The 115,343-nt window shown below is 70.9% G+C and carries 105 protein-coding genes, 1 tRNA gene and 1 pseudogene (1 of these 107 running past the window's edge); 47 read left to right on the top strand and 60 right to left on the bottom strand.

Going from position 1 to position 115,343, the window contains the following annotated elements; translation table 11 throughout:
* Positions 1–249 carry the 5' end (the start) of a 3-oxoacyl-ACP reductase FabG gene (gene fabG / locus N801_RS01760; RefSeq protein ID WP_035932228.1) on the bottom strand. 465 nt of this gene lie to the left of the window's left edge, so only the first 249 of its 714 coding nucleotides appear in the window; the start codon lies at positions 247–249; its stop codon lies beyond the left edge, outside the window.
* Positions 250–336: 87 nt separating this feature from the next.
* Between fabG and N801_RS01755 the strand changes: the two genes are divergently transcribed.
* Together N801_RS01755 and N801_RS01750 are read left to right on the top strand one after the other, a co-directional pair.
* Positions 337–633 (top strand): DUF3099 domain-containing protein, encoded by a 297-nt coding sequence (locus tag N801_RS01755; RefSeq protein WP_035932227.1) that lies wholly within the window; start codon positions 337–339, stop codon positions 631–633.
* On the top strand, positions 630–830 hold the full coding sequence (locus N801_RS01750) for a hypothetical protein (RefSeq protein WP_035932226.1): 201 nt from the start codon (positions 630–632) through the stop codon (positions 828–830). The genes N801_RS01755 and N801_RS01750 overlap by 4 nt, the downstream gene beginning before the upstream one ends.
* A gap of 5 nt (positions 831–835) precedes the next feature.
* Here N801_RS01750 and moaA read toward each other — a convergent pair whose 3' ends face one another.
* Positions 836–1,846 (bottom strand): GTP 3',8-cyclase MoaA, encoded by a 1,011-nt coding sequence (gene moaA, locus N801_RS01745; RefSeq protein ID WP_035932225.1) that lies wholly within the window; start codon positions 1,844–1,846, stop codon positions 836–838.
* A gap of 31 nt (positions 1,847–1,877) precedes the next feature.
* On the opposite strand from moaA, the gene N801_RS01740 reads away from it, so the two are divergent.
* The gene (locus tag N801_RS01740) at positions 1,878–2,663 is read left to right on the top strand and encodes an SURF1 family cytochrome oxidase biogenesis protein (protein ID WP_035932224.1); all 786 of its coding nucleotides are present in this window, start codon (positions 1,878–1,880) and stop codon (positions 2,661–2,663) included.
* A 177-nt stretch (positions 2,664–2,840) separates the two neighbouring features.
* Here N801_RS01740 and N801_RS21320 read toward each other — a convergent pair whose 3' ends face one another.
* From N801_RS21320 to N801_RS01725, 3 genes are all read right to left on the bottom strand, one after another.
* Positions 2,841–3,539, bottom strand: coding sequence for a hypothetical protein (locus tag N801_RS21320; protein ID WP_035932223.1), 699 nt, complete (start codon positions 3,537–3,539; stop codon positions 2,841–2,843).
* A 133-nt stretch (positions 3,540–3,672) separates the two neighbouring features.
* Positions 3,673–5,559 carry an ABC transporter ATP-binding protein gene (locus tag N801_RS01730; RefSeq protein ID WP_035932221.1) on the bottom strand — a complete coding sequence of 629 codons (1,887 nt, stop codon included), beginning with the start codon at positions 5,557–5,559 and terminating at the stop codon, positions 3,673–3,675.
* 116 nt (positions 5,560–5,675) lie between these two features.
* The gene (locus tag N801_RS01725) at positions 5,676–7,274 is read right to left on the bottom strand and encodes an ABC-F family ATP-binding cassette domain-containing protein (RefSeq protein ID WP_035932220.1); all 1,599 of its coding nucleotides are present in this window, start codon (positions 7,272–7,274) and stop codon (positions 5,676–5,678) included.
* 131 nt (positions 7,275–7,405) lie between these two features.
* Between N801_RS01725 and ypfJ the strand changes: the two genes are divergently transcribed.
* Positions 7,406–8,314: a KPN_02809 family neutral zinc metallopeptidase gene (gene ypfJ / locus N801_RS01720; RefSeq protein ID WP_035932219.1), complete on the top strand. Its 909-nt coding sequence runs from the start codon at positions 7,406–7,408 to the stop codon at positions 8,312–8,314.
* A gap of 43 nt (positions 8,315–8,357) precedes the next feature.
* Complete coding sequence (locus tag N801_RS01715) at positions 8,358–8,672, top strand: hypothetical protein (protein WP_035932218.1); 315 nt, start codon at positions 8,358–8,360, stop codon at positions 8,670–8,672.
* Between the two features lie 30 nt (positions 8,673–8,702).
* Here the strand turns inward: N801_RS01715 and N801_RS01710 are convergent, their stop codons facing one another.
* From N801_RS01710 to N801_RS01665, 10 genes are read right to left on the bottom strand one after another with little or no spacing between them, the layout of a single operon-like run.
* Complete coding sequence (locus N801_RS01710; protein WP_035932217.1) at positions 8,703–9,062, bottom strand: hypothetical protein; 360 nt, start codon at positions 9,060–9,062, stop codon at positions 8,703–8,705.
* 7 nt (positions 9,063–9,069) lie between these two features.
* Complete coding sequence (locus N801_RS01705; RefSeq protein WP_035932215.1) at positions 9,070–9,600, bottom strand: acVLRF1 family peptidyl-tRNA hydrolase; 531 nt, start codon at positions 9,598–9,600, stop codon at positions 9,070–9,072.
* A 27-nt stretch (positions 9,601–9,627) separates the two neighbouring features.
* The gene (locus N801_RS01700) at positions 9,628–9,957 is read right to left on the bottom strand and encodes a metal-sulfur cluster assembly factor (RefSeq protein ID WP_035932214.1); all 330 of its coding nucleotides are present in this window, start codon (positions 9,955–9,957) and stop codon (positions 9,628–9,630) included.
* Positions 9,954–10,433 carry a Fe-S cluster assembly sulfur transfer protein SufU gene (sufU, locus tag N801_RS01695; RefSeq protein ID WP_035932213.1) on the bottom strand — a complete coding sequence of 160 codons (480 nt, stop codon included), beginning with the start codon at positions 10,431–10,433 and terminating at the stop codon, positions 9,954–9,956. Before sufU ends, N801_RS01700 begins: the two co-directional genes overlap by 4 nt.
* Positions 10,433–11,734, bottom strand: coding sequence for a cysteine desulfurase (locus N801_RS01690; RefSeq protein ID WP_035932212.1), 1,302 nt, complete (start codon positions 11,732–11,734; stop codon positions 10,433–10,435). Before N801_RS01690 ends, sufU begins: the two co-directional genes overlap by 1 nt.
* A 10-nt stretch (positions 11,735–11,744) precedes the next feature.
* Entirely contained in the window at positions 11,745–12,503 is a 759-nt protein-coding gene (gene sufC, locus N801_RS01685) for a Fe-S cluster assembly ATPase SufC (protein ID WP_035932210.1), read from the bottom strand.
* A gap of 6 nt (positions 12,504–12,509) precedes the next feature.
* A complete protein-coding gene (locus N801_RS01680; protein ID WP_035932209.1) occupies positions 12,510–12,854 on the bottom strand; it encodes a non-heme iron oxygenase ferredoxin subunit in 345 nt (114 codons plus the stop codon).
* The gene (gene sufD / locus N801_RS01675) at positions 12,851–14,026 is read right to left on the bottom strand and encodes a Fe-S cluster assembly protein SufD (RefSeq protein ID WP_035932207.1); all 1,176 of its coding nucleotides are present in this window, start codon (positions 14,024–14,026) and stop codon (positions 12,851–12,853) included. Before sufD ends, N801_RS01680 begins: the two co-directional genes overlap by 4 nt.
* Positions 14,023–15,441: a Fe-S cluster assembly protein SufB gene (sufB, locus tag N801_RS01670; RefSeq protein ID WP_035932206.1), complete on the bottom strand. Its 1,419-nt coding sequence runs from the start codon at positions 15,439–15,441 to the stop codon at positions 14,023–14,025. The genes sufD and sufB overlap by 4 nt, the downstream gene beginning before the upstream one ends.
* Entirely contained in the window at positions 15,438–16,169 is a 732-nt protein-coding gene (locus tag N801_RS01665) for a helix-turn-helix transcriptional regulator (RefSeq protein ID WP_052112498.1), read from the bottom strand. The genes sufB and N801_RS01665 overlap by 4 nt, the downstream gene beginning before the upstream one ends.
* A 142-nt stretch (positions 16,170–16,311) precedes the next feature.
* Between N801_RS01665 and N801_RS01660 the strand changes: the two genes are divergently transcribed.
* The gene (locus tag N801_RS01660; RefSeq protein WP_035932204.1) at positions 16,312–16,515 is read left to right on the top strand and encodes a hypothetical protein; all 204 of its coding nucleotides are present in this window, start codon (positions 16,312–16,314) and stop codon (positions 16,513–16,515) included.
* Positions 16,516–16,523: 8 nt separating this feature from the next.
* Here the strand turns inward: N801_RS01660 and N801_RS01655 are convergent, their stop codons facing one another.
* Positions 16,524–16,772: a hypothetical protein gene (locus N801_RS01655; RefSeq protein WP_035932203.1), complete on the bottom strand. Its 249-nt coding sequence runs from the start codon at positions 16,770–16,772 to the stop codon at positions 16,524–16,526.
* 160 nt (positions 16,773–16,932) lie between these two features.
* On the opposite strand from N801_RS01655, the pseudogene N801_RS20015 reads away from it, so the two are divergent.
* Positions 16,933–17,883 (top strand): annotated as a pseudogene (locus N801_RS20015) (serine hydrolase domain-containing protein); the annotation flags it as partial.
* Between the two features lie 156 nt (positions 17,884–18,039).
* On the opposite strand, the gene pssA reads toward N801_RS20015, so the two are convergent.
* Both pssA and N801_RS01640 read right to left on the bottom strand, forming a co-directional pair.
* On the bottom strand, positions 18,040–18,951 hold the full coding sequence (pssA, locus tag N801_RS01645) for a CDP-diacylglycerol--serine O-phosphatidyltransferase (protein WP_035932358.1): 912 nt from the start codon (positions 18,949–18,951) through the stop codon (positions 18,040–18,042).
* Positions 18,948–19,616: a phosphatidylserine decarboxylase gene (locus N801_RS01640; protein ID WP_035932200.1), complete on the bottom strand. Its 669-nt coding sequence runs from the start codon at positions 19,614–19,616 to the stop codon at positions 18,948–18,950. Before N801_RS01640 ends, pssA begins: the two co-directional genes overlap by 4 nt.
* A 33-nt stretch (positions 19,617–19,649) precedes the next feature.
* On the opposite strand from N801_RS01640, the gene N801_RS01635 reads away from it, so the two are divergent.
* The 5 genes from N801_RS01635 to N801_RS01615 all read left to right on the top strand — a co-directional run bounded on the left by N801_RS01635 (position 19,650) and on the right by N801_RS01615 (position 24,053).
* Positions 19,650–20,363 (top strand): ABC transporter ATP-binding protein, encoded by a 714-nt coding sequence (locus tag N801_RS01635; RefSeq protein WP_035932199.1) that lies wholly within the window; start codon positions 19,650–19,652, stop codon positions 20,361–20,363.
* A complete protein-coding gene (locus tag N801_RS01630) occupies positions 20,360–21,130 on the top strand; it encodes an ABC transporter permease (RefSeq protein WP_035932198.1) in 771 nt (256 codons plus the stop codon). Before N801_RS01635 ends, N801_RS01630 begins: the two co-directional genes overlap by 4 nt.
* Positions 21,131–21,237: 107 nt before the next feature.
* Positions 21,238–22,125, top strand: a complete 888-nt coding sequence (locus N801_RS01625) for a COX15/CtaA family protein (RefSeq protein WP_035932355.1) — start codon at positions 21,238–21,240, stop codon at positions 22,123–22,125.
* A gap of 36 nt (positions 22,126–22,161) precedes the next feature.
* Positions 22,162–22,758, top strand: coding sequence for an ArsR/SmtB family transcription factor (locus N801_RS01620; protein ID WP_035932196.1), 597 nt, complete (start codon positions 22,162–22,164; stop codon positions 22,756–22,758).
* Positions 22,755–24,053, top strand: a complete 1,299-nt coding sequence (locus N801_RS01615) for an MFS transporter (RefSeq protein WP_052112496.1) — start codon at positions 22,755–22,757, stop codon at positions 24,051–24,053. The genes N801_RS01620 and N801_RS01615 overlap by 4 nt, the downstream gene beginning before the upstream one ends.
* On the opposite strand, the gene N801_RS01610 is transcribed toward N801_RS01615, so the two are convergent.
* A complete protein-coding gene (locus N801_RS01610; protein ID WP_035932351.1) occupies positions 23,990–24,919 on the bottom strand; it encodes a heme o synthase in 930 nt (309 codons plus the stop codon). The genes N801_RS01615 and N801_RS01610 overlap by 64 nt on opposite strands.
* Positions 24,920–25,079: 160 nt before the next feature.
* Here N801_RS01610 and tkt point away from each other — a divergent pair, with 160 nt between their 5' ends.
* Genes tkt through pgl form a run of 6 tightly spaced genes read left to right on the top strand, consistent with a single transcriptional unit; the run spans position 25,080 to position 33,669 of the window.
* Positions 25,080–27,383, top strand: a complete 2,304-nt coding sequence (gene tkt, locus N801_RS01605) for a transketolase (RefSeq protein WP_035932195.1) — start codon at positions 25,080–25,082, stop codon at positions 27,381–27,383.
* Between the two features lie 6 nt (positions 27,384–27,389).
* On the top strand, positions 27,390–28,514 hold the full coding sequence (gene tal, locus N801_RS01600; RefSeq protein ID WP_035932194.1) for a transaldolase: 1,125 nt from the start codon (positions 27,390–27,392) through the stop codon (positions 28,512–28,514).
* Entirely contained in the window at positions 28,511–30,223 is a 1,713-nt protein-coding gene (locus N801_RS01595) for a glucose-6-phosphate isomerase (RefSeq protein ID WP_035932193.1), read from the top strand. Before tal ends, N801_RS01595 begins: the two co-directional genes overlap by 4 nt.
* On the top strand, positions 30,223–31,767 hold the full coding sequence (zwf, locus tag N801_RS01590) for a glucose-6-phosphate dehydrogenase (RefSeq protein WP_035932191.1): 1,545 nt from the start codon (positions 30,223–30,225) through the stop codon (positions 31,765–31,767). Before N801_RS01595 ends, zwf begins: the two co-directional genes overlap by 1 nt.
* Complete coding sequence (locus tag N801_RS01585) at positions 31,764–32,903, top strand: glucose-6-phosphate dehydrogenase assembly protein OpcA (RefSeq protein ID WP_035932190.1); 1,140 nt, start codon at positions 31,764–31,766, stop codon at positions 32,901–32,903. The genes zwf and N801_RS01585 overlap by 4 nt, the downstream gene beginning before the upstream one ends.
* Before the next feature lie 13 nt (positions 32,904–32,916).
* Positions 32,917–33,669: a 6-phosphogluconolactonase gene (pgl, locus tag N801_RS01580; RefSeq protein WP_245618159.1), complete on the top strand. Its 753-nt coding sequence runs from the start codon at positions 32,917–32,919 to the stop codon at positions 33,667–33,669.
* Positions 33,670–33,678: 9 nt separating this feature from the next.
* On the opposite strand, the gene N801_RS01575 is transcribed toward pgl, so the two are convergent.
* From N801_RS01575 to gap, 5 genes are all read right to left on the bottom strand, one after another.
* Complete coding sequence (locus N801_RS01575) at positions 33,679–34,029, bottom strand: RNA polymerase-binding protein RbpA (RefSeq protein WP_084108033.1); 351 nt, start codon at positions 34,027–34,029, stop codon at positions 33,679–33,681.
* Positions 34,030–34,050: 21 nt separating this feature from the next.
* Complete coding sequence (gene secG / locus N801_RS01570; RefSeq protein WP_035932188.1) at positions 34,051–34,296, bottom strand: preprotein translocase subunit SecG; 246 nt, start codon at positions 34,294–34,296, stop codon at positions 34,051–34,053.
* Between the two features lie 68 nt (positions 34,297–34,364).
* Positions 34,365–35,174 (bottom strand): triose-phosphate isomerase, encoded by an 810-nt coding sequence (gene tpiA, locus N801_RS01565; protein ID WP_035932187.1) that lies wholly within the window; start codon positions 35,172–35,174, stop codon positions 34,365–34,367.
* Between the two features lie 9 nt (positions 35,175–35,183).
* On the bottom strand, positions 35,184–36,401 hold the full coding sequence (locus N801_RS01560; RefSeq protein WP_035932186.1) for a phosphoglycerate kinase: 1,218 nt from the start codon (positions 36,399–36,401) through the stop codon (positions 35,184–35,186).
* A 14-nt stretch (positions 36,402–36,415) separates the two neighbouring features.
* On the bottom strand, positions 36,416–37,420 hold the full coding sequence (gene gap / locus N801_RS01555) for a type I glyceraldehyde-3-phosphate dehydrogenase (protein WP_035932184.1): 1,005 nt from the start codon (positions 37,418–37,420) through the stop codon (positions 36,416–36,418).
* Positions 37,421–37,594: 174 nt separating this feature from the next.
* Here gap and N801_RS01550 point away from each other — a divergent pair, with 174 nt between their 5' ends.
* Positions 37,595–38,251 carry a hypothetical protein gene (locus N801_RS01550; protein ID WP_052112495.1) on the top strand — a complete coding sequence of 219 codons (657 nt, stop codon included), beginning with the start codon at positions 37,595–37,597 and terminating at the stop codon, positions 38,249–38,251.
* Positions 38,252–38,304: 53 nt separating this feature from the next.
* Here N801_RS01550 and whiA read toward each other — a convergent pair whose 3' ends face one another.
* From whiA to N801_RS01525, 5 genes are read right to left on the bottom strand one after another with little or no spacing between them, the layout of a single operon-like run.
* Positions 38,305–39,285: a DNA-binding protein WhiA gene (gene whiA / locus N801_RS01545; protein WP_035932344.1), complete on the bottom strand. Its 981-nt coding sequence runs from the start codon at positions 39,283–39,285 to the stop codon at positions 38,305–38,307.
* Positions 39,286–39,308: 23 nt separating this feature from the next.
* Positions 39,309–40,262: a gluconeogenesis factor YvcK family protein gene (locus N801_RS01540; RefSeq protein ID WP_035932183.1), complete on the bottom strand. Its 954-nt coding sequence runs from the start codon at positions 40,260–40,262 to the stop codon at positions 39,309–39,311.
* Entirely contained in the window at positions 40,259–41,164 is a 906-nt protein-coding gene (rapZ, locus tag N801_RS01535; protein WP_035932182.1) for an RNase adapter RapZ, read from the bottom strand. Before rapZ ends, N801_RS01540 begins: the two co-directional genes overlap by 4 nt.
* A complete protein-coding gene (uvrC, locus tag N801_RS01530) occupies positions 41,157–43,127 on the bottom strand; it encodes an excinuclease ABC subunit UvrC (protein WP_035932179.1) in 1,971 nt (656 codons plus the stop codon). Before uvrC ends, rapZ begins: the two co-directional genes overlap by 8 nt.
* 43 nt (positions 43,128–43,170) lie before the next feature.
* Positions 43,171–43,665, bottom strand: a complete 495-nt coding sequence (locus N801_RS01525; protein ID WP_035932177.1) for a Rieske (2Fe-2S) protein — start codon at positions 43,663–43,665, stop codon at positions 43,171–43,173.
* Positions 43,666–43,914: 249 nt separating this feature from the next.
* Here N801_RS01525 and N801_RS01520 point away from each other — a divergent pair, with 249 nt between their 5' ends.
* From N801_RS01520 to N801_RS01500, 5 genes are all read left to right on the top strand, one after another.
* On the top strand, positions 43,915–45,111 hold the full coding sequence (locus N801_RS01520) for a branched-chain amino acid ABC transporter substrate-binding protein (protein WP_211254649.1): 1,197 nt from the start codon (positions 43,915–43,917) through the stop codon (positions 45,109–45,111).
* Positions 45,112–45,212: 101 nt separating this feature from the next.
* Positions 45,213–46,136, top strand: coding sequence for a branched-chain amino acid ABC transporter permease (locus tag N801_RS01515; RefSeq protein ID WP_035932173.1), 924 nt, complete (start codon positions 45,213–45,215; stop codon positions 46,134–46,136).
* Positions 46,133–47,878 carry a branched-chain amino acid ABC transporter permease gene (locus N801_RS01510; RefSeq protein WP_035932171.1) on the top strand — a complete coding sequence of 582 codons (1,746 nt, stop codon included), beginning with the start codon at positions 46,133–46,135 and terminating at the stop codon, positions 47,876–47,878. The genes N801_RS01515 and N801_RS01510 overlap by 4 nt, the downstream gene beginning before the upstream one ends.
* Positions 47,875–48,726, top strand: a complete 852-nt coding sequence (locus tag N801_RS01505) for an ABC transporter ATP-binding protein (protein WP_052112494.1) — start codon at positions 47,875–47,877, stop codon at positions 48,724–48,726. Before N801_RS01510 ends, N801_RS01505 begins: the two co-directional genes overlap by 4 nt.
* Before the next feature lie 5 nt (positions 48,727–48,731).
* Positions 48,732–49,436, top strand: coding sequence for an ABC transporter ATP-binding protein (locus N801_RS01500; RefSeq protein WP_245618169.1), 705 nt, complete (start codon positions 48,732–48,734; stop codon positions 49,434–49,436).
* A gap of 157 nt (positions 49,437–49,593) precedes the next feature.
* Here the strand turns inward: N801_RS01500 and uvrA are convergent, their stop codons facing one another.
* Positions 49,594–52,770, bottom strand: coding sequence for an excinuclease ABC subunit UvrA (gene uvrA, locus N801_RS01495; protein WP_035932166.1), 3,177 nt, complete (start codon positions 52,768–52,770; stop codon positions 49,594–49,596).
* Positions 52,771–52,830: 60 nt separating this feature from the next.
* Here uvrA and N801_RS20915 point away from each other — a divergent pair, with 60 nt between their 5' ends.
* Genes N801_RS20915 through N801_RS01475 form a run of 4 tightly spaced genes read left to right on the top strand, consistent with a single transcriptional unit; the run spans position 52,831 to position 56,196 of the window.
* Entirely contained in the window at positions 52,831–53,946 is a 1,116-nt protein-coding gene (locus N801_RS20915) for a hypothetical protein (RefSeq protein WP_035932163.1), read from the top strand.
* A gap of 5 nt (positions 53,947–53,951) precedes the next feature.
* A complete protein-coding gene (locus N801_RS01485) occupies positions 53,952–54,635 on the top strand; it encodes a maleylpyruvate isomerase family mycothiol-dependent enzyme (RefSeq protein ID WP_035932161.1) in 684 nt (227 codons plus the stop codon).
* Positions 54,635–55,300, top strand: a complete 666-nt coding sequence (locus N801_RS01480; RefSeq protein ID WP_035932159.1) for an MBL fold metallo-hydrolase — start codon at positions 54,635–54,637, stop codon at positions 55,298–55,300. Before N801_RS01485 ends, N801_RS01480 begins: the two co-directional genes overlap by 1 nt.
* A 23-nt stretch (positions 55,301–55,323) precedes the next feature.
* The gene (locus N801_RS01475; RefSeq protein ID WP_035932157.1) at positions 55,324–56,196 is read left to right on the top strand and encodes an EamA family transporter; all 873 of its coding nucleotides are present in this window, start codon (positions 55,324–55,326) and stop codon (positions 56,194–56,196) included.
* A gap of 28 nt (positions 56,197–56,224) precedes the next feature.
* Here N801_RS01475 and N801_RS01470 read toward each other — a convergent pair whose 3' ends face one another.
* Positions 56,225–57,208, bottom strand: a complete 984-nt coding sequence (locus N801_RS01470; protein WP_035932340.1) for a TerC family protein — start codon at positions 57,206–57,208, stop codon at positions 56,225–56,227.
* Between the two features lie 409 nt (positions 57,209–57,617).
* Between N801_RS01470 and N801_RS01465 the strand changes: the two genes are divergently transcribed.
* The gene (locus N801_RS01465; RefSeq protein ID WP_035932155.1) at positions 57,618–58,460 is read left to right on the top strand and encodes an alpha/beta hydrolase family protein; all 843 of its coding nucleotides are present in this window, start codon (positions 57,618–57,620) and stop codon (positions 58,458–58,460) included.
* On the opposite strand, the gene N801_RS01460 is transcribed toward N801_RS01465, so the two are convergent.
* Together N801_RS01460 and uvrB are read right to left on the bottom strand one after the other, a co-directional pair.
* On the bottom strand, positions 58,424–58,780 hold the full coding sequence (locus N801_RS01460) for an MmcQ/YjbR family DNA-binding protein (RefSeq protein WP_035932153.1): 357 nt from the start codon (positions 58,778–58,780) through the stop codon (positions 58,424–58,426). The genes N801_RS01465 and N801_RS01460 overlap by 37 nt on opposite strands.
* Before the next feature lie 4 nt (positions 58,781–58,784).
* A complete protein-coding gene (gene uvrB, locus N801_RS01455) occupies positions 58,785–60,899 on the bottom strand; it encodes an excinuclease ABC subunit UvrB (RefSeq protein ID WP_035932151.1) in 2,115 nt (704 codons plus the stop codon).
* A gap of 44 nt (positions 60,900–60,943) precedes the next feature.
* Between uvrB and N801_RS01450 the strand changes: the two genes are divergently transcribed.
* Entirely contained in the window at positions 60,944–61,990 is a 1,047-nt protein-coding gene (locus N801_RS01450) for a Gfo/Idh/MocA family protein (protein WP_035932149.1), read from the top strand.
* Here the strand turns inward: N801_RS01450 and coaE are convergent.
* From coaE to N801_RS01435, 3 genes are read right to left on the bottom strand one after another with little or no spacing between them, the layout of a single operon-like run.
* Positions 61,975–63,141, bottom strand: a complete 1,167-nt coding sequence (gene coaE / locus N801_RS01445) for a dephospho-CoA kinase (protein WP_035932147.1) — start codon at positions 63,139–63,141, stop codon at positions 61,975–61,977. The genes N801_RS01450 and coaE overlap by 16 nt on opposite strands.
* A gap of 20 nt (positions 63,142–63,161) precedes the next feature.
* The gene (locus tag N801_RS01440; RefSeq protein WP_035932145.1) at positions 63,162–65,009 is read right to left on the bottom strand and encodes a DUF5671 domain-containing protein; all 1,848 of its coding nucleotides are present in this window, start codon (positions 65,007–65,009) and stop codon (positions 63,162–63,164) included.
* The gene (locus tag N801_RS01435; RefSeq protein ID WP_035932142.1) at positions 65,009–65,458 is read right to left on the bottom strand and encodes a hypothetical protein; all 450 of its coding nucleotides are present in this window, start codon (positions 65,456–65,458) and stop codon (positions 65,009–65,011) included. Before N801_RS01435 ends, N801_RS01440 begins: the two co-directional genes overlap by 1 nt.
* 106 nt (positions 65,459–65,564) lie before the next feature.
* Between N801_RS01435 and N801_RS01430 the strand changes: the two genes are divergently transcribed.
* From N801_RS01430 to N801_RS01405, 6 genes are all read left to right on the top strand, one after another.
* Positions 65,565–66,380, top strand: coding sequence for a sensor histidine kinase (locus N801_RS01430; RefSeq protein WP_035932140.1), 816 nt, complete (start codon positions 65,565–65,567; stop codon positions 66,378–66,380).
* Complete coding sequence (locus N801_RS01425; RefSeq protein WP_052112492.1) at positions 66,370–67,101, top strand: response regulator transcription factor; 732 nt, start codon at positions 66,370–66,372, stop codon at positions 67,099–67,101. Before N801_RS01430 ends, N801_RS01425 begins: the two co-directional genes overlap by 11 nt.
* A 99-nt stretch (positions 67,102–67,200) precedes the next feature.
* On the top strand, positions 67,201–68,292 hold the full coding sequence (locus N801_RS01420; RefSeq protein WP_035932137.1) for an ABC transporter substrate-binding protein: 1,092 nt from the start codon (positions 67,201–67,203) through the stop codon (positions 68,290–68,292).
* A gap of 16 nt (positions 68,293–68,308) precedes the next feature.
* Positions 68,309–70,051 carry an ABC transporter permease gene (locus N801_RS01415; protein ID WP_035932135.1) on the top strand — a complete coding sequence of 581 codons (1,743 nt, stop codon included), beginning with the start codon at positions 68,309–68,311 and terminating at the stop codon, positions 70,049–70,051.
* A gap of 20 nt (positions 70,052–70,071) precedes the next feature.
* Positions 70,072–71,226 (top strand): ABC transporter ATP-binding protein, encoded by a 1,155-nt coding sequence (locus N801_RS01410; protein WP_052112491.1) that lies wholly within the window; start codon positions 70,072–70,074, stop codon positions 71,224–71,226.
* Complete coding sequence (locus tag N801_RS01405) at positions 71,223–72,080, top strand: inositol monophosphatase family protein (protein WP_035932133.1); 858 nt, start codon at positions 71,223–71,225, stop codon at positions 72,078–72,080. Before N801_RS01410 ends, N801_RS01405 begins: the two co-directional genes overlap by 4 nt.
* 25 nt (positions 72,081–72,105) lie before the next feature.
* On the opposite strand, the gene N801_RS01400 is transcribed toward N801_RS01405, so the two are convergent.
* Entirely contained in the window at positions 72,106–72,570 is a 465-nt protein-coding gene (locus N801_RS01400) for a PPOX class F420-dependent oxidoreductase (RefSeq protein WP_035932131.1), read from the bottom strand.
* 244 nt (positions 72,571–72,814) lie between these two features.
* Positions 72,815–74,341, bottom strand: a complete 1,527-nt coding sequence (gene rpsA, locus N801_RS01395; RefSeq protein WP_035932127.1) for a 30S ribosomal protein S1 — start codon at positions 74,339–74,341, stop codon at positions 72,815–72,817.
* Between the two features lie 153 nt (positions 74,342–74,494).
* On the opposite strand from rpsA, the gene N801_RS01390 reads away from it, so the two are divergent.
* Positions 74,495–75,292, top strand: a complete 798-nt coding sequence (locus N801_RS01390; protein WP_035932125.1) for a class I SAM-dependent methyltransferase — start codon at positions 74,495–74,497, stop codon at positions 75,290–75,292.
* A gap of 74 nt (positions 75,293–75,366) precedes the next feature.
* On the opposite strand, the gene pgfA is transcribed toward N801_RS01390, so the two are convergent.
* Positions 75,367–76,371, bottom strand: a complete 1,005-nt coding sequence (gene pgfA, locus N801_RS01385; protein WP_084108021.1) for a cell envelope lipid trafficking protein PgfA — start codon at positions 76,369–76,371, stop codon at positions 75,367–75,369.
* Positions 76,372–76,477: 106 nt separating this feature from the next.
* On the opposite strand from pgfA, the gene N801_RS01380 reads away from it, so the two are divergent.
* Complete coding sequence (locus tag N801_RS01380; RefSeq protein WP_084108019.1) at positions 76,478–77,665, top strand: acyltransferase family protein; 1,188 nt, start codon at positions 76,478–76,480, stop codon at positions 77,663–77,665.
* On the opposite strand, the gene N801_RS01375 is transcribed toward N801_RS01380, so the two are convergent.
* Together N801_RS01375 and N801_RS01370 are read right to left on the bottom strand one after the other, a co-directional pair.
* Positions 77,570–81,556, bottom strand: coding sequence for an alpha-(1->3)-arabinofuranosyltransferase domain-containing protein (locus tag N801_RS01375; RefSeq protein ID WP_035932118.1), 3,987 nt, complete (start codon positions 81,554–81,556; stop codon positions 77,570–77,572). The two genes, N801_RS01380 and N801_RS01375, sit on opposite strands and share 96 nt — an antisense overlap.
* On the bottom strand, positions 81,553–82,287 hold the full coding sequence (locus tag N801_RS01370) for a class I SAM-dependent methyltransferase (RefSeq protein WP_035932116.1): 735 nt from the start codon (positions 82,285–82,287) through the stop codon (positions 81,553–81,555). The genes N801_RS01375 and N801_RS01370 overlap by 4 nt, the downstream gene beginning before the upstream one ends.
* 71 nt (positions 82,288–82,358) lie before the next feature.
* On the opposite strand from N801_RS01370, the gene N801_RS01365 reads away from it, so the two are divergent.
* Complete coding sequence (locus tag N801_RS01365) at positions 82,359–83,471, top strand: glycosyltransferase family 4 protein (protein ID WP_035932114.1); 1,113 nt, start codon at positions 82,359–82,361, stop codon at positions 83,469–83,471.
* A 64-nt stretch (positions 83,472–83,535) separates the two neighbouring features.
* Here the strand turns inward: N801_RS01365 and N801_RS20515 are convergent, their stop codons facing one another.
* Positions 83,536–83,682: a hypothetical protein gene (locus N801_RS20515; protein WP_156996399.1), complete on the bottom strand. Its 147-nt coding sequence runs from the start codon at positions 83,680–83,682 to the stop codon at positions 83,536–83,538.
* On the bottom strand, positions 83,679–85,376 hold the full coding sequence (locus N801_RS01360) for an MmpA family trehalose lipid delivery protein (protein WP_156996397.1): 1,698 nt from the start codon (positions 85,374–85,376) through the stop codon (positions 83,679–83,681). The genes N801_RS20515 and N801_RS01360 overlap by 4 nt, the downstream gene beginning before the upstream one ends.
* Positions 85,377–85,570: 194 nt before the next feature.
* Between N801_RS01360 and N801_RS01355 the strand changes: the two genes are divergently transcribed.
* Together N801_RS01355 and N801_RS01350 are read left to right on the top strand one after the other, a co-directional pair.
* Complete coding sequence (locus N801_RS01355) at positions 85,571–86,719, top strand: acyltransferase family protein (RefSeq protein WP_035932107.1); 1,149 nt, start codon at positions 85,571–85,573, stop codon at positions 86,717–86,719.
* Positions 86,720–86,788: 69 nt separating this feature from the next.
* Entirely contained in the window at positions 86,789–87,955 is a 1,167-nt protein-coding gene (locus N801_RS01350; protein ID WP_169744197.1) for an acyltransferase family protein, read from the top strand.
* 45 nt (positions 87,956–88,000) lie between these two features.
* Here the strand turns inward: N801_RS01350 and N801_RS01345 are convergent, their stop codons facing one another.
* Entirely contained in the window at positions 88,001–88,852 is an 852-nt protein-coding gene (locus N801_RS01345; protein WP_035932102.1) for a 2OG-Fe(II) oxygenase, read from the bottom strand.
* 156 nt (positions 88,853–89,008) lie between these two features.
* Between N801_RS01345 and N801_RS01340 the strand changes: the two genes are divergently transcribed.
* Genes N801_RS01340 through N801_RS01330 form a run of 3 tightly spaced genes read left to right on the top strand, consistent with a single transcriptional unit; the run spans position 89,009 to position 93,746 of the window.
* Positions 89,009–90,430 carry a bifunctional glycosyltransferase/class I SAM-dependent methyltransferase gene (locus N801_RS01340; protein WP_035932333.1) on the top strand — a complete coding sequence of 474 codons (1,422 nt, stop codon included), beginning with the start codon at positions 89,009–89,011 and terminating at the stop codon, positions 90,428–90,430.
* Entirely contained in the window at positions 90,427–92,517 is a 2,091-nt protein-coding gene (locus tag N801_RS01335; protein WP_156996395.1) for a hypothetical protein, read from the top strand. The genes N801_RS01340 and N801_RS01335 overlap by 4 nt, the downstream gene beginning before the upstream one ends.
* Before the next feature lie 59 nt (positions 92,518–92,576).
* Positions 92,577–93,746, top strand: a complete 1,170-nt coding sequence (locus N801_RS01330; RefSeq protein WP_156996393.1) for an MATE family efflux transporter — start codon at positions 92,577–92,579, stop codon at positions 93,744–93,746.
* On the opposite strand, the gene N801_RS01325 is transcribed toward N801_RS01330, so the two are convergent.
* Positions 93,703–94,152: a hypothetical protein gene (locus tag N801_RS01325; RefSeq protein WP_035932094.1), complete on the bottom strand. Its 450-nt coding sequence runs from the start codon at positions 94,150–94,152 to the stop codon at positions 93,703–93,705. The genes N801_RS01330 and N801_RS01325 overlap by 44 nt on opposite strands.
* A 143-nt stretch (positions 94,153–94,295) precedes the next feature.
* Complete coding sequence (gene polA, locus N801_RS01320) at positions 94,296–96,986, bottom strand: DNA polymerase I (protein WP_035932092.1); 2,691 nt, start codon at positions 96,984–96,986, stop codon at positions 94,296–94,298.
* Between the two features lie 88 nt (positions 96,987–97,074).
* Between polA and N801_RS01315 the strand changes: the two genes are divergently transcribed.
* Positions 97,075–97,467 (top strand): hotdog fold thioesterase, encoded by a 393-nt coding sequence (locus N801_RS01315; RefSeq protein WP_035932331.1) that lies wholly within the window; start codon positions 97,075–97,077, stop codon positions 97,465–97,467.
* Positions 97,468–97,499: 32 nt separating this feature from the next.
* On the opposite strand, the gene N801_RS01310 is transcribed toward N801_RS01315, so the two are convergent.
* On the bottom strand, positions 97,500–98,063 hold the full coding sequence (locus N801_RS01310; RefSeq protein WP_052112490.1) for a GNAT family N-acetyltransferase: 564 nt from the start codon (positions 98,061–98,063) through the stop codon (positions 97,500–97,502).
* A gap of 111 nt (positions 98,064–98,174) precedes the next feature.
* Here N801_RS01310 and N801_RS01305 point away from each other — a divergent pair, with 111 nt between their 5' ends.
* Positions 98,175–99,002, top strand: coding sequence for a DUF554 domain-containing protein (locus tag N801_RS01305; protein ID WP_035932089.1), 828 nt, complete (start codon positions 98,175–98,177; stop codon positions 99,000–99,002).
* A 66-nt stretch (positions 99,003–99,068) separates the two neighbouring features.
* Here the strand turns inward: N801_RS01305 and N801_RS01300 are convergent, their stop codons facing one another.
* Both N801_RS01300 and N801_RS01295 read right to left on the bottom strand, forming a co-directional pair.
* Positions 99,069–99,680, bottom strand: coding sequence for an ANTAR domain-containing response regulator (locus N801_RS01300; RefSeq protein ID WP_035932328.1), 612 nt, complete (start codon positions 99,678–99,680; stop codon positions 99,069–99,071).
* A gap of 21 nt (positions 99,681–99,701) precedes the next feature.
* Positions 99,702–99,787 (bottom strand) — tRNA-Leu (locus N801_RS01295).
* 180 nt (positions 99,788–99,967) lie between these two features.
* Between N801_RS01295 and glgX the strand changes: the two genes are divergently transcribed.
* On the top strand, positions 99,968–102,097 hold the full coding sequence (gene glgX, locus N801_RS01290) for a glycogen debranching protein GlgX (protein ID WP_035932087.1): 2,130 nt from the start codon (positions 99,968–99,970) through the stop codon (positions 102,095–102,097).
* Between the two features lie 41 nt (positions 102,098–102,138).
* On the opposite strand, the gene pyk is transcribed toward glgX, so the two are convergent.
* From pyk to N801_RS01235, 11 genes are all read right to left on the bottom strand, one after another.
* Positions 102,139–103,596: a pyruvate kinase gene (pyk, locus tag N801_RS01285; protein ID WP_035932084.1), complete on the bottom strand. Its 1,458-nt coding sequence runs from the start codon at positions 103,594–103,596 to the stop codon at positions 102,139–102,141.
* Positions 103,597–103,638: 42 nt separating this feature from the next.
* Positions 103,639–105,099, bottom strand: a complete 1,461-nt coding sequence (locus tag N801_RS01280) for a glutamate synthase subunit beta (RefSeq protein ID WP_035932081.1) — start codon at positions 105,097–105,099, stop codon at positions 103,639–103,641.
* A complete protein-coding gene (gene gltB / locus N801_RS01275) occupies positions 105,092–109,636 on the bottom strand; it encodes a glutamate synthase large subunit (RefSeq protein ID WP_035932079.1) in 4,545 nt (1,514 codons plus the stop codon). The genes N801_RS01280 and gltB overlap by 8 nt, the downstream gene beginning before the upstream one ends.
* 134 nt (positions 109,637–109,770) lie before the next feature.
* Positions 109,771–110,622, bottom strand: coding sequence for a prolipoprotein diacylglyceryl transferase (gene lgt, locus N801_RS01270; RefSeq protein ID WP_035932077.1), 852 nt, complete (start codon positions 110,620–110,622; stop codon positions 109,771–109,773).
* On the bottom strand, positions 110,619–111,389 hold the full coding sequence (locus N801_RS01265; RefSeq protein WP_052112489.1) for a DsbA family protein: 771 nt from the start codon (positions 111,387–111,389) through the stop codon (positions 110,619–110,621). Before N801_RS01265 ends, lgt begins: the two co-directional genes overlap by 4 nt.
* Positions 111,390–111,420: 31 nt before the next feature.
* Positions 111,421–111,894 carry a MauE/DoxX family redox-associated membrane protein gene (locus N801_RS01260; protein WP_035932075.1) on the bottom strand — a complete coding sequence of 158 codons (474 nt, stop codon included), beginning with the start codon at positions 111,892–111,894 and terminating at the stop codon, positions 111,421–111,423.
* Positions 111,891–112,703 (bottom strand): tryptophan synthase subunit alpha, encoded by an 813-nt coding sequence (gene trpA, locus N801_RS01255; RefSeq protein WP_035932073.1) that lies wholly within the window; start codon positions 112,701–112,703, stop codon positions 111,891–111,893. The genes N801_RS01260 and trpA overlap by 4 nt, the downstream gene beginning before the upstream one ends.
* Positions 112,700–113,953, bottom strand: a complete 1,254-nt coding sequence (gene trpB / locus N801_RS01250; RefSeq protein ID WP_035932071.1) for a tryptophan synthase subunit beta — start codon at positions 113,951–113,953, stop codon at positions 112,700–112,702. The genes trpA and trpB overlap by 4 nt, the downstream gene beginning before the upstream one ends.
* A complete protein-coding gene (gene trpC, locus N801_RS01245) occupies positions 113,950–114,756 on the bottom strand; it encodes an indole-3-glycerol phosphate synthase TrpC (RefSeq protein WP_156996391.1) in 807 nt (268 codons plus the stop codon). Before trpC ends, trpB begins: the two co-directional genes overlap by 4 nt.
* Before the next feature lie 10 nt (positions 114,757–114,766).
* Positions 114,767–115,000: an HGxxPAAW family protein gene (locus N801_RS01240; RefSeq protein WP_035932066.1), complete on the bottom strand. Its 234-nt coding sequence runs from the start codon at positions 114,998–115,000 to the stop codon at positions 114,767–114,769.
* A gap of 42 nt (positions 115,001–115,042) precedes the next feature.
* Positions 115,043–115,343, bottom strand: a 301-nt coding sequence (locus N801_RS01235; protein ID WP_035932064.1) for a Trp biosynthesis-associated membrane protein, incomplete at its 5' end; no start/stop codon positions are given.

Below are 115,343 nucleotides of genomic sequence, written 5' to 3'. Positions count from 1 at the left end.
CTTGGTGATCCCGGCGTTGGCCACGAGCACCTGCACGGGTCCGCCGAAGATCTCCTCGGCCGCGCTGAAGGCGTCGTCCACGGACGCAGAGTCGGTGACGTCGCACGTCACGGCCGTGAGACCGTCGGGGGCCTGGCCGTTGCGGCTCGTCACGACGACGCTGTCGCCGCCGTCGACGAAGGCCCGGGCGATGGCCAGGCCGATTCCTCGGTTGCCCCCGGTGACGAGGACGTTGCGTGCTGGGCTCATGGCGCACGACGCTAGTGGACTACCCGTGGGTAGCAGGCATCACCGGGAGCACGCGGAACGCTCAGGAACCGGACGTAGAGTGAGGCGGTGAGCACGAACCCGAGGCGTGAGCCGCAGGTCCAGTCGGTGACGACGGCCCGCTCGAACCCGGACGACGACCTCAACGCACGGATGAAGCACTACCTCGTGACGATGGGGGTGCGCACCGGGTGCTTCGTGCTGGCCTTCGTCACCCAGGGCTGGGTCCGGTGGACCTGCGTGGCCCTGGCCGTCGTCCTGCCCTACATCGCCGTGGTGTTCGCCAACGCGCGGGCCCCGCGCACCACCGGCCGCGTGTCCCCCGTCGCGCCCCGGGATCCCGAGCGCCGCCGGCTCGAGCCGTGATCTGCAGCGCCAAGGCCTGCCGTCGCGAGGCCACCTGGGCCCTGCTCTGGAACAACCCGACGCTGCACACCACCGAGCGACGCAAGGTCTGGCTCGGCTGTGACGAGCACCGCGTGACCCTGGGGGACTTCCTGTCGCTGCGGGGCTTCCTCAGGGACGTCGTGCCCGTCGACGAGATCCCCGCCGACGCCGGCTGACCGGCTCAGCCGCCGATGGCGCTCATCGGCCGCAGCGGCTGCACGAAGTCGGCGCTGCCGATGCCGTGGCCCTTGGCCTTCTTCCACATCTCACCGGTGATGAGCGCGGCCAGCTCCTCGTCGGAGGCGCCGTCGCGCAGGGGGCCGCGCAGGTCGGTCTCACGCTGCGAGAACAGGCAGTTGCGCACCTGCCCGTCCGCGGTGAGGCGGGTGCGGTCGCAGGCACCGCAGAACGGCGCGGTGACGCTGGCGATGATGCCGACCGTCGCGGGCCCGCCGTCGACGAGGAAGCGCTCGGCCGGCGCGCTGCCGCGGTCGGCCTCGGGCATCGGGGTGATGGTGAACCGTTCCTCGAGCTGGGCCCGGATCTCGTCGCCGCCGACCATCGTCGACGCGTCCCAGCCGTGCTGCGCGTCCAGCGGCATCTGCTCGATGAACCGCAGCTCGTAGCCGCGCTCGACGCACCAGGCCAGCAGGTCGGCCACCGACGTGTCGTTGACCCCCCGCATGGCCACGGCGTTGACCTTGACCGGGACGAGCCCCGCGTCACGGGCAGCCTTGAGGCCGGCCTCGACGTCGTGCAGCCGGTCGCGTCGGGTCAGGTCGGCGAACTCCTGCGGGTCGACGGTGTCGAGGCTGACGTTGACCCGGTCGAGCCCGGCCGCGGCGAGCGGGCCGGCCAGCCGGTCGAGCCCGATGCCGTTGGTCGTCATCGCGATCCGCGGGCGGGGCTCCAGGGCCGCGATCCGGGAGACGAGGTCGGTGAGCGAGCGGCGCAGCAGCGGCTCGCCGCCGGTCAGCCGCACCTGCTGCACCCCGAGGCTGACGAAGATCGAGACCAGTCGCACCAGCTCGTCGTCGTCGAGCATGTCGGGCTTGGCGAGCCACGGGAGCCCCTCCGCAGGCATGCAGTAGCGGCAGCGCAGGTTGCACCGGTCGGTCACCGACACCCGCAGGTCGCGCGCGACGCGACCGTGACGGTCGGCGAGGAGGGCGGTGGTCGGGGCGGCAGGCATGGCTCCACACTAGGCCGGTAGCGTGACAGCCGTGTCACGGCGTCTGATCACCCCGCGCTGGCTGGGTGCCCTCGCCCTCGCCCTGCTGTACGCCGTCCTCGCCTTCCAGCTCGGCCACTGGCAGTACGGACGCCATGAGTTCAAGGTCGAGCGCAACGCCCTCCTCGACGCGCACTACCGCGCCGATCCCGTCCCGGTCACCGACGTCCTCTCGGACCGCCCGCTCGACCGCTCGCGCGAGGACTGGACCAGGGTCACCGCGACCGGGACGTATGCCGGACCACAGCTGCTCGTGCGCAACCGGCCGAACAGCAGCGTCTTCGGGTACGAGGTCCTCGCGCCGCTGAGGCTGTCGGACGGACGGACCGTCGTGGTGGACCGCGGTTGGGTGGAGAACTCGGACCGGGGTGCCGCGGTGGCACCGGACGTGGCGCCGGCGCCCGCAGGCGAGGTCACGGTCGTGGGCTGGGTCCGCCCCGGCGAGACGAGCCAGCGCAAGACCCTGCCCGAGGGGCAGGTGGCCAGCATCAGCGTCCCCGACGTCGAGCGCGCGTGGGGCACCCGGGTGCTCGACGGCTACGTCGTGCTCGACACCGAGCGCACGGCCGAGGGTGTGTCCCCGCCGCGACCCGACCGGCTCGAGGACCCGGACCGGAGCCTCGGACCCCACCAGGCCTACGCGTTCCAGTGGTGGATGACGATGCCGCTGGGCCTGGTGCTCATCTGGCTCGGGCTGCGCCGCGAGCTGCGTGACGAGACGACGGAGCGCCCGACGAAGCCCAAGAAGGTCCGGATCTGGGACGAAGAGGACTACTGACCTCGCGCCCGCACGTCGTTCTCGCCGCGGCATGCCGTCGCACCGACAGGGACGGTCGGGAGCGCCATGGACCTGCGTGAAGGACCCGACAACCACGCGTCGCCCCCCGCGGACGGGGGGCGACGCGTGGTGTGAGGAGTGGCCGCCCGACGGATCAGGAGTGGCTACACCGACGGGTCAGGAGTGGCTGCCCCGACGTCGTGAGGCGGCGAGGGTCGCGCCGCCGGCGAGCAGCAGCGCCGTCCCGCCGAGGACGAACCCGAGACTGGTCCCGGCCGGGTCGACGAGGTCGGTCTCGATGACCGGCCCGTTCGGCTGCCCGGGGCTCGTCGAGGGGCCCGGCGTCGTGGTGACGCCAAGGGTCGGGGTGACCGTGACGCTCGGCGTCGTGGTGACGCCAGGGGTCGGGGTGACCGTGACGCTCGGCGTCGGGGTCGGAGTGACCGTGACGCTGGGCGTGGGGGTCGGGGTGACGCTCGGCGTGGGGGTCGGGGTGACGGTCGGCGTCGGCTCGCCTGCGGGAGCGCAGTCGGCCGCGGCGACGTCCTCGGTGGCGACGCCCGCGCCGTCGGTCTCCCAGTTGTCGTCCCAGTTGAGGCCCTCGAAGCTCACGGTGTCCTCCGAGCCCTGCGCGACGTACTCGAACGGCGGGATGACGTCGCGTCCGTCCTGGTGCGTGCCGTGAGCCCCCTTGACGATGCTCGCACCGTCGGTGGTGAGGACGACGAACGTGCCCGCGTCGCCGGTGGCGTGGCAGAAGGTGATGTTGTCCTGGGAGTCGGCCTGGGCCGCGGCCCCGAAGGCGACGCCGGACGCGCCGACGAGCGCGAGCCCGAAGGCGGCGCTGGTGAGACGACGGGTGATCTGCTGAGCCATGGGTGTGAGTTCCTTCGATGTCCCCGGACCAGCACGGTCGTGCTGGTTACCGAGAGCATGCCTAGGAAGATCGGCCCCGGTCGGTGCTCCCTGAGAGATGACCCGAAGACGTCAGTGTCATCACCCGAAATGACTATGTCGCGGCGTCCGTCGTGAGGATGGCCTGGTCGGAGAACTGGGTCGTGTAGAGGTCCGCGTAGAGGCCGCCGTTGGCCAGCAGCTCGGCGTGGGTGCCGCGCTCGACGATGCGGCCCCGGTCCATGACGAGGATGACGTCGGCGTGGCGCACGGTCGAGAGCCGGTGGGCGATGACGAGTGAGGTCCTCCCCTCGAGCGCGGTGTCGAGGGCGCGTTGCACCGCCACCTCGCTCTCGCTGTCGAGGTGCGCCGTCGCCTCGTCGAGGACGACGAGCCGCGGGCCCTTGAGCAGCAGCCGCGCGATCGCGATGCGCTGCTTCTCGCCGCCGCTCAGCCGGTGACCGCGGTCGCCGACCACCGTGTCCAGCCCGGACGGCAGCCGCTCCACGAGCTCCCAGATCCGGGCGGCGCGCAGCGCGGACTCGATGTCGGCGGTGGACGCGGACGGTGCGGCATACAGGAGGTTGGCGCGGATGGTGTCGTGGAAGAGGTGCGCGTCCTGGGTGACCACGCTGACGGTGTCGCGCAGCGACGCGAAGGTGGCCCGGCGCAGGTCGACGCCGTTGACCCGGACCGCGCCACTCGTCGGGTCGTAGAGGCGGGCCACGAGGGCGGTGAGCGTGGACTTGCCGGCCCCGCTCGGTCCGACGAGGGCGACCATCTGCCCGGGCTCGATCGTCCCGTCGATGTCGTCGAGCACGACCTCCCCCGCACCCCGGTCGCCTGTCGCGGTGGACTCGAGCGAGCTGAGCGAGACGTCGTCGGCAGCGGGGTAGGCGAAGCCGACGTGGTCGAGGTCGACGCGGACCGGACCGTCCGGAAGCGGGACGGCGTCCGCAGCCTCGGCGACCAGCGGCTTGAGGTCGAGGACCTCGAAGACGCGCTCGAAGGAGACGAGCGCGGTCATGACGTCGACGCGGGCGTTCGACATCGTCGTGAGAGGTCCGTAGAGGCGCCCGAGGAGGGCAGTGAGCGCGATGAGGGTGCCGACCGACAGGCCCCCGCCCACCGCCATGACTCCCCCGAAGCCGTAGACGAGGGCGGTGGCGAGCGCAGCGACCAGCGTGAGACCGACGAAGAAGACGGACCGGTTCACCGCGATGCGCACGCCGATGTCGCGGACCCGCTCGGCCCGCTCGGAGTACTCGCGGTCCTCGGTGTCCGGGTTGCCGTAGATCTTGACGAGCAGGGCGCCGGCGACGTTGAACCGCTCGGTCATCCGGGTGCCGAGGTCGGCGTTGAGCCCCATCTGCTCGTGGGCCATCGCTGCCAGTCGGCCACCCATGGCCCGGGCGGGCACGAGGAAGATCGGGACGAGCAGCAGCGAGGCGATGGTCAGCTGCCAGGAGAGGTAGAGCATCCCGCCGATGATGAGGGCCAGCGACACCGCGTTGCTCACGACGCTCGAGAGCACGGACGTGAAGGCCTGCTGCGCGCCGATGACGTCGTTGTTGAGGCGTGAGACCAGGGCGCCGGTCTGCGCCCTCGTGAAGAACGCGATCGGCTGGCGCATGACGTGGGCGAAGACCTGAGTGCGCAGGTCCACGATGAGGCCCTCGCCGATGCGCGAGGAGAGCCAGCGCGACACGAGCGTCAGGCCGGCACTGAGGACCGCGATGGCCGCCACGAGGAGCGAGAGGCGGACGACGAGGCCGGAGTTCTTCGGGTAGATCCCGTCGTCGATGAGGCTCTTGAGCAGGAACGGGGTGGCGACGATGAGCACCGCGTCGACGACGACGAGGCTGAGGAAGACCGCGATGATGCGGCGGTAGGGGGCGGCATAGGACAGGACCCGCCGGGTCGTGCCCGGGGCCAGCTCCTTGGACCGGACGCTCGCGTCCTTGCTCAGGCTGTGGATGGCCTGCCAGCCGGCCATGCTCATCGGGATCCCGCTCTCATGTCACTGCATCCGTCATGTCGTCGATCCTCGGTCCTCAGGTGCACGACAGGTCAACGGGCTGGAGGCCCGGCCGATTCCTCGTGCGTCGTCCCACGATCTCAGGCGAGGGTGACAAGGTCCTTGTAGTCCGGGCCCCAGAGGTCCTCGACGCCGTCGGGCAGCAGCAGGATCCGCTCCGGCTCGAGCGCGTCGACGGCACCCTCGTCGTGGGTCACGAGGACGACCGCGCCCTTGTAGGTCCGCAACGCCCCGAGGATCTCGGCGCGCGAGGCCGGGTCGAGGTTGTTGGTCGGCTCGTCGAGGAGCAGGACGTTGGCCGACGAGACGACGAGCAGGGCCAGCGACAGGCGGGTCTTCTCCCCGCCCGACAGCACACCCGCGGGCTTGTCGACGTCGTCGCCGGAGAAGAGGAACGAGCCCAGCACCTTGCGGACGTCGGTCTCGCCGAGCTCCGGCGCGGCCGACTTCATGTTGTCGAGCACCGTGCGGTCCACGTCGAGGTTCTCGTGCTCCTGCGCGTAGTAGCCGATCTTGAGGCCGTGACCGGGCTCGACCTGGCCGGTGTCCGGGGCGTCGACGCCGGCGAGCATCCGCAGCAGGGTCGTCTTGCCCGCGCCGTTGAGGCCGAGGACGACGACGCGGGACCCGCGGTCGATGGCGAGGTCGACGTCGGTGAAGATCTCGAGGGAGCCGTACGACCGCGACAGCCCGGATGCACGCAGGGGGGTCCGCCCGCACGGCGACGGGTCGGGAAAGCGGAGCTTGGCCACGCGGTCGACCGCGCGCTCGGACTCGAGGCCGGAGAGGAGCCGCTCGGCGCGACGCTGCATGTTCTGGGCGGCCACGGTCTTGGTGGCCTTGGCGCGCATCTTGTCGGCCTGGGCCATGAGGACGCCGGCCTTCTTCTCGGCGTTGGCCCGCTCACGCTTGCGACGCCGCTCGTCGGTCTCACGCTGCTGGAGGTAGGGCTTCCAGCCGAGGTTGTAGATGTCGAGCTCGGCCCGGTTCGCGTCGAGGTGGAACACCTTGTTGACCACGGCGTCGAGGAGGTCGACGTCGTGCGAGATGACGATGAGGCCGCCGCGGAAGGTCTTGAGGTGCTCGCGCAGCCAGACGATGGAGTCGGCGTCGAGGTGGTTGGTCGGCTCGTCGAGGAGCAGCGTCTCGGCGCCCGAGAAGAGGATGCGCGAGAGCTCGACACGGCGGCGTTGTCCACCGGAGAGGGTGTCGAGGGACTGGTCGAGGTGACGTTCCTCGAGCGCCAGCGCGGAGGCGATCGAGGCCGCTTCGGACTCGGCGGCGTACCCGCCCGCCGCCTGGAACTCGGCGTCGAGCCGACCCCACCGACGCATGGCCTTCTCCTGCTTCTCGCCCGTCTCCTCCGCCATGGCGGTCTCGGCGGCACGCAGGTCTCGCACGATCTGGTCGAGGCCACGTGCGGAGAGGATGCGGTCGCGGGCGGTGACGTGGAGGTCGCCGGTGCGCGGGTCCTGCGGGAGGTAGCCGACCTCGCCCGTGCTCTGGATCTGCCCGGCCGCGGGCTGCCCGACCCCGGCGAGGACCTTGGTGAGGGTCGTCTTGCCGGCCCCGTTTCGCCCCACGAGCCCGATCCGGTCGCCGGCGGCGACACGGAAGGAGACTCCGTCGAGGAGCAGGCGGGGACCCGCGCGCAGCTCGATCGCGGCAGCAGAGAGCACAGGAGTCCTTCGTCGTGGGTTTTCGTCGGTGTCATCACGAGGCGCACCGCTGGCACACCGCGGGCCTTCTGACGCCTAGTCTAGGTGGCGCCGTGCTCCGCACGGAAAATGCCCACCATGGGAGGACGTGCATGAGCTTCAACGACGACGTCAGTCTCGACACCTCTCAGGTGGAGTCGGGAGGCAGCGGCGGTGGCCCGGGTGGCATCGCGGTCGGCGGTGGCATCGGCGGCATCATCATGCTCATCATCGCCCTCATCTTCGGCATCAACCCCTCCGACCTCCCCACGGGCGGCGGAGGCGGCACGGGCCGGGAGCAGGTCGACGGGACCTCGACGAGTGGCGAGGCCTTCGAGCGCTGCAAGACCGGGGCCGACGCCGACGCCGACGTCGAGTGCCGCGTCATCGGCACCGTGAACTCGGTGCAGGCCTTCTGGACCGAGGCCCTCCCCCGCTACCAGAAGCAGTGGCAGCCGACCAAGACCGTCCTCTACCAGGGCTCGACCCAGTCGCAGTGCGGCACCGCGAGCAACCAGGTCGGCCCGTTCTACTGCCCCCTGGACCAGAAGGTGTACATCGACGCCGACTTCTTCGCGATCCTCCAGCAGCAGTTCGGCTCCGACGGTGGGGCCCTGGCGCAGGAGTACGTCGTGGCCCACGAGTACGGCCACGCCCTCCAGGACCAGCTCGGCCTCCTGGGCCGCGCCCAGCAGGACCCGCAGGGCCCGAACAGCGGGGCCGTGCGGATCGAGCTCATGGCCGACTGCCTCGCCGGCGTCTGGGCCAAGAACGCCTCGACGACCGAGGGTCCCGAGGGCAAGCCGTTCCTCGAGCCGCTCACCGAGGCCGACATCAAGAGCGCGCTGTCGGCCGCGTCGGCCGTCGGCGACGACCGCATCCAGGAGAAGACCCAGGGCCAGGTCAACCCGGAGGCGTGGACCCACGGCAGCGCCGAGGCCCGCCAGCGGTGGTTCCTCCAGGGCTTCAAGACCGGCGACCTCAACCAGTGCAACACCTTCAACGTCGACCGGGTCTCCTGACCTGGCCGATCCGCCGTGCACGACCGATGAGCAGGAGGTCCCGATGACACCCGAGGAGATCCTCGAGAAGGTGGGCGACCAGGTCGGTGTCCGGCGGGTCTTCGGCAGCCCGGTGGAGCACGACGGGGTCCTCGTCGTCCCGGTGGCCGTCGCCATCGGCGGTGGCGGCGGGGGCACGGACGGTGACGGGGGTGGCAGCGGCTTCGGCGGCATGGTCCGCGGCATCGGCGTGTACGCGATCAGGGACGGGCGGGTCCGCTTCGTCCCCGCCGTCGACACCACCGCGCTCGCGGCCCTCGGCGTCCTGCTGGCGGGCCTCGTCCTGCGCACCGGCGCCAGGCGACGGGTCGGTCACTGACCCTGTCCGCGACACGCGACGTGCCGTCGGTCAGTCTCCCCCGGGGTGCGCCTTGTCGAGCTCCTGCAGGAGCCGGTGCGCGGCCAGCTCGACCTTCTTGTGCCGCCACTGCGAGGCGCGGAAGACGCAGGCGATGAGCGCACTGCGGTGCAGGCTGTCGAAGTCACCGAACGCGAACGCGTGCCGCGCCTTCGTCTCGTCGTTGGCACCCTCGGTGAGGCCGAGGTGCCAGGCGCCGTAGTCGCGCCACCCGTGCTCCTCGAGGAAGGCGTTCTGGGCGTCGGCGTCGGGCTGGACCTCGCTCCACTCGCTGTCGAGGACCACCTTGCCGGCCGCGATGAGGTCGCGGGCGTGACGCACCGCCGAGCGGTTCACCGTGTAGGAGGCCATGCGCCCATCATCGACCCGGACCGTCGTCGATGTGCACCTCGACGGCCCGGGACCTGCGCACGACCTCGTCGAGGACGGCGCGACGAGGGTCGCCGATGTCGGCGAACTCCCGGCGCGGCAAGGTGAGCAGCGACGCGAACCGGGGGTCCTCCAGCACCTCGCCGGCGAGCGTGCGGTCCCCGCCGACGACCAGGGCCTGCGGCGTGCCCTGCGACAGGATGCGCTGGGCGTGGTCGGCCACGGCGCGCACCAGCTCGTCGGCCTGGTTGCCCCGACGCCGCGCGAACCGCTGCTGGGACCAGCCACCGGCGGCCGTGCGCGACTGCACGTGGCGTGTCCCGACCTTGTGCGCGACGAGGGTCGACCCGTCGACGAGCGCGACGGCATACCCGCCCCGCCTGATGAGCACCACGGCGAGCCACCGGTGCTCGAAACGCGTGACCCCGACGACCCGCTGGGGGCCGTCGGGGTTGTTGGAGTCGAAGCGCTCGCGCCAGGCGGCGTACCGCTCGGGCGCGACCTCGACGACGCGACTCACGCGGTGACGATCACGGAAGGTGACGACTCAGATGTTGAAGCCGAGGGCGCGCAGCTGCTCGCGGCCGTCGTCGGTGATCTTGTCCGGGCCCCACGGGGGCATCCAGACCCAGTTGACGCGGTACGAGGACACGAGGCCCTCGAGCGACTGCTGGGTCTGGTCCTCGATGACGTCGGTCAGCGGGCAGGCCGCCGACGTCAGGGTCATGTCGATGACGGCGTGGTTCTGGCCGTCGACGGTGATGCCGTAGACGAGCCCGAGGTCGACGACGTTGATGCCGAGCTCCGGGTCGACCACGTCGCGCATGGCCTCCTCGACGTCGGCCACGTTGACCGGCGCGCTGGTGGTCTCACTCATGGTGTTCCTTCCTCAGGATCTGTGCCGGTGACCGCGACGCGGTGACCGCTCTGGTGCAACGCATCGGTGAACGCCATCCATCCGAGGAGCGCGCACTTGACGCGTGCGGGGTACCTGGCGACACCGGCGAGGGCGACGCCGTCACCGATGACCTCCTCGTCGCCGGGGTCCTCCCCCTTGGACGTGAGCATCGCCTTCATCGCCTCGAAGGTCGTCAGTGCCTCGCTCAGCGGGTGGCCGATCGTCTCCTCCGCGAGGATCGAGACCGAGGCCATGCTGATCGAGCAGCCGAGAGCGTCGTACGAGACGTCCTCGACGACGGCGGTGGGTCCCTCCCCGACGATGTGGAGACGCAGGGTCACCTCGTCGCCGCAGGTCGGGTTGACGTGGTGCACCTCGGCCTCGAAGGGCTCGCGCAGACCCGCGTGCTGGGGGCGCTTGGAGTGCTCGAGGATGAGCTCCTGGTAGAGGTCCATCAGCTCGCTCCTCGCAGCCGTGGGTCACCGAAGATCTCGGGCACGGTGTCGAGCGCGTCGAGCAGGGCGTCGACCTCACCCACGGTGTTGTATGCCGCGAAGCTGGCTCGCGTCGTCGCCGCCACCTTGAAGCGGCGGTGCAGGGGCCACGCGCAGTGGTGGCCGACGCGGACGGCGACGCCGGAACCGTCGAGGACCTGCCCCACGTCGTGGGCGTGCACGTCGTCGACGACGAACGCGACCGTGCCCCCTCGCGACTCGAGGTCGGTGGGTCCGACGACGGTGACCCACGGGCGCGCCGCGAGACCGGCGAGGAGCCGCTCGGTGAGCGCGAGCTCGTGCGCGTGGATGCGCTCGATGCCGAGGGCGTCGATGTAGTCGACGGCCGCCGCGAGGCCGATGGCCTGTGCGGTCATCGGCACGCCCGCCTCGAAGCGCTGCGGCGGCGGGGCGTAGGTGCTGGCCTCCATCCGGACGGTCTCGATCATCGAGCCCCCGGTGAGGAACGGCGGCATCGCCTCGAGCAGCTCGCGGCGACCCCAGAGCACGCCGATGCCGCTGGGACCGAACATCTTGTGGCCCGAGAAGGCGAGGAAGTCCACACCGAGCGCCTCGACGTCGACGCCCAGGTGCGGCACCGACTGGCAGGCGTCGAGGACCACGAGGGCGTCGACGGCGTGGGCGCGCTCGACGAGCTCGTCGACCGGGTTCAACGTGCCGAGCACGTTGGAGGCGTGGACGACCGCGACGACCTTGGTGCGCTCGGTGAGGAGCGAGTCGAGGTCGGAGAGGTCGAGCCGGCCCTCGTCGGTGACGGGGATCCACCGCAGGGTCGCCCCGGTGCGTCGGCACAGCTCCTGCCACGGCACGAGGTTGGCGTGGTGCTCCATCTCGGTGACGAGCACCTCGTCACCGGCGCCCAGCGCGAAGCGCTCACTGCCCGGGATGCCCGGGTGCGGCGAGCCCGAGAACGCGTAGGCGACGAGGTTGAGGGCCTCGGTCGCGTTCTTGGTGAACACGACGTCCTGGGCCGCCGCGCCGATGAAGCCCGCAATGCGCTCGCGCGCACCCTCGTATGCCGCCGTGGCCTCCTCCGAGAGCGCGTGGGCTCCACGGTGGGGCGCGGAGTTGAGGCGCTCGTAGAAGTCGCGCTCGGCGTCGAGGACCTGCACGGGCTTGTGCGAGGTGGCCCCGGAGTCGAGGTAGACGAGCGGAGCACCGTCACGCACGGTGCGCGCGAGGATCGGGAAGTCGGCCCGGATGCGGGCGACCTCCTCGGGGGAGAACGGCGAGGCTGTCATGGGTGCCAGCTCAGGCGCTCGCGCCCTGGAACCGGTCGTAGCCCTCGGCCTCGAGGCGGTCGGCGAGCTCGGGCCCACCCTGCTCGGCGATCCGTCCGTCGACGAAGACGTGGACGAAGTCGGGGGTGATGTAGCCCAGGATCCGGGTGTAGTGCGTGATGAGCAGGACCCCGGACCCGGTGGTCTCCTTGGCGCGGTTGACGCCCTCCGACACGATCCGCAGCGCGTCGACGTCGAGGCCGGAGTCGGTCTCGTCGAGGATCGCGAACTTCGGCTTGAGCAGCTCCATCTGGAGGATCTCGTGGCGCTTCTTCTCGCCGCCGGAGAAGCCCTCGTTGACGCCGCGTTCGGACACCTTGGGGTCCATGCGCAGCGCGCCCATGGCCTGCTTGAGGTCCTTGACCCACGTGCGCAGCTTGGGGGCCTCGCCGTCGATGGCGGTCTTCGCGGTGCGCAGGAAGTTGCTCACCGTGACGCCGGGGACCTCGACGGGGTACTGCATGGCGAGGAAGAGGCCCGCGCGGGCTCGCTCGTCGACGCTCATGGCGAGGACGTCCTCGCCGTCGAGGGTGACGGTCCCCTGGGTGACCGTGTACTTGGGGTGGCCGGCGATCGAGTACGCGAGCGTCGACTTGCCGGAGCCGTTGGGGCCCATGATCGCGTGCGTCTCACCGGAGTTGATGGTCAGCGTGACGCCACGGAGGATCTCCTTGGTGCCCTGCTCGGTCTCGACGGTGACGTGCAGGTCAGTGACTGCGAGTGTGCTCATGAAGGTTCAGCTCTCCTGGGTCAGGGCGACGTGGACGTCGTCACCCACGATCTTGACGGTGTGGACGGCGAGGGCGACGGTGGCGGGAGGGCCCGACGGCTCCCCGGTGCGGATGTCGAAGCGCGAGCCGTGCAGCCAGCACTCGAGGGTGCACCCGTCGAGCTCTCCCTCGGACAGCGAGACGTTGGCGTGGGTGCAGGTGTCGTCCACGGCGTGGACCTCGCCCTCCGCCGTGCGGACGATGGCGACGATCCTGCCGCCGATGTCGGCGGCGACGACCCCCACGGCGGGGAGCTCGTCGAGGGCGCAGACGCGGATGAAGCCGTTCGACGTCGCCTGGGTGTCGCTCACGCGGTCCCCTCCAGCTCGCGGTCGATGGCCTCCATCAGGTGGGACTCGATCTCGGGGACGCCGATGCGGCCGACGATCGAGGCGAAGAAGCCACGCACGACGAGACGTCGGGCGGTGTCCTCGTCGATCCCTCGGGCCTGCAGGTAGAAGAGCTGCTGGTCGTCGAAGCGACCGGTGGCGGAGGCGTGACCGGCACCGGCGATCTCGCCGGTCTCGATCTCGAGGTTCGGCACCGAGTCGGCCCGGGCGCCGTCGGTGAGGATGAGGTTGCGGTTGAGCTCGTAGGTGTCGGTGCCCTCGGCGCTCGCGCGGATGAGGACGTCACCCACCCACACGGTGTGGGCGGAGTCGCCCTGCAGCGCGCTCTTGTACTCGACGTTGGAGCGGCAGTGCGGCGCCTCGTGGTCGACGAAGAGGCGGTGCTCCTGGTGCTGGCCGGCGTCGGCGAAGGAGACGCCGAGCGCCTCGAACGAGCCGCCCGGACCGGCATACGAGGCGTTCGTGTTGAGCCGCACGATGCTGCCACCGAGGGTGACGGCGATGTGGCGCACGGTGGCGTCACGGCCGACGACGACGTCGTGCTGGCCCAAGTGCAGGGCGGTGTCGTCCCACTCCTGGACCGTGACGAGCGTGACGTCGGCACCGTCGCCGACGACGACGGAGAGCAGCTCGGAGTACTGGGCGTCGCCCTCGTGGCGCAGGACGATCGTCACCTTGGCGAACTGGCCGACGCGCACGAGGGTGTGCGCGTGCGACAGGGCACCCTCACCGGTGAGGCTGATGCGCACCGGCTCCTCCGGCTGGGCCTCGGCGCGCACGTCGAGGACGGTCACCGACTGGGCCTGGTCGACGGCGACGACAGCCGCGCGGTCGGCCGGCTTCGGCGCACCGCTGGCCAGCCACTCCTCGCGGGAGAGGCTGGAGAGGGTCACACCCTCGGGCAGGAACTCCTCACGGCGCAGCGCCGTGCCGGCCGTCTCGGCGAAGAGCGACTGGAGCCGGTCGACGGGGGTGAAGCGCCACTCCTCCTCGCGGCCGGACGGGACGGGGAAGTCCGCGACGGCATACGAGGTGGTGCGCTCGGCCCGCGACTGGTCGGGCACGAAGGCGGCGACGCTGTCGGTGTGGCCGGGGTACTCGCTGGTCTGGGGCTTGCTGGCCAGCAGGCTCATCCGACCGCTCCTTCCATCTGCAGCTCGATGAGCCGGTTGAGCTCGAGGGCGTACTCCATCGGCAGCTCCTTGGCGATCGGCTCGACGAAGCCGCGCACGATCATCGCCATCGCCTCGGTCTCGGACATGCCTCGGGACATGAGGTAGAACATCTGGTCCTCGGACACCTTGGAGACCGTGGCCTCGTGGCCCATCGTCACGTCGTCCTCGCGGATGTCGACGTAGGGGTAGGTGTCGGAGCGGCTGATCGTGTCGACGAGCAGGGCGTCGCAGACGACGCTCGACTTCGACCCGTGCGCGCCCTCCATGATCTGGACGAGGCCGCGGTACGAGGTGCGGCCGCCGCCACGCGCCACGGACTTCGACACGATCGTCGAGGAGGTGTTGGGCGCGGCGTGGACCATCTTGGAGCCGGCGTCCTGGTGCTGGCCCTCGCCGGCGAAGGCGACGGACAGCGTCTCGCCACGGGCGTGCTCGCCCATGAGGAAGACGGCGGGGTACTTCATCGTCACCTTGGAGCCGATGTTGCCGTCGATCCACTCCATCGTCGCCCCCTCGGCGCAGGTCGCGCGCTTGGTGACGAGGTTGTAGACGTTGTTGGACCAGTTCTGGATGGTCGTGTAACGCACCCGGGCGTTCTTCTTGACGATGATCTCGACGACGGCGGAGTGCAGCGAGTCCGACTGGTAGATCGGCGCGGTGCAGCCCTCGACGTAGTGCACGGAGGAACCCTCGTCGGCGATGATCAGCGTCCGCTCGAACTGGCCCATGTTCTCGGTGTTGATCCGGAAGTAGGCCTGCAGCGGGATGTCGACGTGGACACCCGGCGGGACGTAGATGAACGAGCCACCCGACCACACGGCGGTGTTGAGCGAGGCGAACTTGTTGTCGCCCGCCGGGATGACCGAGCAGAAGTACTCACGGAAGAGCTCCTCGTGCTCGCGCAGGCCGGTGTCGGTGTCGACGAAGATGACGCCCTGCTCCTCCAGGTCCTCACGGATCTGGTGGTAGACGACCTCGGACTCGTACTGGGCAGCGACGCCGCCGACGAGCCGCTGCTTCTCGGCCTCGGGGATGCCAAGACGGTCGTACGTGTTCTTGATGTCCTCGGGCAGGTCCTCCCAGGAGGTCGCCTGCTTCTCCGTGGACTTGACGAAGTACTTGATGTTCTGGAAGTCGATGCCGGTGAGGTCGCTCCCCCACGTCGGCATGGGCTTCTTGTGGAACAGGCGGAGGGACTTCATGCGGAGGTCCTCCATCCACTGCGGCTCGCTCTTGCGCCGCGAGATGTCAAGGACGACCTCGTCGTTGAGTCCGCGTCGGGCGTTGGTGCCAGCAGCGTCGCTGTCCGCCCATCCGAAGTCATAGCGCCCGAGGTCTTTGAGACCCGGGTTGAGCTCTTCGATGGTGCTCATCGAGTGGACCCTTCTGTGGTGGGGACGAACGTCGTGCACACGTGATCTCCGTGCGCGAGGGTTGCGAGACGTTGGACGTGCACGCCGAGGAGGCGCGAGAACGCGTCCGTTTCAGCGTCACAGAACTGGGGAAATTCCCGGGCGGCGTGCTGGACCGGACAGTGACCCTGACAGAGCTGTATGCCGGACAGCCCGGTGGGTGCAGCGTCGGCGCTCGGGCCCGTGCGGCCGACGGGCCGGGCGGAGGCGGCGAAGCCGTCACGCGTGAGCGCGGCGACGAGCACGTCGACCCGCTCGGCGGTGTCGGGACCCGCGGAGGCGAGCTCTGCGGCATACCGCTTCTCGACGGCACCGACGCGGGACTCTGCGAAGCGCCTCACGGCGTCGTCGCCGCCCTCCCGCGACAGGAAGCGCAGCGCCTCGGTCGCGAGGTGGTCGTAGTCGGACTCGAGCGCCTGGTGGCCGCCCTCGCTGAGGACGAAGGAGCGGGCCGGCCGCCCACGGCCGCGGCCCGGGGACGCCGCGCTCTCACGCTCGTCGATGAGCCCTGCCTCGGTGAGGTTCTCGAGGTGGCGTCGGACCGCGGGGACGGTGAGTCCGAGGTCGTCGGCGAGCGCCGTGGCCGTCACCGGACCGCGCTCACCGATGGCCTGCAGGACCCGGTCGCGCGTACGCGACTCGAGGACCTGCGGCACCATGGCGGTACGCGCGATATTCACAACACCCATGTTACGTAATTGCGCAGGGCTTGGGAAACGAAGGCCCCCCTAACCAGGCGCGGGCGCGTTGGGGGCATCGACAGGGGAGCCGCGCCAGGACCACACTGGAATCGACGTCGGCGGCGTCGCCGACGGGAAGGGAGCAGGGGACATGCTCTGGTTCTGGGGCACCGTGGCGGCCGTGCTGGCGGTCGCCGTGGTCACTGCATGGTTCTTCGACCGGCGGCGGACGGGAGGGTCCGGACTGACCGACCGGGAGCGGGCCGCCTTCGAGCGGGGCCGCAACGACGCGTACCGGGCGGGAGATACCTACGGCGCTGGTGGTGGCGGCTTCGACGGCGGCGGCGTGGGCTGACCCCTCGCTCAGGACTCGGCCACCCAGGCAGGTGCCGGGACCCCGTTGCCGGTGAGGTCGTCACAACGGACGTACTGCGCGCCGACGCGCTCGAGCGGGCACGGGGGCGTCGAGGTCCCGACCGGGATGACGCGCGTCTCCCCCGGGTCCGGACGAGCGGAGGCCGGGACGGCGCCGGCCACGACGAGGAGGACCGCGGTGGCGGCGGTGGCGACGGACGCGAGGATGCGCTGCGGGAGTGGTGCGGTGCGGTTCATGACAGGTCCTGGGTTCCGGGGGTGGTCGTGCTGACCCCTCCACGCTCCCGCCGGCGCCTCCTTGCCGGCATCGGGCTCTCCTCCTGAGATCCAGCCCCCAGACCCTGAGATCGGCGAGACTGGCCCGGAGCCTGGCTGCTGTCCGTCACCCGACGGCGGTGTGCGGGGCCGACGACCCGAGCAGGAGGCGCAGGTGTCCCCAGGGGCCGAGCTGCACGTGGACGCGGCACTGCTCGACGAGGCGATCCGGGAGGCGGCCTTCACCGGCGTGGTGGCGGTGGACGTCGACGACCACCGGACCCTCGAGCGGTGCGAGGGCTTCGCCCACCGGGCCCTGCGGGCACCCATGACGGCCCGCACGCGGATCGGCATCGCCAGTGGCAGCAAGACGTTCACCGCGCTGGCGGTGATGCGGCTCGTCGAGGACGGCGAGCTGGGCCTCGACCAGCCCCTGCGCGGATTGCTCGGCGCGGACCTGCCCCTCGTCGACGACGGCGTGACGATCGAGCACCTGCTGGGCCAGACGTCGGGGATCGGGGACTACCTCGACGAGAGCACGTGGGAGCCGGCGGACCTCGTCCTCGACGTGCCGCCCCACACCCTCACCACGGCGGAGGCGTTCCTGCCCGTGCTCGAGGGCCACCCACAGGTGTTCACCCCGGGCGAGCGCTTCGCCTACTGCAACGGCGGCTACATGGTGCTGGCGCTCGCACTCGAGCGCGCCACCGGCCGGACCTACCACGACGTCGTGCAGAGCCTGGTGCTCGAGCCGGCGGGCCTGCGGCACACGGGCTTCCTCCCGCTCAACGAGCTCCCGGCCGACGCGGCGCTCGGCTACCTGTGGGACGAGGGCGACCTCGTCAACACGCTCCACCTCCCGGTGCTCGGCAACGGGGACGGCGGGGCGTTCACGACCGCCGACGACGTGCACCGGTTCTGGCTGGCCCTGCTCGACGGCCGGATCGTCGGGCGCGAGTCCGTCGACGAGATGAGCCGGCCGCGCCACGACGTCCCGGACGAGGACCTGCGCTACGGGCTGGGGTTCTGGCTCCACCGGACGCACCCGGCACTCGTCCTCGAGGGGTACGACGCCGGCGTGTCGTTCCGGTCGACCCACCTCGTCGGCGAGCGCACGACCGTGACCGTGCTCGGCAACAGCTCGCACGGCGCCTGGCCGGTGGCCCGGGTGCTGGCGCGCGCGATCGACGCGCACCTCGTCGACCCGGCCGGTCAGGACGCGAGGACGAAGGGCCCTGACCGGCACCGGTCACGGCGAGTCCCGCTCGTCCTCGTCGTCGTCCTCGGCATCGGGCAGGAAGACGGACGGCATGCGATGCCGTCGCGGGGCCACCGAGTCGGGGCCGAGCAGGCTCTCGCGCAACGGCGCCGTGAGCACACCGAGGGGTGCCTGGAGGATGTAGCCGTAGGCGATGACGAGCCCGGTGAGACCGGGGTCGAGCAGGAGGCCGACGACGATCGCGAGGGCGCCCGCGACCGTGGTGGCCCAGGCGGCCGCCCCGCGCGGCTGCAGGAGGTTGCGGAAGGACCGGAACCGGATCGACGTGACCATGAGCACGGCGGGCACGACGCTGATGACGATGGGGACGATGAGCGAGGCGTCGTAGCCGCCCGCCTCGGGCTGGTTGAGCGCGAAGATCGTCGCCATCACCACGGCCGCCGCCGCCGGGCTGGGCAGCCCGACGAAGTAGCGCTTGTCCGCCGTCGGGTCGACCGTGACGTTGAACCGCGCCAGGCGGAAGGCCGCGCAGCCGAGCCAGAAGAAGGCCGCGAGCCACGACAGGATGGGGTAGTCGGGCAGCGCCCACGTGTGCACGAGGATCGCCGGGGCGAACCCGAACGAGATGAGGTCGGCGAGCGAGTCCATCTGCAGGCCGAACGGCGAGGTGGCCCCCACGAGGCGGGCGACGCCGCCGTCGGCGATGTCCATGATGATCGAGACGGCGATGAGGACCGCCGCGAGGGTGAAGTGCTCGCGGAACGCCAGGAGCACCGACGACAGGCCGCTCATCATGTTGAGGATCGTGAAGATCGTCGGGGCCGTGACCCGCAACCGCTCGGTCTTGCCGAGCTGCCGGAGCGAGACGACCTCCGCGCCGGTCGGCGAGACGAGCCGCCAGCGGTCGAAGCGCCGGCGACGACCGGACGCGACGTCGCTCACGGGGCGCCGTCCGCCGCGGGCCACCGGGCGATGACCGTCTCACCCGCGACGACGCGGGCCCCGGACTGCACGAGGAGGTCGACCTCCGGCGGGACGAAGACGTCCATGCGCGACCCGAACTTCATCAGGCCGATGCGCTGGCCCGTCGAGATCTCCTCGCCGGCCGACACCCGGGTGACGACGCGTCGCGCCATGAGCCCGACGATCTGCCGGAAGTGGACGACGCGGATGCGTCCCGCGACCTCGCGCTCGACGACGAGGTCGGTGCGCTCGTTGAGGTGGGCGCTCTCGTGGGTGTATGCCGCGAGCCACTTCCCCGGTCGGTAGGTCACCTCGCGCAGCCGGCCGCCGTACGGGGTGCGGTTGATGTGCACGTCGAAGGCCGACAGGAAGATGCTCACCTGCTGCCACTCCCCCTCGGGCGCGACACCGTCCTGGCCGGGTCCGGCATACATCACCTTGCCGTCCGCGGGCGAGACCACGTCGTCGTCGGCGACCGGGGTCCGGTCCGCGGAGCGGTCGGGGTCGCGGAAGAACAGGGCGACGGCCGCCGGCAGCGCGCCGAGGGTCAGGGCGGCGCCGGGCCGCCCGGCAAGAGCTGCCAGGACGGCGGGGACGGCGGCGACGGCGGTGGCCGGGGCGGCCTCGCGGTCGATGGTGACCATGGGACTCCTTGGGTCGAGTGGGCCCAGCCTAGGATGTCGGCCGTGTCTGCAGTCGAGGTCGCCCGTCTGAGCCGCGTCGTCGGCGGGGTGCGCGCCGTCGACGACTCCACGTGGTCGGCCGGGTCCGGCGAGGTCACCGCGGTGCTCGGTCCCAACGGCGCGGGCAAGACGACGACGATGGAGTGCCTCGAGGGGCTGCAGCGACCGACGTCCGGCACCGCACGTGTCCTCGGCACCGACCCGTGGCGGGCCTCCGCGGAGCACCGGGCGCGCGTCGGGGTGATGCTCCAGGACGGCGGGCTCCCGGTCACGACGACCGCGCGGCGGCTCCTGCACCACGTCGCCCGCCTCCACAGCGGGCCCGCGGACGTGTCCGCCCTCATGGAGCGGCTCGAGCTCGACCGCGTGGCCGACCGCCCGGTGCGTCGGCTGTCCGGTGGGGAGCGGCAGCGGGTCGCGCTCGCCGCCGCGCTCGTCGGCCGCCCGGAGGTCGCGTTCCTCGACGAGCCGACCGCCGGCCTCGACCCGCACGCCCGCCTCGAGGTGTGGGACCTCCTGCGCGAGACCGCGGTGGACGCGGCCGTCGTCGTCACCACCCACTCGTTCGAGGAGGCCGAGCGCATCGCCGACCACGTCGTCATCATGAACGCAGGACGGGTCGTGGCGGAGGGGTCGCTCGCCGAGGTGTGCGAGGGACGTCCGCTCGAGGAGCGCTACTTCGCCCTCACTGTCGGGACCCGGGGATGACCACGCCCACGGCGCCTTCCGTGCCCTCCGGTCCGGCCACGTCGGCCCAGCGGTGGCTCGCCCAGACCCGCTTCGAGACCGCGACGATCCTCGGCCACGGTGAGCAGCTCCTCGTCGCCCTCGTGCTCCCGGTCCTGGCCCTCGTCGGCATGGCCCTGACCGACGTGCCCGACCTCGGCCCGGGCCGGCGCATCGACGTCGCGACCGCGGGTGTGCTCGCCCTCGCCGTGGTGTCGACCGCGTTCACCGGTCAGGCGATCGCCACCGGGTTCGACCGCCGCCAGGGTGTCCTGCGGTTCCTCGGGGTCGGCCCGCTGGGTCGCGAGGGCCTCATCGCCGGCAAGCTCGGCGCCGTGGGGCTCGTCATCCTCGTCCAGCTCGTCGTGCTGGGTGGTGTCGCCGCCGTCCTCGGCTGGCGACCCGAGCCCGCGGGGGTGCTGCCGGCCCTCGTCACCGTGGGGCTCGGCGCCGCGGCCTTCCTCGCCCTGGCGATGCTGCTCGCCGGCACCGTCCGGGCCGAGGGCGTGCTCGCCCTCGCGAACCTCGTCTGGGTCCTCCTGCTCGGCCTGGGCATCCTGCTGCCGACCGACCGCCTGCCCGACGGCGTCGCGGGGCTCGCGCGGGTGCTGCCCTCCGGTGCCCTGGGCGACGGGATGCGTCTCGCCCTCGTGGAGGGCGGCTGGCCGCTCGCGCAGTGGCTCGTCCTCGCGGGGTGGACCCTGGCCGCCGGCCTCGGGGCCGCCCGCTGGTTCCGGTGGTCGGACTAGCCTCGTCGTCCGCCGGTGACACCTGCGCACCCGAGGGCCGCTGGCCCAGCACCGGTCAAGGGACGGTCGAGGAATGGTCCGGTGAGGCCGCGGCATACCCTGCGGTGGTGAGAGCGCCCCTCCCCCGAGCCCATCGCCTCGTCCTCCTCGCCAACCTCGTAGCGCAGGTGGGCATCATCGTCACCGGCGGCCTCGTGCGGCTCACCGGCAGCGGGCTGGGCTGCCCCACGTGGCCCGAGTGCGTGCCCGGGTCCTACGTTCCCGTGCAGGAGCAGGCCGAGGGCTTCCACAAGGTCATCGAGTTCGGCAACCGCACGCTGACCGGCGCACTCGGCATCATCGCCGTCCTCGCGGTGGTCGCCGTGTGGCGGTGGACGCCGGTCCGGCGACTCAAGGTCGCCGCCGTCACCGTCCTCGTGGGCGTGGTCTTCCAGGCGCTCCTCGGTGGCGTCACCGTGCTCACCGAGCTGCACCCGGTCACGGTGTCCGCCCACTTCCTCGTCTCGGCCGGGCTCGTCGCGGCCGCGGCCTACCTCTGGTTCGCCCGCCACGAGGGCGAGGGCGAGCCGAGGCTGCTCGTCCCCGAGGTCGTGCGCCGGGTCGCGTGGGTCACCTGCGGCGTCGGCGCCGTCGTCCTCACCCTCGGCACCGTGGTCACCGGCTCCGGCCCGCACTCCGGCGACGCCGATGCCCCGGCCCGGTTCGGCTTCGACCCCCGGACGATCTCGTGGCTGCACGCCGACGCCGTCATGCTCTTCGTCGGTCTCGTCGTCGCCGTCTGGCTCGCCACCCGTCTCTCCTCCGCACCGACGTCGGTCGCCACGGCGTGGCGGGACGTCCTGCTCGTCACGCTCGGACAGGGCGCCATCGGCTACGTGCAGTACCTCACCGACCTCCCCGAGGTCCTCGTCCTCGCGCACATGCTCGGCGCGGCCCTGCTCGTCGTGGCCCTGACCCGGGGCGTGCTCGCCCTCCGGAGCATCACACAAGAGTAGTTGCACAAGAGTTCTTGTGGGTTTACCGTCGAGGGCATGACCCCCACCGCCCCCAACCCCAGGGATCGTGACGGCATCCGCACGATCACCGACGCCAAGGCCCTCTCGGCCATGGCCAACCCCTTCCGCTCGCGGATGATGGACGCGCTCAAGGTCGACGGGCCGTCGACGGCGTCGGCGCTGGCCGCGCGCACCGGTCAGGCCGTCGGCTCGGCGAGCCACCACCTCAAGGTGCTCAGCGAGGCCGGCCTCGTCGTCGAGGTCCCGGAGCTGGCCAAGGACCGGCGCGAGCGCTGGTGGCGCCTCGTCGACCCGGGCACCCGGTGGTCACGCGCGGACTTCGCGTCGGACACGGCCGCCGTCACGGCCGCGTATGCCGCCGAGGCCCTCACCGTCCAGCGCCAGTTCGAGCGGGTCCAGGAGTGGAACGCCAACGCCGCCACGGTGCCGGCCTGGGACGACGCGGCGTTCGCGACCCAGAACTGGCTGCGCGTCACCCCCGAGGAGCTGCGCGAGGTCGCCGAGGAGATCATCGACGTCCTCGTGCGCTGGGGGCGTCGCGAGCTGCCCGACGACGGTGCCGAGCGCGAGTCGGTCCTCGTCTTCGCCCGCGGCTTCCCCGCACAGCCGTGACCGGCGCCGCTCCCCCGGCCGGCCTCAACCACAACTTCCGGCTGCTCTGGGGCGGCGAGGCGGTGAGCGTTCTCGGCTCGATGACGACGACGGTGGTCTTCCCACTCATCGCGGTCACCGAGTTCGGCGCGGGCCCTGGGGCGATGGGCGTGCTCGCCGGCGCGGTCTGGCTGCCGTGGCTGCTGCTCGGGCTGCCGGCCGGAGCCTGGACCGACCGATCCGACCCGCGCCGCGTCATGATGCGCGCCGACCTTCTCGCGGCCGCGGCCGTGGCCAGCGTGCCGCTGGCCTGGGCGACCGGACTGCTCACCCTCCCCCACCTCGTCCTCACGGCGCTGGCGGTCGGCTGCTGCACGGTGTTCTTCCGGACGGCATACGCCGCCTTCGTCCCGCGGGTGGTGGCGAGCTGGGACCTCGAGCGCGCCAACGCGCGGATCTACGGCACGGAGTCGGCCATGCAGGTGGGCGGGCCCGGCGTCGGCGGGCTCCTCGTGCAAGCCACCTCCGCCGCGTATGCCGTCGTCGTCGACGTCGTGGGGTTCCTCGTCTCGTGGGTCTGCCTCGCGCGCCTGCGACCCGAGGAGCTCGGACCCGCGCCGGCTCCCTCACCCTCGCTGCCCCTGGGACGCGAGATCCGCGAGGGTGTGGAGATCGTCTTCCGGGACCGCTTCCTCCGGTTCTTCTCCGTCCAGGGAGGACTCAGCAACTTCGCGCTCACCGGCTACGGCGCGCTGCTCGTCCTCTTCATGGTCCACGAGCTCGACCTGCAGCCCGGGTCCGTGGGGCTCGTCATGGCCCTCGGGTCGGCAGGAGGCCTGTTGGGCGCCACCGTCGCGACGCGTGCGACCCGGTGGCTCGGCTCGGCGGGGGCGCTGCGCTGGCTCCAGGTCCTCGGTGGTCCGCCGGCGTTGCTCGTCGGCGCGGCCCAGCCCGGCCTCGGGGCAGCGATGATCGCCAGCGGCTCGTTCGTCGTCGGGGTCGGGGTCGTGGGGGCCAACGTCGTCCGCAGCTCGTTCCGCATCCGCTACACCCCGCCCGAGCTGCTCGGCCGGACGACGGCGACAGCGGCGGTCATCGGCTTCGGGACCATGCCCCTGGCCGGGCTCGTTGCCGGCGGCCTCGGCACGTGGCTCGGCGTGCGCGAGACCATCCTGCTCATGGCGGCGACCCATGCCGTGGTGTCCCTCACGGTCTTCGTGGGGCCGTACCGCCGTGGGCGGGACCTGCCGGCTCAGCCGATGGAGAGGTGGACCAGCGGGTCGACGGCGACCGCGAGGAAGAGCAGCGTCACGTAGGTGATCGAGAAGTGGAACAGCCGCATCGGCTTGAGCACCGAGGTCGCAGCCCCGGCCTTGGCCAGCCGCAGCAGCCGGTGCGCCTCCCCCACGAAGACGACGCCGCTCGCCACCGCCGCGACGAGGTAGATCCAGCCCATGTCGGCCACGGGGACCAGGGTCAGCGAGACCGCGACCATGACCCAGCTGTAGGCGACGATCTGGCGGGCCACGACGACCGAACCCTGCTCCACCGGGAGCATCGGCACGTGGGCGTTGGTGTAGTCGTCCTTGAACGCCATCGAGAGCGGCCAGTAGTGCGGCGGCGTCCAGAAGAAGATGACGAGGAAGAGGATGACGGCCGGCCACCCCACCGAGCCGGTCACGGCGGACCAGCCGATGAGGGTGGGCATGCACCCGGCGACCCCGCCCCAGACGATGTTCTGGGAGGTGCGTCGCTTGAGCACGATCGTGTAGAGGACGGCATACAGGGCGATGGCCGTGAGCGACAGGAGCGCGGATGCGATGTTGACGAACACGAGGAACCACACCGTCGACAGGACGGTGAGGGCGCCGCCGAAGACCAGGCCGGCACGCGGCGAGATCTGCCCGGTGACCATCGGCCGGTTGCGGGTGCGGTCCATCAGGGCGTCGATGTCGCGGTCGTAGACGCAGTTGAACGTGTTGGCGGCGCCGGCGCTGAGCGAGCCGCCGATGAGCGTCGCCACGATGAGCCACAGGTCGGGCACGCCCCGCTCGGCGAGGAACATCACCGGCACCGTCGTCACGAGCAGCAGCTCGATGATGCGGGGCTTGGTGAGGGCCAGGTAGGCGCCGACCGTTCGCTTCCAGCCGACCGTGGAGTCGACCGTCGAGGCGGTGGTGATCGGAGCGGGTGCCACGGCGTCCTTCGGGGTGCACTGGAGCGGTCGGTCTCGGCGAGTCTAGCCGGGGCCGGACTGAGTCGCCCCCACCGGTTCGCTCCGGTCTAGGGTGGGTTCGACCGTTTGACCTGCATCACATTGTTCGACGTCAGAGAGGCTCCACGTGACCACCACCACGACGAAGGCGGGCAAGGCGGGAAATCGCCGCGCAGCCACCGCGCAGCGCTCGGCCGACATCGCCAAGCCCACGGCCCGCAAGGCGAAGTGGACCGACCTCGACGTGCGCGCGGTGGACACCGTCCGGGTCCTCGCCGCCGACGCCGTCCAGAAGGTCGGCAACGGCCACCCCGGCACGGCGATGAGCCTGGCGCCCGCGGCCTACCTCCTCTTCCAGAACGTCATGGCGCACGACCCCTCGGACCCGACGTGGCTGGGCCGTGACCGGTTCGTCCTCTCCTGCGGCCACTCCAGCCTCACCCAGTACATCCAGCTCTACCTCTCCGGCTACGGCCTCGAGCTGGGCGACCTCAAGGCGCTGCGCACCTGGGGTTCGCTGACCCCCGGCCACCCCGAGGTCCACCACACCACCGGGGTCGAGATCACCACGGGACCGCTCGGCTCCGGCCTCGCCTCCGCCGTCGGCATGGCGATGGCCCAGCGCCGCCAGCGCGGCCTGCTCGACCCCGACGCCAAGCCCGGCACGAGCCCGTTCGACCACCACGTGTGGGTCATCGCCTCCGACGGCGACCTCATGGAGGGCGTGGCCTCCGAGGCCAGCTCGCTGGCCGGCCACCAGGAGCTCGGCAACCTCACCGTCATCTACGACGCGAACCAGATCTCGATCGAGGACGACACCGACATCTCGTTCTCCGAGGACGTCGGCAAGCGCTACGAGGCCTACGGCTGGGAGGTCGCCGACGTCGACTGGCGCCAGAGCAACGACCCGGCTGGGTCCGCCGACTACGTCGAGGACGTCGACGCCCTCCTCGCCGCCCTCGAGAAGAGCAAGACCTCGAGCCGCCCGACCCTCGTGCGCCTGCACACGGTGATCGCCTGGCCCGCCCCCACGAAGAAGGGCACCGGCAAGTCGCACGGCTCCGCCCTCGGGGACGAGGAGATCACCGCGCTCAAGGAGCTCCTCGGCTTCGACCCGAAGAAGACGTTCCAGGTCGACCGCGACGTCCTCGCCCACGCGCGCAAGGTCAAGGCGCGTGGCAAGGCAGCCCACAAGGCGTGGAAGACCCCGTATGCCGCGTGGCGCCGTGCGAACAAGGACGCCGCCTCGCTGCTGGACCGGCTCGTCGCCGGTGAGCTGCCCGACGGTCTCGACGCCGCGCTGCCCACCTTCCCCGCGGACGAGAAGGGCATCGCCACCCGCGCCGCCTCCGGCAAGGTCCTCGGCGCCCTCGCGCCGGTCATGCCCGAGCTGTGGGGTGGCTCCGCCGACCTGGCCGAGTCCAACAACACGACCATGGAGGGTGAGCCGTCCTTCGTCCCCACGTCCAAGCAGACCGAGGCGTGGAAGGGCGGGCCCTACGGCCGGACCCTGCACTTCGGGATCCGCGAGAACGCCATGGGCATGATCCTCAACGGGATCGCGCTCGAGGGGCTGACCCGTCCGTACGGCGGCACCTTCCTCGTCTTCTCCGACTACATGCGCCCGGCCGTCCGACTGGCGGCGATCCAGCAGCTGCCGGTGACGTTCGTCTGGACCCACGACTCCATCGGTCTCGGCGAGGACGGTCCGACCCACCAGCCGATCGAGCACCTCGCCTCGCTCCGGGCGATGCCGGGCCTCGACGTCGTCCGTCCGGCCGACGCCAACGAGACGGCCGCCGCGTGGGGCGCGATCCTGCGCAACGCCTCCACCGCCGCACTCGCCCTCAGCCGGCAGGCCCTGCCGACGGTGGACCGGTCCACCCACGCGAAGGCGAGCAACGTCGCCAAGGGCGCCTACGTCCTCGTCGACGGTGGCGACGACGGCAAGCAGTCCCCTGAGGTCATCCTCGTGGCGACCGGCTCCGAGGTCTCGGTGGCCCTCGACGCGCGCCTGCGGCTGGAGAAGTCCGGGATCCGCACCCGCGTGGTGTCGATGCCGTGCCGCGAGTGGTTCGACCAGCAGACCAAGGCCTACCGCGACAAGGTGCTGCCGCCCCGGGTCCGCGCCCGCGTGAGCATCGAGGCCGGGGTGGCGCAGGGGTGGCGCGAGATCGTCGGCGACGCCGGCCGCTCGATCAGCATCGAGCACTTCGGCGCCTCCGCCGACGCCAAGACCCTCTTCACCGAGTTCGGCTTCACCCCCGAGGCCGTCGTCAAGGCGGCCAAGGACTCGATCAAGGCGGCGCAGGACGGAACCGGGGTGCCCGGTGCCACCGAGACCGCACCCCGCTCCCGCAAGGACACCGGAACCGACGTCCCCACCACCAACAAGCCTGCCCGCAAGAGCGCGGCATCGGCCGGGAAGTGACCTCACATGACTGACAGCGCACCCCTCAAGGCACTCGCCGACAACGGCGTCTCCATCTGGCTCGACGACCTCAGCCGCGAGCGGCTGACGTCGGGCAACCTCCAGGAGCTCATCGACACCAAGGGTGTCGTCGGCGTGACGACCAACCCGTCGATCTTCCAGGTGGCCCTCTCCGACGGCGAGAGCTACAGCGAGCAGGTCGCCCAGCTCGCGGCCGACAAGGCGACCCTCGACGACGCCGTCACGGCGATGACGACACAGGACGTCCGCGACGCCTGCGACGTGCTCCTGCCCGTGTTCGAGGCGACCGACGGGCTCGACGGCCGCGTGTCCATCGAGGTCGACCCGCGACTGGCGCACGACACGGACAGGACGGTGGCGCAGGCCAAGGAGCTGCGCGAGCTCGTGGACCGTCCCAACCTGCTCGTCAAGATCCCGGCCACGGTCGAGGGCCTTCCCGCCATCACCCGCGTCCTCGCCGAGGGCATCTCGGTCAACGTCACGCTGATCTTCAGCCTCGACCGCTACCGCGCGGTCATGAACGCCTTCCTCACCGGCGTCGAGCAGGCGCGGGAGCGCGGCAAGGACATCAGCACGCTCGAGTCGGTGGCGTCCTTCTTCGTCTCGCGCGTCGACTCCGAGGTCGACAAGCGTCTCGACGCCATCACGGGTGAGCACGCCGAGACCGCGACGTCGCTCAAGGGCAAGGCCGCCATCGCCAACGCGCGCCTGGCCTACCAGGCCTACGAGGAGGTCTTCTCGACCCCTCGGTGGAAGAACCTCGAGGACGACGGCGCCAAGCCGCAGCGCCCGCTGTGGGCGTCCACGGGGGTCAAGGACCCGGCCTACCCGGACACCATGTACGTCACCGAGCTCGTCGCCCCGGGCACGGTCAACACGATGCCCGAGAAGACCCTCGACGCGGTCAAGGACCACGGTGAGATCACCGGCAACACGATCGCCGGGACCTACGAGGAGTCCTCCGAGGTCCTCGACGCGCTCGAGCGCCTCGGCATCTCCTACTCCGACCTCACTGCCCAGCTCGAGAAGGAGGGCGTGGACAAGTTCGCGAAGGCGTGGGAAGAGCTCCTCGACGGTGTGAGGTCCGAGCTCGCCAAGGCCACTCGATGAGCAGCATCGAGGTCACCGCGCGCGGCGCCGCCGCCGAGGCGATCGCCACGCACGTGCCCACCCTCGTCTCCGACGAGGTCGCGAGCCGCCTCTTCGCCCGCGACGCCACGCTGTGGGGCACGGACGCCGAGGAGGAGGCGGGCAAGCGGCTGGCCTGGGTCGACCTGCACCGGACCTCCCGCCCCCTTCTTGGGGAGATCTCCGCCCTGCGTGAGGAGCTGCGCGGCGACGGCGTCTCCCGGATCGTCCTCTGCGGCATGGGTGGCAGCTCGCTGGCGCCCGAGGTCATCTGCGCCACCGCCGGGGTCGACATCGTCATCCTCGACTCGTCCGCGCCGGACGTCGTCCGGCGCGCCGTGACCACCGACCTCGACAGCACCGCCGTCGTCGTGTCGTCGAAGTCGGGCTCGACGGTCGAGACCGACTCGCAGCGACGCGCCTTCGAGCAGGCGTTCACGGAGGCGGGCATCGACGCGACGCGCCGCATCATCGTCGTCACCGACCCGGGCAGCCCGCTCGACGGTGAGGCCCGGGCGGCCGGCTTCCGCGTCATCAACGCCAACCCCGACGTGGGCGGGCGCTACTCGGCCCTCACGGCCTTCGGTCTCGTGCCGTCCGGCCTCGCCGGGGCCGATGTCGGCGCGCTCCTCGACGACGCCGACGCGGTCGCCGACCTGCTCGCCGCCGACGACGAGGGCAACCCGGCGCTGCGCCTGGGCGCCGCGATCGGGGGCACCAACCCGCTGCGCGACAAGCTCGTCCTCGTCGACGCCGGCACCGAGAACGTCGGCTTCGGCGCGTGGGCCGAGCAGCTCATCGCCGAGTCCACCGGCAAGAACGGCACCGGCATCCTCCCGGTGGTCGCCGACGGCGCCGCCCCGGGGCACACCTACGACGACGCCAACGTCGTCCGCCTGGTCGCGTCCACCGACGACGACCCGGTCGAGCTCCTCGCGGACGCGCCGCCGCGCCACCCCGACTCGATCGCCGCGGAGCAGCCCGGTCCCGCCGACCCCGACCCCGACGAGGAGCTCGGCGACAGCGGCTCGCTCATCACCGTGGCCGGCACCCTCGGCGCGCAGCTCCTCCTCTGGGAGGTCGCCACCGCCGTCGCCGGCCGGCTCCTCGGCATCAACCCGTTCGACCAGCCCGACGTCGAGAGCGCCAAGGAGGCCGCGCGCGGCCTCCTGGACCGGGCCGGTACGGCCGCCGAGGCGCCGGCGTTCGTCGACGGTTCCGTCGAGGTGCGCGCCCTCGGTGGTGACTGGCTCGGCGAGGCGCACACGGTGCCCGGTGCCGTCTCGGCGCTGCTGTCCCAGCTCGACGAGTCCGAGGGCTACGTCGCGGTCATGGCCTACCTCGACCGCGAGCAGGACGCCGACCTCGAGGAGGTCGCCCGCACCCTGTTCGACCACACGGGCCGGCCCGTCACCTTCGGGTGGGGACCGCGCTTCCTGCACTCGACGGGCCAGTACCACAAGGGGGGTCCGGCCAACGGCGTCTTCATCCAGGTCACCGCGGACCCCGAGGAGGACCTCGCCGTCCCCGGTCGGACGTTCACGTTCGGTGAGTTCCTCGCCGCGCAGGCGGGCGGCGACGCGCAGGTGCTCGCCGACCACGACCGTCCGGTCCTGCGTCTCCACCTCACCCAGCACGACCGCGGGCTGGGCCAGGTGCGGTCGGCCCTCTCCACCTCCTCGGGAGCCTGATGAGTCCGGCGCGCGTCTCCGCCACCCACAACCCGCTCCGAGATCCCCGCGACAAGCGGCTGCCCCGCATCGCGGGCCCGTCGAGCCTCGTGCTGTTCGGGGTGACCGGGGACCTCGCCCGCAAGAAGCTCATGCCGGCGATCTACGACCTCGCCAACCGCGGCCTGCTGCCGCCGGGCTTCTCGCTCGTCGGGTTCGCCCGGCGCGACTGGGCCGACCAGGACTTCGGCAAGGTGGTCTACGAGTCGGTCAAGGAGCGGTCCCGCACGCCGTTCCGTGAGGACGTGTGGCGTTCGCTCAGCGAGGGCTTCCGGTTCGTCCCGGGCACGTTCGACGACCCCAAGGCCTTCGACCTGCTCGCCGAGACCGTGCGCGAGCTCGACGAGCAGCGCGGCACCGGGGGCAACCACGCCTTCTACCTCTCGATCCCGCCGTCGTTCTTCGCGACGGTGTGCGAGCAGCTCCAGCGCTCGGGCCTCTCCACCCCGACACCGGGGTCGTGGCGCCGCGTCGTCATCGAGAAGCCGTTCGGCCACGACCTCACGTCCGCCCGCGAGCTCAATGAGATCGTCGCGGAGGTCTTCCCGGCGGACTCGGTCTTCCGGATCGACCACTACCTCGGCAAGGAGACGGTCCAGAACCTCCTGGCCCTGCGCTTCGCCAACCAGATGTTCGAGCCGGTCTGGAACAGCCACTACGTCGACCACGTCCAGATCACCATGGCCGAGGACATCGGCATCGGGGGCCGCGCCGGCTACTACGACGGCATCGGCGCCGCCCGCGACGTCATCCAGAACCACCTCCTCCAACTGCTCGCGCTCACCGCGATGGAGGAGCCGGTCTCCTTCGACGCCGACCACCTGCGCAGCGAGAAGGAGAAGGTCCTCTCGGCCGTCCGCCTCCCCAGGGACCTGGCCGAGGGCACGGCCCGCGGGCAGTACGCCCGGGGCTGGCAGGGCGGTGAGGAGGTCGGCGGCTACCTCGAGGAGGACGGCGTGGCCACCCGGTCCACGACCGAGACGTATGCCGCGGTGAAGCTGGAGATCGACACCCGCCGCTGGGCGGGGGTCCCGTTCTACCTGCGCACCGGCAAGCGTCTGGGCAAGCGCGTCACCGAGATCGCGGTCGTCTTCAAGAAGGCGCCCCACCTGCCGTTCGCCGACACCGCGACCGAGGAGCTCGGCCAGAACGCCGTCGTCATCCGCGTCCAGCCCGACGAGGGCGTGACGATGCGGTTCGGCGCCAAGGTGCCGGGAGCGCAGATGGAGGTCCGCGACGTGACGATGGACTTCGGCTACGGGCGCGCCTTCACCGAGAGCTCCCCGGAGGCCTACGAGCGGCTCATCCTCGACGTCCTGCTCGGCGAGCCGCCGCTCTTCCCCCGCCACGAGGAGGTCGAGCTCTCCTGGAAGATCCTCGACCCGATCGAGGAGTTCTGGGCCAAGCAGGGCGGCCGGATCGACCAGTACCCCTCCGGCACCTGGGGACCGAGCAGCGCCGACGCGCTCATGCACCGCGACGGCCGCGAATGGAGACTCCCGTGATCGTCGACCTGCCCAGCACCACGACCGCCAGCATCGCCAAGAAGCTGGTCCGGCTCCGCTCCGACACCGGCTCGATGGCGCTCACCCGCGTCCTCACGCTCGTCGTCGTCGTGGACGAGCACGAGGCCGACGCAGCCATCGAGACGGCCAACGACGCGAGCCGGCAGCACCCCTGCCGCATCATCGTCGTCGTCACGGCCAACCGACGTGGTGCCGCGCGGCTCGACGGGCAGATCCGCATCGGCGGTGACGCCGGCGCGAGCGAGGTCGTGGTCCTGCGCCTCTTCGGGCCCCTGGCCGCGCACGGCCGCTCCGTCGTCACGCCCCTGCTCCTCGCGGACGCGCCGATCGTCGCCTGGTGGCCGACCGACCCCCCCAAGAACCCCGGAGCGGACCCCATCGGCGAGATGGCACAGCGCCGCGTCACCGACGTCTCCCGGGCCAGGGGCACCCCCCGCAGTGCCCTGGGCCGGCTCGCCGCCGCCTATGCGCCCGGTGACACGGACCTGTCCTGGTCGCGGATCACGCTGTGGCGGGCGCTGCTCACCGCGGCACTCGACCAGGCGCCGTTCGAGCCGGTCACGTCGGTCACCGTCACGGGAGGGTCCGACTCTCCCTCGGCCGAGCTCCTCGCCGGGTGGCTGGCCAAGCGGCTGCGCTGCCCGGTGACGCTCGTGCCGTCGCGCAAGGGCACCGGCATCATCAGCGTCCGGCTCGACCGGGTCAGCGGCCCGCTCGACCTCGTGCGGCCCCAGAACGGCACGACGGCCACGCTGTCCCAGCCGGACCGCCCCGAGCGGACGATCGCCCTCCCGCCGCGCAGCGACGCCGAGTGCCTCGCGGACGAGCTGCGCCGGCTCGACCCCGACGAGGTCTACCAGGATGCCCTCCAGGCCGGACTGGGCGACGTGACGCACAGCCGTCGCACCTCGACCGAGGCGCAGCGCAGCGGCCTCACCCCGTCGGTGTCGCAGGCCCGCGAGGACGCCGACCGGATCAGCCGGGAGGCCAAGGTCAGTGCCAGCTCGGCGATGGTCGAGGCGCCGATGCCGACCAAGTCCGACGACCCGGGGCAGGTCGAGAAGGCCTCCGCCCGCAAGCTCGAGAAGGCGCGCGCCAGGCGCACCACGTCCTGAAAGGAGCCACGCCGTGACCGGAGTCAACGACATCGGGCAGGTCTCGGGAGCCGAGGTGCTCGTCCACCCCGGCAAGCAGGAGCTCAGTGACGCCATCGCCGCCCGGCTGGTGACCGCCCTCGTCGACGCCCAGGCGCGCCACGACGTCGCCCAGGTCTCGCTCACCGGCGGCTCCCTCGGCTCCGACCTGTGGCGTTCGGTCGCCACGCTGGCGGCCCGTTCCGCGGTCGACTGGTCACGCGTCGAGGTGTGGTGGGGCGACGAGCGCTACCTTCCGGCCGGCGACCCCGACCGGAACGACGTGCAGAACGACGAGGCCGGGCTGGACACCCTCGGCCTCGACCCGGCGAAGGTGCACCGGGTCGCGGGTCCGGACGCCTCCGACAGCGCGGAGGCGAGCGCGACGGCATACGCCTCGGAGGTCCGTGCCTGCGGTGCGGGCGGGTTCGACGTCATGATCCTCGGGGTCGGGCCGGACGGCCACGTCGCGTCGCTGTTCCCCGGGCACCCGGCACAGCAGGCCACCGGCGCGATCGCGGTCGCCGTGCACGACTCCCCCAAGCCACCGCCGGACCGCGTCAGCCTGACCTTCGAGGCGCTGCGACGCTCCCGCGAGGTGTGGTTCGTCGTCGCCGGCGCCGACAAGGCCGAGGCCGTGGCGAACGGGCTGCGGGGTGCCGGGCCCGACGTCAGCTCCGCCGCCCAGGTGCAGGGTGAGCAGCGCACCCTCTGGCTGCTCGACCGGGACGCGGCCGCGCAGCTCTGAGGTCGGGCGCTACTGGATGAGGCCTCGGTCGCGCAGGGAGCCGAGGGCCTCGTCGAGGATGGCCTCGCCGTCCTTGTCGGAGCGGCGCTCCTTCACGTAGGCGAGGTGGGTCTTGTAGGGCTCGACCTTGGTCGGGGCCGGGGGGTTGTCCTTGTCCTGACCGGCCGGGAACCCGCAGCGCGGGCAGTCCCAGGTCTCGGGGATCTCGAGGTCGGACTCCTGCGAGAAGCTCGGGCGGGTCTCGTGCCCGTGCGAGCACCAGAACGACACGTGCACGCGCGGAGCGATGTCACCACGCTCGGCCTCGCCCATGGGGCCAGCACCGACGCGGCTGCCTCGAATCGCGTTACCACCGGCCATCGGGATCAGCCTTCTCTCGGGTCAGGAAGCGAAACGGTCGAGGACACCCAGACCGACGACACAGGTGAACCACACGACCGCGATGGCGATCGTGATGCGGTCGAGGTTGCGCTCTGCGACGGACGAGCCGCCGAGCGAGGTCGACATGCCGCCACCGAACATGTCCGAGAGGCCGCCGCCCTTGCCCTTGTGCAGGAGGACGAGGAGGGTCAGGAAGAGCCCTCCGATGACCAGGAGGACCTGGAGTCCGATGCGTACCGCGTCCACGGTGCTCCTTCGGTAGTTCGACGAGTGCGATCGCCCGGTGGGGCGCCGGTACAGGATACCCGCGATCGTCAGTGGGTCTTGAGATGCTCGCGGAAGCGGCAGATCGCGGCGAACTCGGTCGGGTCGGTCGAGGCTCCCCCGACGAGGGCACCGTCGACGTCCTCCTGCTCCATGATCGCGGCGACGTTGCCGGACTTGACCGACCCGCCGTAGAGGATGCGCACCCGGTCGGCGAGGTCGCCCGAGTACAGCTCCGCCAGGAGGGTGCGGATGGCGGCACACACCTCCTGTGCGTCCTCCGGGGTGGCGACCTCGCCGGTGCCGATCGCCCACACGGGCTCGTAGGCGATGACGATGCTCGCGGCCTTCTCTGCGGGGAGCCCCTCGAGGCCGGCCCGGACCTGGGCGAGCACGTGGTCGACGTGCGTCCCGGCCTGGCGGATCTCGAGGCCCTCGCCGACGCAGAAGATCGGGGTCAGACCGTGCTCGTATGCCGCCGCCACCTTGGCGTGCACCGTCTCGTCGGTCTCGCCGTGGTACTCGCGACGCTCGCTGTGCCCGACGGCCACGTACGTGCAGCCCAGCTTGGCGAGGAAGACGCCGCTGATCTCGCCGGTGTAGGCGCCGCTGGCGTGCCGGGACAGGTCCTGGGCGCCGTAGCGGATGGCGAGGCGGTCACCCTCGACGAGCGTCTGGACGCTGCGCAGGTCGGTGAAGGGTGGGAGCACCGCGACCTCGACGGCGCCGTGGTCGTGCTTGGCGTCGCGCAGGGTCCAGTCGAGCTTCTGCACGAGGTGGGTGGCCTGGAGGTGGTCGAGGTTCATCTTCCAGTTGCCCGCCATGAGCGGGACGCGCTGGACTGTCGTGGCCTGGGCCATCGGGTTCCTTCAGCTTTCGTCGAGGACGGTGAGTCCGGGGAGGTCCTTGCCCTCGAGGTACTCGAGGCTGGCACCCCCGCCGGTGGAGATGTGGCCGAACTGGTCGTCGGTGAAGCCGAGCTGGCGAACCGCGGCGGCGGAGTCACCGCCGCCGACGACGGTGAGGCCGCCGCCGCTCGTGATGTCGACGAGCGCTGCCGCGAGGGCCTTGGTACCCGCCGCGTAGGGCGCCATCTCGAACGCGCCCATCGGGCCGTTCCAGAAGACGGTGCGGCAGTCCCTGAGCTTCTCGGCGAACAGCTCGGACGACCTCGGTCCGATGTCGAGGCCCATGCGGTCCGCGGGGATCGCGTCGACACCGACGACCTCGTGCTCGGCGTCGGCGGAGAACGCGGTGGCGGCGACGACGTCGACCGGCAGGACGATCTCGACGCCGCGCTCCTTCGCCAGCTCGAGGTAGCCCGCGACGGCCTCCACCTGGTCCTGCTCGAGGAGGCTCGTGCCGACCTCGTGGCCCTGGGCCTTGAGGAACGTGAACACCATGCCGCCGCCGATGAGGAGCCGGTCCGCGGTCCGGATGAGGTTGTCGATGACCGCGAGCTTGTCGGACACCTTCGCACCACCGAGCACGACGGCATACGGCCGTTCGGGGTCGGTCGTGAGGCGACGCAGCACGCCGACCTCGGTCTCGACCAGCCCGCCGACGGCCGACGGCAGCAGCCGGGCGACGTCGAAGACCGACGCCTGCTCCCGGTGCACGACGCCGAAGCCGTCGGACACGAAGGCCTCGGCGAGGCCGGCGAGCCGGCCCGCGAACTCGGCCCGCGCGTCGGCCGACTTGGCGGTCTCGCCCGCGTTGAAGCGCAGGTTCTCGAGGAGCACGACGTCGCCGTCCTGCGCGGCCGCGACCGTGGCGCGGGCGCTGTCGCCGACGGTGTCGGTCGCGAACGCCACGTCCCGCCCGAGCAGCTCGCCGAGGCGGGCGGCGACGGGCGCGAGCGAGTACTTCTCTTCCGGCGCGCCCTTGGGCCGCCCGAGGTGGGCGCACACGATGACGCGTGCGCCCGCCTCGGCGAGGGCCGTGATCGTCGGGACGGAGGCACGGATGCGGCCATCATCAGTGATGGCCGGTGATCCCTCAGCGTCAGCTTCGAGAGGGACGTTGAGGTCCGACCGGACGAGGACGCGCTTGCCCCGCAGGTCGCCGAGCTCGGCGATCGACTTCATGTGGAGGTCTCCGGTCAGATGGACGTGCCGACGAGGGTGACGAGGTCGGCGAGGCGGTTGGAGTAGCCCCACTCGTTGTCGTACCAGCCGACGACCTTGACCTGGTTGCCGATGACCTTGGTGAGGCCGGCGTCGAAGATGCAGGACGCGGGGTCGGTCTCGATGTCCTTGGACACGATGGGGTCCTCGGTGTAGACGAGGATGCCCTTGAGCGGGCCCTCGGCCGCGGCCTTGACCGCTGCGTTGACCTCCTCGACGGTGGTCTCGCGTCCGGCCTCGAAGGTGAGGTCGGTGGCCGAGCCGGTGGCGACGGGGACGCGCAGCGCGTAGCCGTCGAGCTTCCCCTTGAGCTCGGGCAGGACGAGGGCGACCGCCTTGGCCGCACCCGTCGTCGTGGGGACGATGTTGAGGGCGGCGGCGCGGGCGCGACGGAGGTCCTTGTGCGGGCCGTCGTGGAGGTTCTGGTCACCGGTGTAGGCGTGGATGGTCGTCATGAGGCCCTTGACGATGCCGAACTGGTCGTTGAGGACCTTGGCCATCGGCGCGAGGCAGTTCGTCGTGCACGACGCGTTGGAGATGATGTGGTGCTGCGCAGCGTCGTAGTCGCCGTCGTTGACGCCCATGACGACCGTGACGTCCTCGTTCTTGGCGGGCGCGGAGATGATGACCTTCTTCGCGCCGTTGTCGAGGTGCACCTTGGCCTTGGTGGCGTCGGTGAAGAAGCCGGTCGACTCGATGACGACGTCGGCGCCGAGCTCGCCCCACTTGAGGTTGGCGGGGTCACGCTCGGCGAAGGCCTTGAAGGTCTTGCCGCTGGCGGTGATGTCGGTGTCGGTCGACGTGACGTCGCCCTCGAGACGGCCGAGGATCGAGTCGTACTTGAGCAGGTGCGCCAGCGTGGCGTTGTCGGTGAGGTCGTTGACGGCGACGATCTCGATGTCGGCGCCGGACGCGATCACGGCGCGGTAGAAGTTGCGGCCGATGCGGCCAAAGCCATTGATACCAACGCGGACAGTCACGAGCAGATCTGCCTTCCGAGAGGTGGTGGGTGCGTGGACCCGCCACGCACCGCCGTACGAAATCCAGCCTAGCCCCGCCTGCGGACCCGGCCCCCAGAGGTCCGCGGTACTGGCAGGTAACCGCCACCCCCGTGCAGGGACACGGCAGGATGGGAGGTGACGAGAGGCGCAGCCATGACCACGCTTTCCCGCTCGATCCGGATCCTTGCCGCTGCCCCGCTGCTCACCGTCGTGGGCATCACGGCGGGGATCGTTGCCTCGGGCGCCCACCGCCGGCTCGGGGCGACCCGCGAGGAGTCGAGACGGACCCTGCCCGGCGACGACCTGCTCGAGCGCGCCGACCTCCAGGCCGACCGGGCCGTGACGATCGCCGCGGCACCGGAGCGGGTGTGGCCCTGGATCGCGCAGCTGGGCCAGGACAAGGGCGGGTTCTACTCGTTCGCGGGGGTCGAGAACCTCGTCGGCTGCGACATCCACCCTGCCGACCGGATCGTGCCCGAGTGGCAGCACCCGCAGGTCGGGGACCCCTTCCCCCTGCACCCCGACATGGTCCTCAGGGTGGGCAGGGTGGAGACGGGGCACGCCCTCGTCGCCACCAGCCAAGGAGGCTCCGCTCCCCAGGGCACTGGCATGGACTTCACGTGGGCGTTCGTCGTCAGCCCCCTGCCGCCGGCCCCGGCCACGCCCGTGGGCACGCGACTCCACGTCCGGGAGCGCTACCAGGTGTCCAGCCCCGCGGTCCGGGTGGGAGTCGAAGTGGTGAACCTCGTCAGCACCGTCATGAGCTGGCGCATGACGCGCACCATCAAGCAGCTCGCCGAGCGCCCGTAGCGCCGCCCCCGGCGCGCCCGGCGCCGCCGGAACCGGCGCTCGGCGCGGGTGGCTCAGGAGTCGAGCATGTCCGGGGTGAGGTTCGCGTCGGTCCCGGCGATGCCGAGGTCCTCGGCGCGCTTGTCGGCCATGGCGAGCAGTCGGCGGATCCGACCGGCGACCGCGTCCTTGGTCATCGCCGGCTGGGCCAGCTGGCCGAGCTCCTCGAGTGACGCCTGCTTGTGCTGGAGCCGCAGCTGACCGGCCTCGCGCAGGTGGTCGGGGATCTCGTCCCCGAGGATCTCGAGGGCCCGTCCGACGCGCGAGCCGGCGGCCACGGCCGCCCGGGCCGAGCGGCGCAGGTTGGCGTCGTCGAAGTTGGCCAGCCGGTTCGCCGTGGCCCGGACCTCGCGACGCATCCGGCGCTCCTCCCACGCCATCACCGCGTCGTGGGCGCCGAGCCGCGTGAGCATCGCGCCGATCGCGTCCCCGTCGCGGATGACGACCCGGTCGACCCCGCGGACCTCGCGCGCCTTGGCCTGGATCCCGAGCCGACGCGCGGCGCCCACGAGGGCGAGGGCCGCCTCCGGACCGGGGCAGGTGAGCTCGAGCGCCGACGAGCGGCCGGGCTCGGTCAGGGAACCGTGGGCGAGGAACGCCCCGCGCCACGCGGCCTCCGCGTCACAGACCGACCCGGAGACGACCTTCGGGGGCAGCCCCCGGACCGGCCGACCCCGCCCGTCGATGAGCCCCGTCTGACGGGCGAGCGACTCGCCGTCCTGGACGACGCGCACGACGTAGCGGCTGCCCTTGCGCAGCCCGCCCGCGGCGAGCACCAGCACCTCCGCCGTCTGCCCGTAGAGCTCATGGATCTCGCGTCGGAGGCGCCGCGCGGCGTTGGCGGTGTCCAGCTCGGCCTCGACGACGATCCGTCCCCCGATGATGTGCAGCCCCCCGGCGAACCTCAGTGTGGACGCCACTTCCGCCTTGCGGCAGCAGGGTTTCGTCACCTCGTGGCGGCTGAGCTCGTCCTTCACCTTCGCCGTCATTGCCATGCCGGTCATCCTGCCACGCGCCATCAGGACCGTCGTCCGGAGGCAAGGACGTCCTGCAGGGCCGCGGCCAGGCGGAGCCGGTCGTGCAGGGTCGGGGACGCCGACATCGCGACCGGGTGGACGTGCAGGGTCGCCCCCAGGGCGCGGCAGGCATCGGCGAGGGACTCGTGGTCGTCGACGACGCAGGGGTCGGCCAGCACGGCGTCGAGCCGGACCCGCGGCGCGTAGCGCGCGAAGGACTCGAGGTGGTGGATGGCGCTGAACCCGGCGGTCTCCGTCGTCACCATCTCGAGGTTGAGCACGAGGAGGCGCCGGGCGCGGGTGACGGTGAGCGCCTCGGCGAGGTCGGGGACGAGCAGGTGCGGCATGACCGAGGTGAACCACGACCCCGGGCCGAGGACGACCCAGTCGGCCGCACGGATCGCCGCGACCGACTCCGAGTACGCCGGCGGGCTCTCCGGCAGCAGCCGCAGCGCGTCCACCCGACCCTTGGTGCGGGCGACCTGCGCCTGGCCGCGCACCACACTGCGCTCCTCGGGCCGCTCCGGGTCCGCACCGAGGACGTCCGCCTCGATGTCGAGCGGCACCGCGGCCATCGGCAGGACCCGGCCACGCGCGTTGAGCAGCCGCCCGACGAGCTCGAGTCCCGCGACCGGGTCCTCGTGCAGCTCCCAGAGCGCGACGATGAGCAGGTTGCCCAGGGCGTGCCCGCCGAGCGGCCCGGTGCCCTGGAAGCGGTGCTGGAGGACGTCACGCCACGTGTGCCCCCACTCGGTCTCCTCGCAGAGCGCGGCCAGCGCCATCCGCAGGTCACCGGGCGGCAGCACCCCGAACTCGCCGCGCAGCCGCCCCGAGGACCCGCCGTTGTCGGCCACCGTGACGATCGCGGTGATCTCGTCGGTCACGAACCGGAGCGCCGCGAGCGACGCGGACAGCCCGTGCCCGCCCCCCAGCGCGGCGACGACCGGCCCGCTCACTCGCGTCCCAGGTCGCGGTGGACGAGGAATGTGTCGATCCGGTCGGACTGGAGCCGCTCGGCCAGGGCCTCCGCGACGGCGACGGAGCGGTGCTTGCCCCCGGTGCAGCCGATCGCGAGGGTCGCGTAGCGGCGCCCCTCGGAGTGGTACCCCCGCGTGACCGGCTCCATGACGCCGGCGACCCGGTCGAGGAACTCGCCGGCGCCGTCATGCCCGAGGACGAACGCGGACACCGCGGCGTCACGGCCGTCGAGCGAGCGCAGCTCCGGCACCCAGAACGGGTTGGGCAGGAAGCGCATGTCGAAGACGAAGTCCGCGTCGAGCGGCACGCCGTACTTGAACCCGAACGACAGCAGCGCCAACCGCAGCGACGGCCCGCCCTTGACCCCGAACATCGGCGCGATCTTGCGTCCGAGCTGGTGCACGTTGAGCCCGGAGGTGTCCACGACGATCTGGGCCCGCGAGCGCAGGTCACGCAGGATCTCGCGCTCGCTCTGGATCCCGTCGAGCAGCCTCCCCGAGCCCTGGAGCGGGTGCGGCCGGCGCACCGACTCGAACCGACGCACGAGGGCCTCGTCGGTGGCGTCGAGGAAGACGAGCTGCGGCGTCCACCCCGCGTCCCGGAGCGTCTGGACCGCCGGCTCGAACTCGGTGAAGAAGGTCTTGCTGCGCACGTCGACGACGGCGGCGATCTTGATCTCCTGCCCCTCGCCACGGGCCTTCGTGCCCAGCTCGGCCATGGCCGGCAGCAGCTGGGGCGGCAGGTTGTCGACGACGTACCAGCCCTGGTCCTCCATGACGTTGGCCGTCGTGGTGCGCCCGGCACCGCTCATGCCGGTGACGATGACGAAGTCCGCCCCCTGGCTGTGAACCTGCGCGACGGCGTTGGCGCCCTCAGTCATCGTTGTCCTTCTGTGTGTCGTCGACGATCTCACCGGTCATCAGGTTCACCGTGGGCTCCACGGGTGCCCCAGTCAACTCGCGTTCGATGGTCTGCGCCAGCGTGGCGCCGATCCCGGGGACCTCCCCCAGCTCCTCGAGGCTCGCGGCGCGGATCCGCTTCACGGAGCCGAAGTGACGCAGCAGCGCCTTGCGCTTGACGTCCCCCAGGCCCGGTATGCCGTCCAGGGCGGAGTTCGTCATCGCCTTGCTCCGCCGCTGGCGGTGGAACGTGATGGCGAACCGGTGTGCCTCGTCGCGCAGCCGCTGCAGCAGGTAGAGGCCCTCGCTGGTCCGGGGCAGGACGACCGGGAAGTCCTGCCCGGGCACCCACACCTCCTCGAGGCGCTTGGCCAGCCCGACCACGGCGACGTCGACGATGCCGAGGTCCTCGATCGCGCGCGCCGCCGCGTTGACCTGGGGCAGCCCGCCGTCGACGACGACCAGCTGCGGCGGGTAGGCGAACCGGGTCGGGCGACCGGTCTCGTCGTCCCGGACCTGTGGCTCGTCGCGGTCCTTGAGGTAGCGGCGGAAGCGACGGGTGAGCACCTCGTGCATCGCGGCGGTGTCGTCGATGGGTGCAGCCGCGCCGTCCTCATCCTGCTGTCCGCGCACGATGAACCGCCGGTACTCGCCCTTGCGCGGGAGCCCGTCCTCGAAGACCACCATGGACCCGACGACCTGGGTGCCCTGGACGTGGCTGATGTCGAAGCACTCGATCCGCAGCGGCGACTCGTCGAGCTCGAGGAGCTCGTGGAGCTGCTGGAGGGCCTGCGACCGGTTGGTGAGGTCGCCGGCTCGGGCGACCTTGTGCCGGGCCAGGCTCTGGGTGGCGTTGCGCTCGACCGTCTCCATGAGCGTGCGCTTGTCCCCGCGGCGCGGCACACGCAGGTCGACCCGGCTCCCCCGACGCCTCGACAGCCACTCCCCGAGCGACTCGGCGTCGTCCGGGAGCACCGGCACGAGGACCTCGCGCGGCACCGCCTCGCCCTCCTCGCCGCCGTAGAGCTGCTGCAGGAGGTGGCCGACGACCTCGGGCACGGTCTCGAACTCCTTCTCGGCGACCCAGCCGCGCTGCCCGCGGATACGCCCGCCGCGCACGTGGAACACCTGGACGGCGACCTCCAGCTCGTCGTCGGCGAGGGCGAAGACGTCGGCATCGGTGCCGTCACCGAAGACGACGGCCGACTTCTCCAGCACCCGCTGGAGGGCGCCGATGTCGTCGCGGAGCCGGGCGGCCCGCTCGAAGTCGAGCTCGTCGGAGGCGGCCCGCATCTGGCGCTCGAGCCGCTTGACGAACTTCGAGCTCTCGCCGGCCATGAAGTCGCAGAAGTCCTCGGCGATCGCGCGGTGCGTGGCGGCGTCGACCCGGTCGACGCACGGGGCCGAGCACTTGTCGATGTAGCCGAGGAGGCAGGGCCGGCCGACCTGGGTCGCGCGCTTGAAGACGCCGGCCGAGCAGGTGCGGATGGGAAAGACCCGCAGGGCCTGGTCGAGGGTCTCGCGGATCGCCCACGCGTGCGCGTACGGGCCGAAGTAGCGGGTCCCCTTGCGCTTGGCACCCCGGAGGACCTGGGCGCGGGGGAACTCCTCCCCCATGGTCACGGCGAGGTAGGGGTAGGACTTGTCGTCGCGGTACTTGACGTTGAACCGCGGGTCGTACTCCTTGATCCAGGAGTACTCGAGCTGGAGGGCCTCGACCTCGGTGGCGACGGTGGTCCACTCGACGCTGGCGCCGGCGAGCACCATCGACGCGGTCCGGGGATGCAGCGCACCGACGTCCTGGAAGTAGGACGACAGGCGCGAGCGGAGCGACTTCGCTTTGCCCACGTAGATGACGCGGCCGTCCTTGTCGCGGAACCGGTAGACCCCGGGATCGGTCGGGATCTCCCCCGGACGGGGGCGGTAGGTCGACGGATGAGCCACGCCCACAACCCTATGCGGGGGCGGCGACAGGCTCAGCGGGTGCTCAGGTGACGCTGATGCCGTCGGCGCCCACGGTGACCGACTTCGTCGGCAGGCCCCGCGTCGCCGGGCCCCGCTTCACGGCCCCGGTCGCGAGGTCGAACTGGCTGCCGTGGCAGGCGCAGTTGATGGCGCCACCCTCGACGCTGCTCACGGTGCAGCCCTGGTGCGTGCACACGGCGGAGAAGGCCTTGAACTCGCCCTCGGTCGGCTGGGTGATGACGACCTTGGCCGCGTCGATGATCGTGCCGCCGCCGACGGGGATGTCCGCCTTCTTGGCGAGGTCCCGGACGGCGCCGGCCGCACCCGACGCGGCGCTGGAGGCCGACGAGGCGGCCGTCTCGACGGCCTTCCCCGCGTCGGTCCCGCAGGCGGTGAGACCGGCGCCGACCACGGCGACCGCGCCGACCGCGCGAAGGGCGTCGCGGCGACCGCAGCAGGACGGGGCGGTGACGGGGTCGGGGCGGGTCGTGGCCGGGTGGTCCGGGGAGTCGCTCATCGTGCTCACCTTCGTCGTGCGGGCGTGGGGCCGGGTCGTGCGTCGTCCAGCGCTGCCAGTATGCCGTCGTCAACCTGTGAACGGCCCGGCAACGACCTTGGTAACGACTCGGCACACAAATGCGCAACACGGGCGCCGGGTGACCCCGCCGTGGCTATATTTCGGGTGCTCGCACACCCGTCGCGAGCTCCTCGGCTTCACGCCGCGGGAGAAGAAGTTTCAGGAGGAAACGTGGCTCAGCGTTCCGTCATGACCGTCGGCGCTTCGCTGTTGGTGGCCTCACTCGCACTTGCCGGGTGTGGCACCCGCGGTGAGAACGAGGACACCGGCAGTACAACCGGCGGCGACGCCAAGGTCGCCAAGATCGGCGTCATCGCGCCCCTGTCGGGTGACCTCTCCGCACTCGGAAAGGGCATCCAGCACTCCGTCGAGCTGGCCGTCAAGCAGGCCAACGAGTCCAAGGCGATCGAGGGCTGGACCCTCGAGGTCGAGGCCGTCGACGACGAGGGCAAGGCCGACGTGGGGAAGAACGGCGCGACGAAGCTCGCGTCCGACGACGAGGTCGTCGGTGTCGTCGGCAACCTCAACTCGAGCGTCAGCCAGCAGACCCAGCCCGTCTTCGCTGCCGCCAACATCACCCAGATCTCCCCGGCCAACACCGGACCCTCGCTGACCCGCGGCGCCGACGGCAACGCACGTCCCTACAAGACGTTCTTCCGCACCTGCACGACGGACATCGCGCAGGGTGGCTTCGCCGCCAAGTTCCTCATCGAGCAGGGCATCAAGACCGTCGCGACGATCCACGACAAGAAGACCTACGGCCAGGGTCTGGTCCAGTACTTCACGGAGGCCTACAAGGCCGCCGGTGGCACCGTCGTGGCCGCCGAGACGATCAACCCGGACGAGTCCAACTACGCGCCGGTCGTCTCCAAGGTCGCCCCGTCCAAGCCGGGCGCCGTCTACTACGGCGGTGAGTACCCGCAGGCCGGACCCCTGTCCAAGCAGATGAAGGCCGGTGGCCTCAACGTCCCGCTCATGGGTGGCGACGGCATCTTCGACCCCAAGTACATCGAGCTCGCGGGTTCCACCTCCAACGGTGACCTCGCCACCTCCGTCGGTGAGCCGACCGAGAACAGCGACGCCGGCAAGAAGTTCCTCGCCGACTACGAGGCAGCCAAGTACGCCGAGCCGGCAGCGGCCTACGGCGGCTACTCGTACGACGCGGCGAACGCCATCATCGAGGCGCTCAAGGTCTCCCTCAAGGACGCCGACGACGCCAAGAGCGCCCGCCAGGCCACGGTCGACGCGGTCGGCAAGGTCTCGTTCGACGGCGTCACCGGCAAGGTGTCCTTCGACGAGTTCGGCGACACGCTGGTCAAGGTCATCACCGGCTACAAGGTCGAGGGCGGCAAGTGGGTCAGCGTGAAGTCCGAGAACGTCAGCTGACCGAGCCAGACACGCAGTAGTTCATTCGAGCAGGGGCGGGGACCAACCCGCCCCTGCTTGAATGTGCCAGCGACCACAGACAGAGAGGTGCCGGTTCTGCGATGACCGATTTCCTGCAACAGATCGTGAACGGCTTGACCATCGGGTCGCTGTACGCGCTGATCGCCGTCGGCTACACCGTCGTCTACGGCATCGTCCAGCTCATCAACTTCGCCCACGGCGAGGTGTTCATGATCGGGGCCTTCGGGGCACTGGCCACCTGGACGGTGCTCTTCAAGGGCCAGACCGGCCTCTGGGTGCTGCCCGTCATGGTGCTCGGTGCCGTGCTCGTCTCCGTCCTCACCGCGGTCGTCATGGAGCGCATCGCCTACCGGCCGCTGCGTGGCGCCCCCCGCCTGGCCCCCCTCATCACCGCCATCGGCATCTCCGTCTTCCTGCAGGAGGCCGTGCGCCTCTTCTACCCGGGCGCCAAGAGCAAGCTCGTCTTCCCCGAGATCGACGTCGTCACCGGGACGGCGCTCTCCATCGGGGGCCTCTCGATCCAGCGCGCGGCGGTCTTCACCGTCGGCGCGCTCGTCCTGTCGGCCGCCCTGCTGTGGTACTTCGTCAACCGCACCAGGCTGGGCCAGGGGATGCAGGCCGTCTCGCAGGACCCGGACACGGCCCAGCTCATGGGGATCAACGTCAACCGCATCATCGTCATCGCCTTCGCCGTGGGTGCCGCCCTCGCCGCCCTCGCCGGTGTCGCGCAGGGCCTGCTCAACTCCAACATCGACTTCCGGATGGGCTTCCTCGCCGGCCTCAAGGCCTTCACGGCCGCCGTGCTCGGTGGGATCGGCAACATCCAGGGCGCCGTCGTCGGAGGTCTCACCCTGGGTATCGCCGAGTCGATGGCCACCCAGTTCATTCCCGGCCAGTTCGGCGGGTCGGCATGGAAGGACGTGTGGGCGTTCGTGCTCCTCATTCTCGTGCTCGTCTTCAGGCCCCAGGGCCTCCTCGGCGCCCGGGTGGTGGACCGCGCATGAGCACCTCGACGACCGACCTCACGCACGGCCACGACGACGACGCCGTCAAGGTCCCCCTCCTCGAGCGCATCCCCGGCCGCGGCAGTGCCGCCGCCTGGCCGCTGGGTCTCGCCGGGGTCCTCATCCTCGTCGGAGGGACCTTCCTGTCCTGGAGCTACACCTCGGACGTCCTCGGCGACCTCTCGGTCGACTTCTACCCCAACGGCGTGCAGATCTGCATGATCGCGCTCGGGGTCGCGGCCCTGCTGTTCCTCCTCGCGCACCGGGGACCGCTGCACCGCTTCGGCGAATGGCTCGACACGGCGGCGGCAGTCCGGGTCCTCGGGCTCGGTGCGGTGGCCTACATGGTCATCACCCTCGGCATCATCGCCTACCAGTCGGGCGGGCTCGTCAACATCAACCCCGGTGGCTGGATCTCGCTGCTCGGGGCGCTCCTCCTCGCCGCCTCCGGCCTCATGCTCGTCTCCCGCCAGCACCGTGACCCGCTCTTCGCGAAGACGTCGTCGTGGCTCGAGATCAGCACCATCGTCGTGCTCATGGCCCTGGTCCTCTTCGGCGCGGCCTACGCCCTCGACATCGGCGACGGCGGCAGCTTCCTGCTGTTCCTCCTGTTCGTGTCGGCCGTCGCGCTCGCCCTCACGAGGGCCGGGGCTTTCACGTGGGTCGGGCTCATCGCCCAGAAGAACCGCCCGGTGCTCATGCTCGGCGCGTTCGCGGTCGCGTTCCTCTTCCCGTTCACGCAGGGCGGGTCGGACGAGAACATGTCGATCGCGACGCAGGTCCTGATCTTCGCGGCGACCGCCCTCGGTCTCAACATCGTCGTCGGCCTCGCCGGCCTCCTCGACCTCGGCTACATCGCCTTCCTCGGCGCCGGAGCCTACGTCGGTGCGGTGCTGTCGGCCTCGGCCTTCGCGACCATCGACTGGAAACCGCCGTTCATCGTCGTCGTCCTCGTCGGAGCACTGTTCTCCGCCATGCTGGGCCTCATCATCGGGTCACCGACGCTGCGGGTCTCGGGTGACTACCTCGCCATCGTCACCTTGGCGTTCGGTGAGATCTTCCGCTTCACCATGGGCAACCTCGACGGATCCAACGGCCCCGACATCACCAACGGACCCAACGGCATCCCGGCCATCCCGGACCTGGCGATCGGGTCGTTCGACTTCGGTCAGCCGCACACGATCGCGGGGATCACCCTCGGCAGGTTCGCGAACTACTACTTCCTCCTGCTCCTCATCGCGGCGATCATCATCCTCGTCTTCACGCGGCTCAACAACAGCCGCATCGGCCGTGGCTGGGTCGCGATCCGCGAGGACGAGAAGGCGGCCGAGGCCATGGGCGTCAACGTCTTCGGCCTCAAGCTGTTCGCCTTCGCGGGCGGCGCGTTCCTCGCCGGCATGGCGGGCACGGTCAAGGCGCACCACGACGTCTCGGTCACCCCCGACCAGTACATCTTCCTCGAGTCCGCGTTCCTGCTCGCCGCGATCGTCCTCGGCGGCATGGGCACCGTCGCCGGTGTCATCGTCGGCGCGACGATCCTCAAGCTCCTGCCGGAGAAGCTCCGCTTCATCGCCGACTACCGGCTGCTCATCTTCGGGCTCGTGCTCGTCCTCATGATGCGTTTCCGCCCGGAGGGCCTCATCGCGAGCCACCGGCGCAAGCTCGAGTTCCACGAGGACGACGAGGAGCTCGCCCAACGGATCGAAGCGGTCCATCTCGAGGAAACGGAGGTCAAGGCATGACCCTCACCGACACGCCCCCCGCCCGCGTGCCCACGGCGGTCGGCAAGCCGATCCTCGAGGCCCGTGGCGTGACGATGCGCTTCGGCGGCCTCACCGCCGTCAAGGACGTCGACATGACCGTCAACGAGGGTGAGATCGTCGGACTCATCGGCCCCAACGGTGCCGGCAAGACGACGTTCTTCAACTGCCTCACCGGTCTCTACAAGCCGACCGAGGGGCAGGTCACGCTGAGCGGTGACGTCCTGCCGCCCAAGCCGCGCGCCGTCGTCGTCGCGGGCATGGCCCGCACCTTCCAGAACATCCGGCTGTTCGCGAACATGACCGCCCTCGAGAACGTCATGGTGGGCCGTTACTGCCGCACCAGCTCGATGGCGCTCACCTCGATCCTGCGGGGACCGAAGTTCCGGCGCGAGGAGGAGGCGACCCGGGCACGCGCCCAGGAGCTGCTCGACTTCGTCGGGCTCGGCGGCTCGACGGAGAGCCTCGCGCGCAACATGCCCTACGGCGACCAGCGCCGGCTCGAGATCGCCCGGGCACTGGCCACCGACCCCAAGCTCATCCTCCTGGACGAGCCGACGGCCGGCATGAACCCGCAGGAGACCAAGCAGGCGAGCGACCTGATCTTCCGGATCCGCGACAGCGGGCTGGCGGTCGTCGTCATCGAGCACGACATGCGGTTCATCTTCAACCTCTGCGACCGAGTCCTCTGCCTCGTCCGCGGCGAGGTCCTCGTCGAGGGCACTCCGGGTGAGGTCCAGTCCGACCCGCGCGTCATCGAGGCCTACATCGGTGGCGGAGACGACGACGACGAGGACGAGGGTCCCGCCACGACGAAGGAGACGCTGTGAGCCCCATGCTCGAGGTCAAGGACCTCGTGGTCGCGTACGGCAAGATCAAGGCCGTCAAGGGCATCAGCTTCTCGGTCGACGAGGGCGAGGTCGTCACGCTCATCGGCACCAACGGTGCCGGCAAGACGACGACCCTGCGCACGATCTCCGGTCTCCTCCGTCCGCTCAGCGGGTCCATCCGCTTCCAGGGCAAGCGGATCGACGACACACCGGCCCACGAGATCGTCACCCTCGGGCTGGCCCACTCCCCCGAGGGCCGACGGATCTTCCCTCGCCTCTCCGTCGAGCAGAACCTCCTGCTCGGGGCGTTCGCCCGACGCGACGGCGACGTGCGCAAGGACCTGCAGGCGGCCTACGAGCTGTTTCCTATCCTCGGTGAACGCAAGGCGCAGGCGGCCGGCACGTTCTCCGGAGGCGAGCAGCAGATGCTCGCCATGGGTCGGGCCATGATGAGCCGCCCCAAGCTGCTCATGCTCGACGAGCCGTCGATGGGCCTGTCGCCGCTGATGATGAAGACGGTCATGTCCACGGTGACGACGCTCCAGGAGCAGGGCACGACGATCCTGCTCGTCGAGCAGAACGCTCAGGCGGCGCTCAAGAGGGCCACGAAGGGCTACGTCCTCGAGGTCGGCAAGATCGTCCTGTCGGGCAGCGGCCCCGAGCTCCTCGCGAGCGACGACGTCCGCAAGGCCTACCTCGGCGAGGATTAGAGCGGGTCCCACGCGCAGCGTGGGCCTGAGAGCGGGTCCCACGCGCAGCGTGGGCGCGAGACAGCACACGTGACGAGGGCCCCGCACCGAGGTGGTGCGGGGCCCTCGTCATGCGCCGGTGGCTGGGTCGGACGGCAGAGTATGCCGTCCGGTCGGCTCAGGCGCTCTTGCGCGACGTCCGCTTCGGGGCCGTCGACGCCGTCGTCGTGGACGGGGCCGCGGTCCGGGCGGCAGCGGTCCGCTTGGTCGGCGTGGCCTTCGTGGACGCGCCCTTCGCCGCCGTGGTCTTCCCGGCGGCGGTCTTAGTGGCGGCCTTCTTGGCAACGGACTTGGTCACCGGCGCCTCGGCCGACGCCGTGGCACCGCCTCGGCCCACACCCGTGGCCCGGGTCGTCGTGCGAGCCGTCTTCGCCAGGACGGGCGCGAGGAAGCGCCCGGTGTGGCTGTCGGGGTGGGCGGCGACCTCCTCGGGGGTGCCGGTCGCGACGACGCTCCCGCCCTTGTTGCCACCCTCGGGGCCGAGGTCGAGGACGTAGTCGGCGCTCTTGATGACGTCGAGGTTGTGCTCGATGACGATGACCGTGTTGCCCTTGTCGACGAGGCCCTGGAGGACGCCGAGGAGCTTGCGGATGTCCTCGAAGTGCAGGCCGGTCGTCGGCTCGTCGAGGACGTAGATGGTGCGTCCCGTCGACCGCTTCTGCAGCTCGGAGGCGAGCTTGACGCGCTGCGCCTCGCCGCCGGAGAGCGTCGGCGCCGGCTGGCCGAGCCGCACGTAGCCGAGGCCGACCTCGTTGAGCGTCGTCATGTGCCGGGCGATGCCGGGCACCGCCGCGAAGAAGTCCGCGGCCTCCTCGATCGGCATGTCGAGCACGTCGGCGATGGTCTTGCCCTTGAAGTGCACCTCGAGGGTCTCACGGTTGTAGCGGGCGCCGTGGCAGACCTCGCACGGGACATAGACGTCCGGCAGGAAGTTCATCTCGATCTTGATGGTGCCGTCACCGGAGCACGCGTCGCACCGGCCGCCCTTGACGTTGAACGAGAACCGACCCGGCTGGTAGCCACGGATCTTGGCCTCGGTCGTCGTCGCGAACAGCTTCCGGATCGCGTCGAAGACCCCGGTGTAGGTGGCCGGGTTGGAGCGGGGGGTGCGCCCGATCGGGCTCTGGTCGACGTGGACCACCTTGTCGAGGTGTTCCAGCCCCTGCACCGACTTGTGGCGCCCGGGGACGTGCCTGGCACCGTTGAGCTTGTTGGCGAGGACGTTGTAGAGGATGTCGTTGACGAGGGTCGACTTGCCCGACCCGGAGACCCCGGTGACGGCGACGAGGTTGCCGAGCGGGAAGCTCGCGCTCACCTCGTGGAGGTTGTGCTCGCGCGCCCCGATGACGGTGACCTGACGGTCGGGGTCCTGGGGGCGGCGCGTCGCCGGGACGGGGATCTCCGCCCGACCCGAGAGGTACTTGCCCGTGATCGACGTCGGGTGGGTGAGCAGGTCGGCGACGGTGCCGGAGTGCACCACGACTCCCCCGTGCTCGCCGGCTCCGGGGCCGATGTCGACGACCCAGTCGGCGGTGGCGATCGTGTCCTCGTCGTGCTCGACGACGATGAGGGTGTTGCCGAGGTCGCGCAGCCGGGTCAGGGTCTCGATGAGCCGGTGGTTGTCGCGCTGGTGCAGCCCGATGCTGGGCTCGTCGAGCACGTAGAGGACGCCGACGAGGCCGGAGCCGATCTGGGTGGCCAGCCGGATGCGCTGGGCCTCGCCACCGGAGAGCGTGCCCGCAGGCCGGTCGAGGCCGAGGTAGTCGAGGCCGACGTCGAGGAGGAAGCCGAGCCGCGCGTTGATCTCCTTGATGACCCGCTCGGCGATCTGCCGCTCACGGACGGTGAAGTCGACCTCCTCGAGGAAGCTGGCCGAGTCGGAGATGGGCAGGGCGCAGACGTCGGCGATGCTGCGGCCGCCGATGGTGACGGCGAGCGACTCGGGCTTGAGCCGGCTGCCGCGGCACGACGGGCACGGCACCTCACGCATGTAGCCCTCGTAGCGCTCCCGGCTCCAGTCGGAGTCGGTCTCGGCGTGGCGACGCTTGACGAACGGGATGGCCCCCTCGAAACCGGTCGTGTAGGAGCGCTCACGGCCGAACCGGTTGCGGTACTTGACGTGGACCTTGTGGTTGCGACCGGTGAGCAGCGACTCCTTCGCCCGCTCGGGCAGGGAGCGCCACGGCGCGTCGATGCTGAACTTCATCTCCTCGGCGAGGGCGCCGAGCACCCGCTGGAAGTACTCGGACGCGCCGCTGCCGGAGGCCCAGGGGGCGATGGCGCCCTCGGCCAGGCTGAGGTCGTCGTTGGGCACGATGAGCTCGGGGTCGACCTCGAGCTCGGTGCCGATGCCCGTGCAGACCGGGCACGCCCCGAAGGGGCTGTTGAACGAGAACGAGCGCGGCTCGACCTCGTCCATCGTCAGCGGGTGGTCGTTGGGGCAGGCCATCCGCTCGGAGAAGCGGCGCTCCTTGGGGAGGTCGGACCCGTCCGGGCCCTTGCCCTCACCGGGGTCGACGAACTCGATGACGACGACGCCTCCGGCGAGGCCTAGGGCGGTCTCGACGGAGTCGGTGAGCCGCCGCTTCGAGGAGGCGTCGCCTCCCTTGGAGACGAGCCGGTCGACGACGACGTCGATGGTGTGCTTGACCTGCTTCTCGAGGGTGGGTGGCTCGCTGAGGGAGACGACCTCGCCGTCGACCCGGGCGCGGGCGAAGCCCTTGGACTGCAGCTCGGCGAAGAGGTCGACGAACTCGCCCTTGCGGGCCCGCACGACGGGGGCGAGCACCTGGAAGCGGGTGCGCTCGGGCAGCTCGAGCAGCCGGTCGACGATCTGCTGGGGGCTCTGCCGGGTGATCGGCTCGCCGCAGGTCGGGCAGTGCGGGCGCCCGGCCCGGGCGAACAGCAGCCGGAGGTAGTCGTAGACCTCGGTGATCGTGCCGACGGTCGAGCGGGGGTTGCGGTTGGTCGACTTCTGGTCGATCGACACCGCCGGGGACAGACCCTCGATGAAGTCGACGTCTGGCTTGTCCATCTGTCCGAGGAACTGCCGCGCGTAGGCGGACAGCGACTCCACGTAGCGGCGCTGGCCCTCGGCGAAGATCGTGTCGAACGCCAGTGACGACTTGCCCGATCCCGACAGCCCGGTGAAGACGATGAGGGAGTCCCGGGGCAGGTCGACCGAGACATCCTTGAGGTTGTGCTCGCGCGCGCCCCGCACGACGAGGCGGTCGTGGGTGGCGCTCCCCGAGCGACGGGTGGGCGATGCAGAGGCAGCAGAAGTCACGACCACCATGCTAGGTGCCGCCACCGACAGCCCCCGACGACGACCTCGGGCCGCCTCTACAGTGACGACATGCGACCGCGCCCGCCGGCCCTCGCCCTCGTCGTGGGCTCGGTCCTGCTCGCCGGCGCCTGCACCACCGGGTCGACGCCCCCACGCTGGGAGACGCTCACCCTCCCCGACGGCCTGACGCCCGTCACCCTGGCGAGCAGCGGGGACGCGGTCCTCGTGGGGGCGTTCGCGCCCGAGCGCCCCCGTCCCCGCCTGCTCCGTGCGCGCGACGGGTCCCTCACCGAGGTCCCGCTGACGCCCCGGTCCCCCTATGCCTTCGAGGCGCGCTGGTTGCAGGTCGCCACCCGGTCCGGCGGTGTCGAGGCCGTCGGCGGGGCCCGGGGTGGTGCGCACGGCAACTACCGCTGGTCGACGTGGTCCGGCGACACCGCCTCGGTCGTCGAGCTCGAGCAGCCGTTCGGGGTGTTCGGCAGCTACGGCGCCGGTGACCTCGCAGGCGTGGCGTATGCCGGTGAGTCGCCCGTGATCCTCGGGGCCTGGCAGAGCGAGCGGACCGGTCTGGACATCGCCGTGTGGACGCGCCGTGGGGAGCGCTGGTCCCGGCAGCCCTCCACGGGGACGCCCCTGGCCAGCAGCCCCGAGTCCCTCGCGGCGGCGAGGTCGATCACCTCGCACGGGGACGGGGTGCTCCTCTCGGGGTCGGTCACGCGGCTCGCTCCCGGCTCGGTCCGGGTCGACGCCGCCGTGTGGACCGCACCCGGCGGTCAGGGTCCTTGGACCCGCGTCGACCTCCCGCGACCGGCGGGTGACGGGATCACGGAGGCCCACGCCGCGACGTGCACGCCGCCCCGGTGCCTCGTCGTGGGCCGGCAGGGACGTCGCCTGGCCGCCTGGGAGGTGGTCGGCGGGCGCGCGAGGCGAGCGGACGGCATACCCGACGTCACGGTCCCCGAGAACGCGGCCGTCCCGGCGCCGGTCCGGGTCGGTGAGGACGACCTCGTCGTCGTCCCGTCCGGGTCGGGGAGCACCGTGCTCCGGCGACACGAGGGCGACTGGTCGACCTCTGCCGGCCCGGCGGGCACACCGGTCTCGGCGGTCGTCGACGGGGACGACCTCTGGGTGGTCACGACGGATGCGCGCGGGACCGGCACGCTGTCGGTCGCGCGCGTAGCCTGAGGCTCGTGACCGACCTCCTTGCCGCCATCGACGAGCACACCGCCCGCCTCGTCTCCGATGCCCGGGCCTGCGACGACCTCTCCGCTCCCAGCCTGTGCGAGGGATGGAGCCGCGACCACGTGCTCAACCATCTCGCCCGCAACGCCGAGGCCCTCGTCCGGCTGGTCGGGGCGGCCGTCGACGGCACGGGCGAGACGATGTACGACTCCCCCGAGGCACGCGACGAGGACATCGACGCCGGCGTCGGCCGGGACCGCGACGTCGTCGCCGCCGACGTCGAGGAGACCGCTGCCGCCCTCGCGCCGCACCTGCGACGCCTCACACCGGCGCACCGCGACGTCGTGCTCGAGCGCACCCCCGGGGGGCCGACGTTCCGTGGCGGCATGCTCCCGTTCATGCGGCTGCGCGAGGTGGTCTACCACCACGTCGACCTCGACCTCGGCTTCGGCTTCGACGACGTCGAGGCCGACCTCCAGGTCATGTTCATCGAGAACGAGCTCAAGCGGCAGCGCGGCGCCGGGGCGGCGCCCTCGCTGCGGATCCGCACCGACGAGGGCGACGTCTGGTCGCTCGCTGACGGGGACGTCGCCGTCACCGGGTCGCGCGCCGGTGTGCTCACCTGGCTGGCGCGGCAGGACCCGGCCGGCGTGCACGCCGACGCCCTTCCGTCCCTGACGAGAGGACTGTGATGACCGACTACACCGGAGACGTCGAGCCGGGAGGCCCGACGCACGTGCGCACCCTCGAGCACCTCGTCATCCGCAAGGTCGCCGTGTCGGAGATGTCGAACAACGCCTACCTCCTCACCTGCCGCGAGTCCGGCGAGCAGCTGCTCGTCGACGCCGCCGACGACGCGGCGCGGCTCACGTCGCTGGTCCGCGAGGGCACCGGCAGCCTCGAGCACCTCGTCACCACCCACCAGCACCGGGACCACGTGCGGGCGCTCGCCGAGATGGTCGACGCGTTCCACCCGCGGACCTACGCCGGAGCCGACGACGCCGACGCCCTGCCGGTGCGCCCCGACGTCCGGCTCGCGCAGGGCGACCTCGTCACGGTCGGCCGGTGCCGGCTCGACGTCATCCACCTGCGTGGTCACACGCCCGGGTCGGTCGCGCTCGCCTACGACGACCCTGCCGGGCACACGCACCTCTTCACCGGCGACTCGCTCTTCCCCGGCGGTGTCGGCAACACCACGAACCCGGGCCAGAGCTTCGCGAGCCTCATCGCCGACGTCAGCGACCGCGTCTTCGACGTCTACGACGACGCCACCTGGGTCTACCCGGGGCACGGCGGCGACACCGTGCTCGGCGCCGAACGGCCGCATCTCACGGAGTGGCGCGACCGGGGCTGGTGACCCGCCCGACCTAGCCTGACGAGGTGTCCCGCCTCAGCACCGTCCCCGCTCCGGTCCTCGTCCTCGCGGGCATCGTCTCGGTGCAGTTCGGCGGGGCGCTCGCGGCCACCCTCATCCCGGAGATCGGGGCCGGTGGCTCGGTCGTCATGCGCCTGCTCTTCGCGACCGTCATCCTCGTCGCCGTCGTGCGGCCGCGGTGGCGCGGCCACTCGCGGGCCGCCTGGCGGACCGTCATCGCGTTCGGGCTGGCCCTCGGGCTGATGAACTTCACGTTCTACGGCTCCCTCGCGCACCTGCCCATCGGCGTGGCCGTGACGATCGAGTTCCTCGGGCCGCTGCTCCTCGCGGCGGCACTGTCACGACGGGCGGTCGACCTCGTCGCCGTCCTCGCCGCGGCCGTCGGGGTCGTCCTCATCTCCGAGGCCCTGTCCGTGCCGTTCGCCGAGCTGGACTGGACCGGGCTGGGACTCGCGGCGACCGCCGGGACGTGCTGGGCGGCATACATCATCCTCAGCGGGCGCACCGGAGCCGAGTTCGACAAGCTCGAGGGCCTCGCGATCGCCATGGTCGTCGCCACCGTCGTCACCCTCCCGTTCGGCCTCGCCTCGGTCCCCGAGTGGGACGGCGGCCTCGTCGCCAAGGGGCTCGGCATCGCCGTCCTGTCCTCGGTCCTGCCCTACTCGCTCGAGCTCGTCGCGCTGCGCCGGATGACCGCGCGCGTGTTCGGCATCCTGCTCAGCCTCGAGCCGGCCGTGGCCGCGGTCGCCGGCCTGCTCATCCTCAGCCAGCGGCTGCACGGCTGGCAGCTCCTCGGCATGGGACTCGTCGTCCTCGCCTCCGCGATCGTCCTCGGGCTGGGAGCGCGCAAGGACCCCGCCGAGTCGACGGGGTCCTAGACGCCACCCGGTGCCCCGGGTGCGGAGGTCAGGCGTTGATCTCGGCCTTCTCGTCGCGCTTGGTCTTCCAGAGGCTCGCCACGGTCGTCACCCCGAGGATGACGACGATGGCGCCGAGGGACACGGAGATGGGGATGTCCCACACCTCGAGGTGCTCGCCGCCGTTGATGAACGGGAGCTCGTTCTCGTGGAGGGCGTGCAGGATGAGCTTGACACCGATGAAGGCGAGCAGCACCGAGAGTCCCAGGCTGAGGTAGACCAGCTTCTGGAGCAGCCCGCCGAGCAGGAAGTACAGCTGGCGCAGACCCATGAGCGCGAAGAGGTTCGCCGTGAGCACGAGGTACGGCTCCTTGGTGAGGCCGTAGATCGCGGGGATCGAGTCGAGCGCGAACAGCAGGTCGGTCGTGCCGAGTGCGAGGACGACGATGAACAGCGGCGTGACGACCCGCTTCGCGTTCTCCTTGACGATGAGCTTGCCGCTCCACTCCTTGGTGGAGGGCAGGGTCCTCTCGACCCACTTCATGAAGCGGTTCTCCTCGTACTCCTCGTCGTCGCTCTCACCCTCGGTCGCGAGCTTCACGGCGGTGTAGATGAGGAAGGCGCCGAAGATGTAGAACACCCACGAGAAGTTGTTGATCGCCGCTGCGCCGAGCCAGATGAAGATGCCGCGCAGGACGATCGCGATGATGATGCCCCACATGAGAGCGGTCTGCTGGAACTTCTCGGGCACGGCGAACTTCGCCATGATGAGCAGGAAGATGAAGAGGTTGTCGACCGAGAGTGAGTACTCGGTCAGCCAGCCGGCGTAGAACTCACCGGCGAGCTGGCTCCCGTGGCTGAGCCACACCCAGAGACCGAAGACGACCGCCGCACCGACGTAGAACGACAGCGTGAGGCTGAGCTCCTTGGTCGAGGGCCGGTGCGGGTTGCGAGCGATCATCACGACATCGAAGATCAGCACCGCGGCGGCGACGCCGATGGTGAGGAACCACTGCCAGGTGGCGATGTTCATCGAGGGCGTGGCCGTCGACAGGGCGGAGAGTGAATGCACGCGGAGAACCTTACGGGGTCGGGGACGTGTCGGCCCGGAGGTCTCTCCCGCCCTGGGGGCCGGACCGGATCCCCGGGCCACTGGTGGCCGTGATGACGAGGAGTCCGCGCTGGGGATACTCCCCTCCGCTCGGGCAATTCTCGCATGCGCGGAGCGCATCGCGAGAATTGTCCCGAGCGGAGGGGGCCCGCCCTCCGCTGCTGGGGTCTCGCATGCGCGGAGCGCATCGCGAGAATTGTCCCGAGCGGAGGGGGCCCGCCCTCCGCTCAAAAGGGTTCGCGAACCTGCGGGTGGCTCCCGAACCTGATCGAACCGGAGCACGAGTGACGGCCCGGTTCGCGAACCGTCCTGGGCGGCATAGGGTGCGACGGTGCCCACCCGCAGGTCCCTGCTGGCCGCCGTCGCGGCCCTCCCGCTCACGGCGTGCAGCACCGCGACGACGGGCACCGACCCTGCCGCAGAGCCCCTCGAGAGGACCCGACCCATGCGTCTCACCTACGGCGAGGACCCGAGCCAGTTCGGCGAGCTGACCCGTCCGGCGGGGAGGAGCAAGGGGGTCGTCGTCGTCATCCACGGCGGCTTCTGGAAGGCGGAGTACGACCTCGAGCTCGGCCGGCCGCTCGCCGTGTCGCTCGCCGAGCAGGGGTGGACCGCCTGGAACATCGAGTACCGCCGGGTCGGCAACGGTGGCGGTGCGCCGGCCACGTTCGACGACGTCCACGCGGCGGTCGAGCTCCTCGCCACGGTCGACGGCCTCGACACCTCCACGCTCCTCACCCTCGGGCACTCCGCTGGCGGCCACCTGGCGGTCTGGGCCGCGGGTCGGCAGCGCCACCCGCAGTGGGGCGGCGCCCGCGTCGCCGTCACCGGGGCGATCTCGCAGGCGGGAGTCCTCGACCTCGTGGGCGCCGAGAGCGACGACCTCGGCGACCACGCGGCCGCACGGTTCCTCGGGCACGCGCCGACCACGGCCGATGTCGCCTACGACCCGCGCCAGCAGGTGCCGCTCGGCGTGCCCGTGCGGTGCATCCACGGGCGGGCCGACGACGTCGTGCCGCTCAGGCAGTCAGCCGACTACGTCACCGCGGCCGCGGCGGCGGGGGGCGACGCGCGGCTCGTGGAGGTGGACGGCGACCACTTCGTCGTCATCGACACCGAGTCGGCCGCGTGGGCGCGTCAGCTCGGGCTGCTCGACGAGCTCGGCGGGCGCTGACTGCGCGGGAGCCTGGCCACGACGAGGTCGTAGGAGGTGTCGACCGCCTCGCGGATCGCCTCGTCCGGGATGGCGCCCCCGACGGCGAGGGTGTTCCAGCCGTGCCGCCCGATGTAGGCCATGACGCCGGCGTCCTCCGGGAACTCGGCGACCCACTCGTCGGCCTCCGCCCGGTTGCCGAGCTTGACGCCCACCCCGGTCTGCCCGAGGAAGGCGAAGATCTTGTCGCCGACCTTGGCGACGTCGTCGCCCTCCCACGGCTGGTCCGCCCAGGCACCGGGCTTGGCCAGCGCGTAGGCGGCGACCTCCTCGGGCGTCATCGCGTCACTTCGTCCCTTCACTCATCTGGCGGAGCTCCTTCTTCAGGTCTCCGATCTCGTCGCGCAGGCGCGCCGCCAGCTCGAAGTGGAGGTCGGACGCCGCCTGGTGCATCTGGGTGGTGAGCTCCTGGATGAGGTTCGCGAGGTCGCCCGCCGCCATGTTGTCGAGACGTCCCGCGCCCACGACCGAGGCGTCGGCCGCGAGGGCGCCACGCCCGCCCCGGCCACCGTCGGACTTGCCCCGCGACCGGGCCCGGCCCGAGCCGAGGAGGGCCTCGGTGTCGGCGTCCTCGCGCTCGAGCATGTCGGTGATGTCGGCGATCTTCTTGCGCAGCGGCTGCGGGTCGAGCCCGCGCTCGGTGTTGTAGGCGATCTGCTTCTCGCGCCGACGCGAGGTCTCCTCGACGGCCTCGGCCATGGACGGGGTGATCTTGTCGGCGTACATGTGGACCTGGCCGGAGACGTTGCGGGCGGCACGTCCGATCGTCTGGATCAGCGAGCGGGCCGACCGGAGGAAGCCCTCCTTGTCGGCGTCGAGGATCGAGACGAGGGAGACCTCGGGCAGGTCGAGCCCCTCGCGCAGGAGGTTGATCCCGATGAGGACGTCGTACTCGCCCAGGCGCAGCTCACGCAGGAGCTCGACGCGACGCAGGGTGTCGATGTCGGAGTGGAGATAACGGACCCGCACACCCTTGTCGAGGAGGTAGTCGGTGAGGTCCTCGGCCATCTTCTTGGTGAGGGTGGTGACGAGGACGCGCTCGTTGCGGGAGGCACGGAGGTTGATCTCGTGGAGGAGGTCGTCGATCTGTCCCTTGGTCGGCTTGAGGACGATCTCGGGGTCGACGAGGCCGGTCGGGCGGATGATCTGCTCGACGACGCTGTCGGCCCTGGCGATCTCGTAGTTGCCCGGCGTCGCCGACAGGTAGACCGTCTGGCCGATGCGCTCGAGGAACTCCTCCCACTTGAGCGGGCGGTTGTCCATCGCCGACGGGAGGCGGAAGCCGTGGTCGACGAGGGTGCGCTTGCGTGACGCGTCGCCCTCGTACATGGCGCCGATCTGGGGCACCGTCACGTGCGACTCGTCGAGGACGAGGAGGAAGTCCTCGGGGAAGTAGTCGAGGAGGCAGTTGGGCGCCGTGCCGGCGGTGCGCCCGTCGAGGTGCATCGAGTAGTTCTCGATGCCGGAGCAGGACCCCACCTGGCGCATCATCTCGATGTCGTAGGTGGTGCGCATCCGCAGGCGCTGGGCCTCGAGCATCTTGCCCTGGCTCTCGAAGGTCCGCAGCTGCTCCTCGAGCTCGTGCTCGATGCCGGCGATCGCCCGGTCCATCCGCTCCGGTCCGGCGACGTAGTGCGAGGCCGGGAAGACGTACATCTCGGTCTCCTCGCGCACGATCTCGCCCGTGAGCGGGTGCAGCGTGTAGATCTTGTCGACCTCGTCTCCGAAGAACTCGATCCGCACCGCGAGCTCCTCGTACTGCGGGATGATCTCGACCGTGTCGCCACGGACCCGGAACGTGCCGCGGGTGAAGGCCAGGTCGTTGCGGGTGTACTGCATCTGGACGAAGCGGCGCAGCAGGTCGTCGCGGTCGAGCTCGTCACCGACCCGCAGCTGGACCATCTTGTCGACGTACTCCTGCGGGGTGCCGAGGCCGTAGATGCAGGACACCGACGCGACGACGATGACGTCGCGCCGGGTGAGCAGCGAGTTGGTCGCCGAGTGCCGCAGCCGCTCGACCTCGTCGTTGATCGAGGAGTCCTTCTCGATGTAGGTGTCCGTCTGCGGGACGTAGGCCTCGGGCTGGAAGTAGTCGTAGTAGCTGACGAAGTACTCGACCGCGTTGTTGGGCAGCAGCTCCCGGAACTCGTTGGCGAGCTGCGCGGCCAGCGTCTTGTTGGGGGCCATGACCAGGGTCGGGCGCTGCACCTGCTCGACGAGCCAGGCGGTCGTCGCGGACTTGCCGGTGCCCGTGGCACCGAGCAGGACGACGTTCTGCTCGCCGGCGTTGATCCGCTCGGTGAGCCTGGCGATCGCCGCCGGCTGGTCACCGGCGGGCTCGAAGTCGGACACGACCCGGAACGGTGCGACGGTGCGCTTGAGGTCGGTGGTGGGACGCATACGACCACGGTATGCCGTCCCACCGACAGTGCGAGGATGGTGCCGTGACCACGACGCTGCCGGCACCCCGCACCCCCGACCCCCGCTCGGCCCCGACGCTCCGGTGGGGGATCCTCGGCCCCGGGTACATCGCCCGCGAGTGGTCCACCGCGGTCCGGGCCGAGACCGACCAGGTGATCCAGGCGGTCGCCTCCCGCGACCTCGGCCGGGCGCGGTCGTTCGCGGACGACTTCGGTGCGCACACGGCATACGGGTCGTACGACGAGCTCGTCGCCGACCCCGATGTCGACATCGTCTACGTCGCGACGCCGCACTCGGAGCACCACGCCCAGGCGCTGCTGGCCCTCGGCGCCGGCAAGCCCGTCCTCGTCGAGAAGGCGTTCACCCGCAACGCCGCCGAGGCCCGCGAGGTCCTCGACACGGCCGCGAGCAAGGGTCTGCTCGCCATGGAGGCGATGTGGACGCGCTTCCTCCCCGGCATCGACGTCGTGCGGCAGTGCCTCGAGCAGGGCCTGCTGGGCGAGGTCGAGAACGTCTTCGCCGACCACGGGCAGCCCCTGTACCCCGGCGGGCCGCAACGGCTCTCCGACCCGGCGCTCGCGGGCGGTGCGCTCCTCGACCTCGGGATCTACCCGACCTCCTTCGCGTCCTTCGCCCTGGGTGGCATCGACACGGTCACCGCCACCGGCCGCCTGACCGACGAGGGCGTCGACGCCGAGGACACCCTGCTCGTCACCGGCGCCCGGGGCGGTCGCGGGCTCCTCCACGCCACCATGACGTCGCGCACCCCGACGACGGCGAGCATCAACGGGACCGAGGGGCGCCTCGAGCTCGGGGACCCCGACGACCGCAACAACCGCTGGTACGGCCCGTCCCGGGTCCGCTTCGTCTCGCGCGACGCCGAGACCGACGTGTCGTGGGAGCCGCCGAGCCGCGCCCACGGGCTGCACTTCGAGGCGTGCGAGGCGGCCCGCTGCGTCGACGCCGGCCTGACCGAGAGCCCGCTCCTGCCCGCTGCCGAGACCCTGCGGATCATGGAGGTCCTCGACGAGGTCCGGGCCCAGGTCGGGGTCCGCTACCCCGGGGAGTGACCCGTCACGCGGTCGTGGACGGAGTCGAACCACGGCTCCTTGGCGCCGGCGTAGTCCGAGGCCGAGAGCCCCCGGCCGGCCAGCTCCAGCTTGAGCGCGGCGTACTCGGCGCGTGCGGTGTCGTCCACCCGCAGCCAGTCACGGAAGGCCAGCGCCCACCGGTGGCCGGGGCCGTCCACCTCCCGCACGTGGACGTGCGCGACCCGGCCGGGGTCAGCGCTGCCGTGGAACCGCTTGGGCCACGCGCCGCCGTCCCTGGCGTCGTCCTGCGCCGTGTCCCCCACACGGGGGAAGCCGGCCCGCCACAGCGCGTCCACGAACTGCGGGTCGTCGGCGTCGGCGAGCGCACGGACCCCGACCTGAAGGTCGATGACGTCCTTCGCGACGAGACCCGGAACCGCGGTGGAGCCGATGTGGTCCACCGTGACGGCCCGCTCCCCCAGGGCGCGCCGGATCCGCGCCACCAGCCGCGCCGCCTCCACGGGCCACTCGACCCTGGGCGGGCTCAGGGTGAGGTGGTCCGGGCGGACGGCCCGCGTGCGGTGGATGAGGTTCTCGTTGAAGGGATCCAGCCGCTCGCCCCAGAGCCGGCGCACCTCGACTTCGAGGTGGTCACGGCTCCCCTCGTTGTCGAGCCAGACGTCGGCGGCAGCCGTGCGGGCGTCGTCGTCGGTCTGGGCGCGGATCCGGGCCCGCGCGTCGGTGGGGTCCATGCCGCGGTCCCTGACGAGACGCTCGAGCCGCGACTCCTGCGACGCGCCCACGACGACGACGAGGTGGTAGCGGTCGCCCATCGACTTCTCGACGATGAGCGGCATGTCGTGGACGAGCACCGCACCGTCGGGGGCAGCAGCCATGAGCTCGTCGCTCCGGCGCCAGATCGCCGGGTGGGTGATCGCCTCGAGGTCGGCCAGCGCCCCCGCGTCCCCGAAGACGACGCGCCCGAGGGCCGGCCGGTCCAGGGATCCGTCGGATCCGAACACGGCGTCCCCGAAGCGGTCACGGACGGCGACGAGGGCCGGCATACCGGGTTCGACGACCTCACGGGCGACGGCGTCGGCGTCGACGACGACCGCACCGAGGTCTGCCAGGCAGCGCGCGACCGTGGACTTGCCCGACCCGATTCCCCCGGTGAGACCCACGCGCAGCATGGCCCCCAACCTAGCCGTGGTCAGGGATCGTTCCGGATGGGCACGACGCGCAGCCCGTCGGGCTCCTCGAGCAGGAGGAGGTCTCCCTCCGGGTACCGGGCGAGTGCTCCCCGGAGCTCGTCGAGCGACGCCGCCGGCACGGTGACGTCCGTGCGCCGGACGAGCTCGAGGTCGATGTCGTCGCTGCGCAGAGCGGCCGACGCCCCGTCCGCTGCGCCGACGAGCAGCACGCGCCGTCGGCGGGCCGCCGTCGGAGGTGGCGCCGGCGACGGCGTCCCCGGGCGGGGCGGCAGCAGACCCGCCCCCTCCAGCTCCGCGGTCTCGTCCCGGTCGGCGCGGAAGACCGTCCAGTGGTAGGCCGCGAGGAGCGACGTCGTCACGAGGATGCCCAGCGCGAAACGGACGCTGCGGAGCGTCTCGACGTCGACGCCCGCCGCCAGGGCGTCCTGCAGCACGAGGTAGACCAGCGTCATCACGGTGACGACCGCGGTCACGCCCATGACGCCGAACAGCACGAGCAGGTAGGCGCGCCGGGTCGGTGACACCACCTCCGGGGCCGGCTGCTGGGACCGGGCCCGCTGCGCCCGGCTCCAGTGCCGCCACCACATCGGCAGCCCGACGGCCAACAGCACCAGGGCACCGAGCAGCGCATTGACGGCGCTGACGCCGGCGAGGACGTCGGGGCCCGCGGCGACCGCCTCGACCATGGTGACGATGAGCATCACCAGACCGGACCCCGCCGCGAGGAGCCCGATGGCGGCGAGGAGGTACTCGTACACCCGCCGCACCTCGGTCCGCTCCGGAGCACGCTCCGGGGCGCTCTCCGGGGTACGTTCCGCGGCGCTCGCCGGGACACGTCCCGGGGCACCGTCCGCGTCGAGCAGGACCCGGTGGTACCACCACACCACGAGCCCCACCAGCGCCGTCGCGACCTGGCCCGGCAGGGAGGCGAAGTGCTCGGTCGCGCTCGCGGCCCGGGGGTCGCCGACCAGCCAGACGAGGACGGAGTACGACGCGAGGCTCACCGCGGCGACCGCGGCCACCAGTCCTCCGCCGACGCCTGCGATGAGCACCAGGGCGAGCCAGGGTCCGTCGCGCTCGTCGTGAACCGCGCGCCGTTGCCAGTAGGCCACCCACACCGCGGCGCCGACCGCGAAGGCGATGCCGGCCTCGATGACGAGTGGTGTCGTCGTGTCCACGATCGACTCGCCCTCGAGGTCGAGCACGGTGCGCAGTGCCGACGACACCAGCCGGACCAGGCCCGTGGCCGCGGTGACGAGTCCGATGAGCGACCCGACGAGGTGGAGGAACCTCAGGTGGCGGTGGGGCGTGACCCGCGGCCCCCACCAGTGGTGCAGGGCCCAGACGAGGGACCAGACCAGCGCCTGCGCGAGGGCGGATCCGGGATCGTCGCGGGAGGGGACGAGCAGGATCGACAGCGCCTCGTTCCAGCCGGTCATGGCGACGACGAGGGAGACGAGGCCGACCACCGTGAGGTGGACCGCCCACGCCGTGGAGCGGGCCTCGGCGGGGACGGTGTGCAGCCGACGCCAGGTCCACCGGGCGAGCAGCGCCCACAACGGAAGCGCGATGACGGTGAACGTCAGCTGCAGGGCGAGCGCGGCGTCGTCGTCGACGAGGACGTCGCCGCGGTCCAGCACCCGCCCCAGCAGGCCGGTGATCCCGGACGCCGACGCGAAGAGGAGTCCGGCCAGCAGGAGGTACTGGAAGAACCGGCGGATCCCCGACCCCTCGATGTGGGCGCCGGCCCCCGGGCCTGCGCCCGGCTGGCGTCGCCGGCTGAGGGCGCTCCCGACGGCCACGGCGACGACGACCAGGGCGGTGAGCAGGACGAGGGCGAAGATCATCACCCCTCCTTGGTCTCGCCGCACGAGAAGGTCGGCCACGGCTCACCGGTGATGACCCAGCGGTCCGCCGTCCGGCGCAGCTCGAAGGTGGCCGGCTCGCGGTTCTCGCCACCGCCGAGCGGCCCACCCCCCGAGTGGACGAGGTCGACGCGCACCGTGGCGGTGTCGCCCTCCGTGACGCTCTCGCGCAGCACCACCCGCGCGCGCCCGTCGAGGAAGACTCCCTGCAGGTCGTCCTCGTCGCACCGGCCGTCCGGATCGAGCTGCTCGGCGGCCGTGGCGGGGTCGTGCTCGTAGAGCGCGGCGACGTAGTCCCGCACCGTTGCCTCCGGCGACCCGGCCGCCAGCTGCGGTCCCGGGCGCAGTGCGGCGAAGACTCCGGCACCGACCGCCAGGAGGACCAGTGCGGCGACTGCGACGACGAGTCCTCTGGTGGCCCGGTTGCCCATGGCCCCAGTGTGCTTGCCACCGGGGGTCACCGTCCGGCATACCGGTTCTTCCGTCTGTCGCGGCGGATGCGTATGCCGGGTGGCGCCGGGTCGTAGGGTCACCTCCATGACACCGGCCCTGCAGGTGGGCCTCCTGGCACTGGGGCTCACCACCGTCCTGCTCTCCTGGTGGGTGCGCCGTCTCCACCTGCGGCTGCGCACGAGCAGCCACGAGATCGGCCGGCTCCACGACCTCGCGCTGCGCCGGGCCGACCAGGTCTCCGTCCTGAGCCACGAGGTGCGCACGCCCTTGGCGCTCATCAAGGGGTCCGCCGACCTGCTCGCCGAGCAGACTCCGGGACCGCTCACCCCCACCCAGGCCAGGTTCGTCGACACGATCTCCGGCAGCGCCGAGCACGTCATCACCCTCACGGAGGACCTGCTGGCCCACGCTCGCATCGAGGCCGGGCTCTTCGAGGTGCACCTGCGTCAGGTCGAGCTGCGCTCGTACCTGCGCTCGGTCGTGCGCGAGCTGCGCCAGGTGCACCACCACCGCGCGATCGCACTCGACGCACCCGGGCCACCCACGCGGGTCCACCTCGACCCACAGCTGATCCACCAGCTCGTGAGCAACCTCGTCGGCAACGCCCTGCGCCACGACGACGCCTCCGGCAACGAGGTGGTCGTCCGCGGTCACACCGCCGACGGCAACGTCGTCATCGCCATCAGCGACCAGGGGCGTGGGATGAGCGAGGAGGAGCGCTCGCGCCTCTTCGAGCGGTTCTCCAGCGGCGCCCGGCTCGGTGAGGGAACCGGGCTCGGGCTCTACATCTCCTCGCACATCGCGGAGCTGCACGGCGGGCGCATCCTCGTCGACACCATCGCCCAGCACGGCACGACGATGCTCGTCACCTTCCCGGCCGGCGGTCCCGGTGAGCACTGAGACGTGGCGGGCGCTCGTCGTCGAGGACGAGCCGGCGATGCGCGACATCATCACGTTCGCGCTGGAGACGCAGGACTTCAGCACGGTGGCGGCAGGGTCGGCCGAGGAGGGCTGGGCCGTCCTCGCGGAGCAGCACATCGACCTCGTCGTCCTCGACGTCATGCTGCCCGGGATGTCCGGCGTCGAGCTCTGCCGCCGCATCACCACGACGAGGCCGGTGCCCGTCATCCTTCTCACCGCCCTCGGTGAGACGTCGCAGCGCATCGCCGGCCTCGAGGCGGGCGCGTCCGACTACGTCGCGAAGCCGTTCCACCCGCGAGAGCTGGCGCTGCGGGCCGCCGGCCTCGTGCGGCGGTCGCCGCTGAGCAGCGGGACCATCGCCCAGGCGGGACCGGTGACGCTCGACCTGCGGGCGGCCACGGCATACGTCAAGGGCAAGCGGGTCGACCTCACGCCGCACGAGTACCGGCTCGTGGCAGCCCTGGTGACGCACCCGGGCGAGGATCTGCCCTTCCGCCAGCTGCTGCTCCTCGGCTGGGGCGACCCCCACCCGCTCGGTGGGCGTGAGCTGCTCAAGACCGCGGTCTACCGCCTGCGGCTCAAGCTCGAGTCGGCGCACCCGGCGGCGCGCGGCTGCATCAGCAGCGTGCGAGGTGTGGGCTACCGCTACGTCGTCGCGCCGGCCGAGGACGCACTCGGTCACAGAACAGTGACCGAGTGACGCCCGTTTCGTGACCCGGGCGCCCCTCGCGTCGCCTAGTGTCGGCCCGCAGCAGGCCGTGTGCGACACGGTCGGTCATTGACAAAGGAGTCAGCCGCCATGCCCCGTACCCGTACGTCCGCCCTTCTCCTCACCCTGCCCCTGGGAGTGACCGCACTCCTCGCCGGCTGCGCGGTCGAGGAGACCCCCACCACCACCTCGTCGAGCAGCAGCTCCGCCGGGGGGTCGATCAAGGGCACCGGCGAGGTCGTCGTCGCCTGCACGCCGCAGGAGGAGCAGTGCCAGGCCATGGCCGCGGCCTTCACCAAGGCCTCGGGCATCAAGACCTCGTTCGTGCGCATGAGCTCGGGTGAGGGCGTGGCCCGCCTCGACGCCGCGAAGTCCAAGCCGGAGTTCGACGTCCTCTACGGCGGACCGTCCGACGGCCACGTCGCCGCCTTCAACTCCGGGCTCATCGAGCCCTACGTGTCGGCCAACGCCGCGGCGATCCCGGACAAGTACAAGGACAAGGACGGCAAGTGGACCGGCACCTATGTCGGGGTGCTCGGCTTCTGCTCCAACAAGGACCAGCTCACCAAGGCCGGGGTCTCGGCAGCACCGTCCTCGTGGGCCGAGCTCCTCGACCCCAAGCTCAAGAAGCAGGTCGCCATCGCGCACCCCTCGACGTCGGGGACGTCCTACACCGCGGTGTGGACGCAGATGGTCCTCAACGGCATGGACGAGGCCAAGACCTTCGACTACCTCGGCAAGCTCCACCAGAACGTCCTGCAGTACTCCAAGAGCGGCTCGGCTCCCGGCCAGATGGCCGGTCGCGGTGAGGTCGCCGTCGGCGTGATCTTCAGCCACGACTGCGTCAAGTACCAGAAGGAGGGCTTCGACATGCTCGAGTCGACCTTCCCCAGTGAGGGAAGCGGCTACGAGATCGGTGCCGTCTCCGTGGTCAAGGGCGGTCCCAACGCCGAGAACGCGAAGAAGTTCATCGACTGGACGCTCACTCCCGACCACCAGGACATCGGGCCGACCGTCGGCAGCTTCCAGATCCCGACCCACCCCGAGGCCAAGATCACCGAGGACATGGTCAAGCTCGACGAGGTCAAGCTCGTCGAGTACGACTCCCTCGCCGCCGGTGAGAAGAAGAAGGAACTGACCGCGAAGTTCGACGCCGAGGTCGCGCCCGCTCCCAAGGAGTGACGGCGCCGGACCACACATGACCGCAACGCTGCTCCCCGCAGCCGCCGACCCGGTCGGGACGAGCTCACCCTCGTCCCGACCGCGTCGCGGTTCCGGGCGCGACATCTCCCTCCTCGTGATGGTGGTCGTCGTCGCCCTGCTCCTCTCCGTCATCGTCGGTCTGCCGCTGGTGCGCATCCTCACCGTCGCCTTCTCCGCCGAGGGCTGGTCGATCGTCAGCTCGATGCTGAGCAACCCGGTCAACCGCGGCATCCTGTGGAACACCGTCCAGCTCGGGGTGATCGTCTCCCTGCTCGGGACCGCGGTCGGGTTCGTCATGGCCTACGCGCAGGTGCGCCTGAAGTTCCGTGGCAAGAGGATCCTTCACCTCATCTCGCTCATGCCCATCGTGTCCCCACCGTTCGCCGTGGCCACCGCGGCGATCACCCTGTTCGGTCGCAACGGCATGATCAGCAACGGTGTCTTCGGTCAGCAGATCGACATCTACGGGCTCAAGGGACTCACCTTCGTGCTCACGCTCTCGTTCTTCCCCGTGGCCTACATGAACCTCAAGGGCATGCTCGAGAGCCTCGACCCCAGCCTCGACGAGGCCGCCGCCAACCTCGGCGCCAACAAGCTCAAGATCTTCACGTCCGTCACCCTGCCGATGCTCATCCCCGGCATCGCCGGGTCGGTGCTGCTGCTCTTCGTCGAGTCGATCGCCGACCTCGCCAACCCCCTCGTCCTGGGGGGCGACTACACGGTGCTCGCGTCCCGGGCCTACCTCGCCGTCGTGGGCGAGTACAACGTCGCCGGTGGGGCGGCATACTCCCTCGTCCTGCTGCTGCCGGCCCTCAGCGTCTTCCTCATCCAGCGCTACTGGGTCAGCCGCAAGAACGTCGTCTCGGTCACCGGAAAGCCGGCCGGGTCCCCCGAGCTCATCACCGCACCGGCGCTGCGGATCCCGATGCTCGTCATGGCGGTCGCCGTGGCCTCGCTCGTCATCCTCATGTACGCGACGGTGGTCTTCGGTGGGTTCGTCAAGATCTTCGGTGTCAACAACGACTTCACGCTGGACCACTACCGTTTCGTCCTCGCGGGCATCGGCTCGGACGCGATGTTCACGACCACCCTGCTCGCCCTCATCGCCACCCCGATCGCCGGGCTGCTCGGGATGCTCATCGCCTGGCTCGTGGTCCGCAAGCTCAAGCGCACCTCCGGTCTCATGGACTTCGTCGGCATGCTCGGCCTGGCCGTCCCCGGCACCGTCATCGGCATCGGCTACGCCATCGCGTTCAACACGCCCACGGTCTTCGCCGGCCGACAGTGGTTCCCTGCGGTCGCCGGCGGTTCGGCGATCCTCGGTGGGGCCATGGCGATCGTCATGGTGTTCGTGGCGAGGTCGCTTCCCACGGGGCAGCGGGCCGGCATCTCCGCCCTGCAGCAGATCAACCCTGCGATCGACGAGGCGGCGACCAGCCTCGGGGCCAGCAGCCTGACGACGTTCAGGACGGTGACGCTCCCCCTGATCCGCCCGGCTCTGCTCGCCGGTCTGACCTACGCGTTCGCCCGCTCGATGACCACGCTGTCGCCGATCGTGTTCATCACGACCCCGCAGACCAAGATCATGACGAGCCAGATCCTCGCCGAGGTCGACTCGGGGCGCTTCGGCAACGCCTTCGCCTACTGCGCCATCCTCATCGTCATCGTGCTGAGCTTCATCGGACTGCTCAACCTGGCGATGCTCCACCCCTCGATCCGCGGCATCCAACGCCGATGACCGCCACCCCGGAGAGTGCCATGACCACACAGCCCGACGCGCGCATCGAGTCAGCCCGGGACTCCCTCGCGACCGCCACCCCCGGCCGGGTCACCCTGCGCGACCTGCGCAAGATCTACGGCGACGACAAGACCGGCACCCCGGCGGTCAAGGACATCGACCTCGACATCGAGCCGGGTGAGTTCATCACGCTGCTCGGACCGTCAGGCTGCGGGAAGACGACGACCCTGCGCATGATCGCCGGCTTCGAGACGCCCACCGCGGGCACGATCCGCCTCGACGACGAGGTCATCAACAAGGTCGCACCCAACAAGCGGCCGATGGCGATGGTCTTCCAGTCGTACGCGCTCTTCCCCCACATGACCGTCTTCGACAACGTCGCGTACGGCCTCAAGCTCAAGAAGCTCCCCTCGGCCCGCGTCACCGAGGAGGTCGAGACCGCGCTGACGTCGATGAACCTCGGCCCCTACCGGGACCGCGCGCCGCACCAGATGTCCGGTGGGCAGCAGCAGCGTGTCGCCCTCGCCCGGGCCCTGGTCATGCGGCCCAAGGTGCTGCTCTTCGACGAGCCGCTCTCCAACCTCGACGCCAAGCTCCGGGTCCAGATGCGCGGCGAGATCCGCCGGCTCCAGCGCCGACTCGGCATCACGACGATCTTCGTCACGCACGACCAGGACGAGGCCATGACGATGTCGGACCGGATCGTCGTCATGAACGTCGGGGTCATCGAGCAGGTGGACACCCCGCAGGAGATCTACCGCCACCCCGCCTCGGTCTTCGTCGCTGACTTCATCGGTCGCGCGAACTTCCTCGACGTCGACGTGCACGAGGTCCGCGACGACGGCGCCGAGGTCGGAGTCCTCGGCAAGCGCTGGAGCGTCGGCAAGCACCCCGCCGTCGCCGCCGGTGACGTGGTGACCCTCATGGTCCGCCCGGAGTCGGTGCGCCTCTCCGCCACCGACAGCCGCGAGGTCGGGGGGTCGGTGGGCCGGGTGCTGTCCTCGATGTTCTACGGCGAGGCGATCGAGTACGACATCGAGACCGAGGCAGGCAACCTCGTCGTGTCGGTCGCGGACCCGCACGCCCACGAGACGTTCACCCAGGGCGACTTCCTCGACGTGGGCTTCGAGGAGGGCCGCGCCTGGCTCATGCCGGTCGCCGCCGACACCCCGTGACCCCGTCGCCGGCCGTCCGCGACGAGTCGGTCCGGCTCCGCGAGGTGGCGGAGCACGCGGGGGGTCTCGCTGCGGCATATCTCGTCGACGTCTTCCGGCGCCCGATGGAGGTGGAGCTCAAGGGCGGACCCCACGACCTCGTCACCGAGCACGACCACGCCTCCGAGGCGATCCTGCGCGCGGCGCTCACGGACGCAGTGCCCGGCAGCGTCGTCGTGGGTGAGGAGGGCGGCACGACCGGCGCCGGACGGGTGACCTGGCACGTCGACCCGATCGACGGGACGGTGAACTTCAGCCACGGGCTGCCGTTCTGGTGCGTCTCGGTCGCCGCCGCGGTCGACGACGTCGTCGTCGCCGGCGTCATCGCCGCACCTGCTCTCGGGGAGGTGTATGCCGCGGACGTCACCGGGGTGACCGTCAACGGGACGCCTGCCCGGCCGAGGCGGGTCGAGCGGGAGATCGACGCCCTCGTCCTGTCGACCTTCCCGCGTGGCGTCGACCTGGTGACGTTCGGCGAGGACGCGCTCACGGCCAGCGGACGCCTCGTGGGTGCCTACGGGGCTGTGCGCACCCTCGGCAGCGGCGCGCTGGGTCTGGCCCAGGTCGCGACGGGGCGCGCCGACGCCACCTTCGACCTGCACACGAACTCCTGGGACGTCGCAGCGGGCGCCTTCATGGTCCGGCTCGGCGGTGGGCGCTACCTCGGCTGCGACGGCGGACGGGTCGACGAGGAGCCCGGCACGTCCTACCGGCACCGCGCCTACTGGGCCACGGCCGCCGACGTCGAGCACCCGACGCTGCGCCGGGTCGTCACCGAGCTGACGGCGACCGGCCGGCTGTCCACGACGAGCTGACGACCCCACGGCGGGTGGTCGGCGCTCACTCGGCGAGCCGGGCCGGGAAGCCGCCCGTGGCGACCGGGCCCCAGCGCGTCGGCGTGATGCGGAGCAGCGACTTGTCCTGCTCGCGCATGGCCTGGCGGTACTCGTCCCAGTCGGGGTGCTCCCCCGAGATGCAGCGGTAGTAGTCGACGAGCGCGTCCGCGGCCTCGGGCATGTCGATGACCTCGCACTCCCCGTCGACCTGCACCCAGGGACCGTCGAAGTCGTCGGACAGCACGAGCACGCTGACCCGCGGGTCCCGACGGGCGTTGGTGGTCTTGGTGCGCTCGGGGTAGGTCGAGACGACGATGCGGCCGTCCTGGTCGACGCCGCCGGTCACGGGCGAGGCCTGCGGGCGGCCGTCGCGTCGGGTCGTCGTGAGGACGAGGTGGTGGCGTGGCCGGACGAACTCCAGCAGCGTCTCGAGGTCGACCGTGGTGCTCGTCGCGATGGTGCGTGCCATGTGCCCCACTCTGGCACGAGCCTCGACGACGCGGGCGTCCCCGCTCCCCGTCCGACCTGTTGCGCATTCCGGTCGGACCGCGGACCGGTGCGGTTCCGCGGTCTGACCGGAATGCGCAATAAGTCGGGTTGCACCGGCCGGAATGCGCAATCAGTGGCGGGGGCAGGCCGAAGGCCCGGCTCCCCGCGAGGGGAACCGGGCCTTCGGTCGTGCGTCACGGCATACGCGAGGTATGCCGGACGGCTCAGTTTCCGGTGAGCTTCTCGCGCAGCGCGGCGAGGGCCTCGTCGGAGGCGAGGGTGCCCTCGCTGACCGGCGGGGAGGCCGGACGCGAGTCCGAACCCTCGTCGTCGGTGGACGAGGAGGACGACGACGACGACGCGGAGGCCGAGTCGCTGCTGTAGGAGGTGGCGTTGTCGCCACCACCGGCGGCAGCCTCGGCGTCGGCCTTGGCGGCGTCCTCGACCTGCGTGCGGTGCGACTCCCAGCGGGTGTGCGCCTCGGCGTACTGCTTCTCCCAGACCTCACGCTGCTTCTCGTAGCCCTCGAGCCACTCGTTGGTCTCGGAGTCGAAGCCCTCGGGGTACTTGTAGTTGCCCGCCTCGTCGTACTCCGCGGCCATGCCGTAGAGGGTCGGGTCGAACTCGGTGAGCCCGGCGCCGTCCTCGTTGGCCTGCTTGAGGGACAGCGAGATGCGACGACGCTCGAGGTCGATGTCGATGACCTTGACGAAGATGTCGGCGCCGACGGTGACGACCTGCTCCGGCAGCTCCACGTGGCGCTCGGCCAGCTCGGAGATGTGGACGAGGCCCTCGATGCCGTCCTCGACGCGCACGAACGCACCGAACGGGACGAGCTTGGTGACCTTGCCGGGCACGACCTGGCCGATGGCGTGCGTGCGGGCGAAGTGCTGCCACGGGTCCTCCTGCGTCGCCTTCAGCGACAGGGAGACACGCTCGCGGTCCATGTCGACGTCGAGCACCTCGACGGTGACCTCGTCGCCGACCTCGACGACCTCGGACGGGTGGTCGATGTGCTTCCAGGACAGCTCCGAGACGTGGACGAGACCGTCGACGCCGCCGAGGTCCACGAACGCACCGAAGTTGACGATGGAGGACACGACGCCCGAACGGACCTGGCCCTTCTGGAGCTCCTTGAGGAAGGTCGTGCGGACCTCGCTCTGGGTCTGCTCGAGCCAGGCACGGCGCGACAGGACCACGTTGTTGCGGTTCTTGTCGAGCTCGATGATCTTGGCCTCGATCTCCTTGCCGACGTACGGCTGGAGGTCGCGCACGCGGCGCATCTCGACGAGGGAGGCGGGAAGGAAGCCACGCAGGCCGATGTCGAGGATGAGCCCACCCTTGACGACCTCGATGACGGTGCCGGTGACGACGCCGTCCTCCTCCTTGATCTTCTCGATCGTGCCCCAGGCGCGCTCGTACTGAGCCCGCTTCTTGGACAGGATGAGGCGGCCTTCCTTGTCCTCCTTCTGGAGAACGAGTGCTTCGACCTCGTCGCCGACCTTGACGACCTCGTTGGGGTCGATGTCGTGCTTGATCGACAGCTCGCGCGAGGGGATGACACCCTCGGTCTTGTAGCCGATGTCGAGCAGGACCTCGTCGCGGTCCACCTTGACGATGATGCCTTCGACGATGTCGCCATCGTTGAAGTGCTTGATCGTCGCGTCGATGGCGGCGAGAAGTTCTTCCTCAGAGCCGATGTCGTTGATGGCGATCTGAGGGGCGGTCTTGGCGACCGTGCTGGCAGTCATGTAGTAGGAACTCCGATGTGGACAGATGGATGCGATGGGATGGAACTGGGTGCCCCCGGCCCGCTCGCACGCCCTTGCGGGCGCGCGTGAGCACACACGAGTGCTCGGTCACCTTACCGAGGTTGGCTGTGGGCGGTCAAAGCGGGTGTCCCCGTGGGTGACGCCGTCGGACGACGCACCGCCGGCACCGGCGAGACCCAGGCCGCCAACCGGGCCTGGTGGGACGGCGAGGCGGCCGGCTACTACACGGAGCACGGCGGCTTCCTCGGCGACGACGAGTTCGTCTGGGGCCCCGAGGGCTGGACGGAGGAGATGCTCGACCTGCTTCGGGCGACCTCGGAGCAGCGCATCCTCGAGATCGGTGCGGGCGCGGGCCAGTGCGCGCGGTGGCTGCGGCGCCACGTCGCGGCGTCGGTCGTCGCGACCGACCTGTCCATGGGGATGCTCGCCGTCGGTCGTGAGCTGAGCGAGCGCACTGGCACCGCTCCCCCGCTGATCCAGTGCGACGCCCTCGCCCTCCCGTTCGGTGACGCGAGCTTCGACACGGTCTTCACGGCATACGGTGTCGTGCCGTTCGTCGCCGACAGCGCGGCGGTCATGCAGGAGGTGGCCCGCGTGCTGCGCCCCGGTGGCCGGTTCGTGTTCTCGACGACCCACCCGGTGCGGTGGTCCTTCCCCGACGACCCGACCGAGGCGGGGCTGACCGCGCGGCTCAGCTACTTCGACCGCACGCCGTACGTCGAGACCGACGCCGACGGCCGGGCGACCTACGTCGAGCACCACCGGACGATGGGTGACCGGGTGCGCGAGATCGTCGCGGCCGGGCTCACGCTCGTCGACGTGGTCGAGCCCGAGTGGCCGGAGGACAACACCGAGACGTGGGGCGGGTGGTCACCGACCCGCGGCGCGCTCATCCCCGGCACGGCGATCTTCGTCTGCCGGAAGGGCTGAGCTCCGCACCCGTGCCGGGGACGGATCGACCCCGTCACCGCGAGGTGACGGGGTCGATCGTGTCGTGCGAGGGGTCAGCGTCCGCGGACGTCAGAACGGCTGGGGGTCGCCTCGTCGTCACCGAAGACGTCGAGGTTCCGGGTGTCGTCGGCGGCGTGGGCGTCACCGTCGGGACCACGGCGGCCCGGGTCCGCGTAGTCGCCGTCACCGTCGGCGCGACGTGCGCCGTTCCAGAGGAAGAACCCCGCGGCCAGCGACAGGAGTCCGAGCAGGCCCGCGATGAGCGGAAGGCGGCCGATGAGCCCCAGGCGCGAGTCGTTGTCCTTGGCGGTGTCGATGTTGCCCTTGACCGTCTCGTCGGTGAAGCCGAAGTCGAGGTCGAGCACCGTGGTGCCGTTCTCGAGGACACGCTCCTGCTGCTCGGTCTGCTTGAGGATCGACCCGGTGCGGGGGTCGACGAACATCGTCTTGAGGTCCGAGTACGTGCCCTGGATGCCGTTGGAGATCTCGGCCGGCTCGTCGTTGACGTCGATGACGAACTTGTAGGTGTCCCAGCCGTCGACCTTCTCCTCGCCCTCGAAGGTGGCGTCGACCGCCCGGTCGAGGATGCCGTCCCAGAACGGGTAGGTCTTCTTCTCGACGTCGAACGGGAACTTGTTGACCAGGCCCTCGTGCGGCTGCGCGTCCCCGATGTACTTCTCATCGTTGACGGAGAGGCCGGTGCGACGGTCGGTCGCGAACCGGTCGGTGGTCGCGGTGACCAGCCGACGGTCGGGGTCGGTGTCGTCGACGCAGTCCGGCGAGTCGCCGTTCGGGTCCTTGATGAGGCAGGTGAAGGTGTCGAAGACGACGACGTCGCCGTCGGACTTCTGGCCGTCGGCCACGGTGTGGCTGAGCGCCTTGACCGGAGAGCCGCCGCCGCTGGGCAGCGCGCTGGCGTTGCCGGTCAGCCGCGTGTAGGTGTCGGTGTCGAGCGGGGTCTTCTTGACCGCCCCCGGGATGTAGATCAGGGCCAGCAGGGCGGTCGTGATGAGGAAGCCACCAAGGCCCATCAGCACCAGGCCGATAATTCTGCGCATCTGCGGGACACCTTTGTCTCAAGTGGAGCGGTCGCCGCACCCTACCAGCCGGTAAACGTCGTTCGAGGGATATGTGAGCGTGCCCTCCTCGCCTACGATTCGCCCCATGGTCGCGACCGAGTCACAACGAGACCCGGTGGTCACGGTGATCCCCGCGCTGGACGGTCTGCGCGCCCTCGCCGCAGGCCTGGTCCTCCTCACCCATGCGGCGTTCCTCACCGGCTTCGGTGCGACCGGCGGGCTGGTCGGACGCCTGTGGTCCCGAGGGGACTTCGGCGTGGCGATCTTCTTCGCGCTGTCGGGCTTCCTCCTGCACCGCGGGCTCATCGCCGCCGACGTCGACGGCCGGCTCGACGTGTTCGGCTACGCGGTGAGACGGGCCGCGCGCCTGCTGCCGGCGTACTGGCTGGTGCTCGCGGTAGTGGCCGTCGGGGCGACGCCACCGCTGCGCGACGTCGTCATCCACGCGGCAGCCCTGCAGATCTACTGGCCCGACGCGTGGATCGGGGCGTTCGGCCAGTCGTGGAGCATCGCGACCGAGATCGCCTTCTACGTGTCGCTCCCCTTGGCCGTGCTCGGCCTGCGACCACTGCGACGTCGCCATGCCCATGCACCCCTGACGGTGCTGTGCCTGCTGGCGGTGGCCCTGACCACGACCTCGGGCCTCGGTGGCGACGCCGTGGTGGGCGAGGACATCTTCTACGACAGGTGGCTGCACTCGCGGGCGCCCCACTTCCTCCTCGGGATGATCTGCGCGGAGACCTTCCTGGCCCGAGGCCATCGCGTCAGCCACCTGCTCACCCGGTGGGGCGGCGACGTCGTCGCGTGCCTCGCCGTGGCCGGCGGCGCCTACCTCCTGGCCACCACCCCGATCGCGGGTGGGCTCGACCTCTCGCCGGGGACGTCGACGGACGTCGTCGTGCGGACCGCCCTCTCGGGCGTCGTCGCCCTCGGCCTCCTCCTCCCCCTCACCCATGGAGGCCCGTCCGGCTACCGCACGGTCCTCTCGCATCCGACCGTCCGCCACCTGGGGGTCATCAGCTACGGCCTCTTCCTGTGGCACGTCCCCGTGTTCATCGCTCTGTATGCCGTGTCAGGAGTTCCGGAGTTCACCGGGGCGCTGCTGCCCCTCCTCGCCCTGGGCGTACCTCTCAGCCTCGGGCTGGCGGCGGCGACCCACCGGTGGGTCGAGGTTCCGTCATCCCGCCTGGCGGGTCGGTTCCTGGCTCGACGCCGCCGCCGCGAGGACGAACGCCGCGAGCACGAGGACGCGCACGCTCCCCTCCACCGCTGACGACCCGAGGGCGCCGGGGGCGAGCACCACCTGGGTGAGGGCAGCCGCGGCCCCCAGGGCGAGGACCGCGGCCGGCCAGGACCAGTGCGGCACGGCGACGCGCCGGACCAGCACGACCGCGACGAGGGCGATCACGGCACCGGCCGGCCCAGCGGCCAGCAGACTCGCTCCGACGAGGAGACCTGCCACGACGACGGGTCGGCCCCCCGTCGAGCGCGGCCCGGGCACCCTGACCGACTTCCGGTCCGGCACGAGTGCACCGAGCACGACGAGCAGGGAGGAGATCGCCCCCGCGAGCAGACCCGTCCGGTAGGGACCGTCCGGGGCGAACCGGATGACGAGCGCGCCGCCGACACCCTCCGGCACGACGAAACCCTGACGCCGGGCATCCAGCGTCTGCGGTTCGAGGGAGCGACCCGCGAGCGTGGCCACCCACCCCGGGTTGGCGTTCTCGGTCATGACGAGCATCCGGGCCTCCCCCTCGTCGACGCGGCCGCGGATCTCGGTGGCGCTGACTCGACGCGTCGTCACCGCGACCGGCGACGCCGTGTCCGACGGGGCTCCGTCGTGCGTGAGGACGAGGGATCGCGCCGACATGCCCTCCCAGGGTTCGACCTCGATGCGGTGACGTGGGAGGTCGCTCACCTCGACCGGCCCGCACGCTCGCCAGGTGACGTCGGACAGCCCGAACAGCGCGTCCCGGCGAGCGCTCGCCGAGGTCGGGACGGCCGTGCCGTCGATGGTCAGCCTCGGACCTTCACCGCAGGCGGCGTCGATGCTCGTCGGTGCCGTCGCGAACGTGTGGCCGAGCAGCTCCACTTCCTCGAGCTCCAACGCCCCGAGACCCGGCTTCCGGGGACCCGGGATGTGGGTGAACGTCAGGGTCAAGCGGCGCCCCGTCGTCGGCGGGATGGACACCACCCCTCCCGGCTGGAGGCGCCGGGTCACCTCGACCCCGTCGACGTCGACGACCACCGCCGGGGACTCCTTCTCGGCCCACTCCCGACGCGTCTGCAGTCGGAGGTCGGCGACCGTCACCGCCTGGTCGAGCTCGAGGGTGAGTGAGGGCGCCTCGTCGTCACCCGAAGGGCTCCACGCGGTGCGCGGGTCCCCGTCGACGACAGCGACCGGCAACGACGCCGGGGCGTACCCGCGCAGACTGCTCGCACTCACGGTGGTCCCCGGGACGTCGAGCAGCCGTTGCGGCGGCATGAGCGGGTTGACCGCGAGCGTGCCTGCGACGGTGGCCGGCCCCGACACCACCCCTGAGACGTCGCGCACCATGTCGCCGGTCGCCTCCGGGTCCACGAGCTGACCGGCGAAGCACGTCACCCCATTCGACTCCCGGGTGGGAGCAGAACATCCGTCCTTGCCGGGCACACCGCCGCCCAACACCACGGTCGTCGCGGGCCGGTCGGTCGCGGGGGTGCGCACCACCTCGACGGGACTGACGCCCGGGATGCGCACCTCCGCGAGCCCGGTCGCGGTCTCCCTCGGGGCGCCGCGGGTGGTGTCGAGGATTTCGACCACCAGCGAGGTCGTGGCCCCCGCCGGCAAGGTGATCGTCGTCGGCTCCGTCGGCGCGAGGGTGGCTCGCACCTCGCCCCCGTCCGTGGTCACGCTGACCCGGGTGGCCACACCGAGCCCGTCGCCGAAGCGCACCCGGTCGGCATACGGCTGGATCGACACCTCGCGGACGTCGGCGGGTCCGGGCAACGAGAGCGTCAGTCGAGGGCGGGGGTCGCCCAAGGTGACCCAGGCCGTGCGCTCCTCGCCGTCGAGGGCGGCGAACGCGCGGTGGGCGGGCTGCAGTCCCGCGAAGCCGAACTCGTCGGCGATCGACGTCGACGCGGCGAGGTCGGTGATCCCCTCGTACGAGACGACCGAGCGTCTACCGGGCTCCGGCCAGGGAAGGTAGTCCGGAGCGCCCGCCACCTCGTCGCCCGCCAGGGTCGGGGACACGTCCTGTCCGCGAGGAGCGCCGAACCACCGCGTGCGAGCCCGGAAGCCGTCGGTGGCCACGACGCGTGTCGGTTGCACCGAGGGCGTGCGGTCACCGTCGAAGATGACGGGTCCGTCGAGTCCGGCCTCCGCCAGTCGCGCAAGATCCTCCGACGCACCGGTCGACCCCACCACGCCTGCCGTCGCCCACAGCGCGAGCTCCGGCGCGACCTCGCCGTCGAGCTCGAAGACCTCGAGCTGGAACACGCGCTCGCCGGCGAGGTTGAGCTGAGAGGGCCCGAAGCCCCTGACGAACCGGGCATCAGGGCTCTGTTGGATGGCTGACCTCGCGAACGCCACGGGCGGCTGGCCGCTGTCCGAGATGCTGAGGTCGTTGCGGACCACGAGGTAGCGCACGCCCGCGCCCCGCAGCACTTGTGTGGCACCACCGAGCGCACGGCCGGTCTGGAGCCGCCGCTCGATCTCGTCCAGCAGGCGGATCGTCCCCGCAGGCGCGAGCGGCACCCCGTCGCGAACGGCATACGGGCCCGCGGACAGTGGCCGGAGAGGTTCGTCGAGCGGTCGGCCCCAGGTGTACTCGGCGAAGTTCGCCGCGGGCACGATCAGTGCGCGTCCACCTCCGGAGGCGTCCAGCCACGCCCCGGCGTCCCTCCAGTGCTGGGGCAGGGCGTCGACGCTCCCCCGCGCCGCGATGGCACCGCTGAAGGCGGGTGCCGCGGCACCGACGGTCACGAGCGCTGCCGTGCCCAGCACGGCCAGGCGCGCCCATGCGCGCGCCGGACGCCAGGCTGCGACCAGGCCGAGCAGGTGTGCGAGCCCCAGGGCCAGCGGGAGTCGTACGAGGAGGTCGGCCTTGTGCACGTTGCGAAGCGGGGCCAGCGGACCGTCGAGGAGCGCCTGCGTCTGGGTGGCCAGCGGTGACGCCAGAGGCCCGTCGTGCGGCAGCGAGATGGCGAGCACCCCGACGAGCAGGGTGCTGAGGAGGAAGGTGCGGTGAGGCATCGCCCGGGCGGCGAGGCCGGCCAGACCCGCCGACATGAGGGCAGCCGTGGCGACCGTGAGGGCAGGGGAAGTCACGAGCTGGTAGCCGGCCGGCCACCAGGGGCCGCCCTGGGTGGCGACGTGGGCAAGCCAGTGCGTGGTTCCGCGCAGCACATCGAGGGCCCCGACCTGGGCGGACACGGCGCGCGCGTTCTCGATCCAGTCGAGGAACGGCGGGGAGTACCTCCCCATGACCAGCAGCGGGACGACCCACCAGGCCGTCGTCGCGAAAACGGCCAGGCCCCACCACCACGTCACCGAGCGTCGCCACCAGGCGGTGCGGGTGAGCAGCCACAGCCCCGCCGGGAGAACGGCGAAGGCGGTCGCGGTGGCGTTGACCCCGCCGCAGAGCAGGACGGCCAGTCCGCTCAGGGCAGCGCCTCGGCGGGCACCGAGCCGCCCCCGGTCGACGAGGACCAGGGGCCAGAGGACGGCCGGCGCGAGCAGCTGGGGATGGGCCTCGGACGACAGCACACCGATGGTGCTGACGACGCGCGGTGCGAGCACGTACGCCAGCGCAGCGACGACGCGAGTTCGTCGCGTCCCGATCTCGAGGGCGCCGAGCAGCCCGATCATGGCGACGAAGCCGGCGGTCAGCAGCGTCATCCACCACAGGCGCTGCACCACCCACATGGGGAAGAGCTCGGAGCCGATCCCGAAGAACGGCCCCATGGGGAAGAGGTAGCCATAGGCCTGGTTCTGGATTCCCCCCCAGGTCACCTGGGGGTCCCAGGCGTGCAGGGTGCGGGCGAGGAAGCCCCACGGGTCGACGTAGAGGTCGTTCTTCGTGTCGGCGGCGATGCGACCCAGGGGCACCGACCAGGCCACGGTCCACACGACGAACAGACCTGCCCAGACGACGCCGTCGAGCCGGCGGAAGGACCTCACGCTCGGCGGAGCACCATCATGAGGTTCCACGACAGCACCTCGCGCACGAGCGGGACGTGGAGCACGCTGTCCGCCCAGTGCGGGTGGTAGCGGGGCGCCGCCTCGACCAACGACGCGCCCTTCTGCGCCCGCGCCCAGCGGAGGCCTCCGGCCACGGTCGTCGGGAACATCGACTCGCCGTAGACGTTCTTGGGCGGGTGTCCGTGGGTCTGCTCATAGCGCCTGCCGGCATACGCGCCACCGAGCAGGTGCCAGGGCGACGTCTCATGCCCCCCCCACGGCGACGCCCACGCGGTGTAGGAGATGAAGAGCAGCCCACCGGGCCTGACGACGCGCAGCATCTCGTCGGCGACCGCGCCCGGTCGGGGCACGTGCTCCATGACGTTGTTGGCCATGACGACGTCGGCGAAGCCATCACGGAAGGGAAGCTGCTCGCCCCGGCCGACGACGGCGCCGCTCGCCGGCCCGGGCACCAAGGATTCCCGTGCGAGATCCACCGCAAGGTAGCGAGCCCCCTGCTCGACGAACCGACGGCCGAACTGCTCCTGTCCGGCGCCGACGTCCAGCACGGTTCGGCCTCGCAGCGCCTCGTGTCGGCTGATCAGGGCGATCGTGTCGTTCGCGAGGTCGGTGTAGAAACGCTCAGGGTCCGTCTGCTCCACGAGGAAGGAACGGAAGAGCTGTGCCGACCTTGCTACTGTGCGGTACCTCGTGGCCGGCGCGCGTCGCATGCCGCGAATCTAACCATCCCGCGCTGTGCCGCGCGGCGCCGCAACCGGATCCCGACGTGAGGTGATCATTCATGACGCTGCGCGTCCTCATGCTCAACTGGCGGGACATGGGACACCCCGAAGCCGGTGGTGCGGAGAAGTACCTCGTGACCGTCGCTGAGGGTCTGGCAACGCGCGGACACCAGGTCACCATTCGCACCGCGGCCTACCCCGGCGCCCTGCGGGACGAGCACGTCAACGGCGTCCGGTACGTGCGTCGCGGCGGGCGTCTGGGCATCTACCCGCTCGCGCTGGTCGAGAACGTTCTGCGGCGGGATGACGCGGACGTGGTCGTCGACGTCCAGAACGGCGTGCCGTACCTCACGCCGCTGAGCGGGCGGCGACCGGTCGTCAACCTCGTCCACCACGTGCACAAGGAACAGTGGCCCGTCGTCTTCGGTCCGCGCCTGTCCACGTTGGGATGGTGGCTCGAGTCGCGACTCGCCCCGCGCGTGTACCGGAGGACGCCCTACGTCGCCGTCAGTGACTCGACACGGCAGGAGCTCAGTGGCCTGGGTGTCGATACCTCGAGCATCGAGGTGATCCACAACGGGACCGACTCGACACCCCTGGACGGAACCCGACGATCGGCGAACCCGTCGATCGTGGTCCTGGGGCGTCTCGTCCCGCACAAGCGGGTGGAGCTCGTCCTCGAGGCGGTCTCGGCCCTGCTGGGCGAGATGCCGGACCTGACGCTCGACGTCGTCGGTTCAGGGTGGTGGGAGCACCACCTCGTGGAGCGGGCCCACCAGCTGGACCTGGGCGAGACCGTCCGTTTCCACGGTCACGTGTCCGAGGCAGAGAAGCACCAGCTGCTCGCCCGGGCATGGGTGCACGCACTCCCGAGCCTCAAGGAGGGATGGGGTCTGGTCGTCGTCGAGGCCGGGGTGCACGGCACGCCCACCGTCGCCTTCAGCGAGGCCGGGGGTCCGACGAACTCGATCGTCCACGGTCGAACCGGGCTGCTCGTCGACCACGGGCTGGACGACTTCACCCGCGCCCTGAGGTCAGTCCTCACCGACGCCGAGCTGCGTGGCCGGATGAGCGACGAGGTGACGACGTGGGTCAGCAAGTTCCACTGGGACGAAACCGTGGACCGCTGGGAAGCGACCCTGCTGGCCGCCAGCGGTCGCGGTCAGGGCTGACAACGCGTCGAGACCGGAAGCCGCCAGCGGCACCGGTCTCGAGGACATGTCCGGACGACTCCGATCAGGGAGCGTCGTACAGGACGACCTGCTCGCTCTTGGCGGGCGAGTTCGCGGTGGGAGCGATCGCCGAGACGCCGCCGATGACGGCAACGAGTGCCAGGAGAGCGCCACCAAGCGTGGCGGCGATGGCGGCGACCGAGGATGTCATGGCGGTGAGCGTAGCAGACTGGCCAGTAACCTCCGGGACTTCCGTGACACGGCAGCACTGAGCGCCAGCAGCGACATCGTCAGCAGCGTGACCGTCCATCCGACGACATTCCACGACGCCTCCGGTGCCTGCCCGGCAGCACCGTCGTCGACCTCCACGACGAGGAGATCCGGGCGGTCCACGACGACGCGCCCCGAGGCCCGCACCCCCGCCTGGTCCACCGGCAGCCTCGTCCGGAGCTCGGCGGCGACGTATCTGACACCCGCCGCCCTCACGGCGTCCACGGGTGCAATCCCCTCCGAGATGCGCTGGGACACGGCAGCCGCACGCGGATCCTCGCCGTCGACGACGCCAGAGCGCAGCGGGAGGGAGTCGTCGAAGAGCACCCGCTGGCCGACGATGCGCGGAGCCAGGGTGAGCGAGATCCGCGAGGCGTTCCACTCGTACCGCCGGTACTGGTTCCAGGGGAGCAGCCCGACCTCTCCGCGAGGCAGGGCCGTGAGGTCGGCAGCGGCCGTCCGGTAGCCCTGGGGCACCTGCACCGCGTCGAGCCTGCCCCCGACTCCCCAGGCGATGTGGGACGAGAGCAGCACCACGAGTCCCAGCACCACGACGCTGACGACCCCAGCCAGGGCGGAGTCCGCGCGACGCCTCACCCCGTCGACCATCACCCCGACACCGACCGACGTCGCGACCACCCACGCAGCGAGGAACTTGTGACTGTCGCGGAGCGCGCCACCACCGGGCACGTCGGTGACGAGCCAGGCCCAGACGCCACCCGTGAAGGGCAGCACGCTCAGAGCGACGACGCCGACGCCGACGATGACCGGGGCCATGAGCAGCCCGTGACGGGTCCGGCGCAGGGCGACACCGAAGCCGACGAACGCCGCGACGGACAGGAGCCCAGCGGTCAGCGCGACCAGCGGGACATCACGCTGGACGGGGTGGGCGGCGGCGTTCCAGAACCCACCCCCGCTGACGAGGGAGCCCCACACGCCCAGCGGGGTGTCGGCGGTGGGCGTGAAGGCCGACACCCCGCCCGAACTGACGCCCGCCCCTGCTGCGAGCGCCGGGAGGGCCCAGACCGCGGACACCGCGGCCACTGTCACGCTCGCCAGCACCAGGGACGCGGCTGACCGTCGTACGTCCGTGGCCAGCGCGGCGAGAAGCACCGCGCACCCGCCGGCGGCAACAAGGAGCACCGTGTTGACTCCCCCCAAACCCGCGGCCCCCAGGACGAGGACGAGTTCGTGCCGACCCTCCCCTCCCAGCACCGATCTGTGCGCGGCCCGCAGCGCCCAGGGAAGAAGGGCATAGCCGAGCAGAACCGTCCATTGCCCTACGACGAGGTGTTCCGAGACGAAGGGGTTCCAGACCCCTGCCAACGCGGCAAGAGAGCACGCGACCGGCCCGGCATCCGGCACCACGTGGCGCAGCAGCGCCACGACCCCCGTGGACGCCACCACCAGGACGGCGACGAGCATGAACTTCTGTGCCAGGGCCGGGGTGAGCACGAGGCCGGCGAGCCAGGCCAGAGCGTCACTCGGAACGGCCCGCGGTGCCGGCGTTCCGATGCCCGTGGCGAAGGGCGTCAGTCGTGCGTCGGGCGACCAGACCATGTCGTAGGCGAGGACGACGCCCCGCCCCAGTGCCGGACCAAGGATGACCACCGCGACGACGATGGAGAACAGCACAGGCAGCACCGTAGGCCCACCCCATCGCCGGTCCATCTCCGAGGCATCCCGGAAGCGCATGTCCCGGCGCCCGTGGAACAGTCGACCCCGCATGATCGGCCACCCCCGCTGGTCGGTGCCGCCGAACATACCAGCGGGTTGCGCAGTGTTCGTTCGTTCGGGCGGGGATTCGCACAGCGGCTAACGTCTCTGCCATGGACGTGACGCGGACCCGAACGGGGCCCAGGGTAGCCGCTCTCGACGGCCTCCGTGGCGTCACGATCATCATGGTCATCCTGGGGCACCATTCCCTCATCTGGCCCAACATGGCGCTTGCCGCCGTTCCGGCCGTCGATGGTCTATTCCTGGGCGGCGCAGTCGTGATCTTCTTCATCGTCGGCGGGTATGTGGTGACTCGAGGTCTGCTCGCTGAGCGCGAGCGGGGGGCGCTCGACCCTCTGAAGTTCTACCTGCGACGAATCCTCCGTCTGGGTGTGCAACTCGTGCCGCTTGTCCTCGCCATCCTGATGATCCACAAGTTCGACCCGACGGATCCCAGTCGCTCGAGCGACACCCTGGCGTCGATCGCGAACGTTCTCACGTACACATGGAACTACTACGCGATCGACAACGTCTTCAGTGCCCGGGGGGACCTCGGGCACCTTTGGTATCTCAGTGTCCAGCAGCAGGTCTACTTGGTTCTTCCACTGGCAGTGCTTCTGCTCGGTGGCCTTCGCCGCGGATTCGCCGCCCTCCTTCTCGTGGGAACGGTTGCGATCACGATCAACCGCTTTCGAGTGCTCGGCGACGACGGATGGTTCACAGCCTCGCTGTTGACGACAACCCGAGCCGACGGGCTTCTGCTGGGGGCCCTGATCGCTGTGACGCTTCCGTTCCTCACCCGGTGGGCAAAGTGGTCATCGACCGCGTTGGGGCTCAGCGCGACAGCGATGGTCGCCCTAGTGCTCCTGCACGCCTCGTTCGGTCCACTGTCCTTTCTCAAGATATGGGGGGTGATGTTCGCGGTCGCCGCCACGGTTGCGGTGACCGCGCTCGTGGTCGGTGGACCGCTCGGCATGGTGGGAAGGATTCTGGGCACCCGCTGGCTGACGGCCGTGGGTAACGCGTCCCTGCCCTTGTTTGTGTGGCACGTTCCCATCTTCGTGACGATCGCCCGCCACACGCCCGAGTGGAGCCCTTCCCTCCGGTCAATAGTCGGGCTCGCCGTCCTCGTCGCGGTGACAATCCTGGCTCAACGATTCATCGAAGAACCGACGCGTCGTTGGCTCCGTGACTCATCCCGGTTCCGCAGCAGACCCCGAGATCTCACTCCGAGTGCCGGGTGTTCGTCCTCCGAAACCTGATGCCGCCGCAGCGTTCGACACCCACCCGGCCGCGATCCGGAGCCTTGGGACTCATGTACGGTGGCGCCCGTGCCCGTACCGAACACGCCGGCTGATCCGAGACAGAGGGACGGCAGCCTCGACGGGTTACGTGGTGTTGCGATCGTGCTCATCGTGCTCTCGCACGGTTGGACCGTGTACCCGTTCGACGACTCCGCGCGGATCGCGCCTCTTGACGCCTTGCTCTTCGCCGGCAATGTCGCAGTCACCATCTTTCTCGTGGTGAGCGGATACCTCGTGACGCGGAGCATGTTGAGCGCCCGAGAGCGATACGGACCGTCGGGTCCCTGGAGAACGTTCACCCGACGGATCCTGCGCATCTCTGCCTCCGTTCTCGTCCTGCTGTTTGCTGTCGCGTTGATGTCTGAGGTCGACGACAGCGACACGAACTCACAGGAGGCAACCCAGAAGTCGATTCTTCGGGTGGCCACCTACACGTGGAACTGGTACGTGCGGGCAAATCCCCTCGAGGCGCGTGGCGATCTAGGTCCTCTGTGGTACCTCAGTGTGGAGATGCAGTTCTACGTCGTCCTTGCCCTGGTGCTCGCGGTGTGGGGCGCTCGTCGGCGCCACGTCAGCGCGGCCCTCGTGCTCATCGTTCTTCTCGTCACGTGGTGGCGCTGGCACAGCTACGACCTGGAGGGTTGGTACGGGGCGCCGCTGCGAACCACCACGCGTGTCGATGGCCTCGTCTGGGGCGCGCTCGTTGGGCTGCTCCTCCCACATCTCGCGTCGCTGAAGCGCGATGCCCACGCACTCCTAGGAGCAACGTCGCTGGTGATGCTGGGGGTCGTCTTCACCAGCGCTCGATATGACATCGGTGACTACATGAAGTTGCAGGGCTTGATCATGGCCGCGACCGTGGCGCTGTTCGTCGCGGCGAACCAGTTGTCCGGGCCCTCGGCGATCAAGGTCATCCTGTCCTCGCGCCCGCTGCGCGCGCTCGGATCGGTGTCGCTCACCATCTACATCTGGCACTCCCCGATTTTCTGGGCCGTCTCGCGACACACGTCGGAGTGGGGGAACCTGTCGCGGAGCATGCTCGCTGTCGGGCTGCTGGCCGCCGTGACGGTCCTGGCGCACCGCTACGTCGATGGTCCGGTGCAAAGATGGACGGAGAACATCGGTCGCGGAGCACCCGCGGTCGAGAACGTCACATCCGCCGATACCTCGCCGCCTCCGACGCCGCATCCCTGACCGCCGGAAGATGACTTGGAACGGGTCGCCGGGACGACCAACTCGTCAGCCCTTGGGGCGTCGGAACTTGTTGATCCGCTCTAGAACGCCGCTGACCTGGTCGTCCGAAATGCCCGCCTTGCGCTTCGCCCGGTCGTAAAGATCGACCGCGGTGCGGTCCAGCGCGATGGCGGCGCGCTTGAGGCCGGTCTCATCCGGGCGAGCGCGGTAGTTGGTCGCCTTTCGCACCGGACGTGCCCCCTCGGTGAAGTAGTACAGGGCCATGGAGCGCCGGGCGACGTCTTCAGGGCACGTCAGCGCGTCCGGGTGACCGTGGAAGCTGTCATCACTCGTCGTGAAGACGAGCATCCGGTTGCCAGCAGGCTGCACCTTCGCCTGCGCAGCAGTCATCGCGGTGTCCCAGAGCTCGAGCTGGCCGCCCCACTCCTCGTGCCACTCGTCATTCAGATAGAGCAGAATGTTGACCCGGCGGCTCCAGTTCTCGTTGATGTGATGCGTGGTGAAGTCCGCATGGATGTTCAGGTGTCCACCACGAAGTGTTTGGTGCAGGCCGCCACCGTCCATGCTCCAGTCCGGCAAGAGGTCGCTGATCCCGGTGAGCTCCTCCAGGAACGCCACGAAATCCGGCGAGACGAACTCCTTAGCCACTGCGGCGAGAGTCTCGCCCCACGTGTCCGGCTGCGTGTTGCCGTACTTCGTCTCGTTGACGTGGAGGTACCCCTTCCAGAACGCGTCACCAATGGGCGGGAACTCTGCTGCGGCCCGGGTGAACGCCTCCGGAACCAGCACACCGTCGAGCACGATGTGCGGAAAGGGCTGCGCAGCGCGGTACTGCTCGCGAAGCTCGGGCAGGCGAGCCGTCAGCGAATCGAGGCCGACGAGAGTGGCAGGCATCATGGCGGGAGTATGCCAGAGCGTCTCGCCGGTTCGTTACCACCTAGTACGATTCATGGGGCCCTCCGCGCCGTGCGAGACGAGGGGCACATCGGGGTTGATGAGAGGCCAGGGACAGTGACGTCAGCAGCACACGACCAGGCGGGCAGGACCGAGACCGTGAGGATCGGTGTCCTCGTCGTGGCCTACAACGCGGCCACCACCCTCCGTGCGACCCTGGACCGCATCCCGGCCGCATTCCGTGACCGGCTCGACCACGTGCTCGTCTGTGACGACGCCAGTGCGGACGAGACCTACGAAGTGGGCCTGGAATACGCGTCAGGGTCCACCCTCCCGCTCACCGTGATCAAGCACGTCGCCAACCTGCGTTACGGCGGCAACCAGAAGTTCGGGTACCGCTGGGCGATAGAAGAGGGACTCGACATCGTGGTTCTGCTCCACGGTGACGGCCAGTACGCCCCGGAGGTGATGGAGGAGATCGTCAAACCTCTCCTCACCGGTGAGGCCGACGTGGTCATGGGCTCCCGGATGATGGAGCGCGGCTCGGCGCTCAAGGGCGGGATGCCCCTCTACAAGTTCGTGGGGAACAGGATCCTTACACGCTTCCAGAACGCCATGACCGGATCGTCGCTGTCCGAGTGGCACAGCGGCTACCGGGCCTACCGGACCGACGCCCTTCGAGACGTGCCCTTCGCCGATTACTCGGACGACTTCGACTTCGACACGGAGATCATTCTCGGGATGCTGAGTTCAGGAAAGCGGATCGTCGAGGTTCCCATCCCCACGTACTACGGCGACGAGATCTGCTACGTGAACGGGATGTCGTACGCGCGCGATGTCGCGATCGACGTGATGCGTCACCGAGCGCGCCGTATGGGTTTCGGTCTAGCCGAAGGCGGCGTCGACACGGAGGCCTACGAGGTCAAGCACAGCCCGCACTCGTCGCACGGACAGCTGTTGAGCTGGCTAGCCGGCATGCCTTCCTCGTCCGTTCTCGACGTGGGGTGCTCCGATGGACACTTCGCTGGCCTCATACGGTCCATGGGTCATCACGTGGTCGGGGTCGATCTCGTCAAGCACGACGGCATCGGGGAACGTGTCGACGGCTTCATCGAGGCTGACCTCAACCAGGGTCTGCCACCCGAGACCGGCTCGGGCTTCGACGTCATCGTGGCGGGTGACGTGCTGGAGCACGTGATCGATCCCGACGCCCTGATGGCCGACATCACGTCTCGGCTCTCCGACCATGGGGCGATCCTTGTCAGCGTGCCCAACTTCGGTCACTGGTACCCAAGGATTCGGACCGCTACCGGGACCTTCGACTACGACCAGCGTGGCCCTCTGGATCGTGGGCACGTCAGGTTCTTCACGCGCCGCAGCTTCGAGCGACTCATTGTCAATGCTGGCCTGCGCGTCGTGGAGCGGCGCACGGTGGGATCGCCGATCGATGTCCTCGAGCGGGGCGGTAGCCCACTGGTGGGTCGGCTCGCGCGGGCGGCCTCCGCGGTGGACCGGGTGGCAGTGCGCGCACGGCCGACCCTGTTCGGCTACCAGTTCCTGTACAAGCTGGAGCGCGATTGACGACGGCGGCCCCGCAACGGCGACAGAACGTCGCGAGCGCTGCGGGACTGTTGCTCGGTGGCGTCCCGTTCCTTCTGGTGCTCATCAACTTCAGATCTGACGTCCTCCGAACCGCGGTGGCACCGCGGTTCGCGTCGAACTTCTTCGACATCCAGGCGAGTGCCTTCCTCGACGGGCGGCTGAGCGTCCCGAACGGCATCCTCGGCATCGAGGGGTTCGTCATCGACGGACAGACGTTCATGTACTTCCCACCGTTCCCGGCGATCCTCCGCATCCCCATCCAGCTCGTGACCCATGAGTTCGACGGACGACTCACCGTCCTGTCGATGGCGCTGGCCTGGCTGGTGCTGGCCGTCGTCAGCACGAGGTTCACCTGGTTGGTGCGAGATTGCCTGCGGCCGGAGCGCGACGTCAGCCGAACCGATGCGATCGCGGCGGCGGCCCTCATCGGTGCGATCACCGGCGGCACGGTTCTCACCTTCGACGCATCTTTGCCCTGGGTCTATCACGAGGTGTACCTGTGGGCGTCCGCCCTGGCGGTCGGGGCCGCCTACTGGCTGCTTCGAGTCGCGCTGAACCCCACCCTCCCGTCGACCTTGTGGCTCATGGGTTTCACGCTCTCCACCGCCTTGACCCGGACCCCGGGTGGGTGGGCGATGAGCGGGACTGTGATGGCCCTGGCGGCGTGGCTCGCGCTTCGCCACGCCCGCGGGGCAAGCGGCGCGAGGCACCGACCCCGTCGTCGACGCGTTGGGAAGGCGCGCATCCCCATCGCAGTCTTCGCTGCGGGGGCTGTGCCACTCCTCGCCTCGGTGACGTACAACTGGGTGAAGTTCGGTCATCCGTACCTCTTCCCTCTCGAGTCGCAGGTGTGGACGCAGGTGAACGAGCACCGGCGAGCCGCTCTCGAGGCCAACGGAGGGACGATCACCGGGCCCCAGTTCCTCGAGACGACGCTGGTGAACTACTTCCGGCCGAACGGCATCCGGTTCGTGGACTATTTCCCGTACATCACCCTCCCCAGTGAGCCGGCGCAGTCGTACGGTGGGGCCTTCCTCGACCAGACCTACCGCACGGGCAGCGTCACCGCGTTCATGCCGCTGCTCCTCCTGCTCTCCGTCTGCGCGCTGGTCGTTCTCCTGCGGCGTTCGCTCACACCTGCCGCAGCGGCACTGCGCTGGCCGGCCGTCGCTTCCCTCCTCGTCGGCGGTGGAGTGCTCGGGTACGGATATATCGCACACCGGTACACCAGCGACTTCGTCCCGATGCTGGTCGTCCTCGGCACCATCGGACTCTGGCACGTCACCACGTGGTCGCTCCCGTGGCCGCGCGTGGTTCGCCCCGCGTTCCTCGTCGGCATGGTCGGACTGACCGCGTACAGCATCGCCGCGCAGATGGCGACGGGCGCCCTGGCTGCTGCTCACACGCATCGAGGCGACGAGCTGACGTCCTTCCTCTCGTTGCAGGAGCGGCTCAGCGGTGGCCCGAACTCGCCGGTCTCCCGGCTGGTCTCCCGCTCGGACGGCCTGCCGGGTTCGGGAACAGCTGACGACCTGCACATCACCGGTGACTGCGCAGCGCTGTACGTCCACACTGGCGACCAGTACGAACCGTGGAACCTCGTGGAGCAGCGCGACATGATCGTCGACCTCATGCCGACGTTCACCAACTACAAGCCTGGCCTGCTGCGCCTGTTCCAGCAGTTCGGCGTGGAGACGCGTGAGGTGTCGCTTGAGTTCGATGCCGTCGCCCCGCAGGCTCGCCTGGTCGTGGAGGACCGGGATGGCAACTTCTACTCGCCGTGGTTCGAGGTCGCACGCGACCGTCCCATTCGGGTGACCGCTCATGCTCGCCCGGAGTTCTTCGAGACGCGGATCCGCGTGAACGACGACCCGCAGTACGACCTCCGCCTCCCCGTGGCCGAGTGGAACAGGGACTGGTACAGCGACCTCTCGCAGCTCCAGTTCAGGTCTGCGATCGATGGGGGCAACACCGACCACGTGCGAGCGACTCAGTCGTGGGGCCCCGTTCCAGCCGTGTGTGGGCGGTTGTCGGACGACCACGCCGTCTCGGTCTCCCGACGGTGACGGTGCCCTCGGTCACGGGACCGGCTCCTCGAACGCGTGCCCTGCGCAGCCTCGGCGCGGTGGGCGCTGGCACCCTGTTCGCCAATGTGGTCGCGTACGCGCTCTTTCTCGTGCTCAACCGCGAGCTGCGGGCGGACGAGCTCGGTGCCGTGGCCTCCCTGCTCAACCTCGTCATCATCGCCGGGGTCGCGGCCCTGGCGACCCAGCTGGTCAGCGCGTGGCGAGTGGCGCTGCACCGTCCCGGCGCCCACGCCACGGCCCTGCGAACCGGCATGGTGGTCGGCCTCGTCGCCACCGCCGTCGTCACCGTCCTCACCCCCCTCGTCGTGCGACTGCTGCACCTCGACGGCCCGCTGCCGGTGCTGCTCGTCGCGACGGCGATGGTGCCGACCTGCCTCACCGCCGCGGTCCAGGGCACCCTGCAGGGTGGTGAGCGCTTCGTGGCCCTCGGCACGGTGTATGCCGTGGTCTCCGTCGCCCGCACCGCCGGCGGCGTGCTCGCTGCGTGGCTCGGCTGGGGCGTCACCGGCGTCCTGGGGCTGACCGCACTGGCATCGTGGCTGATCGCCCTCGGAGCGCTGGCCCTCGTTCGCAGTCACCTCGGCGAGGCCCTGCGCGGTGGCGCACCGACCCAGGTGAGGCGGGTGCTCGCGGGGATGGCCGGGACGTCCGCCCTGCTCGTGGCGTCGACCATCGACACCCCGGTCGCGCGGCACGTCCTGTCAGGCGACGACTCCGGTGCGTATGCCGTCCTCAGCCTCTTCGCGAAGGCGGCCTTCTGGGGTCCGGCCTTCCTCGCCACCGTCCTCTACCCGGGCATGTCCCGCGCCACGGGCTCCCGTCCGCTCGTCGTCGCGCTCGGCGGGACGACCGCGATCGTCGCGGTCGGGGTCGCGTTCTCCGCGCTGCTGTCCGGGCCCCTGGTCCGAGTCGTCGGCGGCCCGGCCTACACACACCTGGCGGACCTCGTGCCCGTGTTCACGGCGCTCGGAGGTGCCTGGGCGCTCGCGCAGGTGCTCGTCTTCTGGGGTGCGGCCCGCGGGAACCACCTCGTGGGCTACCTCGTCTGGGCCGCCGTGGGGCTGGCCACCCTCGTCGTCGTGCTCTGGCGCGAGCGGAGCGTGGCCGAGGTCGCGACCACGTTCCTCGCGGCCTCGGTCGTCGTCACCGCCGTGGGCGTCTGGGTCAGCGTCCCTCGCGGCGCCGGCGACGACGAGCGGTCTCGCTGAGCACGCTCGACCCCACGACCTGCCCGGAGGAGCCGTCGGAGCCGAGATCGATGCCCGGCCCGACCGCCGCGCCGATGGCCAGCCCGACGACGAGGGCCAGGATGACACCGATGGCGGGGCGGTCCGCAGCCGGGATGAGCTCCCACGTGGCCGCCGCGGTGAGGAGCAGGAGCAGGAGCCAGATCACCCCGGCGTTGCCCTGGCCAGCGTTCGAGGTTGTACCCGACGGTGCGCCCGCACGCAGGGACATGGTGAGCGTGATGGCCGTGAAGGAGAAGATCGCCGCCGTGAGGACGATCGACGGGCTGACGGCCCCCTCGACCCCGTAGCGCCGGACCGTCGCCACGAGGCTCAAGAGCAGCGTCAACGCACCGATCGCGATGTTGGTGGCTCTGACGATCCCCATGAGGCGCTCCATCCGTCGCGGCACTGGCGGCCCACCGACCGCGTCCGCCGATGAGGGCAGGTTACGGCCGGACGGGCGTGCAGCACCATGGCCCGTGCGGAGCCACCGGTGGAGCGGATCCCCGAGCGATCGCCACCGCGGCGTCAGTGCGCCGCGTCGTGCCAGCTGCGCCCGTGACCCACGCTGACGTCGAGCGGCACGTCGAGCTCGATGGCTCGGCCCATCTCGGTGCGCACCAGCGCCTCGACGTCGGCCCGCTCCCCCGCGGCCACCTCGAGGACGAGCTCGTCGTGGACCTGGAGGAGCATCCGCGACCTGGCCCCGGACTCGCGCAGGGCCCGGTCGACCCCGATCATCGCGAGCTTGATGATGTCGGCGGCGGAGCCCTGGATCGGGGCGTTGAGCGCCATCCGCTCGGCCATCTCCCGGCGCTGCCGGTTGCTGCTCGTGAGGTCGGGAAGGTAGCGGCGCCGACCGAGCATCGTCTCGGTGTAGCCGGTCCCCCGAGCCTGCGCGACGACCTCGCGCAGGTAGTCGCGCACCCCGCCGAAGCGCGCGAAGTACTCGTCCATGAGGCCCTGCGCCTCGCCCGTCGAGATGGTGAGCTGCTTGGACAGGCCGAACGCGGACAGGCCGTAGGCGAGGCCGTAGCTCATCGCCTTGACCTTGCTGCGCATCTCGGCGGTGACGTCCGCCGGTGCGACCGAGAAGACCCGGGCGCCGACGAAGCGGTGGAGGTCCTCACCGGTGCGGAAGGCCTCGATGAGCCCCTCGTCTCCGGAGAGGTGCGCCATGATCCGCATCTCGATCTGGCTGTAGTCCGCCGAGAGCAGCGACTCGAACGGCACGCCGTCCGCGCTGCCCACGACGAAGACCTCGCGGATGCGCCGGCCCTCCTCGGTGCGGATCGGGACGTTCTGGAGGTTGGGGTCGGTGGAGCTGAGCCGGCCCGTCGCCGCGATCGTCTGGATGTAGGTGGTGTGGATGCGCTGGTCCTCGGCGACGGACTTGATGAGGCCCTCGACGGTGACCCGCAGCCGCGCGGCGTCACGGTGGCGCAGCAGCGCCTCGAGGAACGGGTGCTCGGTCTTGGCATAGAGGTCGGTGAGCGCGTCGGCGTCGGTGGTGTACCCCGTCTTGGTCCGCCGCGTCTTGGGCAGGCCGAGCGTCTCGAAGAGCACGGTCTGCAGCTGCTTGGGCGAGCCGAGGTTGATCGACTCCCCCCCGATGGCGTCCCAGGCGTCCTGCTGCGCCCCGCGGACCTTGGCGTCGAAGTCGGCCTCGAGCGCGCTGAGCGCGTCGGTGTCGACGGCGATGCCGGTGCGCTCCATCGCGGCGAGGATCTCGACGAGCGGCAGCTCGATGTCGCGCAGCAGCTCGGTGCCGCCGGTCGCCTCGAGCTGCTCACCCAGCGGCCCGGACAGGTCGAGCACCGCTCGGGCCCGCACCATGGCGTCCTGGCCGACGACCTGGTCGTCGGCGCCACCGAAGGACATGTCGAGCATCCCCTGGCCGCCGGCCTGCTCCTCGGCCCTGAGTTCCCGGCCGAGGTGGCGCACGACGAGGTCGGCGAGGTCGAAGCTGCGCTGGTCGGGCTTGACGAGGTAGGCGGCGAGCGCGGTGTCCATCGTCACGCCGGCCACGGGCAGGCCACGGGCCCGGAGGGCGTGCATCTGGCCCTTGGCGTCGTGGAGGACCTTGGGCCGGGAGGCGTCGCCCAGCCAGTCGGCGAGCGCCTTCTCCCCGGTCTCGTCGAGCTCGAGGACGTCGATGTATGCCGCCGCGTCACCGGCCGACGCGAGCGCCACCGCGGAGACGTCCCCCGTCCCCCGACCCCAGATCCCGACGACGTGGACCCCGGTCGGCTCGGCCGACGCGTGCTCGTCGAGCCACGGCCCCACCTCGTCGGAGGCCAGGACGGAGGCGTCGAGGTCGAAGCCGCCCTCGGCCTCGTCGGGGGCGGCGTCGAAGGTCTCGAAGAGCCGCTCCCGCAGCACCCGGAACTCGAGGCCGTCGAACACCTTGTGGACCTCCTCGCGGTCCCAGGTGGCGCGCTCCAGGTCGGCGATCGTCACGTCGAGGCTGAGGTCGCGGACGAGGTGGTTGAGCCGCCGGTTGCGCAGCACGTCGGAGAGGTGCTCGCGCAGGGACTCCCCCGCCTTGCCCTTGATCTCGTCGGCGTGGGCGACGACCCCGGCGAGGTCGCCGTACTGGGTGAGCCACTTCGCCGCCGTCTTGGGACCGACGCCGGGCACGCCGGGCAGGTTGTCGCTGGTCTCGCCGACGAGGGCGGCGAGGTCGCTGTAGCGCTCGGGCGTCACGAGGTACTTCTCCTCGACGGCCTTCGGGTCCATGCGCCAGACCTCGGAGACCCCCCGCACCGGGTAGAGGAGGGAGACGTTGTCGTTCACGAGCTGGAAGGCGTCGCGGTCGCCGGTGCAGATGACGACCTCCATCCCTTCGGCCTCGGCCATCGCGGTGAGCGTGGCGATGACGTCGTCGGCCTCGAAGCCGTCGACCTGCACGTGACGGATCCGCAGCGCGTCGAGGACCTCGCGCACCAGGGCGACCTGGCCCTGGAACTCGCTCGGGGTGGCGGAGCGGGTCGCCTTGTAGTCGGCGTACTCCGCGGCACGGAACGTCTGGCGGGAGACGTCGAAGGCGACGGCGACGTGCGTGGGCGCCTCGTCACGCAGCACGTTGATGAGCATCGACGTGAAGCCGTAGACGCCGTTGGTGTGCTGACCGGTGCTCGTCGAGAAGTTCTCCACCGGCAGCGCGAAGAACGCACGGTAGGCGAGGGAATGACCGTCGAGGAGAAGGAGGCGACTCACGCATGGCAGCCTATGGCCAGGCCCCGACAGCAGAGAAGGCGACCACGTGAGCAGCGCACCGCAGGACCACCTGAGCTTCGTCCGCGAGATGGAGGCGATGAACCCGAACTCGCTCCTGCACCGCATGGGCATCGAGGTCACGGAGGCGAGCCCGGAGCGTCTCGTCGCCACGATGCCCGTCGAGGGCAACACCCAGCCCTACGGGCTGCTCCACGGAGGCGCGTCCGTCGTCCTGGCCGAGACGCTCGGTTCGATGGGGTCGGCGCTGCACGCCGGGCCCGACCGGATCGTCGTCGGCACCGACATCAACGCCACCCACCACCGCGCGGCCCGATCGGGGCGGGTCACCGGCGTCGCGACACCGCTGTCGTTGGGCAACACGTTGTGCTCGTGGCAGATCGTCGTCACCGACGAGGAGGACCGGCTGCTGTGCACGTCACGCATCACCTGCCTCGTGCGGCAGGCGCCTCCCGGCGCCTGAGGAGCCGACCCGTGGGTCAGCCGACCCGTGGGTCAGCCGGCGCGCGAGGCGAGCGTGCGCAGTGAGCGGCGACGCCGGATGAGCTGGTCCACCGCCGAGTGCGCGCCCCCCTGCGGCGCCAGGCGACGACGCAGCTGGGTGGTGCCGACGACCCGGCGCACGAGCACGGACGAGAACCCCAGCCGAGCGAAGAAGCGGTGGGCCTCACGGCTCTGCGTGGGCACGTTGCTGACGATGACGTCCGAGCCGGCGCGCTCCGCGAGGCCGACGACCGCGCAGAGGAGCGAGCGCGCCACCCCGTGACGGCGGGCCGAGGGGTCGACGTAGAGCTGCTCGACGGCGACCTCGGGCTCCGGGCTCAGGCCGAACGGGTTCTCGGACGTCACGACGTAGCCGACGGCACGGCCGTCGAGCCGGGCGACGTGAGCGTGGACGTCCGGGCGGGACAGGGCGAGCTCGAGCCGGCCCTCGCTGGCGAACCGGGCCGCGACCTCGGGCGTGATGCCCGAGTCCACGCGTGAGGCCAGCCACATCGCCGCGAGATCTGCGACGTCCTGCTGACCCACCGGGGTCACCTCGACGACACTGCGGACCACGGCATCTCCTGTCTCGAACGCCCCTGGCTTGAACGATCAACCCTACGGCTCGGTAGCCTCCCACGGAAGCCGTTGAAAAAAGAATCGTCAACGAATCGTAGAGTCGCGGGCGTGGACGCCTCCTTCCCCGGTCTCGGCACCGTCATCAACATCGCCACCGTCGTCGTCGGGGCGCTCCTCGGGATGGCGGTCGGCCACCGCTTCCCCGACCGCACCCGCTCGGTCGTCACGGACTGCCTCGGCCTCACCACCCTGCTCATGGCGGGGCTGTCGGTCGTGAGCGTCACCGACCGCGCGCTGTCGGACGCGACCGGCAGCGGCGCCCCGGTCCTCATCGTCCTCGGCTCGCTGCTCGTCGGCGGCATCACCGGTTCGCTGCTCCGCATCGGCGACCGGCTCGAGGCCCTCGCCGGCGGCATCGAGGCGTGGTTCGCGCGGCGCTCCCCCGCCCTGGCCGACACCGACGACGTCGCCGCGGCGCCCCACGCCGGCGGCGCCACCGCGTCGGCCACCGTGGTCACCACGGCACGCGAGAAGTTCATCGAGGGCTGGCTCGGTGCGTCCCTGCTCTTCTGCGTCGGGCCGCTGACGATCCTCGGCTCGCTCTCCGACGGCCTCGGGCGGGGCATCGACCAGCTTCTGCTCAAGTCGGTGCTCGACGGCTTCGCCGCGCTGGCCTTCGCCTCGACCTTCGGCGTCGGGGTGCTGCTGTCCGCCGTCTCGGTCGCGGTCGTCCAGGGCACGCTGACGGTCGTCGGCGTGCTGTTGGGCTCGGTGCTGCCCGAGGCGCACATCCTCGCCCTCACGGCCACCGGTGGCCTCCTGCTGGCCGGCATCGGCCTGCGGCTGCTCCGGATCAAGGACGTGCCGGTCGCCGACATGCTCCCGGCCCTCATCGTGGCCCCCCTGCTCACCCAGCTCGTCATCACGCTGAGGTGAGATCACGCTGAGGTGAGCGTCCCCGGATGCTGCGACACGGCATACGGGGTCAGGGCCGCAGGGCGGTCAGGCCTTCTCCATGCCGGCGACGACGGCGTCGGCGACCTCTTTCATCCCCAGGCGACGGTCCATGGCCGTCTTCTGGATCCACCGGAACGCCTCGGACTCGGTGATCTTGAGCTTGGTCATGAGCACGCCCTTGGCGCGGTCGACCGCCTTGCGCGTCTCGAGCCGCTCGCCGAGGTCGGCCACCTCGGACTCGAGCTCCTTGAGCTCGCCCCAGCGCGACAGCGCGATGTCGATCGCCGGCACGACGTCGGTCGCCGTGAACGGCTTGACGATGTAGGCCATGACCCCGGCGTCGCGCGCCCGCTCGACGAGCTCGGTCTGGCTGAAGGCCGTGAGCATGACGACCGGGCAGATCCGCTCCCTGCCGATCTGCTCGGCCGCCGAGATGCCGTCGAGGACGGGCATCTTGACGTCCATGACGACGAGGTCGGGACGCAGCTCGATCGCGAGCTGCACCGCCTGCTCCCCGTTGCTGGCCTGGGCGACGACGTCGTACCCGGCCTCCCCCAGCATCTCCGCGAGGTCGAGCCGGATGATCGCCTCGTCCTCGGCGACGAGGATCCGCTTGGCGGTGGTGGTCCCGGTTGTCGTCTCAGTCACGGGGCTCAGCCTAGGGGACGGACGATGACGTGGTGCCGAGGGCGGGACTTGAACCCGCACGCCCTTGCGGGCAGAGCATTTTGAGTGCTCCGTGTCTGCCATTCCACCACCCCGGCGAGGGCGCTGACCTGCATGGACGGACGCACATCCCCGACCTTCCGAGTCGTGCGACGTGGCCCCTGCGGTCCGGAAGCAGGATACCCGCCGCCTGCACCAGGCACCGACCGGGCGGGTCGGTCGCCAGCGCGTGACGTTCGGCCCTGTCGTCCCGGCCTGGCCGGTGCGAGCCTGAGTGCATGCACCGCCGTGTGTGGCCAGGACGTCACTTCCCCCTCGGGGCGACGCCCGATGCTGAGGGCACCAACTTCACCCTGGCCTCACAGGTCGCGCAGAAGGTCGTCCTGTGCCTGTTCGACGAGGCGGGCCACGAGGACCAGGTGACGCTCCGCGAGTACGACAGCGGCGTCTGGCACGGCTACCTGCCAGGAGTCGGTGTCGGGCAGCGGTACGGGTACCGGGTGCACGGCGCCTACGACCCCAGCCGGGGGCTGCGGTGCAACGCCGCGAAGCTGCTCCTGGACCCCTACGCCCGGGCCTTCGACGGCACGGTCCGCTGGGGCCCCGAGGTCTTCGACTACGACTGGAACGCACCGGACACGATCTCCGCCATGGATTCCGCGGCCCACGTGCCGAAGTCCCTCGTCGTGGACCCGACGTTCGACTGGGCCGCTGACGTGGTTCCTCGAACGAGCTACGCGGACTCCGTCATCTACGAGGTGCACGTGAAGGGGTTCACGGCCACCCACCCGGGTGTGCCCCCGGAACTGCGCGGCACCTACGCCGGCATGGCCCATCCCGCCGCCGTGGAGCACCTGACGTCGCTCGGTGTGACGGCCGTGGAGCTGCTGCCCGTCCATGAGTTCATCACCGCCAGCGCCCAGGCTCATTCCGGGCTGTCCAACTACTGGGGCTACAACACGATCGGCTTCTTCGCCCCGCACGAGGAGTACTCGGCCGCATCTCGGGCGGGGTGGGTCGGTGGCCAGGTGCGGGAGTTCCAGCAGATGGTGGTGGCCCTGCACGCCGCGGGGATCGAGGTGATCCTCGACGTGGTCTACAACCACACGGCCGAGGGTGACCAGCTCGGCCCGACCCTGTGCTTCCGCGGGATCGACAACCATGCCTACTACCGGGTGGATCCGGTCGACCCGTCGCGGTACCTGGACACGACGGGCACGGGCAACTCCTACAACGCCGACGACCACACCTGCCTGCGGCTGATCATGGACTCACTGCGGTACTGGGTGACCGAGATGCACGTCGATGGGTTCCGCTTCGACCTGGCCACGGCACTGGCGCGCGTGGACGGCGGGTTCGAACGGCTCTCGTCCTTCTTCGCCCTCATCGACCAGGACCCCGTGATCAGCCGGGTGAAACTCATTGCCGAGCCGTGGGACGTCGGGCAGTGGGACAGCTACAGCGTGGGGGCGTTCCCGGACACCTGGTCGGAGTGGAACGGTCGCTATCGCGACACGGTCCGGGGGTTCTGGTCCGGGCGTCCCGCGACGCTCCCGGAGCTGGCCACCAGGGTCGCCGGGTCGTCCGACATCTACGGACCGACCCGGCGGCGCCCGCACGCCTCGATCAACTACGTGACCTGCCACGACGGCTTCACCCTTCACGACCTCGTCTCCTTCGCCTCCAAGCACAACGACGCCAACGGAGAGGGGAACCGGGACGGGACGAACGACAACATCTCGTGGAACCACGGTGTCGAGGGCCCCACCGAGGACCCGGTGGTGACGGCCGCCAGGAGCCGGGACGTCCGCGCGATGCTCATGACGCTGTTCCTGTCCCGCGGGGTCCCGATGCTGCTCGGCGGCGACGAGCTGGGTCGGACGCAGCGGGGGAACAACAACGCCTACTGCCAGGACAACGAGATCTCCTGGTTCGACTGGCAGCACGTGGATGAGGACCTGCTGGCCTTCGTCCGGCGCGTGATCGCGATGCGCCGGGCGCACCCCGTGCTGCGCAGGCGCCGGTATCTGGCCGACCCCGGGTACTCCGTGTGGTTCGCACCGGACGGCCAGCCGATGTCCCCAGCGATGTGGCAGGACCCGGCGCGGCGCAGCGTGGCGGTCTTCGTGGACGGGACCGTGGCCCCCGACCACGACCGCTGGGGGGAGCCCCTGCTCGACCGGAACCTGCTCGTCCTGGTCAACGGGGAGGCGGATCCCGTGGGTTTCCGCATCCCCGACACGTCACCATCCGGTGGTCCGTCGCGCCTGTGGCGCCTGGAGCTGGACACCTCTCTCCCGGGGTCCGCGCCCGCGCCCTCGTCCACGCCGCTCGCGGGAGCGGGTTCGACCGTGCTGGCACCGGGCCGCAGCCTGCTCGTGCACTGGTCGACGGGCGAAGAGGGCTGAGGCGTTGGGGGTCCGGTGCCGCCGCGCAGGACGCGATTCGGTCAGGCGTCGTTGTCGACCTCGGCGTAGGCCGGTGCGACCTTGTTCTTCGCGTCGCCGATGCGGTGCACGCGCAGGGCGTTCGTCGACCCGGGGATCCCGGGGGGAGACCCGGCGACGATGACGACGACGTCGCCCTCCTCGGCCCGGCCGCACGCGAGGAGCTCGTCGTCGACCTGGACCGCGTAGTCGTCGGTGTGCCTCGGCTCGGCGGTGAGGAAGGTCTCGACGCCCCACGTCAGGGCCAGCTGGGACCGGGTCCACTGGAAGGGCGTGAAGGCGAGCATGGGGATGCGCGGGCGCACCCGCGCCAGCCGGCGGGAGGAGTCGCCGCCGACGGTGAAGGTGATGAGGAACTTGCACCCCAGCAGCTCGCCGATCTCGGCGGCGGCCGCGGTCACCGCGCCGCCCTTGGTGCGGGGCTTGTTCTCGAGCGGGAGGATCCGGCCGAGGCCGTGCTCCTCGGTGTTCTCGATGATCCGGGCCATGGTGCGCACGGCCTCGATCGGGTGGGCCCCGACGCTCGTCTCACCGGAGAGCATGAGCGCGTCGGCGCCGTCGAGGACGGCGTTGGCCGCGTCGGAGGCCTCGGCGCGCGTCGGGCGGCTGTTGGTGATCATCGACTCGAGGACCTGGGTCGCGACGATGACCGGCTTGGCCTGGCGCCGACCGAGCTCGCAGGCCCGCTTCTGCACCAGCGGCACCGTCTCGAGCGGCATCTCGACGCCGAGGTCACCGCGGGCGACCATGAGCCCGTCGAAGGCGCGGACGATCTCGTCGAGGTTGTCGACCGCCTGGGGCTTCTCGATCTTGGCGATGACGGGGATGCGGTACCCCTTCTCGTCCATGATCTTGTGCACCGGGACGATGTCGGCGGCGCTGCGCACGAACGAGAGGGCGATCATGTCGACCTTCATGTCGAGCGCCCAGCGGAGGTCGTCCTCGTCCTTCTCGGACAGGGCGGGAACGCTCATCGCGGCCCCGGGCACGTTGATGCCCTTGTTGTTGCTGAGCACGCCGCCCTCGACGACCTCGCAGAGGATGTCGGTGCCGTCGGACTCGAGGACGGTGAGAGCCAGCTTGCCGTCGTCGATGAGGATCGTGTCGCCGGTCGAGACGTCGGAGGGGAGGCCGGCATACGTCGTGCCGACGGCGTCGACGGTCCCCTCGATGTCGCGGTTGGTGATGGTGAACCGGGCCCCGTTGTCGAGCATGACCGAGCCGTCGCGGAAGCGCCCGGTGCGGATCTTGGGGCCCTGGAGGTCCGCGAGGATTCCGACGGCATGGCCGGTCTCGTCGCTGGCCCGGCGCACGTCCATGTAGACGCGTGCGTGGTCGACGAGGTCTCCGTGGGAGAGGTTGAACCGGGCCACGTCCATGCCCGCGTCGACCAGCTCGCGGAGCTGTTCGGGGCTGGAGGTGGCGGGGCCGAGGGTGCAGACGATCTTGGCGCGACGCATGCCTGAAGCCTAACGATGCAAACGGTTACGCGGTGACCCGGGTCACACCGTGAGAGGACGGTCGGTCGGGTTGACCGGCCGTGGCAGCCGCGAGGGCTTGCCGGAGAGCCACGCGTCGACGTGGTGCGCCGCGGCGCGTCCCTCGGCGATGGCCCAGACGATGAGGGACTGGCCGCGTCCGGCGTCGCCGGCCACGAAGATGCCGGGGACCGTCGACATGTAGTCGGAGCCTCGGCGGACGTTGGACCGCTCGTCGAGCTCGACGCCGAGCTGGGCGACGAGCGAGTCGGACTGCGGCCCGAGGAAGCCCATGGCGAGGAGCACGAGCTGTGTCGGGAGGACCCGCTCGGTCCCCCTGACCGGCTCGAAACCGTGCTCGCCGCGCTGCACCTCGTGCAGGCGGAGGCCGCTCACGTGCCCGTTCTCGTCGGACAGGATCTCCTGGGTGCTCACGGCGTACAGCCGCTCGCCGCCCTCCTCGTGCGCGGACGCGACGCGGAAGAGCATCGGGTAGGTCGGCCACGGCTGGCCCTCGACCCGCTCCTCCCCCGGCTGCGGCATGATCTCGAGGCTCGTCACCGACCTCGCACCCTGGCGGTGCGAGGTGCCGATGCAGTCGGCGCCCGTGTCACCGCCACCGATGACGATGACGTCCTTGCCCTCGGCGCTGACCTGGCCCTCGACGCTCTCACCGAGCGCCACCCGGTTGGCGGGCGGAAGGAAGTCCATGGCCTGGAGGACGCCCTCGACCCGCCGGCCGGGGACGTCGAGGTCGCGGGGCACGGTGGCGCCCATGGCGATGACGACCGCGTCGTAGCGGGCGCGCAGCTGGTCCCAGGTGACGTCGTTGCCGACGTCGACCGAGTTCCGGAAGCGCGTCCCCTCGGCCTGCATCTGCTGGAGGCGGCGGTCGAGCACCGACTTCTCCATCTTGAACTCGGGGATGCCGTACCGCAGCAGCCCACCGGGTCGGTCGGCCCGCTCGTAGACGGCGACCGTGTGACCCGCGCGCGTCAGCTGCTGGGCGGCGGCGAGGCCGGCCGGGCCGGAGCCGACGACCGCGACGGTCTTGCCGGAGAGGCGCTCCGGCGGGCGGGGTGCGACCCCACCGTCGGCGAAGGCCTTCTCGATGGTCGTGACCTCGACCTGCTTGATCGTCACCGCGGGCTGGTTGATCCCCAGCACGCAGGCCGTCTCGCACGGAGCCGGGCAGAGGCGGCCGGTGAACTCCGGGAAGTTGTTGGTGGCGTGCAGCCGCTCGATCGCCGTGCGCCAGTCCCCCTTCCAGGCGAGGTCGTTCCACTCTGGGATGAGGTTGCCGAGCGGACAACCGCTGTGGCAGAACGGGATACCGCAGTCCATGCAGCGGCCGGCCTGGCGCTGCAGCTGTCCGAGCTCCTGCTCCTCGTAGACCTCGCGCCAGTCCCTGATCCGGACCGGTACGGGCCGACGGGCGGGCAGCTCACGCTCGCGGGTCTTGAGAAAGCCTTGGGGGTCAGCCACGGGAAGCCTCCATGATGCGGTCCCAGACCTCGGTGCCCTCGAGGTCGAGACCCTCGGCCTCGGCGGCGGCACGCACGTCGAGGACTCGCTGGTAGTCGCGGGGAAGGATGAGCGAGAAGCGGTCGCGGGCCGACTCCCAGCTCTCGAGCAGCCGTGCGGCGACGGGCGACCCCGTGTACTCACGGTGGCGCTCCAGCAGGCCGCGGACGACGTCGACGTCGCTCGCCCGGAGCGCCGAGACGTCGACGAGCTCGCGGTTGACCCGGGACTCGTCGAGGTCGAGGACGTAGGCCACTCCCCCGGACATGCCGGCCGCGACGTTGCGGCCGGTCGACCCGAGGATGACGACGACGCCACCGGTCATGTACTCGAGGCCGTGGTCGCCCACGCCCTCGACGACCGCGGTGATGCCGGAGTTGCGCACGCAGAAGCGCTCGCCCACGCGGCCGCGCAGGAAGATCTCGCCCGAGGTCGCGCCGTAGCCGATGACGTTGCCGGCGATGACGTTGTCCTCGGCGGTGAGCGGGGACGCCGGGTCGGGCGCGACGACGATGCGCCCACCGGACAGGCCCTTGCCGACGTAGTCGTTGGCGTCGCCGACGAGGCGCAGCGTCACGCCCCGGGGGACGAAGGCGCCGAAGCTCTGCCCCGCGGACCCGCGCAGCGTGAGGTCGATGGTGCCGTCGGGCAGCCCGCTCGCGTGGACGCGGGTGACCTCGTGGCCGAGCATCGTGCCGACGGTGCGGTTGACGTTGCGGACGGCGAACTCGCCGGTGACCCGGGTGCCGTCGTCGATGGCCTCGCGGGCGAGGGCGATGAGCTCGTGGTCCAGGGCCTTCTCGAGGCCGTGGTCCTGGCTGATCGTGTGCCGCTTCGCGGAGCCGTCGGGGCTGTCCACCTCGGCGAGGATCGGCGCGAGGTCCAGGCCCGACGCCTTCCAGTGCGCGACGGCCTTCCCGACGTCGAGGGCGCCGATCTGGCCGATGGCCTCCTCGACGGTCCGGAACCCGAGCGAGGCGAGGTGCTCGCGCACCTCCTCGGCGATGTACTCGAAGAAGGTCTCGACGAACTCCGGCTGCCCGGTGTAGCGGGCGCGCAGCTCGGGGTTCTGGGTGGCGATGCCGACCGGACACGTGTCGAGGTGGCAGACCCGCATGAGGATGCAGCCGCTCACGACGAGCGGGGCGGTGGCGAAGCCGAACTCCTCGGCGCCGAGCAGGGCAGCGATGACGACGTCGCGGCCGGTCTTGATCTGGCCGTCCACCTGCACGACGATCCGGTCGCGCAGCCCGTTGAGGACGAGCGTCTGCTGCGTCTCGGCCAGGCCGAGCTCCCACGGGCCACCCGCGTGCTTGAGCGAGGTGAGCGGGGAGGCGCCCGTGCCACCGTCGTGGCCGGAGATGAGCACGACGTCGGCGTGCGCCTTGGAGACACCGGCCGCGACCGTGCCCACGCCGATCTCGGACACGAGCTTGACGTGGATCCGCGCCTCGGGGTTCGCGTTCTTGAGGTCGTGGATGAGCTGGGCGAGGTCCTCGATCGAGTAGATGTCGTGGTGCGGGGGCGGGCTGATCAGGCCGACGCCCGGGGTGCTGTGCCGGGTGCGGGCGATCCACGGGTAGACCTTGGGGCCGGGCAGCTGGCCGCCCTCGCCGGGCTTGGCGCCCTGCGCCATCTTGATCTGGATGTCGTCGGCGTTCGTGAGGTAGACCGACGTGACGCCGAAGCGACCCGACGCGACCTGCTTGATCGCCGACCGGCGCTCGGGGTCGAGCAGCCGCTCGAGGTCCTCGCCGCCCTCGCCGGTGTTGGAGCGTCCGCCGAGGCGGTTCATCGCGACCGCGAGGGTCTCGTGCGCCTCCTTGCTGATCGAGCCGTAGCTCATCGCACCGGTGTTGAAGCGCTTGACGATCTCGCTGACCGGCTCCACCTCGTCGATCGAGATCGGCTCGCGGCCGGCCGGGCCGCCGAGCTCGAAGAGCCCACGCAGCGTCATGAGCCGCTCGGACTGGTCGTCGATGCGCGCGGTGTACTGCTTGAAGATGTCGTAGCGCCGCTGCCGCGTCGCGTGCTGGAGCCGGAAGACGGTGTCCGGGTCGAAGAGGTGCGGCTCGCCCTCGCGTCGCCACTGGTACTCGCCACCCACGCGCAGCTTGCGGTGCGAGAGGATCACGCCGTCCCGGGGGTAGGCCGAGTCGTGGCGTGCCGCAGTCTCCGCGGCGACGACGTCGAGGCCGATCCCCCCGAGCTGGGAGACGGTGCCGGTGAAGTACTCGTCGACGAGCTCCTGGGACAGGCCGAGCGCCTCGAACACCTGGGCCCCGCGGTAGGACGCGACCGTCGAGATGCCCATTTTGGACATCACCTTGAGGATGCCCTTGCCGAGCGCCTTGATGAGGTTCCGCACCGCCTGCTCCGCCGTGACGCCGGTGATGGCGCCGGTGCGCACCATGTCCTCGACGGTCTCCATGGCGAGGTAGGGGTTGATGGCCGCGGCGCCGTAGCCGACGAGCAGCGCGACGTGGTGCACCTCGCGGACGTCACCGGCCTCGACGAGCAGGCCGACCATGTTGCGGGTCTTCTCGCGGATGAGGTGGTGGTGCACCGCCGACGTGAGGAGCAGCGACGGGATGGGCGCGTAGTCGCGGTCGGAGTCCCGGTCGGAGAGCACGACGAACCGGGCACCGCGGGCGATGGCCTCGCTCACCTCCTTGCAGATCTCCGCGAGCCGGGCGCGCAGCGCGACCTCGCCGTCCTGGACGACGTAGGTGCCCCGCACGACGTGGGTGGCGTAGCCGGGCAGGTCGCCGTCCGCGTTGATGTGGACGATCTTGGCCAGCGCGTCGTTGTCGATGACCGGGAACGGCAGGATCACCTGGCGGGCGTGGGCCGGGGTGGCCTCGAGCATGTTGCCCTCGGGACCGATGACCGTGCCGAGCGAGGTGACGAGCTCCTCGCGGATGGCGTCCAGCGGCGGGTTCGTCACCTGCGCGAAGAGCTGGGTGAAGTAGTCGAAGAGCAGGCGCGGCTTGTCGGAGAGCACTGCCACGGGCGAGTCGGTCCCCATGGAGCCGAGAGCCTCGCCACCGGTGCGGGCCATCGGTGCGAGGAGGATCTTGAGCTCCTCCTCCGTGTAGCCGAAGGTGCGCTGTCGACGGGCCACGGACGCGGCCGTGTGGATGATGTGCTCGCGGTCGGGCAGGTCGTCGAGACTGAGCATCCCGGCGTGGAGCCATTCGGCGTAGGGGTGCTCGGCGGCCAGCTCGGACTTGACCTCGTCGTCGCTGACGATGCGCCCGGCGGCGGTGTCGATGAGGAACATCCGCCCCGGCTGCAGCCGCCCGCGCTTGACGACCTTGTCGGCCGGGAGGTCGAGGACGCCGGCCTCGGAGGCGAGGACGACGAGCCCGTCCTCGGTGATCCAGTAGCGGCCCGGGCGCAGCCCGTTGCGGTCGAGGACGGCACCGATGAGCGTGCCGTCGGTGAACGCGACGCAGGCCGGTCCGTCCCACGGCTCCATGAAGGTCGAGTGGAACTCGTAGAAGGCGCGCCGGGCGGGGTCCATCTCGGCGTGGTTCTCCCACGCCTCCGGGATCATCATGAGCACGGCGTGCGGGAGCGAGCGGCCACCGAGGTGGATCAGCTCGAGGACCTCGTCGAAGCTCGCCGAGTCCGACGCGTCCGACGAGCACGTCGGGAACAGCCGGTCGAGGTCGCCGCCGATGACGTCGGAGACGAGCTGGCTCTCGCGGGCCCGCATCCAGTTGCGGTTGCCCTTGACGGTGTTGATCTCGCCGTTGTGGGCCATGAGCCGGTACGGGTGGGCCAGCGGCCAGCTGGGGAAGGTGTTGGTCGAGAAGCGCGAGTGCACGAGCGCGAGCTCGGTGGCGAAGCGCTCGTCGGACAGGTCCGGGAAGAACGGCTCGAGCTGGCCGGTGGTGAGCATGCCCTTGTAGACCATGGTGCGCGCCGACAACGAGGGGAAGTAGACCTCGACCTGTCGCTCGGCGCGCTTGCGCAGGCAGAACGCGAGCCGGTCGAGCTCGATGTCGCGCACGTCCCGCCCGGGAGCGGCGACGAACACCTGGCGGAAGAACGGCATGCAGGCCTGGGCCATGGCGCCGACGAGCTCGGGGGTGACGGGGACGTCGCGCCAGGCGAGGACCTCGAGCCCCTCCTCCGCGGCGATCTGCTCGATCGTGGCCTCGACGTCGGCCCGCGCGGCCTCGTCCGTGGGCAGGTAGGCCATGCCCGCGGCATACGACCCCGCCGGGGGGAGCTCCACGTCGAGCACCGCGCGGAAGAAGGCGTCCGGGACCTGGGTGAGGATGCCCGCGCCGTCGCCGACGAGCGGGTCGGCGCCGGTGGCGCCGCGGTGGTCGAGGTTGCGGAGCGCGGTGAGGGCGTGGTCGACGATGTCGTGGCCGGCGGTCCCGCGCATCGTCGCGACCATGGCGACCCCACAGGCGTCGTGCTCGTGGTCGCGGCGGTAGAGGCCGGTGTCGGCCGGGTGGGCGGAGAATCGCGTCGGGGACACGTCAGGTCACCGTCCTCGGGGAGGGTCAGGGCCGGCAGGGAGTCCGGGCACAGGAGGTCATCGGGCGCGGACGTCGATGGCCACGTGAGAGGGATGCTAGCCCACAACCGTCTTGCAGAGCGAGCGCGGCGATCTCACATCGTGGACGGTTGCGGGGTGCTCCGCCGGGCCCTCCGACCGGTGTGGACGACGATCGCCACCCCGATGAGGAAGACGATGATGCTCGTCCACACGTTGAGCCGCTGGCCGAGGACGAGCTCGGCCTCGTCGGTGCGCATCCGCTCGATGAGGATCCGCCCGATCGGGTAGCCGGCGACGTAGAGACCGAAGAGCTGGCCGCGGGCGAGGTCGCGCCGCCGGTCGATGAGCAGGAGCGCACCGGCGAGCAGGAAGACCCACACGAACTCGTAGAGGAACGTCGGGTGGAAGGTCCCGAGGACGACGGGTTCGCCGCTCGCGTCGGTCACCGCGCGGCCGGCGGAGTTGTCCCAGCGGTGGATGACCAGGCCCCACGGGAGGTCGGTCGGGCCGCCGTAGAGCTCGTTGTTGAACCAGTTGCCCCAGCGCCCGATGCCCTGGGCGATCGCGACGCCGGGGGCCGCCGCATCGGCGAAGTCGAGGAAGCCGACGCCGGCCTTGCGGCAGCCGTACCAGGCGCCGAGCGCTCCGAGGGCGATCGCGCCCCAGATGCCGAGCCCGCCCTCCCAGACCTTGAGCGCGTCGACCGGGTTGCCGTCCTCGCCCCAGTAGGGGTCGGGCGTCGTGATGACGTGGTAGAGCCGGCCTCCGATGATGCCGGCGACGACGGCGTATGCCGCGACGTCGAGCACCTGCCCCGGCTCACCTCCGCGCGTGCGGAGTCGTCGGTCGGTGAGCCAGATGGCGACGACGATGCCGAGCAGGATGCACAGGGCGTACCCGCGGATCGGGAGGGGGCCGAGGTGGAGGACGCCCGCAGTGGGGCTGGGGATGTCGGCAGGGATCACTTCGTGGCTGCTTCGACCGCGGCCACGAGGCCAGCCGGGTCACGGACCGCGTTGAGGTCGAGGGTGGTGCCGGCGAGCCTGATCGTCGGGGTGGCGTTCACCCCTGCCTTGCTCGACGACTCCTCCGTCGACTCGACGTACGTCGCGTAGGTCCGCTCGTCCACGCAGGTGCTCCACGCGTCCTTGGCCTCCCCGGTGATGCCCGCCTCCTCGGCGAAGCGCTCGGTCTGCGCCGAGGTCCAGCCCTGCCCCTCCTGCGCCGGCATGTTGGCGTAGACGGTGTCGTGGAACGTCTGGAACTTCCCGGCGTCGGCGGCGCACATCGCGGCGTTGCCCATGACGAGGGAGTGGGTCGTCCGGAGGTTCGCGTCGAGGAAGGTCTTGAGGTGGTAGACGAGCTTGATCTTGCCGTCGTCGGCGAGCCCCTTGATGGTCGGGCCCATCGCCCGCTCGAACTCGGCGCAGGCCGGGCACTGGAAGTCCTCGTAGATGTCGAGGGTCGGAGCCCCGGCGACGAGCTGGACGTCCTTGTTGGCCACGAATCCCTCGCCCATGGCGCCGGCGCCTGCGGGCACCGCGGTGCTGGTCCCCACCCGCTTCTGCTTGTTCGACTCGGTGATGACGACGCCCGCCACGACCGCGACGATCGCGAGCACGGCGACGACGGCGCCCACGACGATCCTGTTGGCACCGCCGCCGCTCTTCCTGCGGGCCGCGTCGATCTTGGCCTGTCGGGCGCTCGTGGCCGCCGTGGGCTTCTTCGCCATGCTCGTCGTGCTCCTTGGGTGGGGCGGTTGGTCAGGTGGTGGCCGGGCGGAACATCGCCCGGTCGAGGGAGAGGTGCGCGTCCGGTCGCCAGGACAGCCACACGCCGCAGGCGAGCAGGCCGAGGTCCTCGATGATGCGCTGGAGGTAGTTCGTCTCGGCTGCGCTGACCGTGCCGCCGCCGCCGAAGCAGCCGCAGTCGATGGTCAGGCCGCGCGCCCAGGCCTGGGCGATGCCGACGATGAAGGCGACGACGAGCAGCGACGTGAGGACGGCCGCCACCCGGGTGAAGAGGCCGAGCACGAGCAGCAGCCCGAGGATGATCTCGACCATGGGGAGCGCGTAGCCCACCCAGGCAGCGACGTCGTGCGGGAGGAGCTGGTAGGCCTGCGTGGCCTTGGCCATCGCCTCGGGCGTCGTGACCTTGAGAGCGCCGGCGACGAGGAACACCCCGCCCAGGACCAGCCGGGCGAGCAGCCCCAGGCCGTCCGCGACACGCGTGCTCACCGGGCTCCTTCCCGCACTCCCCGGGCCAGGTCCGTGCTCAGCTCACGCAACGCGTCGAGGCGTGCCCCGAGTTCCCCGTCGCCACCGAGGGTGCGCACGAAGGCCGTGCCGACGATGACGCCGTCGGCGTACTGGGCGAGCTCGGCGGCCTGGTCGCCGTTCGAGACGCCGAGGCCGACGCAGACGGGGAGGTCGGTGACCGCCCGGGTGCGGTCGACGAGGTCCCTGGCCGCCGACCCGACGGTGGTGCGCTCGCCCGTGACACCCATGGTGGACGCCGCGTAGACGAAGCCGCGGGTGGCCTCGGTGACGCGCACGAGGCGTTCCGGCGTCGAGCTGGGCGCGACGAGGAAGACCCGGTCGAGGCCCTCGCGCTCGCTCGCGGCGATCCACTCGTTCGCCTCGTCGGGGATGAGGTCGGGAGTGATGAGGCCCGCGCCGCCCGCGGCGGCGAGCTCGGCGGCATACCGGTCGACCCCCCGGCGGAGGATGAGGTTCCAGTAGCTCATGACGAGCGCGGGCGCGCCCGCGTCACGGATGGCGCGGGTCGCGCGGAAGCCGTCGACGACGTGCGCGCCCCCCGCGAGGGCCGTCTCGACGGCGTGCTGGATGACCGGCCCGTCCATGAGCGGGTCGGAGTACGGCAGGCCGACCTCGACGATGTCGACGCCCGACTCGACCATGGCGACCATGGCGCGGATGGAGCCCTCGACGTCGGGGAACCCGACCGGCAGGTAGCCGATGAGGGCCGCGCGCCCCTCGGCGCGGCAGCGGGCGAGGACGCCGGAGACGCCGAGGTCGACGCTCACAGCTGGGTCCGTCCGTCACCGGCGGCACCCGGGTCGTCGGACTCACCCGACGGCACCATCTCGTCCTCGACCACGTCGTCGACCAACCCGAACCATTCCGCGGCCGTGTGCATGTCCTTGTCCCCGCGCCCGGAGAGGTTGACGAGGATCGTCGCCTCGGGGCCGAGCTCGCGACCGAGCACCATCGCCCCGGCCAGGGCGTGCGCCGACTCGATGGCCGGGATGATCCCCTCGGTGCGGCAGAGCAGCGCGAAGGCCTCCATGGCCTCGGTGTCGGTGGCGTAGACGTACTCCGCGCGGCCGCTGTCACGCAGGTGCGAGTGCTCCGGTCCCACGCTGGGGTAGTCCAGCCCGGCCGACACCGAGTGCGACTCGACCGTCTGGCCGTCCTCGTCCTGCATGAGGTAGCTCATCGCGCCGTGCAGGACACCGGGGACGGCCGTCGCGAAACGGGCCGCGTGCCGACCGTCGAGACCCTCACCACCGGCTTCGACGCCGACGAGGCGCACACCCTCGTCCTCGATGAAGCGGTGGAAGATCCCCATCGCGTTGCTGCCGCCGCCGACGCACGCGACGACGGCGTCGGGCAGCCGCCCGGTCAGCTCGAGCACCTGCTCGCGCGCCTCGACGCCGATGATCCGGTGGAAGTCGCGCACCATTTCGGGGAACGGGTGCGGGCCGGTGACGGTGCCGATGAGGTAGTGGGTGCGCTCGACGTTGGTGACCCAGTCGCGCAGGGCCTCGTTGATCGCGTCCTTGAGCGTGGCGCTGCCGTGCTCGACGGCCACGACCTCGGCGCCGAGCATGCGCATCCTGGCGACGTTGAGCGCCTGGCGCTCCGTGTCGACCTTGCCCATGTAGACGCGGCACTCGAGCCCCATGAGCGCGGCCGCGGTCGCGGTGGCGACGCCGTGCTGGCCGGCTCCGGTCTCGGCGATGACCCGGGTCTTGCCCATGCGCTTGGTGAGCAGCGCCTGGGCGATGACGTTGTTGATCTTGTGCGAGCCGGTGTGGTTGAGGTCCTCGCGCTTGAGGATGACCCGGGCGTTGCCCGCGTGGGCGGCGAAGCGGGGCACCTCGGTGATGATGCTCGGACGGCCGGTGTAGGTGCGGTGGAGGTGCTCGAGCTCCGCGAGGAAGCCCGGGTCCTGCATCGCCGAGAGCCGGGCCTCGTCGAGCTGCTCGAGGGCGGGGATGAGCGCCTCCGGGACGTAGCGCCCGCCGAACTGGCCGAACCGACCGGCGCTCACGAGGGGCCGAAGGTCGCGGTGGAGCCGGCGCGGACGATGTCACGCACGACGGCGGCGGGGTCGCTGCCGCGCACGAGCGCCTCGCCGACGAGGACGGCGTCGGCGCCCTGCGCGGCATACGCAGCGGCGTCGTCCGCGCCGGCGACGCCGGACTCGGCCACCGTCACGACGCCGGACGGGATGAGCGGCGCGAGCCGCGAGAACGTGTCGGGGTGGACCTCGAGGGTCTTGAGGTTGCGGGCGTTGACACCGATGACGGTGGCGCCGGCGTCGACGGCGCGCTGGGTCTCGCCCTCGTCATGGACCTCGACGAGAGCCGTCATGCCGAGCTCACGGGCGAGGGCGTGCAGGCGCACCAGCTCGACGTCGCTGAGCGAGGCGACGATGAGCAGGATGAGGTCGGCGCCGTGGGCCCGAGCCTCCCAGAGCTGGTAGTCGGTCACCATGAAGTCCTTGCGCAGGACGGGCACGGAGACGGCGGCGCGGACGGCGTCGAGGTCGTCGAGGCTGCCGTGGAAGCGGCGCTGCTCGGTGAGCACGCTGATGGCGGTGGCACCGGCGTCGGCGTAGGTGCGGGCGAGGGCCGCCGGGTCGGCGATGTCGGCGAGGGCCCCCTTGCTGGGGCTGGCCCGCTTCACCTCGGCGATGAGCGAGAGGCCGTCGGCTCGCAGCCGCTGCTCGGCGTCGAGGGGGGCCGGGAGGTCGTCGACGCGGCGGGCGAGGTCGGCGAGGCTGACCTGCTCGACGCGCACCGCGAGGTCCTCACGCACGCCGGCGACGATGGAGTCGAGCACCGTGGTCATGGACAGCGGCTCAGGAGATGTTGGTGTCGCTGCGCGAGATGGCGCCGTCGACGCCGTACCCCGCGAGGGCCAGCACCTTGCCGGCGACGAGCCCCACGACGGCCAGGACCACGCCGCCGATGAACAGCGGGATGCTGGGGAGCACCACGGCCACCGACATCACGGCGGAGGCGACGAGGAGGACCCCGACCATCACCCAGGCGGCAACGCTGTTGCCGTGTCCGTCGTCGTCGTGCTCAGCCATGGGGGTGCCTCCCGGGAACGATGTGGTTGCGGCGCCATTGTGTCAGGTCTGCTGTGCCGGACCCACATCGGTGGGGTCCTCCCCGGCACTCAGCTGGTCCCAGTCGCTCTGCGGCGGGCGCCCGGGCGCGTCGTAGCGCGGCGACAGCCCACGAGCGGCCCGGCGGGCCCTCGCGAGGCCGACCAGCGCCAGCGCGGCGAGGGCGAACCCGAGGATCGCGACCCACGGCCATCCGCTCACGTGGGAGCTCGTCTCGAGCGACCCGGTGCGCCCGGCGGCCTGCGCTGCGATGGGCCCGAGGACGGAGTCCGGGTCGAGCAGCACCCTGGACACGCTGGCGATC

It is taken from the genome of Knoellia aerolata DSM 18566 (assembly GCF_000768695.1).
Taxonomy (GTDB): domain Bacteria; phylum Actinomycetota; class Actinomycetes; order Actinomycetales; family Dermatophilaceae; genus Knoellia; species Knoellia aerolata.
This window is presented reverse-complemented; position numbering and strand designations above follow the sequence as displayed.

Bases quoted from the DNA above. Each gene is read 5' to 3' on its own strand.
- N801_RS01240 (WP_035932066.1), bottom strand. From the start codon at position 115,000: ATGGCTGAGCACGACGACGACGGACACGGCAACAGCGTTGCCGCCTGG.
- N801_RS01460 (WP_035932153.1), bottom strand. From the start codon at position 58,780: ATGACGCCCGAGGAGGTCGCCGCCTACGCGCTGGCCAAGCCCGGTGCC.
- N801_RS01345 (WP_035932102.1), bottom strand. From the start codon at position 88,852: ATGATGCCTGCCACTCTCGTCGGCCTCGATTCGCTGACGGCTCGCCTG.
- N801_RS01730 (WP_035932221.1), bottom strand. From the start codon at position 5,559: ATGAGCATGGCCGGCTGGCAGGCCATCCACAGCCTGAGCAAGGACGCG.
- rpsA (WP_035932127.1), bottom strand. From the start codon at position 74,341: ATGACTGCCAGCACGGTCGCCAAGACCGCCCCTCAGATCGCCATCAAC.
- glgX (WP_035932087.1), top strand. From the start codon at position 99,968: ATGCACCGCCGTGTGTGGCCAGGACGTCACTTCCCCCTCGGGGCGACG.
- N801_RS01660 (WP_035932204.1), top strand. From the start codon at position 16,312: ATGCTCTGGTTCTGGGGCACCGTGGCGGCCGTGCTGGCGGTCGCCGTG.
- N801_RS20515 (WP_156996399.1), bottom strand. From the start codon at position 83,682: ATGACATCCTCGGTCGCCGCCATCGCCGCCACGCTTGGTGGCGCTCTC.
- N801_RS01640 (WP_035932200.1), bottom strand. From the start codon at position 19,616: ATGGTCACCATCGACCGCGAGGCCGCCCCGGCCACCGCCGTCGCCGCC.
- N801_RS01560 (WP_035932186.1), bottom strand. From the start codon at position 36,401: ATGAAGTCGATCGCCGAGCTCGGCGACCTGCGGGGCAAGCGCGTCCTC.
- N801_RS01550 (WP_052112495.1), top strand. From the start codon at position 37,595: ATGACCACGCTTTCCCGCTCGATCCGGATCCTTGCCGCTGCCCCGCTG.
- N801_RS01370 (WP_035932116.1), bottom strand. From the start codon at position 82,287: ATGCGACGCGCGCCGGCCACGAGGTACCGCACAGTAGCAAGGTCGGCA.
- tpiA (WP_035932187.1), bottom strand. From the start codon at position 35,174: ATGGCCCAGGCCACGACAGTCCAGCGCGTCCCGCTCATGGCGGGCAAC.
- ypfJ (WP_035932219.1), top strand. From the start codon at position 7,406: ATGAGCTTCAACGACGACGTCAGTCTCGACACCTCTCAGGTGGAGTCG.
- N801_RS01655 (WP_035932203.1), bottom strand. From the start codon at position 16,772: ATGAACCGCACCGCACCACTCCCGCAGCGCATCCTCGCGTCCGTCGCC.
- N801_RS01400 (WP_035932131.1), bottom strand. From the start codon at position 72,570: ATGGCACGCACCATCGCGACGAGCACCACGGTCGACCTCGAGACGCTG.
- N801_RS01510 (WP_035932171.1), top strand. From the start codon at position 46,133: ATGAGCACCTCGACGACCGACCTCACGCACGGCCACGACGACGACGCC.
- N801_RS01430 (WP_035932140.1), top strand. From the start codon at position 65,565: ATGACACCGGCCCTGCAGGTGGGCCTCCTGGCACTGGGGCTCACCACC.
- N801_RS01325 (WP_035932094.1), bottom strand. From the start codon at position 94,152: ATGGGGATCGTCAGAGCCACCAACATCGCGATCGGTGCGTTGACGCTG.
- N801_RS01480 (WP_035932159.1), top strand. From the start codon at position 54,635: ATGACCGACTACACCGGAGACGTCGAGCCGGGAGGCCCGACGCACGTG.
- coaE (WP_035932147.1), bottom strand. From the start codon at position 63,141: ATGCTGCGCGTGGGTCTCACCGGGGGAATCGGGTCGGGCAAGTCCACG.
- uvrA (WP_035932166.1), bottom strand. From the start codon at position 52,770: ATGGTGGTCGTGACTTCTGCTGCCTCTGCATCGCCCACCCGTCGCTCG.
- whiA (WP_035932344.1), bottom strand. From the start codon at position 39,285: ATGGCAATGACGGCGAAGGTGAAGGACGAGCTCAGCCGCCACGAGGTG.
- N801_RS01440 (WP_035932145.1), bottom strand. From the start codon at position 65,009: ATGATCTTCGCCCTCGTCCTGCTCACCGCCCTGGTCGTCGTCGCCGTG.
- uvrB (WP_035932151.1), bottom strand. From the start codon at position 60,899: ATGCGTCCCACCACCGACCTCAAGCGCACCGTCGCACCGTTCCGGGTC.
- N801_RS01630 (WP_035932198.1), top strand. From the start codon at position 20,360: ATGACCACGCCCACGGCGCCTTCCGTGCCCTCCGGTCCGGCCACGTCG.
- N801_RS01595 (WP_035932193.1), top strand. From the start codon at position 28,511: ATGAGCAGCATCGAGGTCACCGCGCGCGGCGCCGCCGCCGAGGCGATC.
- N801_RS01500 (WP_245618169.1), top strand. From the start codon at position 48,732: ATGCTCGAGGTCAAGGACCTCGTGGTCGCGTACGGCAAGATCAAGGCC.
- N801_RS01420 (WP_035932137.1), top strand. From the start codon at position 67,201: ATGCCCCGTACCCGTACGTCCGCCCTTCTCCTCACCCTGCCCCTGGGA.
- N801_RS01315 (WP_035932331.1), top strand. From the start codon at position 97,075: ATGGAGGCGATGAACCCGAACTCGCTCCTGCACCGCATGGGCATCGAG.
- sufB (WP_035932206.1), bottom strand. From the start codon at position 15,441: ATGAGCACCATCGAAGAGCTCAACCCGGGTCTCAAAGACCTCGGGCGC.
- N801_RS01620 (WP_035932196.1), top strand. From the start codon at position 22,162: ATGACCCCCACCGCCCCCAACCCCAGGGATCGTGACGGCATCCGCACG.
- N801_RS01365 (WP_035932114.1), top strand. From the start codon at position 82,359: ATGACGCTGCGCGTCCTCATGCTCAACTGGCGGGACATGGGACACCCC.
- N801_RS01415 (WP_035932135.1), top strand. From the start codon at position 68,309: ATGACCGCAACGCTGCTCCCCGCAGCCGCCGACCCGGTCGGGACGAGC.
- N801_RS01575 (WP_084108033.1), bottom strand. From the start codon at position 34,029: ATGGCCGGTGGTAACGCGATTCGAGGCAGCCGCGTCGGTGCTGGCCCC.
- N801_RS01410 (WP_052112491.1), top strand. From the start codon at position 70,072: ATGACCACACAGCCCGACGCGCGCATCGAGTCAGCCCGGGACTCCCTC.
- N801_RS20915 (WP_035932163.1), top strand. From the start codon at position 52,831: ATGCGACCGCGCCCGCCGGCCCTCGCCCTCGTCGTGGGCTCGGTCCTG.
- N801_RS01690 (WP_035932212.1), bottom strand. From the start codon at position 11,734: ATGACAGCCTCGCCGTTCTCCCCCGAGGAGGTCGCCCGCATCCGGGCC.
- N801_RS01470 (WP_035932340.1), bottom strand. From the start codon at position 57,208: ATGAACATCGCCACCTGGCAGTGGTTCCTCACCATCGGCGTCGCCGCC.
- N801_RS01380 (WP_084108019.1), top strand. From the start codon at position 76,478: ATGGTCGCGACCGAGTCACAACGAGACCCGGTGGTCACGGTGATCCCC.
- N801_RS01265 (WP_052112489.1), bottom strand. From the start codon at position 111,389: ATGGCGAAGAAGCCCACGGCGGCCACGAGCGCCCGACAGGCCAAGATC.
- N801_RS01700 (WP_035932214.1), bottom strand. From the start codon at position 9,957: ATGAGTGAGACCACCAGCGCGCCGGTCAACGTGGCCGACGTCGAGGAG.
- tal (WP_035932194.1), top strand. From the start codon at position 27,390: ATGACTGACAGCGCACCCCTCAAGGCACTCGCCGACAACGGCGTCTCC.
- sufU (WP_035932213.1), bottom strand. From the start codon at position 10,433: ATGGACCTCTACCAGGAGCTCATCCTCGAGCACTCCAAGCGCCCCCAG.
- pyk (WP_035932084.1), bottom strand. From the start codon at position 103,596: ATGCGTCGCGCCAAGATCGTCTGCACCCTCGGCCCCGCCACCTCCAGC.
- sufD (WP_035932207.1), bottom strand. From the start codon at position 14,026: ATGAGCCTGCTGGCCAGCAAGCCCCAGACCAGCGAGTACCCCGGCCAC.
- N801_RS01715 (WP_035932218.1), top strand. From the start codon at position 8,358: ATGACACCCGAGGAGATCCTCGAGAAGGTGGGCGACCAGGTCGGTGTC.
- N801_RS01665 (WP_052112498.1), bottom strand. From the start codon at position 16,169: ATGGGTGTTGTGAATATCGCGCGTACCGCCATGGTGCCGCAGGTCCTC.
- N801_RS01525 (WP_035932177.1), bottom strand. From the start codon at position 43,665: ATGAGCGACTCCCCGGACCACCCGGCCACGACCCGCCCCGACCCCGTC.
- N801_RS01355 (WP_035932107.1), top strand. From the start codon at position 85,571: ATGGACGTGACGCGGACCCGAACGGGGCCCAGGGTAGCCGCTCTCGAC.
- N801_RS01520 (WP_211254649.1), top strand. From the start codon at position 43,915: ATGACCGTCGGCGCTTCGCTGTTGGTGGCCTCACTCGCACTTGCCGGG.
- N801_RS01710 (WP_035932217.1), bottom strand. From the start codon at position 9,062: ATGGCCTCCTACACGGTGAACCGCTCGGCGGTGCGTCACGCCCGCGAC.
- N801_RS01635 (WP_035932199.1), top strand. From the start codon at position 19,650: ATGTCGGCCGTGTCTGCAGTCGAGGTCGCCCGTCTGAGCCGCGTCGTC.
- moaA (WP_035932225.1), bottom strand. From the start codon at position 1,846: ATGCCTGCCGCCCCGACCACCGCCCTCCTCGCCGACCGTCACGGTCGC.
- rapZ (WP_035932182.1), bottom strand. From the start codon at position 41,164: ATGACTGAGGGCGCCAACGCCGTCGCGCAGGTTCACAGCCAGGGGGCG.
- N801_RS01435 (WP_035932142.1), bottom strand. From the start codon at position 65,458: ATGGGCAACCGGGCCACCAGAGGACTCGTCGTCGCAGTCGCCGCACTG.
- N801_RS01505 (WP_052112494.1), top strand. From the start codon at position 47,875: ATGACCCTCACCGACACGCCCCCCGCCCGCGTGCCCACGGCGGTCGGC.
- N801_RS21320 (WP_035932223.1), bottom strand. From the start codon at position 3,539: ATGGCTCAGCAGATCACCCGTCGTCTCACCAGCGCCGCCTTCGGGCTC.
- pgfA (WP_084108021.1), bottom strand. From the start codon at position 76,371: ATGCGCAGAATTATCGGCCTGGTGCTGATGGGCCTTGGTGGCTTCCTC.
- zwf (WP_035932191.1), top strand. From the start codon at position 30,223: ATGAGTCCGGCGCGCGTCTCCGCCACCCACAACCCGCTCCGAGATCCC.
- trpC (WP_156996391.1), bottom strand. From the start codon at position 114,756: ATGACCACGGTGCTCGACTCCATCGTCGCCGGCGTGCGTGAGGACCTC.
- N801_RS01515 (WP_035932173.1), top strand. From the start codon at position 45,213: ATGACCGATTTCCTGCAACAGATCGTGAACGGCTTGACCATCGGGTCG.
- sufC (WP_035932210.1), bottom strand. From the start codon at position 12,503: ATGAGCACACTCGCAGTCACTGACCTGCACGTCACCGTCGAGACCGAG.